Annotated in this window: 104 protein-coding genes (2 of these 104 running past the window's edge); 63 read left to right on the top strand and 41 right to left on the bottom strand. The window is 69.5% G+C overall.

The annotated features are described in order from the left end of the window. Together G4D83_RS14515 and G4D83_RS14510 are read right to left on the bottom strand one after the other, a co-directional pair. Positions 1–170, bottom strand: the 5' end (the start) of a protein-coding gene (locus tag G4D83_RS14515) for a ribonuclease HI family protein (protein ID WP_163865328.1). The gene continues 457 nt to the left of window position 1, outside the view; the window shows 170 of its 627 coding nt (coding positions 1–170); its start codon is at positions 168–170; its stop codon lies beyond the left edge, outside the window. 7 nt (positions 171–177) lie between these two features. After that, positions 178–909: a zinc ribbon domain-containing protein gene (locus tag G4D83_RS14510; protein ID WP_163865327.1), complete on the bottom strand. Its 732-nt coding sequence runs from the start codon at positions 907–909 to the stop codon at positions 178–180. Positions 910–1,071: 162 nt separating this feature from the next. Here G4D83_RS14510 and G4D83_RS14505 point away from each other — a divergent pair, with 162 nt between their 5' ends. Continuing rightward, a complete protein-coding gene (locus G4D83_RS14505) occupies positions 1,072–1,851 on the top strand; it encodes a cupredoxin domain-containing protein (RefSeq protein ID WP_163865326.1) in 780 nt (259 codons plus the stop codon). 152 nt (positions 1,852–2,003) lie between these two features. Continuing rightward, positions 2,004–2,168, top strand: a complete 165-nt coding sequence (locus G4D83_RS45535; protein WP_176434925.1) for a hypothetical protein — start codon at positions 2,004–2,006, stop codon at positions 2,166–2,168. A gap of 143 nt (positions 2,169–2,311) precedes the next feature. On the opposite strand, the gene G4D83_RS14500 is transcribed toward G4D83_RS45535, so the two are convergent. Beyond that, a complete protein-coding gene (locus G4D83_RS14500; protein ID WP_163865325.1) occupies positions 2,312–2,605 on the bottom strand; it encodes an FYDLN acid domain-containing protein in 294 nt (97 codons plus the stop codon). A 146-nt stretch (positions 2,606–2,751) separates the two neighbouring features. On the opposite strand from G4D83_RS14500, the gene G4D83_RS46815 reads away from it, so the two are divergent. Beyond that, positions 2,752–4,413 (top strand): AgmX/PglI C-terminal domain-containing protein, encoded by a 1,662-nt coding sequence (locus G4D83_RS46815; protein WP_163865324.1) that lies wholly within the window; start codon positions 2,752–2,754, stop codon positions 4,411–4,413. A gap of 158 nt (positions 4,414–4,571) precedes the next feature. Here the strand turns inward: G4D83_RS46815 and G4D83_RS14490 are convergent, their stop codons facing one another. The 3 genes from G4D83_RS14490 to G4D83_RS14480 are packed head-to-tail and all read right to left on the bottom strand — an operon-like array spanning position 4,572 to position 7,353. Continuing rightward, complete coding sequence (locus tag G4D83_RS14490) at positions 4,572–4,826, bottom strand: DUF3006 domain-containing protein (protein WP_240356330.1); 255 nt, start codon at positions 4,824–4,826, stop codon at positions 4,572–4,574. After that, positions 4,823–6,115 (bottom strand): ComEC/Rec2 family competence protein, encoded by a 1,293-nt coding sequence (locus G4D83_RS14485; RefSeq protein ID WP_163865323.1) that lies wholly within the window; start codon positions 6,113–6,115, stop codon positions 4,823–4,825. The genes G4D83_RS14490 and G4D83_RS14485 overlap by 4 nt, the downstream gene beginning before the upstream one ends. Continuing rightward, entirely contained in the window at positions 6,112–7,353 is a 1,242-nt protein-coding gene (locus tag G4D83_RS14480) for a ComEC/Rec2 family competence protein (RefSeq protein ID WP_163865507.1), read from the bottom strand. The genes G4D83_RS14485 and G4D83_RS14480 overlap by 4 nt, the downstream gene beginning before the upstream one ends. Positions 7,354–7,467: 114 nt before the next feature. Here G4D83_RS14480 and deoC point away from each other — a divergent pair, with 114 nt between their 5' ends. The 4 genes from deoC (at position 7,468) to G4D83_RS14460 (ending at position 11,221) form a co-directional block, all read left to right on the top strand. After that, a complete protein-coding gene (deoC, locus tag G4D83_RS14475) occupies positions 7,468–8,301 on the top strand; it encodes a deoxyribose-phosphate aldolase (RefSeq protein ID WP_163865322.1) in 834 nt (277 codons plus the stop codon). A gap of 15 nt (positions 8,302–8,316) precedes the next feature. Then, entirely contained in the window at positions 8,317–8,709 is a 393-nt protein-coding gene (locus tag G4D83_RS14470) for a TraR/DksA family transcriptional regulator (protein ID WP_163865321.1), read from the top strand. A gap of 65 nt (positions 8,710–8,774) precedes the next feature. Next, positions 8,775–10,502, top strand: a complete 1,728-nt coding sequence (locus G4D83_RS14465; RefSeq protein WP_163865320.1) for a phospho-sugar mutase — start codon at positions 8,775–8,777, stop codon at positions 10,500–10,502. Positions 10,503–10,579: 77 nt separating this feature from the next. Then, a complete protein-coding gene (locus G4D83_RS14460) occupies positions 10,580–11,221 on the top strand; it encodes a hypothetical protein (protein WP_205522637.1) in 642 nt (213 codons plus the stop codon). A gap of 12 nt (positions 11,222–11,233) precedes the next feature. Here G4D83_RS14460 and G4D83_RS14455 read toward each other — a convergent pair whose 3' ends face one another. The 5 genes from G4D83_RS14455 to G4D83_RS14430 all read right to left on the bottom strand — a co-directional run bounded on the left by G4D83_RS14455 (position 11,234) and on the right by G4D83_RS14430 (position 17,762). Further along, positions 11,234–12,316 carry a sensor histidine kinase gene (locus G4D83_RS14455; protein ID WP_240356329.1) on the bottom strand — a complete coding sequence of 361 codons (1,083 nt, stop codon included), beginning with the start codon at positions 12,314–12,316 and terminating at the stop codon, positions 11,234–11,236. A 420-nt stretch (positions 12,317–12,736) separates the two neighbouring features. Further along, a complete protein-coding gene (locus tag G4D83_RS14450; protein ID WP_163865318.1) occupies positions 12,737–13,666 on the bottom strand; it encodes an ABC transporter permease in 930 nt (309 codons plus the stop codon). Next, positions 13,659–14,804, bottom strand: a complete 1,146-nt coding sequence (locus G4D83_RS14445; protein WP_163865317.1) for an ABC transporter permease — start codon at positions 14,802–14,804, stop codon at positions 13,659–13,661. Before G4D83_RS14445 ends, G4D83_RS14450 begins: the two co-directional genes overlap by 8 nt. Continuing rightward, a complete protein-coding gene (locus tag G4D83_RS46060) occupies positions 14,797–16,515 on the bottom strand; it encodes an ABC transporter ATP-binding protein (RefSeq protein ID WP_240356328.1) in 1,719 nt (572 codons plus the stop codon). Before G4D83_RS46060 ends, G4D83_RS14445 begins: the two co-directional genes overlap by 8 nt. A 53-nt stretch (positions 16,516–16,568) precedes the next feature. After that, positions 16,569–17,762, bottom strand: coding sequence for a BMP family lipoprotein (locus G4D83_RS14430; RefSeq protein ID WP_163865316.1), 1,194 nt, complete (start codon positions 17,760–17,762; stop codon positions 16,569–16,571). Between the two features lie 78 nt (positions 17,763–17,840). On the opposite strand from G4D83_RS14430, the gene G4D83_RS14425 reads away from it, so the two are divergent. The 5 genes from G4D83_RS14425 (at position 17,841) to G4D83_RS14405 (ending at position 22,163) form a co-directional block, all read left to right on the top strand. After that, the gene (locus G4D83_RS14425; protein WP_163865315.1) at positions 17,841–19,145 is read left to right on the top strand and encodes a thymidine phosphorylase; all 1,305 of its coding nucleotides are present in this window, start codon (positions 17,841–17,843) and stop codon (positions 19,143–19,145) included. 80 nt (positions 19,146–19,225) lie between these two features. Then, on the top strand, positions 19,226–19,636 hold the full coding sequence (locus tag G4D83_RS14420; protein WP_163865314.1) for an SET domain-containing protein-lysine N-methyltransferase: 411 nt from the start codon (positions 19,226–19,228) through the stop codon (positions 19,634–19,636). A 368-nt stretch (positions 19,637–20,004) separates the two neighbouring features. After that, on the top strand, positions 20,005–20,370 hold the full coding sequence (locus G4D83_RS14415; protein ID WP_163865313.1) for a PilZ domain-containing protein: 366 nt from the start codon (positions 20,005–20,007) through the stop codon (positions 20,368–20,370). Positions 20,371–20,401: 31 nt separating this feature from the next. Next, the gene (locus G4D83_RS14410; RefSeq protein ID WP_163865312.1) at positions 20,402–20,806 is read left to right on the top strand and encodes a cytidine deaminase; all 405 of its coding nucleotides are present in this window, start codon (positions 20,402–20,404) and stop codon (positions 20,804–20,806) included. Positions 20,807–20,822: 16 nt separating this feature from the next. Continuing rightward, positions 20,823–22,163, top strand: a complete 1,341-nt coding sequence (locus G4D83_RS14405) for a 5'-deoxyadenosine deaminase (RefSeq protein WP_163865311.1) — start codon at positions 20,823–20,825, stop codon at positions 22,161–22,163. 9 nt (positions 22,164–22,172) lie between these two features. On the opposite strand, the gene G4D83_RS14400 is transcribed toward G4D83_RS14405, so the two are convergent. Next, positions 22,173–23,528 carry a sensor histidine kinase gene (locus G4D83_RS14400; protein ID WP_240356327.1) on the bottom strand — a complete coding sequence of 452 codons (1,356 nt, stop codon included), beginning with the start codon at positions 23,526–23,528 and terminating at the stop codon, positions 22,173–22,175. Between the two features lie 262 nt (positions 23,529–23,790). Between G4D83_RS14400 and G4D83_RS14395 the strand changes: the two genes are divergently transcribed. From G4D83_RS14395 to G4D83_RS14385, 3 genes are all read left to right on the top strand, one after another. Continuing rightward, positions 23,791–24,528, top strand: a complete 738-nt coding sequence (locus G4D83_RS14395; RefSeq protein WP_163865309.1) for a PspA/IM30 family protein — start codon at positions 23,791–23,793, stop codon at positions 24,526–24,528. A gap of 47 nt (positions 24,529–24,575) precedes the next feature. Beyond that, positions 24,576–25,763 (top strand): ABC transporter substrate-binding protein, encoded by a 1,188-nt coding sequence (locus G4D83_RS14390; RefSeq protein ID WP_163865308.1) that lies wholly within the window; start codon positions 24,576–24,578, stop codon positions 25,761–25,763. A gap of 75 nt (positions 25,764–25,838) precedes the next feature. Beyond that, positions 25,839–26,606, top strand: coding sequence for a hypothetical protein (locus G4D83_RS14385; RefSeq protein ID WP_163865505.1), 768 nt, complete (start codon positions 25,839–25,841; stop codon positions 26,604–26,606). Between the two features lie 38 nt (positions 26,607–26,644). On the opposite strand, the gene G4D83_RS14380 is transcribed toward G4D83_RS14385, so the two are convergent. Then, on the bottom strand, positions 26,645–26,908 hold the full coding sequence (locus G4D83_RS14380) for a hypothetical protein (protein ID WP_163865307.1): 264 nt from the start codon (positions 26,906–26,908) through the stop codon (positions 26,645–26,647). A 287-nt stretch (positions 26,909–27,195) separates the two neighbouring features. Here G4D83_RS14380 and G4D83_RS14375 point away from each other — a divergent pair, with 287 nt between their 5' ends. The 6 genes from G4D83_RS14375 to G4D83_RS14350 all read left to right on the top strand — a co-directional run bounded on the left by G4D83_RS14375 (position 27,196) and on the right by G4D83_RS14350 (position 36,242). Beyond that, complete coding sequence (locus G4D83_RS14375) at positions 27,196–28,857, top strand: hypothetical protein (protein WP_163865306.1); 1,662 nt, start codon at positions 27,196–27,198, stop codon at positions 28,855–28,857. After that, the gene (locus G4D83_RS14370) at positions 28,854–29,555 is read left to right on the top strand and encodes an ABC transporter ATP-binding protein (RefSeq protein ID WP_163865305.1); all 702 of its coding nucleotides are present in this window, start codon (positions 28,854–28,856) and stop codon (positions 29,553–29,555) included. Before G4D83_RS14375 ends, G4D83_RS14370 begins: the two co-directional genes overlap by 4 nt. Beyond that, positions 29,552–30,835 carry an ABC transporter permease gene (locus G4D83_RS14365; protein ID WP_163865304.1) on the top strand — a complete coding sequence of 428 codons (1,284 nt, stop codon included), beginning with the start codon at positions 29,552–29,554 and terminating at the stop codon, positions 30,833–30,835. The genes G4D83_RS14370 and G4D83_RS14365 overlap by 4 nt, the downstream gene beginning before the upstream one ends. Further along, positions 30,832–31,644, top strand: coding sequence for a hypothetical protein (locus G4D83_RS14360; protein ID WP_163865303.1), 813 nt, complete (start codon positions 30,832–30,834; stop codon positions 31,642–31,644). Before G4D83_RS14365 ends, G4D83_RS14360 begins: the two co-directional genes overlap by 4 nt. Before the next feature lie 121 nt (positions 31,645–31,765). Next, entirely contained in the window at positions 31,766–34,399 is a 2,634-nt protein-coding gene (locus G4D83_RS14355; protein ID WP_163865302.1) for a serine/threonine protein kinase, read from the top strand. A gap of 85 nt (positions 34,400–34,484) precedes the next feature. After that, the gene (locus tag G4D83_RS14350; RefSeq protein WP_163865301.1) at positions 34,485–36,242 is read left to right on the top strand and encodes an ATP-binding protein; all 1,758 of its coding nucleotides are present in this window, start codon (positions 34,485–34,487) and stop codon (positions 36,240–36,242) included. A 3-nt stretch (positions 36,243–36,245) separates the two neighbouring features. On the opposite strand, the gene G4D83_RS14345 is transcribed toward G4D83_RS14350, so the two are convergent. The 4 genes from G4D83_RS14345 to G4D83_RS14330 form a co-directional block, all read right to left on the bottom strand. Then, the gene (locus G4D83_RS14345; RefSeq protein ID WP_240356326.1) at positions 36,246–37,028 is read right to left on the bottom strand and encodes a L,D-transpeptidase family protein; all 783 of its coding nucleotides are present in this window, start codon (positions 37,026–37,028) and stop codon (positions 36,246–36,248) included. Between the two features lie 440 nt (positions 37,029–37,468). Then, positions 37,469–39,640, bottom strand: a complete 2,172-nt coding sequence (locus tag G4D83_RS14340) for a LysM peptidoglycan-binding domain-containing protein (protein ID WP_240356325.1) — start codon at positions 39,638–39,640, stop codon at positions 37,469–37,471. Between the two features lie 210 nt (positions 39,641–39,850). Further along, positions 39,851–41,440, bottom strand: coding sequence for a multiheme c-type cytochrome (locus G4D83_RS14335; protein WP_163865299.1), 1,590 nt, complete (start codon positions 41,438–41,440; stop codon positions 39,851–39,853). Positions 41,441–41,445: 5 nt separating this feature from the next. Next, positions 41,446–41,829, bottom strand: coding sequence for a response regulator (locus G4D83_RS14330; protein ID WP_163865298.1), 384 nt, complete (start codon positions 41,827–41,829; stop codon positions 41,446–41,448). A gap of 171 nt (positions 41,830–42,000) precedes the next feature. Between G4D83_RS14330 and G4D83_RS14325 the strand changes: the two genes are divergently transcribed. The 7 genes from G4D83_RS14325 to G4D83_RS14295 all read left to right on the top strand — a co-directional run bounded on the left by G4D83_RS14325 (position 42,001) and on the right by G4D83_RS14295 (position 52,263). Then, complete coding sequence (locus G4D83_RS14325) at positions 42,001–43,665, top strand: mechanosensitive ion channel family protein (RefSeq protein WP_163865297.1); 1,665 nt, start codon at positions 42,001–42,003, stop codon at positions 43,663–43,665. Positions 43,666–43,783: 118 nt separating this feature from the next. Further along, positions 43,784–44,350 carry a hypothetical protein gene (locus tag G4D83_RS14320; protein ID WP_163865296.1) on the top strand — a complete coding sequence of 189 codons (567 nt, stop codon included), beginning with the start codon at positions 43,784–43,786 and terminating at the stop codon, positions 44,348–44,350. 16 nt (positions 44,351–44,366) lie between these two features. Continuing rightward, the gene (locus tag G4D83_RS14315) at positions 44,367–45,194 is read left to right on the top strand and encodes a hypothetical protein (protein ID WP_163865295.1); all 828 of its coding nucleotides are present in this window, start codon (positions 44,367–44,369) and stop codon (positions 45,192–45,194) included. A gap of 14 nt (positions 45,195–45,208) precedes the next feature. Next, positions 45,209–45,817 (top strand): penicillin-binding protein activator LpoB, encoded by a 609-nt coding sequence (lpoB, locus tag G4D83_RS14310; RefSeq protein WP_163865294.1) that lies wholly within the window; start codon positions 45,209–45,211, stop codon positions 45,815–45,817. A 45-nt stretch (positions 45,818–45,862) separates the two neighbouring features. Then, positions 45,863–47,116, top strand: coding sequence for a COG3014 family protein (locus G4D83_RS14305; RefSeq protein ID WP_163865293.1), 1,254 nt, complete (start codon positions 45,863–45,865; stop codon positions 47,114–47,116). A 45-nt stretch (positions 47,117–47,161) separates the two neighbouring features. Continuing rightward, positions 47,162–47,938 (top strand): ZIP family metal transporter, encoded by a 777-nt coding sequence (locus tag G4D83_RS14300; RefSeq protein ID WP_163865292.1) that lies wholly within the window; start codon positions 47,162–47,164, stop codon positions 47,936–47,938. A gap of 158 nt (positions 47,939–48,096) precedes the next feature. Further along, positions 48,097–52,263, top strand: a complete 4,167-nt coding sequence (locus G4D83_RS14295; protein WP_163865291.1) for a protein kinase domain-containing protein — start codon at positions 48,097–48,099, stop codon at positions 52,261–52,263. A gap of 4 nt (positions 52,264–52,267) precedes the next feature. On the opposite strand, the gene G4D83_RS14290 is transcribed toward G4D83_RS14295, so the two are convergent. Continuing rightward, positions 52,268–52,651 carry a response regulator gene (locus G4D83_RS14290; protein ID WP_163865290.1) on the bottom strand — a complete coding sequence of 128 codons (384 nt, stop codon included), beginning with the start codon at positions 52,649–52,651 and terminating at the stop codon, positions 52,268–52,270. A 137-nt stretch (positions 52,652–52,788) separates the two neighbouring features. Here G4D83_RS14290 and G4D83_RS14285 point away from each other — a divergent pair, with 137 nt between their 5' ends. The 4 genes from G4D83_RS14285 to G4D83_RS14270 all read left to right on the top strand — a co-directional run bounded on the left by G4D83_RS14285 (position 52,789) and on the right by G4D83_RS14270 (position 56,108). Next, positions 52,789–53,400: an RNA polymerase sigma factor gene (locus G4D83_RS14285; RefSeq protein ID WP_163865289.1), complete on the top strand. Its 612-nt coding sequence runs from the start codon at positions 52,789–52,791 to the stop codon at positions 53,398–53,400. 134 nt (positions 53,401–53,534) lie between these two features. Then, positions 53,535–53,975, top strand: coding sequence for a CBS domain-containing protein (locus G4D83_RS14280; protein ID WP_240356324.1), 441 nt, complete (start codon positions 53,535–53,537; stop codon positions 53,973–53,975). A gap of 16 nt (positions 53,976–53,991) precedes the next feature. Beyond that, positions 53,992–55,086: a lysylphosphatidylglycerol synthase transmembrane domain-containing protein gene (locus tag G4D83_RS14275; RefSeq protein WP_163865288.1), complete on the top strand. Its 1,095-nt coding sequence runs from the start codon at positions 53,992–53,994 to the stop codon at positions 55,084–55,086. Positions 55,087–55,160: 74 nt separating this feature from the next. Beyond that, positions 55,161–56,108, top strand: a complete 948-nt coding sequence (locus G4D83_RS14270) for a class I SAM-dependent methyltransferase (protein WP_163865287.1) — start codon at positions 55,161–55,163, stop codon at positions 56,106–56,108. Between the two features lie 72 nt (positions 56,109–56,180). Here the strand turns inward: G4D83_RS14270 and G4D83_RS14265 are convergent, their stop codons facing one another. From G4D83_RS14265 to G4D83_RS14250, 4 genes are all read right to left on the bottom strand, one after another. Continuing rightward, positions 56,181–57,533, bottom strand: coding sequence for a TfuA-like protein (locus G4D83_RS14265; protein WP_163865286.1), 1,353 nt, complete (start codon positions 57,531–57,533; stop codon positions 56,181–56,183). Next, positions 57,530–58,711, bottom strand: a complete 1,182-nt coding sequence (locus G4D83_RS14260) for a YcaO-like family protein (RefSeq protein WP_240356323.1) — start codon at positions 58,709–58,711, stop codon at positions 57,530–57,532. The genes G4D83_RS14265 and G4D83_RS14260 overlap by 4 nt, the downstream gene beginning before the upstream one ends. 83 nt (positions 58,712–58,794) lie before the next feature. Continuing rightward, positions 58,795–59,451 carry a hypothetical protein gene (locus G4D83_RS14255; RefSeq protein WP_163865284.1) on the bottom strand — a complete coding sequence of 219 codons (657 nt, stop codon included), beginning with the start codon at positions 59,449–59,451 and terminating at the stop codon, positions 58,795–58,797. A gap of 67 nt (positions 59,452–59,518) precedes the next feature. Continuing rightward, positions 59,519–62,938: a serine/threonine-protein kinase gene (locus tag G4D83_RS14250; protein ID WP_240356322.1), complete on the bottom strand. Its 3,420-nt coding sequence runs from the start codon at positions 62,936–62,938 to the stop codon at positions 59,519–59,521. A gap of 339 nt (positions 62,939–63,277) precedes the next feature. Between G4D83_RS14250 and G4D83_RS14245 the strand changes: the two genes are divergently transcribed. Both G4D83_RS14245 and G4D83_RS14240 read left to right on the top strand, forming a co-directional pair. Beyond that, positions 63,278–65,026 carry a sigma-54-dependent transcriptional regulator gene (locus G4D83_RS14245; RefSeq protein WP_275902370.1) on the top strand — a complete coding sequence of 583 codons (1,749 nt, stop codon included), beginning with the start codon at positions 63,278–63,280 and terminating at the stop codon, positions 65,024–65,026. 82 nt (positions 65,027–65,108) lie between these two features. Then, positions 65,109–65,912, top strand: coding sequence for an SDR family NAD(P)-dependent oxidoreductase (locus tag G4D83_RS14240; RefSeq protein ID WP_163865282.1), 804 nt, complete (start codon positions 65,109–65,111; stop codon positions 65,910–65,912). On the opposite strand, the gene G4D83_RS14235 is transcribed toward G4D83_RS14240, so the two are convergent. The 5 genes from G4D83_RS14235 to G4D83_RS14215 all read right to left on the bottom strand — a co-directional run bounded on the left by G4D83_RS14235 (position 65,882) and on the right by G4D83_RS14215 (position 69,760). Further along, on the bottom strand, positions 65,882–66,652 hold the full coding sequence (locus tag G4D83_RS14235; RefSeq protein ID WP_338041916.1) for a biliverdin-producing heme oxygenase: 771 nt from the start codon (positions 66,650–66,652) through the stop codon (positions 65,882–65,884). The two genes, G4D83_RS14240 and G4D83_RS14235, sit on opposite strands and share 31 nt — an antisense overlap. A 47-nt stretch (positions 66,653–66,699) precedes the next feature. Further along, positions 66,700–66,948: a hypothetical protein gene (locus G4D83_RS14230; RefSeq protein WP_163865280.1), complete on the bottom strand. Its 249-nt coding sequence runs from the start codon at positions 66,946–66,948 to the stop codon at positions 66,700–66,702. A 94-nt stretch (positions 66,949–67,042) separates the two neighbouring features. Further along, positions 67,043–67,642 (bottom strand): GDYXXLXY domain-containing protein, encoded by a 600-nt coding sequence (locus G4D83_RS14225; RefSeq protein ID WP_163865279.1) that lies wholly within the window; start codon positions 67,640–67,642, stop codon positions 67,043–67,045. After that, complete coding sequence (locus G4D83_RS14220; RefSeq protein ID WP_163865278.1) at positions 67,642–68,748, bottom strand: DUF4401 domain-containing protein; 1,107 nt, start codon at positions 68,746–68,748, stop codon at positions 67,642–67,644. The genes G4D83_RS14225 and G4D83_RS14220 overlap by 1 nt, the downstream gene beginning before the upstream one ends. 1 nt (position 68,749) lies before the next feature. After that, the gene (locus tag G4D83_RS14215) at positions 68,750–69,760 is read right to left on the bottom strand and encodes a DUF2157 domain-containing protein (RefSeq protein ID WP_163865277.1); all 1,011 of its coding nucleotides are present in this window, start codon (positions 69,758–69,760) and stop codon (positions 68,750–68,752) included. Between the two features lie 180 nt (positions 69,761–69,940). On the opposite strand from G4D83_RS14215, the gene G4D83_RS14210 reads away from it, so the two are divergent. From G4D83_RS14210 to G4D83_RS14200, 3 genes are all read left to right on the top strand, one after another. Next, positions 69,941–70,570, top strand: a complete 630-nt coding sequence (locus G4D83_RS14210; RefSeq protein WP_163865276.1) for a hypothetical protein — start codon at positions 69,941–69,943, stop codon at positions 70,568–70,570. A gap of 170 nt (positions 70,571–70,740) precedes the next feature. Next, complete coding sequence (locus G4D83_RS14205) at positions 70,741–71,667, top strand: type VI immunity family protein (RefSeq protein WP_163865275.1); 927 nt, start codon at positions 70,741–70,743, stop codon at positions 71,665–71,667. 23 nt (positions 71,668–71,690) lie between these two features. Continuing rightward, positions 71,691–73,103, top strand: coding sequence for a M14 family metallopeptidase (locus G4D83_RS14200; RefSeq protein ID WP_163865274.1), 1,413 nt, complete (start codon positions 71,691–71,693; stop codon positions 73,101–73,103). 12 nt (positions 73,104–73,115) lie between these two features. Here G4D83_RS14200 and G4D83_RS14195 read toward each other — a convergent pair whose 3' ends face one another. Then, entirely contained in the window at positions 73,116–74,021 is a 906-nt protein-coding gene (locus G4D83_RS14195; protein WP_240356321.1) for an alpha/beta fold hydrolase, read from the bottom strand. Positions 74,022–74,206: 185 nt separating this feature from the next. Here G4D83_RS14195 and G4D83_RS14190 point away from each other — a divergent pair, with 185 nt between their 5' ends. From G4D83_RS14190 to G4D83_RS14150, 9 genes are all read left to right on the top strand, one after another. Then, entirely contained in the window at positions 74,207–75,196 is a 990-nt protein-coding gene (locus G4D83_RS14190; RefSeq protein ID WP_163865273.1) for an AAA family ATPase, read from the top strand. Between the two features lie 18 nt (positions 75,197–75,214). Then, complete coding sequence (locus G4D83_RS14185; protein WP_163865272.1) at positions 75,215–76,096, top strand: DUF58 domain-containing protein; 882 nt, start codon at positions 75,215–75,217, stop codon at positions 76,094–76,096. Further along, the gene (locus tag G4D83_RS14180) at positions 76,093–77,091 is read left to right on the top strand and encodes a BatD family protein (protein ID WP_163865271.1); all 999 of its coding nucleotides are present in this window, start codon (positions 76,093–76,095) and stop codon (positions 77,089–77,091) included. The genes G4D83_RS14185 and G4D83_RS14180 overlap by 4 nt, the downstream gene beginning before the upstream one ends. After that, positions 77,066–78,076 carry a vWA domain-containing protein gene (locus G4D83_RS14175; protein WP_163865270.1) on the top strand — a complete coding sequence of 337 codons (1,011 nt, stop codon included), beginning with the start codon at positions 77,066–77,068 and terminating at the stop codon, positions 78,074–78,076. The genes G4D83_RS14180 and G4D83_RS14175 overlap by 26 nt, the downstream gene beginning before the upstream one ends. Next, positions 78,073–79,131: a VWA domain-containing protein gene (locus G4D83_RS14170; RefSeq protein WP_163865269.1), complete on the top strand. Its 1,059-nt coding sequence runs from the start codon at positions 78,073–78,075 to the stop codon at positions 79,129–79,131. Before G4D83_RS14175 ends, G4D83_RS14170 begins: the two co-directional genes overlap by 4 nt. Continuing rightward, positions 79,128–80,120: a tetratricopeptide repeat protein gene (locus G4D83_RS14165; RefSeq protein ID WP_163865268.1), complete on the top strand. Its 993-nt coding sequence runs from the start codon at positions 79,128–79,130 to the stop codon at positions 80,118–80,120. The genes G4D83_RS14170 and G4D83_RS14165 overlap by 4 nt, the downstream gene beginning before the upstream one ends. Further along, complete coding sequence (locus G4D83_RS14160; protein ID WP_163865267.1) at positions 80,104–81,963, top strand: BatD family protein; 1,860 nt, start codon at positions 80,104–80,106, stop codon at positions 81,961–81,963. Before G4D83_RS14165 ends, G4D83_RS14160 begins: the two co-directional genes overlap by 17 nt. After that, entirely contained in the window at positions 81,960–82,670 is a 711-nt protein-coding gene (locus tag G4D83_RS14155; protein ID WP_163865266.1) for an SH3 domain-containing protein, read from the top strand. The genes G4D83_RS14160 and G4D83_RS14155 overlap by 4 nt, the downstream gene beginning before the upstream one ends. A 100-nt stretch (positions 82,671–82,770) precedes the next feature. After that, positions 82,771–83,139, top strand: coding sequence for an STAS domain-containing protein (locus G4D83_RS14150; protein WP_163865265.1), 369 nt, complete (start codon positions 82,771–82,773; stop codon positions 83,137–83,139). Between the two features lie 12 nt (positions 83,140–83,151). Here G4D83_RS14150 and G4D83_RS46055 read toward each other — a convergent pair whose 3' ends face one another. After that, entirely contained in the window at positions 83,152–84,597 is a 1,446-nt protein-coding gene (locus G4D83_RS46055; RefSeq protein ID WP_240356320.1) for a tetratricopeptide repeat protein, read from the bottom strand. Between the two features lie 371 nt (positions 84,598–84,968). On the opposite strand from G4D83_RS46055, the gene G4D83_RS14135 reads away from it, so the two are divergent. Continuing rightward, positions 84,969–85,376, top strand: a complete 408-nt coding sequence (locus G4D83_RS14135) for a response regulator (RefSeq protein WP_163865264.1) — start codon at positions 84,969–84,971, stop codon at positions 85,374–85,376. Between the two features lie 24 nt (positions 85,377–85,400). On the opposite strand, the gene G4D83_RS14130 is transcribed toward G4D83_RS14135, so the two are convergent. Further along, entirely contained in the window at positions 85,401–85,727 is a 327-nt protein-coding gene (locus G4D83_RS14130) for a PilZ domain-containing protein (protein ID WP_163865263.1), read from the bottom strand. 273 nt (positions 85,728–86,000) lie between these two features. On the opposite strand from G4D83_RS14130, the gene G4D83_RS14125 reads away from it, so the two are divergent. The 11 genes from G4D83_RS14125 (at position 86,001) to G4D83_RS14075 (ending at position 94,968) form a co-directional block, all read left to right on the top strand. After that, positions 86,001–86,435, top strand: a complete 435-nt coding sequence (locus G4D83_RS14125; RefSeq protein ID WP_163865500.1) for a hypothetical protein — start codon at positions 86,001–86,003, stop codon at positions 86,433–86,435. Positions 86,436–86,452: 17 nt separating this feature from the next. Continuing rightward, entirely contained in the window at positions 86,453–86,929 is a 477-nt protein-coding gene (locus G4D83_RS14120; RefSeq protein WP_163865262.1) for an ATP-dependent helicase HrpB, read from the top strand. Between the two features lie 13 nt (positions 86,930–86,942). Continuing rightward, the gene (locus G4D83_RS14115) at positions 86,943–87,746 is read left to right on the top strand and encodes a flagellar M-ring protein FliF (protein ID WP_240356319.1); all 804 of its coding nucleotides are present in this window, start codon (positions 86,943–86,945) and stop codon (positions 87,744–87,746) included. Between the two features lie 22 nt (positions 87,747–87,768). Next, a complete protein-coding gene (locus tag G4D83_RS14110; protein ID WP_176433253.1) occupies positions 87,769–88,347 on the top strand; it encodes a hypothetical protein in 579 nt (192 codons plus the stop codon). Positions 88,348–88,585: 238 nt separating this feature from the next. Beyond that, entirely contained in the window at positions 88,586–89,644 is a 1,059-nt protein-coding gene (locus G4D83_RS14105) for a FliM/FliN family flagellar motor switch protein (RefSeq protein WP_240356318.1), read from the top strand. Between the two features lie 8 nt (positions 89,645–89,652). Beyond that, positions 89,653–90,066, top strand: a complete 414-nt coding sequence (locus G4D83_RS14100; protein WP_163865260.1) for a flagellar biosynthetic protein FliO — start codon at positions 89,653–89,655, stop codon at positions 90,064–90,066. Next, complete coding sequence (gene sctR, locus G4D83_RS14095; protein ID WP_163865259.1) at positions 90,063–90,785, top strand: type III secretion system export apparatus subunit SctR; 723 nt, start codon at positions 90,063–90,065, stop codon at positions 90,783–90,785. Before G4D83_RS14100 ends, sctR begins: the two co-directional genes overlap by 4 nt. A 4-nt stretch (positions 90,786–90,789) precedes the next feature. Beyond that, a complete protein-coding gene (locus G4D83_RS14090) occupies positions 90,790–91,059 on the top strand; it encodes a flagellar biosynthetic protein FliQ (RefSeq protein ID WP_163865258.1) in 270 nt (89 codons plus the stop codon). Then, positions 91,056–91,850 (top strand): EscT/YscT/HrcT family type III secretion system export apparatus protein, encoded by a 795-nt coding sequence (locus G4D83_RS14085; protein ID WP_163865257.1) that lies wholly within the window; start codon positions 91,056–91,058, stop codon positions 91,848–91,850. The genes G4D83_RS14090 and G4D83_RS14085 overlap by 4 nt, the downstream gene beginning before the upstream one ends. After that, complete coding sequence (locus G4D83_RS14080; protein ID WP_163865256.1) at positions 91,847–92,896, top strand: EscU/YscU/HrcU family type III secretion system export apparatus switch protein; 1,050 nt, start codon at positions 91,847–91,849, stop codon at positions 92,894–92,896. The genes G4D83_RS14085 and G4D83_RS14080 overlap by 4 nt, the downstream gene beginning before the upstream one ends. Next, entirely contained in the window at positions 92,893–94,968 is a 2,076-nt protein-coding gene (locus G4D83_RS14075; protein WP_163865255.1) for a flagellar biosynthesis protein FlhA, read from the top strand. The genes G4D83_RS14080 and G4D83_RS14075 overlap by 4 nt, the downstream gene beginning before the upstream one ends. 6 nt (positions 94,969–94,974) lie before the next feature. On the opposite strand, the gene G4D83_RS14070 is transcribed toward G4D83_RS14075, so the two are convergent. The 6 genes from G4D83_RS14070 to ligA form a co-directional block, all read right to left on the bottom strand. After that, positions 94,975–95,325, bottom strand: coding sequence for an HU family DNA-binding protein (locus G4D83_RS14070; protein ID WP_163865254.1), 351 nt, complete (start codon positions 95,323–95,325; stop codon positions 94,975–94,977). A gap of 124 nt (positions 95,326–95,449) precedes the next feature. Beyond that, positions 95,450–96,832 carry a YhjD/YihY/BrkB family envelope integrity protein gene (locus tag G4D83_RS14065; RefSeq protein ID WP_240356317.1) on the bottom strand — a complete coding sequence of 461 codons (1,383 nt, stop codon included), beginning with the start codon at positions 96,830–96,832 and terminating at the stop codon, positions 95,450–95,452. A 579-nt stretch (positions 96,833–97,411) separates the two neighbouring features. Further along, positions 97,412–100,243 carry an Rne/Rng family ribonuclease gene (locus G4D83_RS14060; RefSeq protein ID WP_163865253.1) on the bottom strand — a complete coding sequence of 944 codons (2,832 nt, stop codon included), beginning with the start codon at positions 100,241–100,243 and terminating at the stop codon, positions 97,412–97,414. A 553-nt stretch (positions 100,244–100,796) separates the two neighbouring features. Continuing rightward, positions 100,797–101,240 (bottom strand): DUF3052 family protein, encoded by a 444-nt coding sequence (locus tag G4D83_RS14055; RefSeq protein ID WP_141645932.1) that lies wholly within the window; start codon positions 101,238–101,240, stop codon positions 100,797–100,799. Then, positions 101,237–101,524 carry an acylphosphatase gene (locus G4D83_RS14050; protein WP_163865252.1) on the bottom strand — a complete coding sequence of 96 codons (288 nt, stop codon included), beginning with the start codon at positions 101,522–101,524 and terminating at the stop codon, positions 101,237–101,239. Before G4D83_RS14050 ends, G4D83_RS14055 begins: the two co-directional genes overlap by 4 nt. 12 nt (positions 101,525–101,536) lie before the next feature. Continuing rightward, positions 101,537–103,561 carry an NAD-dependent DNA ligase LigA gene (ligA, locus tag G4D83_RS14045; protein WP_163865251.1) on the bottom strand — a complete coding sequence of 675 codons (2,025 nt, stop codon included), beginning with the start codon at positions 103,559–103,561 and terminating at the stop codon, positions 101,537–101,539. A gap of 574 nt (positions 103,562–104,135) precedes the next feature. Between ligA and rho the strand changes: the two genes are divergently transcribed. From rho to G4D83_RS14030, 3 genes are read left to right on the top strand one after another with little or no spacing between them, the layout of a single operon-like run. Then, complete coding sequence (gene rho, locus G4D83_RS14040) at positions 104,136–105,761, top strand: transcription termination factor Rho (RefSeq protein WP_176433262.1); 1,626 nt, start codon at positions 104,136–104,138, stop codon at positions 105,759–105,761. Between the two features lie 23 nt (positions 105,762–105,784). Then, positions 105,785–106,099, top strand: a complete 315-nt coding sequence (locus tag G4D83_RS14035) for a hypothetical protein (protein ID WP_163865250.1) — start codon at positions 105,785–105,787, stop codon at positions 106,097–106,099. 58 nt (positions 106,100–106,157) lie between these two features. Next, the gene (locus G4D83_RS14030; RefSeq protein ID WP_163865249.1) at positions 106,158–106,658 is read left to right on the top strand and encodes a tetratricopeptide repeat protein; all 501 of its coding nucleotides are present in this window, start codon (positions 106,158–106,160) and stop codon (positions 106,656–106,658) included. Positions 106,659–106,682: 24 nt separating this feature from the next. Here the strand turns inward: G4D83_RS14030 and G4D83_RS14025 are convergent, their stop codons facing one another. Beyond that, positions 106,683–107,918 (bottom strand): AI-2E family transporter, encoded by a 1,236-nt coding sequence (locus tag G4D83_RS14025; RefSeq protein WP_163865248.1) that lies wholly within the window; start codon positions 107,916–107,918, stop codon positions 106,683–106,685. 220 nt (positions 107,919–108,138) lie between these two features. On the opposite strand from G4D83_RS14025, the gene G4D83_RS14020 reads away from it, so the two are divergent. Then, entirely contained in the window at positions 108,139–109,008 is an 870-nt protein-coding gene (locus G4D83_RS14020) for a GIY-YIG nuclease family protein (RefSeq protein ID WP_163865247.1), read from the top strand. Between the two features lie 90 nt (positions 109,009–109,098). Here G4D83_RS14020 and G4D83_RS14015 read toward each other — a convergent pair whose 3' ends face one another. From G4D83_RS14015 to G4D83_RS14000, 4 genes are all read right to left on the bottom strand, one after another. Then, positions 109,099–109,557 (bottom strand): hypothetical protein, encoded by a 459-nt coding sequence (locus tag G4D83_RS14015; RefSeq protein WP_163865246.1) that lies wholly within the window; start codon positions 109,555–109,557, stop codon positions 109,099–109,101. Between the two features lie 14 nt (positions 109,558–109,571). Then, on the bottom strand, positions 109,572–110,363 hold the full coding sequence (locus G4D83_RS14010; RefSeq protein WP_163865245.1) for an esterase/lipase family protein: 792 nt from the start codon (positions 110,361–110,363) through the stop codon (positions 109,572–109,574). Between the two features lie 106 nt (positions 110,364–110,469). Further along, positions 110,470–110,955 (bottom strand): hypothetical protein, encoded by a 486-nt coding sequence (locus G4D83_RS14005; RefSeq protein WP_163865244.1) that lies wholly within the window; start codon positions 110,953–110,955, stop codon positions 110,470–110,472. 18 nt (positions 110,956–110,973) lie between these two features. Continuing rightward, on the bottom strand, positions 110,974–111,759 hold the full coding sequence (locus G4D83_RS14000) for a glutamine amidotransferase (RefSeq protein WP_240356316.1): 786 nt from the start codon (positions 111,757–111,759) through the stop codon (positions 110,974–110,976). A gap of 58 nt (positions 111,760–111,817) precedes the next feature. Here G4D83_RS14000 and G4D83_RS13995 point away from each other — a divergent pair, with 58 nt between their 5' ends. Further along, positions 111,818–113,052, top strand: the 5' portion of a protein-coding gene (locus tag G4D83_RS13995) for an aldehyde dehydrogenase family protein (protein WP_163865242.1). 256 nt of this gene lie beyond the right edge of the window; the window shows 1,235 of its 1,491 coding nt (coding positions 1–1,235); it begins with the start codon at positions 111,818–111,820; its stop codon lies off the right edge, out of view.

The raw sequence follows: 113,052 nt of genomic DNA, 5'->3' as shown, positions 1-113,052 counted from the left end.
GCCGCCGCTCCGTCCTCGGCCCTCGCGGGAGGGCCCAGACGGGTGGCGGCTTCGTCGAGAAGCTGACCCAATCGCTCCCGCGTGAGTCCGCGGAAGGTGCGCACCGTCGACGAGAGCGGCTCCTCACGCGCGATGTGGCGGAGGATGTCGACGAGGGACGGTGCCGTCATCGGCGGCCTACTTCGCCGCCGCGGGTGTTTCCTCGAGGGCTTCCACCGCGTAGATGATGCGGTTGCAGGACGGGCAGATGTCCGTGCCCAGCGAGGTGCGCAGCTGGTTGTAGAGCTGAGGGGGCACGTTCATGTTGCAGCCCCGGCAAGTGCCCGCCACCACGCCGACCAGCGCGGGCAGCTTCTTCTTGCGGATGGACTCGTAGCGCCGCAGCAGGTTGGAGTCGACGGAGTTCGCCACGGCGGCGCGACTTCCCTCGAGCTTCTTCACCTGCTCCTCGGACTCGCCCAGCTTGCCGCGCAGCTCCGCCATTCGCGCCGAGAGGCCTTGCTGCTTCGTCCCGAAGTCGGCCTCCTTCCCCTTGAGGGCCTCGCGAGCCAGGCCGAGCTGTTTGATGAGCTCCACCTGTTCCTCGGCCATCGTCAGGTTGGCCTTCTTGGCGATATCGATTTCACGGGCCAGGGCGGAGTACTCGCGGGTGGAGCGCTGTTCGCTCAGCCGCGCCTCCCACTTCTTCACCTTGTCCTTCTCGTCCGTGATGCTCTGCTCGCGCTCCGCCTTCTGCCGCTCCATGTCAGTGACGCGCGCGCGCTCAGCCTCGATGGCGCTGCGAGCCACACCCAGCTCGCGCTCCAGTTCGGCAATCTGACGGGGGTGGACGTCCGCGGCCTTCCGGAGCGATGCGACCTCCAGGTCCACATTCTGAAGCTCCGCCAGCGCCTTCAATTTCTCCCGCAAAGTTGCTGCCTCCCACAGAGCCGCACCGTGTACGGCCGCGCGCTCTTCTACCAACAAGGGTGATAAGGGTCCAACGCCCAAATGGACCATGAGTCATCCCCTGGGCCCTTGGATTGCTCCTCGCCATTTGAAAGAGCTTCACGCACCCGTTAGACCGGGCACGTGCTCCGCGCCACCTTTCATCGCCCGCTGCTCCTCCTCGCGCTCGTCTCCGCATGCCGCGAGACGCCCCCTCCCTCGGCCACCGACGCTCCCGTGGCGACGGCTCCCTCGCCCGCGCGCCCCGCCGCCGACGTGAAGTGGGGCACCGTCGAGGGTCGCGTTCACCTCATGGGCACGCCTCCTGCCCCTACCTTGTCTCCCACCACCGGCACTGTCGTGTCCGTGTGTGGCGAGCAGGCGGAGGACCGCTCCCTCGTCGTCGGCCCGGCGGGGGAGCTCGCCCACATGGTGGTTTCCCTCAAGTCCGGCGCGGGGCTCCCCACTCCTTCCCGCCCACCGCCCGAGCCCGTGCTGGACCAGAAGAAGTGCGTCTATGAGCCACCCGTCCTGGCCGCCCGCGCCGGCGGCTCCGTGACGCTGCGCAACTCTGATCCGCTCGTCCACAACGTGCGCGCCGCCTCCGGCTCCAACCGCTCCTTCTTCAACGTGGCCATGCCGCTGGAGGGAATGACGACGCGCAAGCCGCTCCCCGCCGAGCCGGGCATCGTCCCCATCCGCTGCGACATCCACCCCTGGATGCGCGCGGTGGTCCGTACCTTCGACCACTCCTACTTCGCGACCACCAGCCCCGAGGGGCGCTTCAAGCTGGAAGTCCCCGAGGGCACCCACACCCTCGTCTTCTGGCACGAGCGGCTGCCCCCGGCGGAGCGGACGGTGACGGTCCGCGCCGGGGAAATCGCAGAGGTCGAGCAATCCTGGGCGGTAGGCGACCTGAAGTAGCGGGATTGCTCACGCCTGTAGCGAAAGGTTGAAAGATTTCCGGCGCTGGACGTTCTAGATGTCGAGGCGTGGGTGATCCGGATTTCATTTCCGCCCCGGTAGAAAAATTGCTACAATACTGGCGAGCAACATCACGAGAGGGGGGCCGAGTCATGCAACAGGCCAAGAAGCGGACGACTCTGACGAGCCAGTCAAACGCGCACCAGGAGCCGACCCGCAAGGACATCCGTCCGGTGGGGATGCAGGAGATGGGACCTGGCCTCTACGAGCAGATCCGCCGCGCGATGATGGAGCTGTCGCTGGCGTCGGGAACTTGAGCGGAGCGCGGCCGGGCGCATCACGCTGAACGGAGCCTTGGCGGCGCCCCTCGACGGGCGCGCCCTCGCTTCAAGGCCTCGTGGGTACGACCGAGGCGCAGGGACTCCCGGCAACCGCCAGGGAGTCCCCATCACCCCACGACTCAGGTTTCTTCTTCTTCGGTTTCCGCCGGAGCGCTCTCGTCGTCGTCGAACGAGTCGAGGTCTTCTTCCTCTTCCTCGCTCGCGGCCGCGGGCTCTTCGGGTTCAATCGGTTCGATGACCTTCGGGGCGGCGGCCAAGCGTCCGCGTCGTCCCTCGGGCTGGGGCTTGAGAGCAGGGCTTTCCCGCTGGTCCGCGCCACACTTGGGGCACAGCGGGTCAGGCTTCTTCATGTCGTAGAACTTCGTCTGGCACTTGTAGCAGACGAACTTCGATCCGAGGTCCTTCGCCGGCATTCGCCACCTTCTGAATAAGGCCGAGAGAAGACAGAGGGCGGCTGCATAGTTGGCGCGCAAGACGGAGTCAACCGATGGTTTGCGCGGGAGATTTCTAGCGGTAGCATCCAGAACCCAGTCTCCCCCCAGTGAGCCGGACGCTCCCCTTGAACTTCACCTGCGACAATTGCCAGAAGCGGTACTCCATTGCGGACGAAAAAGTCCGCGGCAAGACGGTCAAGGTCCGTTGCAAGAACTGCCAGAACGTCATCACCGTCGAAGGACCCGCCGAAGAGGAGAGCACCCGCGTGGTGTCGCTCGCGGACGTGGAGCGGCTGCGAGCGCAAGAGCGCTCCCTGGCCGAGCCCGCCGCCGCGCCCGTCACCGCCGCGCCCGCCGTGGCCAAGGCGCCACCCGCCGCGCTTCAAACGCCCTGGGACGATGAGCCCACGCGTGCAGCACCCATGCGGGCCACGGGTTCGCCCTGGTTCGTGATGGTGAAGAACAAGCAGGAGGGCCCCCTCGATGAGGGTGCGCTCCGGGAGCTCGTCGCCACCGGCACCATCAGTGGCCGCAGCTTCTTCTGGCAGCAGGGCATGGCGGACTGGAAGCGCGGCGCGGATGTGCCGGAGCTCGCCGGGCTGTTCACCCCGCCGCCCGAACCGGAGCCCCTGCCTCCTCCGCCTCCGCCCGTGGCGGAGCCACCTCCTTCCGCCCGTGCCTCGAAGAACGCGCCTGCTCGTCGGGAGCCGGAGCCGGAGCCGCAGCACTACTTCCCCGAGCCGGAGCCGCAGTACCCCCAGGAGCCGGAGCCCGAGCCGGAGCCCCAGCGCGCCTGGGTGCCCGAGGAGGACCCGGACACGACGTATTTCGGCGAGCCTGATCCACGGGGCCAGCAGCCGCAGGCCGCGGCGCGACGGGGTGCCGCGCCCACCGCGGCTCCGCTGAACGAGCTGTTCTCCGACCTGGACCTTCCGGAGAAGGGCGACCAGGACGACGTCCCGCAGGAGGATCCGCTGGCCTCGCTGGGCGGCGGTGACGAGGAGGAGCGTCGTCCTCGGGAGGACACGCGCCACTTCGCCAAGAAGGCGGGCGTCACCAAGCGCAACTCCGGTTGGAAGTACGCCGTCTTCGCGCTCCTGCTCATCGTCGTCCCGCTGGGCGGTGCGTACGTGCTGTCGGAGTCGCTGGGCGTCATGCCGTTGCGCGTGACGACGGTGGACGCCGCGGGCGCTCCGGTGGAGCAGTCCGTCTTCACTGGCGCGGGCATGGGCGCGCTGCGCGACAAGCTGCTGGGCAAGACGCCTCCGCCGGTGGCGCCTCAGCCTCCTCCCAAGGCGGCGCCCGAGCCGAAGGCCGAGCCTCCCACCGAGCCCAAGGCCGCCGAGCCTTCGGCGGGCGAGGGTGCCGCCGTGCCTGCTCCTTCCGAGGCGCAGGTGGCGGCCGTCTACAACGACGCGGAGAAGAAGGACGTCGCCCCGGAGGTCCGCGAGGGTGCGGACGTGGCCGCGGCGGATACGGAAGAGGTTGGCGGTCCCTCGGACGAGGAAGTGGAGCGCATCGTCGAGCAGACCCAGGTCTCGTTCCGCGACTGCGTGGAGCAGGAGCTGAAGCGCAACCCGTCCTTCAAGGGAGGGAAGGTGACGCTCACCGCCACGGTGGGGACGTCCGGCGCGGTGAAGGCCACGACGTTCAGCCGCAAGGATTTGAACGGCTCGTCCAACGCGGTGGGCTCCTGCATCCGGGAGCGCGCCAAGCGCATGGTCTTCTCCAGCTTCTCGGGAGAGGACGTCGACCTGGAGATTCCGCTCGTCCTCTCCGGGCGGTAGTCGCTCTCAGGCCCTGGGCCTCTCCCTCTCGTCTTGAGGGGAGGCCTCGGGCCTGGATGCCTCACTCACTCTCGGGCGATAGCCGCGTGCGCGGTCCCCGGGCCTCTCGCGTCGAGGGGGGCCTCGGTTGGGACGCCCCGCGCGACCGGGGCCTTGGCTCAGAGGTCGAAGTCGCCCGGAGGTGGCTTCTTGCCCTGCATCGCCCGCTGACGCGCCAGGCGCACCTCCTCGCGCAGCGCCTCAGTGGCTTCGGAGTCCACGCGCATCGTCTCCAGGTCCAGCACGTCGCCCTCGCGCACCCCGGCAGGGAGTGACGAGAGAGGCCGCGTCACCTCGCGCCCGTCGACGATGAGCACCGCGATGTCGTCTTCGATGCGGTCCAGCGTGGCCCGCGACATGGGTGCCTTCGTCATGGGTTGCAGTCCTGGGCGGGCTGGCGTCCCCCCTGGGCCGCTTCCTCGCGCGTCTTGAATTCGATGAGGTTCTCGGCGTGGATCTTCTTCGCCCCGTCGCAGTCCGGGTAGTGGAACTTATTGCGTTTGCGGCTGGCGACGTACTTGCCCTTGTACTTCTTCGAGCGGTCCGTGCGCCCATCGGCCACGGGCGCGGGCGGCTCCGTCTTCGTCGTCTGGAGCGTCTCGATGGGCTGCACGTCCTCGGGCGGCGGGGGCGGGACCTGCTTCTCGGGCAGGGGCTTGCCAGCCCAGAAGTTCGGCTCCGGCGTGGGCCCCTGGCCCACGAGGGTGTAGCGCGTGTCGCTGGGCTTTCCCTGCGGCAGCCGCTGGGGCGTGACGACCAGCGACTTGCCGTCGCTGACCACCTGCACCTCGCCATCCACGTCGGTGCGGAACACCTGGACGTGCGCGGCCTTCAATCGGTCCAGCGTGGCGGCGGCTGGGGCCCTGAGGTCGTTGTTGGCGCCCACGGAGATGACGGCGGCGCGCGCTCCCACGCGGGCCAGAAAGGGCGCGGTGGTGGCGCTGTTCAGCCCATGGGCTCCCACCTTGAGCAGCGTGGACTGGACGGAGACCTCGCGCGCGAGCAGGTACTCCTCCGTCTGCGCGAGCGCGTCGCCGGCGAAGAGCACCGACGTCTCGCCATAGGAGAGCCGCATGACGATGGAGTTGACCTCCATGGCTGCCTTGTCGGACTCGAGGAGCGGCTCGGTGGGCGCCCGGGGCCAGAGGATGGTCAGTGAGACGCCGTCGCCCAGGTTGATGCGCTGCGGGGCATTGGGCGTGGACGTCGGCGGCGCGGGCGAGACCACCTGGATTCCGCGCCCGCTGATGGCGGTGAGCAGGGGATTGTAGTCGGGTGGAGCGCCGGGCAACTGCGGCTCCATCAACTGGCGCGCGCCCACCCTTCGCAGCACGGCATCCAGCGCACCGTGATGGTCGTTGTGCGGGTGGGTGAGGATGACCAGGTCCAACTGCTTGACGAGCAGCTCCGGGAGGCGATTCACCAGGTGGCCGGCGGCACTGGCCGGGCCCGAGTCCACCAGCACCGTGTTGCCCTTGGGGGAGACGATGAGCGCGGCGTCTCCCTGGCCCACGTCGAAGAAGTAGACGTGCAGCCTCCCGTCGGCGGCGGTGCCGAAGTAGCGCCGGGTCTCCGAGGGGCGAGCGGTGGACGGGTCCGGTGATTCCTTGCAAGCCGACAGGGCCAGCAGGGTCCCCAGCAAGGCGAGATGGCGGGGGCTCATGGGTGGCAATCCTCTGCGGGGCGACGCTCGCGCAGGGCGGCTTCGCGGTTCAGGTAGAGCGTGCGTTCAGACTTGGAACGCTTCAGCGTGGAACACGTCTCGCGGTGGAACACCTTGCTGTTCTTGAGTCCCACATAAGGCCCGGAACTCTCGGTGCTCGTGAGCGCGCCGCCGCGCTCACCTGGAGCGGGCGAGGTGCCCCTGCTCTCGTCACGAGGCTCGACGGAGGCGACCGTGCCTCGTCCCGTGCGGGAGGGAGTGGGGACGACGGGGCCGAGCGCGATGGGGCCCGGTTTGAGGTTGCCTGGCACCACCAGCAGCGCGCCGGTGCCGCCGTTGGCCCGCAGCGTGACGGAGTGCCCGTCGCTGGCGGCGATGACCTCGCCATCCCGGTCCGTGCGCAGCACGTGGGCGCCGACGGCGTCGAGCCGCTCCAGCGTCTCGCGAGCGGGGTGGCCGTAGTCGTTCTTGGCGCCGACGGAGATGACGGCGGCCTGGGGTTTCGCCGCGGCGAGGAACGCGGCGGTGGAGGAGTGCCGTCCTCCGTGGTGGGCGACCTTCAGCACCGTCGTCGTGAGGTCGAGGGGGCGCTGGAGCAGGGCGGTCTCCGTGTCCGGCTCCGCGTCGCCGACGAGGAGGAAGGCCGTCTTCCCATAGGTCAGCTTGGCGACGATGGAGTTGGAGTTGGCGTCCGAGCGCGTCCCCGTGAGGAAGGGCTCCCGGGGCGCGCGCGGCCAGAGGACGGTGAGCGACACGCCTTCCCCCAGGCCGATGGTGAGCAGCGAATCCGGGGTGGCGGGATTGGGCTCGGGGTTCATCACCTGGCCCACCGAGTCGCCGACGAAGCCGAGCAAATCCTTGTAGGCCTCGCTGGGGTGGTTGAAGCCCGGGTCCATGAAGCGCTTCGCACCGACGGCGCGCAGCGCGTCCGTGAACCCGCCCAGGTGGTCCAGGTGCGGGTGGGTGAGGATGGCCAGGTCCAGTGGCCCCGTCACCAGGGTGCGCAGGCGGGCGGCGAGTCGCTCACGGGCCTCGGGAGGGCCTCCGTCGATGAGGACCGTCTTCCCGGTGGGGGAGATGATGAGCGCGGCGTCGCCCTGGCCCACGTCGAAGAAGTGGACCGTGAGGGGCCTGGTGTCGGTGCTGAAGGTGAGAGGAGGGGAGGGCGGGCTCGCGGCGATGCCTGGAAGCGCGGCGAGCAGGAGGGCAAGGAAGCTGGACAGCCGGAGACGGGACATCACGGTGCGGACTCTACCGCCACGTTCCCACCCTCGGCACCTCGGGTGCGAGCAGGAAACGCACGGGTCGCTCGCGCGCTTCCCGAGGCCCTGGAAGTGGGCTAAGGGGCCGCCATGTCCGACTTCGAGGACCTCTTCAAGTACGTCGAGGAAATCGCCGACCAGGCTCGCCGCCGCCTTCAGGCGTGGACGGGCGCCCGGGAGGCCACCCCCACCGACGCCACTCCCACCCCCTTCACCCGTCATGGCACGGGGCGCGTGGACCTGGACTCCGTCCGGTCCGCGGCGGACCTGGCGCCGTACATCGACCACACGCTGCTCAAGCCCGAGGCGCGCGAGGAAGACGTGGTGAAGGTGGCCGAGGAGGCGCGTCGGTACGGCTTCGCCACGGTCTGCGTGAACAGCTCGCACGTGGCCACCGTCGCCAGAATCCTGGCGGGTTCCTCCACGGTGCCCATCGCCGTGGTGGGCTTCCCGTTGGGCGCGGCGCTGTCGTCGGCCAAGGCGTTCGAGGCCCGTGAGGCCATCGCCGCCGGGGCGCGTGAAATCGACATGGTGGTCAACATCGGCGCGCTCAGGGCGAAGGACCATATCGCCGTGTTCCTGGACATCGCCGCCGTGGTGGAGGCCAGCCGCCCGTATCCGGTGAAGGTCATCCTCGAGACGACGCTGCTCACGCGCGACGAGAAGGTCTTCGCCTGCCTGCTGTCGAAGTCCGCGGGCGCCGCCTTCGTGAAGACGTCCACCGGCTTCAGTTCGGGCGGCGCGACGGTGGAGGACGTGGAGTTGATGCGCTCGACGGTGGGCGACGGCGTGGGCGTCAAGGCGTCCGGCGGCGTCCGCTCTTCCGAGGACGCGATGAACATGCTGCGTGCGGGCGCCAACCGCCTGGGCGCGTCCGCGTCGGTGGCCATCGTCACCGGCCAGGTTTCCACCGCGAAGTATTGATTCGGCGGAGCCGACGTGAACGCGAAACAGCGAGATGAACTCAAGGCGCTGCTGCTGGCGCTGCATGCCGAGCTGACCGAGAAGACGCCCTCGAAAATCGAGCCCAACCGCACCGATGACGCGCGCATCGGCGGCGATGAGGACGAGCAGCCCCTCAACGAGATGATGCAGGCCATCGCCTCCAACCGGAACCGGAACATGGACGGCGTGCTGGCCCGCGTGCTCAAGGCGCTGGGCAAGCTGCGGGACGAGCCGGACTCCTTCGGTGAGTGCGAGGAGTGCGGGGACGAGGTTCCGCTCGGGCGGCTGCGGGCCATGCCCTATGCGGAGCTGTGCGTGACGTGCCAGGGCGGCAAGGACGGTCCCAAGGGCCGCGCCACGCGTCGCAAGCTCACCGACTACAGCTGAAAATCCACCGGCGCCCGAGGCGGGTCTTCCGCGCGCGCCCAGATTGCACGAGGCTTCGAGGCTCCATGAACGACACCGGATTGAGAGAGCGGGCGGAGGCATGGCGCCTGGCGGACCCGGACCCCGTCACCGCCGAGGAACTGGCGCGGCTGCTCGCGCAGGGAGACCTCACCGAACTGGCGGACCGCTTCGCTGGCGACCTGGAGTTCGGCACCGCGGGCCTCCGCGGCGTGCTGGGCGCCGGGCCCAACCGGATGAACCGCGCCGTGGTGCGCCGCACCACCGCGGGCCTGGCGCGCTACCTCAAGGAGCACGTGCCGGACGCCGCCACCCGGGGCGTGGTGGTGGGTCGCGACGCGCGCAAGCTGAGCGCGGAGCTGGCCGAGGACACCGCCGCAGTGCTCACCGCCGAGGGCATCCCCGCCCATGTCTTCTCGCCGCCGGTGCCCACGCCGCTCGCCGCGTTCGCCTGCCTCCACCTGAATGCCGCCGCGGCCATCATGGTGACGGCCAGCCACAATCCACCCGAGTACAACGGTTACAAGGTGTACTGGGGCAACGGCGCTCAAATCATCCCCCCTCACGACACGGGCATCGCCTCCGCCATCGCCCGGGTGGAGCCCGCCAACCACGTGCCGCTGCTGACGGTGGCCCAGGCGCGCGAGCAGGGCCTGTGGCGTGACATCCCGGACTCGCTGGGCGAGGACTACCTGCGCGCCATCCTCGGGCTGCGCGTGCACAAGAAGGGCTCCGACACGCTGTCCATCGTCTACACGGCGATGCACGGCGTGGGCGGCGTCTGGGCGGAGCGGGCGCTGCGCGACGCGGGCTTCCCTCGCTTCACGCCCGTGGCCGAGCAGCAGATGCCGGACGGCCGCTTCCCCACGGTGCGCTTCCCCAACCCGGAGGAGCCCGGTGCCATGGACCTGTCGCGCGCGACGGCCGAGCGCGTGAAGGCCGACCTGGTGCTGGCCAATGACCCGGACGCGGACCGGCTGGCCGTCATGGCCCGCGAGGCGGATGGCGGGCTGCGCATGCTCACCGGCAACGAGGTGGGCGTGCTCCTGGGCCACTACCTCCTGACGCAGGGGACGAAGCGGGGCCGCCCGTACGTCGTCACCACCATCGTCTCGTCGACGCAGCTGGGGGACATCGCCCGCTCGCTCGGCGCGGCGTATGACGAGGTGCTCACGGGCTTCAAGTGGATCGCCAACCGCGCGCTGGAGCGCGAGCGCTCCGAGGGCCTCCAGTTCGTCTTCGGCTACGAGGAGGCGCTGGGCTACACCGCCGGCACCGTGACGCGGGACAAGGACGGCGTTGGCGCGGCACTCGTCATGGCGGACCTGGCCGCGTGGTGCGAGTCGCGCGGTACCACCGTGCTCGGCTACCTGGAGGAGATTCAGCGCCAGCACGGCCTCTACGTCGGCGCCCAGCGCAACGTCACGCTGCCCGGCGCGGCGGGCGCGCAAGTCATCCGGGGCATCATGGATGCCTTCCGCGCCCGACCTCCCTCCCACGTCGGCACGGAGGCCGTCCGGGCCGTGCTGGACTACCAGCGCGGGGTGAATGGCCTGCCGCCGTCCAACGTGCTCGCGCTGGAGCTGGAGGGAGGTGGCCGGGTCACCCTGCGTCCGTCCGGCACCGAGCCGAAAATCAAATACTACTTCGAGCGCAAGGAGACGCCCGCGGCGGGTGAGCCCCTGGCCCAGGCCCGTGCGCGCGCCGAGGCCCGGCTGACCTCCTTCATCGAAGCCTTCATCGCGCTCGCACGTGAGCGTGGACAACCCACCTGAGTCCTGATTCACACCTCACCTCGTTCTTCGGCTTCCCCCTGGCCGCGCCTGGCGTGGCCCCCGTCGAAAGGATTCGTGTGAAGCGCCTCGTTCCTGGAGTCCTCCTCGCCTGCCTGTTGGCCCTTCCTGGCTCCGCGTTGGCGCGAGGTGGGCAGGGCTGGTCCGTGCTCGCCGCCGACACGCTGGGGCGGGGCAACACCGCGTTCTCCGGGCAGATCGGCTGGCCGGGCCTCACGCTGGGCGTGCTCCATGGCACCTCGGAGCGCTTCGACATCGGCGGCAAGTTCAGCTTCAACTGGGGCCGCGAGGGCTGGGTGCGCCACACCGCGCCCGGCATCAAACTGCAGGCGTGGATGCGGTGGGAGCTGGCCAAGGCGAGCAAGGTCTCCTTCGCGCTCACCTTCCAGCCCGGGCCGCTCTTCTACTTCGACGACGGCGACACGGACGTGGGCCTGGCGCTGCCGGTGGCCTTCGTCGTGGGCATCCCCGTCACCAGCGCGCTGATGGTGAACGTGGGCATCGACATGCCCTTCCACGTCTACTTCGGGGAGAGCATCGGCCCCGTCATCCCCATCCTGGTGGGCGGCGGGCTCGAGTACTTCATCGACAGCCGGCTGGCGGCCACCTTCAACCTGCGCATGGGGCCCGCGCTCATCCCCGACTGGGACGAGAGCGAGTTCGCCATGGAGGCCCTCTTCGGCATCGCCTACCGCTTCTAGAGCGGCGGGCGACTACCAGGAGGAGGTCTGCTCGGGCAGCTCCAGCGTGAAGGTGCTGCCCAGGTTGACGCGGCTCTGCACCGTCAGCTTGCCGCCCATGGACTCCACCAGGGCGCGCGCCACGGTGAGGCCCAGCCCGGCGCCTTTCTCCGGCGGCTTCGTCGTGTAGTAGGGCTCGAAGACGGCCTGCAGTTCGTCCTCGAAGATGCCGATGCCCGTGTCCTTGACGAAGAGGCGCGGGCCGAAGTCGCCGAACATGTCCGGCAGCTCCACGCCCACGTGGATGCGGCGCGGACGGTCCATCACGTCCTCCACCGCCTCCGCCGCGTTGGCCAGCATCTCCACCACCACCTGCTCCAACTGGCGGCGGTTGAAGACGACGGCGATGGGGTCCTCGGGCAGCACCACCGTCACCTCGGCCGTGCCCAGCCGGCCGTTGCCCCGCATGCGCTCCACGACGACGGGGACCAGCTCCCGCAAGTCGAAGCGCTGGATGTCCTTGGGGTTCGAGGGGCCGAGCGACAGGAGGTGCTGGCCGTACAGCCGCATCTGCTCGCCGGCGACGCCCAGCTTCTTGAGCTCCTCCACGTCCGGAGGCAGGCCCTGCATCGCGCGCTCGCGCACGTGTCCCAGCGCGCTCTGGAGTCCCTCGCCGATGTGACCCAGGTTCTGGGCGACGTCCGCCGCCAGCGTGCCCACGCGCGCCAGCCGCTCCATCTCCACCCAGCGGGTGCGCGGGTCCAACAGCTCTTCGGCCCGCTGCCCACCGCGCTCGCGGTGCGCCTTGAGCTCCAGCAGCGTGTGCACGCGGACCTTCAGCTCCAACGGGTCCAACGGCTCCGTCGTCAGCAGATCATCCACGCCGGCTTCCAGCACCTGTCGCCGCGTCTGGCGGTCCGCCCTGCGGGTGAGCATCAGCACCGGCACCGAGCTCGCACCCAGCTCCGCCTGGAGCCGTCGGTACGCCGCCAGCCCATCCGTCCCCGGACGCTCCACGTCGAGCAGCACCAGGTCCGCGGCCTGACGGGCCGCCGGTCCCCGTGCTGTCAGGACGTCGTAGCCCGCGGGGGCCAGGATGGAGCACAGCCGCTCCATGCCTTCTGACTCCACGTCCACCGCCAAAACGCGGGGTCTGTACGTCTCGGTCGTTCCCGTCGTATCCAGCATCACCCACCCCCGCCGTGTTGACCGGACCGACCGGGCCCGGGTTTCACAAGGAGTCCCTCCGGGCCTTGCGTCAGACTGGATGAAGCCTCCCCCCGGTGGCCTGATTCCATTCCGGCGCGGCCCGACCTGGCCTCTATATGCGAGGCCCGTGCCGCCGGGATTTCCGACGCCCTGTGTCTCAATCCCGGAGAAACCCGGAGTTAGTTTCAATAACCGCAAGGGGTTGGAGTGTCGTCTTTCTCCACCATTCGAAGGAGGCGACGTTGGCCATCCGACACCTAGGGGTCACTTCTGACCAGGAATCATTCTATACCCGGGTATGGAATGACTCTAGTGGATCGAGTGACCTCAGCGGGACTCCTGCTCGTATGGGACGCCGAGTGAGGCCGGGGTGCTGTTGCGCTGGCCCTGGAAGGTGAGGACCAGGAGCGTCAGCAGGTAGGGCAGGGCGAGCAGGACGCCCTGGGGCACCAGCTCCAGGAGGCCTGGGGCGCTGGAGGCCAGGCCGATTCGCAGCGCGTTGCCGAAGGCGAAGAAGGCCGCGGCGGCGAAGGCGCCCATGGGCGTCCAGCGGCCGAACACCATGGCGGCCAGGGCCATGAAGCCCAGGCCCGCGGGCGTGTGCTGCTCGAAGCGGTCCAACACGGTGGTGGAGAGCACCGCGCCGCCCAGGCCCGCGAGCAGTCCGCCGCCCAGCACCGCGCCCCACCTCAAGGCGGGAACGGAAAGACCCAGGGTGGCCACCGCGTGGGGCTTGTCGCCCACCGCGCGCAGGCGCAGTCCCAGGGGGGTGCGGGTCAACATTCCTTGGAGCAGCAGCGGCAACAGCAGTGCCAGGTACGTGGGGGCCGCGTGGCCGGAGAGCGCGCCCAGGAGGGGCACCGAGGCGAGCTCGGGCCAGTGGAGGGGCGGGAGCTGTTGGATGGGCGGTGTCCCGTTGGGCCCGAAGTGCGTCTCGAGCAGGAACGTCCCTCCAGCCAGGGCCACCAGGTTGAGGGCGATGCCGGACACGACCTGGTCCGAGCGCCAGCGGATGCACAGGAAGCCGTGCACCGCCGCCAGCGCGGCGCCCGCGAGCATGCCCATGCCCACGGCCGCGGGAGTAGGCATGACGAGCGCGGCCACCGCGGCGCAGAAGGCGCCCACGCGCATCATCCCCTCCACGCCCACGGCGACGACGCCGGCGCGCTCGGAGAGCACCGCGCCCAGGGCGGCGAAGACGAGCGCGGGGGCCGCGTCCAGCGTGGCGAACAGCAGCCGGTGGAGGATTTCAAGCATGGGGCACCTGCGCGGTCGGAGCGGGCGGCGCGGCCGTGACGGGCTTTGGTGCGCTTCGACGGCGCAGCGCGGCCAGCCAGATGAGGCGTCCGGCCACGAAGAGCAGCGCGAGGCCCTGGATGAGCTCGGGGAAGCTCTTGTGCACGTCGAGCAGCTGCATGCGCGTGCCACCTGCTCGCAGCACGCCGAAGAAGAGTGCCGCGGCGCCCACGCCCAGCGGGTGGTTGTTGCCGATGAGCGCGATGGCGATGCCGTCGAAGCCGTAGGGCGCGCCCAGCGTGCCCGGGTAGCGGCCTTCCGTGCCCAGCACCAGCACCGCGCCAGCGAGCCCCGCCAGCGCTCCGGCCAGCGCCATGGCCAGCCCCGCGCGCCGCGCCACGGGGATGCCCGCGGCGCGAGCTGCCTCATCACCCAAGCCCACCGCGCGCGTCTCGAAGCCGGAGCGGGTGCGCGTCAGCCACGCCCACACCGCCGCGGCGGCGACGGTGGCGATGACGAAACCCAGGTTGAGGCGGGACATGTCGCCCAGGAGGCGCGGCAGCGTCGCGGTGGGGTGGATTTCGGCGGTGCCGGTGATGGACGCGCCGGCCTCGGCCACTCCGCGCAGGGGCCCCACGACGAGCCAGTTGTCCACCAGCCGCACCGCCACCCAGTTGAGCATGATGGTGGAGATGACCTCGTGCACGCCCCGGTAGAGCTTGAGCGCGCCGGCGATGCCCGCCCAGGCGCCTCCGGCCAGCGCGGCGGCGAGGAGCGCGGCCGGGATGTGCAGCACGCCGGGCAGGGCCACGTGCGCGCCCACCACCGCTGCGGCGAGCGCGCCGAGCAGCATCTGTCCCTGGGCACCGATGTTGAACAGGCCCACCTTGAAGGCCACCGCCACGGACAGGCCGGTGAGGGTGAGCAGCGCGGCCTTCATCGCCGCTTCGCCCAACGGACGGGTGAGCACGGTGATGGGGGCGCCGTCGAGGAAGCGGGGCCAGTCGCCCACGCCGCCCCAGAGCATCTGGAGATAGGCCGCAGTGGCGGTGGCCAGGCCGTCCGTGTCCCGGCTGAAGGCGATGAGCATCCAGCACACCACGAGCGACAACAGCACCGACAGCACCGAGGGCAGGGCCTGCCGCGTCCGCTCACCCATGGGCCTGCTCCGCTCCCAGCATGCGACGGCCCAGTTCCCGCTCGTCGTACTCCGGCCGGGTGAACTGTCCCGTCACGCGGCCTTCGAAGAGCACGTAGACGCGGTCCGCCAGGGCCAGCACTTCTTCCAGGTCCAACGACACCAGCACCACTCCCGTTCCCTGTGCACGTGCCTCGCGAAGCCGCGCGTGCACCTGCGTCACCGCGCCGATGTCCAGGCCTCGCGTGGGCTGCACCACCACGAGCAGGCGAGGTCGGGCGTCCAACTCGCGCGCGACCACGACCTTCTGCTGGTTGCCGCCGGACAGGGCCTGCAGGGGCAGCGTCGGCTCGGGCGGGCGCACGTCGTAGGCGGCCAGGAGTGATTGGGCTCGCTCACGGCGGCCGGCGAAATCAATCCACATGCCCTTCGCGAAGGGCGGCCCCGAGTGCCGTCCGAGCGCGATGTTCTCCTCAACGCTGAGGGCCTTCACCACCGCGCGGCGCAGCCGGTCCTCGGGCACGTGGCCCACGCCGCGTGCTCGCGCTTCGGCGGGAGTGAGGCCCTTCAGGGGCCTTCCGAGCAGCGTGCCGCTTCCCGCCGTCAGCGAGCGCAGGCCGGTGAGCACTTCGGCCAGCTCGCGCTGCCCGTTGCCGTCGACACCGGCGATGCCGACGATTTCTCCCTCGCGCACCGTCAGGTCCACGCCGCGCAGCGCGGGGCACCCGTTGTCGCCGAGAGCCTGGAGTCCCGTTGCCTCCAGCAGGAGGTCACCCGGGGGCTTCTCCCCGACGCGAGGCACGGGCCGTCCGTTGTCGCCGAGAGCCTGGAGTCCCGTTGTTTCCAGCAGGGCTCCGCCAGGGAACTTCTCACTGACGCGAGGCGCGGTTCGTCCGTTGTCGCCGAGAGCCTGGAGTCCCGTTGCTTCCAGCAGGACGTCGCCGAGGTGGGCTTCGCCACCGTGCTGCGCGGGCCGTCCGTTATCCCCCTGCGCCGGGAACCCCACTGCTTCCAGCAGGGCCTCGCTGGCGAGCTTCTCCTCCGGGGTCGCCGCCGCGTTGCTCATCACTGCGCGCTGGCTCTCGCCCACCATGAGGGCGGCAAGCGCCGTCGCCGAGGTCTCCGAGGGCCGCACCTCCGCCACCAGCCGGCCGCGCCTCATGACGGCGATGCGGTCCGCCACTCCGAGCACTTCCTTCAGCTTGTGGCTGATGAGCACCACGGTGCGCCCCTGCGCGACCAGTCCGCGCATGACGCGAGCCAACTCGTCGGCTTCCTGGGGCGTGAGGACGGCGGTGGGCTCGTCGAGGATGAGCACGCGGGCGCCCCGGTGCAGCGCCTTGACGATCTCCACCTTCTGCTGCGAGCCCACCGTGAGCGTGTCCACGCGGGCACGCGGGTCCAACACGAAGCCGAAGCGCTCGCACGTCGCGGCGACTTCCTTGACGGCGCGCTCCCAGTCGAACAGCCCGCGTCGCGTGGGCTCGCGCCCGAGCACCACGTTCTCCGCCACCGTCAGCGTGGGCACGAGCATGAAGTGCTGGTGCACCATGCCGATGCCCAGGGCAATCGCGTCGCGGGGACTCTTGAGGCGCACGGACTTGCCGCCCACGGACACCTCACCCGAGTCCGGATGGTAGAGCCCGTAGAGCACGTTCATCAGGCTGGACTTGCCCGCGCCGTTCTCTCCCACCACCGCGAGCAATTCCCCTTCGCGGATGTCGAGCGACACGTCGTCCAGCGCGTTGACGGCGCCGAACCGCTTCTGGATGTGTCGGAGGGAGATCAGGGCGCGGCGGCCTGGAAGGTGGCGAGGTCCGCCGGGACGGAAGGCACCTGGAGCTGTCCGGAGATGACGCGCTGGCGCAGCCCCTCCACCTTCTGGAGCGCCTCCGCCTTGCCGGGGAAGTCCACGCGCACCTCGGCCATGGCCACCGCGTTCTCCTTGAGGCCCAGCAGCAGCTCGGTGGCGGTGAACTTGCCGTCCACCAGGTCCTTGGCGGCCTGGTACACGACCAGGTCCGTGTGCTTCAGCATGGAGGTGAGGATGGCCTCCGGCGCCACGTGCGACTGGTCCGAGTCCACGCCGATGGCGTACACGTTCTTGCCGGCCGCGCGCGCCTCCTTCACCGCCTGGATGACGCCGATGCCGTCCGAGCCCGCAGCGTGGAAGATGACGTCCGCGCCCTTGGCGATGAGGTCCTGCGCCACCTGCTTGCCCGCGGCCATGTCGTTGAAGCTGCCGGTGTACACGGACATCAGGGCCTGGGCGGCCTCGGGCTTCGTCGTCTTCACGCCGGCGCGGTAGCCGACCTCGAAGCGCTGGATGAGGGGCACCTCGATGCCGCCCACGAAGCCCACCTTGTTCGTCTTCGTGACGAGGCCCGCGAGCGCGCCGACGAGGAAGCTGCCCTCGTGCTCCTTGAAGAGGACGGTGCGCACGTTGGGCAGCCGCAGCGTCTTGCCCTGGGCATCCAGCACCTGGCTGTCGATGAGCAGGAAGCGGGCCTGGGGGTTCTCCTGGGCCGACGTGCGCACGGCGTTGGCCAGCATGTAGCCGTTGCCGATGGTGAGCTGGGTGCCCCGGTCCACGAGGAGCTGGAGGTTGGGGATGTAGTCCTCCTGGGCCTTGCTCTGGAGGACGACGGGCTGGATGGGCAGGGGCTGGAGGGTGGAGGCAATGGAGGCCAGGTGGCCCGGCAGGGACTTGCGCACGTCGTCCGGCGTGGCGTCCACGTACTTGCCGCCCTCGTAACGCTTGCCGGCGGCCCACAGCTCCAGGCCTCGCAGCGCGGCATCGTTGAACGAGTGATCACCCCGGCCGCCCACGTCGATGACGAGGCCCACGGGGATGGGCTTCTTCGCCTCCTGCTGAGCGGAGGCGGGGGCCGGAGCGCCGGAGGGGGGCGTCTCTTCCTTCTGCTTGGAACAGGCGCAGAGGAGCGCCGTGAGGGCGAGGACCTGAAGGCGAAGCGTCATGGCTGGCTATCTACCAGATGCGGCGGCGCCTTTCGCGGAAGTGCATGGGGGCCCAGGTTCCTGGTATGGGCAGTTCCCGTGCAACCCTACGAGCTCATCAAGTCGAAGCGGGATGGAGGCCGGCTGGAGCCGGCGGACATCCGCTCATTCATCCAGGCGTATACGGCGGGGACGGTGGCGGACTATCAGATGGCGGCCATGTGCATGGCCGTCTTCTTCCGGGGGATGGATTCCCGGGAGCTGGGCGCCTGGGCGCGCGCCATGCTCGAATCCGGCGAGGTGCTGGACCTGTCCGACACCCCGGCCGTGAAGGTGGACAAGCATTCGACGGGCGGCGTGGGCGACAAGGTGTCGCTCAGCCTGGCCCCCCTGGCCGCGGCGTGCGGGGTGCCGGTGCCGATGATTTCGGGCCGGGGCCTGGGCCACACGGGCGGGACGCTGGACAAGCTGGAGTCCATCCCCGGCTTCAATGTGAACCTGTCGACGGCCGAGTACCGTCGGCTGGTCCGCGAGGTCGGCTGCTGCCTGATTGGCCAGACGGCGCAGGTGGCGCCCGCGGACAAGAAGCTCTACGCGCTGCGTGATGTGACGGCGACGGTGGACTGCATCCCGCTGATTGCGTCCTCCATCATGAGCAAGAAGCTGGCGGAGGGCATCGACGCGCTGGTGCTGGACGTGAAGGTGGGCAGCGGCGCGTTCATGAAGCGCGACGAGGACGCCCGCACGCTGGCCCGGACGATGATTGGCCTGGGCGCGGAGATGGGGCGCAAGGTCGTCGCGCTGCTGACGGACATGGACCAGCCGCTCGGGCGCAAGGTGGGCAACGCGCTGGAGGTGATGGAGGCGGTGGACATGCTCCGCGGCGAGGCCCCGGACGACTACACCGAAATCACCTACGCGCTGACGGCGGAGATGCTGGTGCTCGGCAAGAAGGCAGCCACCGTGGACGAGGCGCGCGAGAAGCTGCGCAAGTCCGTGGAGGACGGCAGCGCGCTGCGCAAGCTGAAGGAGATCGTCCTGTCGCAGGGGGGAGACCCGCGCTCCATCGACGACTACTCGCTGTTGCCCCAGGCTCGCTCCACGGTGGACGTGGTGGCGCCCCGGGATGGGTACGTGACGGGCATCGACACGGAGGGCGTGGGCCTGGCGGGCGTGGCGCTCGGCGCCGGACGTCAGCGGGTGGACAGCAAGATCGACCCCGCCGTGGGCTTCACCCTCCTGAAGAAGACGGGCGAAGCGGTGACGAAGGGCGAGCCCGTGGTGCGCGTGCACTACAACGACGAGGCCCCGGTGGAGGGAGTGAAGGCCCGCCTGGTGGCCGCATACCACTTCGGCGATGCCGCCCCCGCGCCCCGTCCGCTGGTGCGCGAGCGGGTGGAGTAGGGCGGCTCGGCGCTTCGCTCTGTTCTTCACCTCCGCCCCGGAACGCGGCATCTTTCCGGTCCCAACGGCGGCAGGGACGCATGAACACGGGCGAAGCGCTGTATCTCCATCCGGGAGTGAAGGTCCGGCCCTGCGAGTGGGGCTTCGGCGTCTTCACCGATGAATTCATCAAGGCGGGCGAACTCATCGAGGAGTGTCGCTACCTCAAGATGCTGCAGAAGCACACGCGGCATCCCCCGCTCGACGACTACGTCTTCCAGATTCGCTGGGGCGAGCGAGAGCAGCAGCCCGCGGGGGACTGGGTCGCGCTCGTGCTGGGCTACGGCATGCTCTACAACCACGCGAAGGAGCCCACCGCCGCGTACTACCGGGCGGCGGACCGCGACATCTTCACCTTCTACGCCCTGCGGGACATCCACCCCGGCGAGCAGATCTTCATCAGCTACGGCGAGGAGTGGTGGGACACCCGGAACGAGGACGTCCCCCCTTGAGTCCTCCGGCGCACCCCGGGGCGTGAACGGGCCCTGGGCCCGCCGGGTTCGACGCGCGGCGGCAATGGGGCGCACTCCTGGTACAGGACATTCCCGGGCGAACCCGTCCGGGGGTTGAAATTCGGCGCCTCCCTGGCGGGTGGGCAAGCGTATGATGGGCGGCGGATGGTGCTTCATGAACACGTGACGGAGGCGGCCGTGGCCGTTCGCCGGGGGGCCTGGGAGTGGGAGCCGAGGATGGGCTTCGACTTCCCGGACGATGCCCCGCTGGCGGGGCCGGGTGAGCCGCGCGCGTGGACTCGTGGGCGGGCCACCTCCCAGGCGCTTCCGACCGTGGTACGGGCATGAGCGTCAGGACTGGAACGGCGATGGCCGAGAGGAACAACTCGATGAGCGACAAGGCCGAGGACCGGCGCGACTCCCCCCGGATTCCCATGCGCCTGAAGGTGCGCCGGGCGGGCAGCTCGGCGGACTTCGAGGCGCGGGATGGGGACCTGTCCCTGGGCGGCTGCGCCTGGAATGGCCCCGGGCTGGAGGCGGGCGCGAAGGTGGAGGTGCGCTTCACGCTGCCCATCCTCCCCGACGAAGTGGAAGCCAGGGGCGAGGTGCTCCACGTGACGGACGGCCCGCAAGGCCCCGCCGCCCACGTGCGCTTCGAGGACCTGCCAGTGGAGGCGGAGCTGGCCATCGCCCGTCACCTGGACGACATGCGACTCCAGGGCGAACCTCGCTGAGACCCACCCCGTCACCTCGGAAGGCGGCGACATGGCGGATGAGATTCCCTGGGAGCGGCTGTTCGAAGAGGCCACCCGGGTGCGCGAGCGGGCGCACGTGCCATACTCCCGCTTCCCGGTGGGCGCCGCGATTCTGTACGCGGATGGCTCGGTGATGGCCGGCTGCAACGTGGAGAACGCCACCTACGGCCTCACCGTGTGCGCGGAGCGCAATGCCTTCGCCGCGGGCGTGGCGCAGGGCCGCTCCCAGCCCGTGGCGGTGGCTGTCGTGGCCGACTCGGACACGCCCGTTCCTCCGTGCGGCATGTGCCGTCAGGTGATGGCTGAGTTCGGTCCGTCGCGGATGCAGGTGCGCAGCCGCACCCCTCGTGGGGACGAGGCGCGCTATTCCCTGGGCGAGCTGCTGCCGCACGCCTTCACCAAGGACTTCCTCTAAGAGAGCCTGAGCACCCGTGGATCTGCTTCTGACTGGCGGCACCGTGGTGACGATGAACCGCGAGCGCGAGGTGCTCGTGGGCGCGGACGTCCTCGTGCAGGACGGGCGCATCGCGAAGGTGGGCCGGGGCCTGAAGGCCCGTGGCACGCGACGAGTCATGGACATGGCGGGGAAGGTGGTGCTGCCGGGCCTCATCCATGGCCACCTGCACGCCTGTCAGACGCTGTTCCGGGGACGCGCGGATGGCATGGAGCTGCTCGACTGGCTTCGCGAGCGCATCTGGCCCTTCGAGGCGTCCCACGACGCGGCTTCGATGCGCGCCTCGGCGGACCTGACCTTCGCGGAGCTCATCCGCTCGGGCTCCACGGCCGCGCTCGACATGGGCAGCGTGCACCACTACGACGCCGTCTTCGAGTCCGCGCGGGACTCGGGCTTCCGGCTGGTGGGCGGCAAGGCGATGATGGACGCGGGCGCCAACGTGCCCGACGGGCTGCGCGAGTCCACCGCCGAGTCGCTGGCCCACAGCCTGGCGCTGCTGGAGAAATGGCACGGCACGCACGAGGGCCGGCTGCGCTACGCCTTCGCGCCCCGCTTCGTGCTGTCCTGCACGCCGGAGCTGATGCGCGAGGTGGCGAAGCTGTCGCGCGAGCACAACGTGCGCATCCACACCCACGCCAGTGAGAACGCGAAGGAGACGGACGCGGTGCGCCAGTACTCGGGCGGCCGGGACAACGTCGACTTCTTCCACACGCTGGGGCTGACGGGGCGGCACGTGACGCTGGCCCACTGCGTGTGGCTGTCCGCGGAGGAGCAGGAGCTCATCCGTGAGACGAACACCGTGGTGTGTCACTGCCCTGGCTCCAACCTCAAGCTCGCCTCGGGCATCGCCAAGGTGCCGGAGCTGCTGGAGGCGGGCGTGACGGTGGCGTTGGGCGCGGATGGCGCGCCCTGCAACAACACGCTCGATATCTTCAACGAGATGCGGCTGGCGGCGGTGCTGCACAACCCGCGCGTGGGGCCTCGCGCGATGACGCCCATGCGCGTGCTGGAGATGGCCACGCTGAACGGCGCCCGGGCGCTCGGCCTGGAGGACGAGGTGGGCTCGCTCGAGCTGGGCAAGCGCGCCGATATCACCGTGGTGGACGTGAGCGGCCTGCATTGTGGCCCGTCATCCGAGGACGTCCTGGCGCCGCTGGTGCACTCCGCGCGCGGCAGCGACGTGACGCACGTCTTCATCGACGGCAAGCCGGTGTTGAAGGACGGCGTGCTCACCACGCTGGACGCGTCGTCGGTGATGGCGAGCGCCCGCTCCAACGTCGAGCGCATCCTCCGCCGCCGGCAGCGTGCCCGCGGCTGAGTCGACGGCTCAGGCGGGCAGCCGCACCACGAAGGACGTGGGCCAGTCGGGAGCGTCCTCCAAGGAGAGCCTGCCTCCGTGGGCCTCCACGGCCAGCCGGGAGAAGTACAGCCCCAGGCCGTAGCCCCGCCGGTTGTCTCGCTCCTGGTCGCCCTGCACGTACTTGTCGAAGAGGCGCGCGCGCAGGTCCTCGGGAACCGGCGGGCCATCGTTGCGCACCGCGAGCCAGGGGCCCCGCTCATCGATGCCGCCCTCCAGCCGCACGCGGCCGCCCGTGGGCGCATAGCGGAGCGCATTGGTGGCCAGGTTCTCCACCACGCGGTAGAGCAGCTCCTGGTCTCCTTGCAGCGCCAGCGCCCGGGGCGTGACGACATCCAGGGTGAGCTTGCGGGCGCGGCCCACGTTCTCCATCGAACCGCGCACCTCCTCCAGCAGGCGGCCCATGTCGAGCGGCACCTTGCGGGGCGCCAGCCGGCCCTGCTCCATCCGCGTCACGTCCATCAAGTCCGTGAGCATCCGGTCCAGGCGCGCGGTGACGGCCAGGCCCGTGCGAGCGGACTCGTGGAGGTGGCCCTCGGGAAGCTCCTGCTCCATCCAGGCCAGCGTCATGGTCAGCGCCGACAGGGGCGAGCGCAAGTCGTGTACGAGGAACTGCGTCAGCAGCTCCTTGTCGCGCTGGAGCGCCCGGAGCTCGTCGTTCTTCGCGTGCTCCTCGTCGAGCATCCTCGCGATGATGCGCCGGGCCTCATCGACTTCCTGGAAGCGGCGGGCCTCCAGGGCACTGTCCACTTCCACGCGGGTGAGGGCCCCCGCGAGCGTGCGCAGCCGCCCGGTGCCGTAGTGCTTCACCGCGGCGACCATCAGCAGGGTGACGACGGCGATGACCACGGCGCCCCAGCCCACGCCGGCCTCGCGCATCAACGCCGCCTGGGCCACCGACGACAGCGCGGCGGTGCCGTAGACGACGGTGGGGCGAAGGGCGAGCCCGCTGAGCGTCACGACCAGGGCGAACAGGCCCAGGCTGAAGCCCGCCACCCCGGCCGGAAAGGGGGAGATGGGGAGGGCCAGGTGCTGCAGGCCGTAGACGAGGGCGACGTCCACGGGGGACTGGACGATGCCCAGCCAGCTCGCCTCCGGGCGGTTCCTCACGACGAAGAGGATGGTGGCCACGCCCACATAGGGGGCCAGCAGGAGCGGGTAGGGGCGCCAGTCCTCGCCGCCGCTCAGCCACAGCGCCGTGGTGACGAGCAGGAAGATCAGCGCGCCGACGAGGCGCACCGCCGCCCCCGTGCCCAGCACGCTTCGTCGCTGGGCGTCCACCGCCCGCGCCAGCGACTCATCGAAGGAGGAGTGGGTCCAACCCAACGCACTGTCCACGCAGGGACGGTTTTCCCTGCTTCCCGGCATCAGGGCAAGTCCCCGCTGAGGGAGGCCCACCAGGGGACGGCTCGCGGGCTGCTACCCGAGGTGTCCGAGCGGGGAGGCACGATGGGACTTGTGGGTGGTCGGCAATCGCCTTAGGTGAGTTCGCGTAGCACTGATCAGAGGGGCGGATGCGGCTGCTTGCTCCCCCCTGAGTTCGTGTAAGGTGACTGCGAGTAGGTCTGGACGGAGGTAGACCGGCGACATGTGGGACAGACTCAAGAGGGCGTTGCGCAGCTTCGCGGGCTTCTTCGTCTCCTCCATCGAGGATCCGGAGCTCATTCTCGAGCAGAACATCCGTGACCTGAACGACCAGGTCCCGAAGATGAACGAGTCCATCGCCATGGTCCGGGCGAACGTGACGCTGCTGGAGAAGGAGAACAGCAAGTACAAGGACGACGTGCGCGGGCTGACGGCCAAGGTGAAGGCCGCCATCCAGGCCGGTCGTGACGACCTGGCGGCGCAGTACGCGACGAAGCTCCAGGTGGAGAAGGACGCGCTGGAGCGCAACGAGGCGCAGCTGGAGACGGCGCGGCTCGCGTATGAGAAGGCGCTGAACGTCAAGAAGGCGTTCATGCGGGAGAAGGACAAGAAGACGGCGGAGGCGATGACGGCCATCCGTGACGCGCGGCGCGCCAAGTGGCAGGCCAAGGTGGCCGACACGATGGAGTCCTTCACCGTCGCCGGCATCGACTCGACGCACGACGAGATGCTGCGCAAGGTGGAGGAGCGCACCGCCGTGAACGAGGCGCGCATGCAGATGGCGCTCGAGTCGGTGGACCACCAGTCCGCGCAGATTGAAGAAGAGGCCGAGAAGATCCAGGCCAACGAACTGGTGAAGCAGTTCAAGATGGAGATGGGGCTGATGGAGAGCCCCGCCCCGGTGTCGGACGTGAGCGGACAGACGGGGAAGACCATCGGCAAGAAGGTCGGGGTCGAGTAGGCCCTGGCGGTTGACACGATGAAGGGAAGAGACCTGGGAACTGACGGATGAAGCTCCACCGTGGGCCAGGTCTCTTTCTCTTCTTGTTCCTGTGCGTGCTGGGCGCGAGCTGGGTGCTCGCGTCCCGCATGGGATACCTGGACACGCTCCAGGCGCGCTTCTTCCCCTCCGTGCGCGAGGCGGTGCGCCTGTCTCCCGGAGACTTTCCCGCGGGCGTGTCCGCGCCGGTGGCGGACGTGGCGTCCGTGCCGCTGCGGCCGGTGCTCATCGGCTTCACGCCGCGAGGCTCCGCGGCCGGGCTGCTCGTCGCGGCGGGTGGCGCGACGACGCTGGACAACCCGGCGGCGCCTCCCAACGCGGCGCAGGGCTTCTTGAAGACGGCCTATGCGCTGGACGCGCGGGCGGTGCTCTTCGGCCGTGAGGAGGAGCTGCGGCAGGCCTTGGCCATTGGCGCGGAGAACGGCGGCGTGGACATGGCCATGCTGTCGGTGGACCGGCTGGCGTCCTGGGCGCCGGGGCTGCGAGACGCGGCACCCAGAACGATATTGCTGGCGGGGCGCAGCCGGGGGCAGGAGGCGCTCGCGGCGGTGGGTGTGACGGACCTGGCGAGCCTGCGAGGCAAGCGCGTGGGCGTCTACCCCTTCAGCTCCACGCACTACTTCGCGCTGTGGGTGCTGGCGCGAGCGGGGCTGCGGACGACGGACGTGCGCTGGGTGGACCTGCCCTCCACGTTGGACGCCGGTCGGGCGCTGCGCGAGGGCCGGGTGGACGCGGTGGTGGGGCTGTGGGGCGACGTGGAGCTGGCGGCGAAGGACCGGGGTGGGGCGGTGCTCGCGACGACGGCGGACGCGCCGCACCTGGTGGCCACGGTGCTGGTGGCGCGGGGTGACTTCGCGGCGCGCTATCCGGACGCGGTGAGGCGGGTGCTGCGAGGGATGCTGGACGCGGGGCAGAGCGTGCTGAAGGACCCGACGGCGGGGGCTCGGATGCTGGGCGAGGTGGCGCCGTACCTGGGTGACCCGATTGAGGCCATCCGCAGCGCGCCGCCGGCGACACTGGCGGACAATCGAGCGTTCTTCGGCCTTTCCGGCGAGGCGCCGGTCACCTATGACGAGCTGTACCAGAGCGCCGCCGCGCTCTTCCAGAAGCTCAAGCAGGGACCCCAGGTGCCACTCGCGGAGGATACGAGGGACCTGGGAGCGTTGAAGTACGTGTCGGAGGCGCGCGGTCCCTGAAGCCATTGACTGGGCGCCGGGAAGGGGAGGTCGGACGTGGCGAAGAAGTCGCCGAACTACATCAAGGCCGCATTCATGCTGCCGGCCAACCTGGTGGGGTTGGGCACGGCCGCCGCCTCCGCCGCGATGACGGGCGAGCCGTTGCCCGCCTTGCTGGCGCTCGGGCTGGAGGGGCTGTACCTGGGCCTCTTCTCGTCGATGCCGCGCTTCCAGCGGGCCATCCGCTCGCGCGAGCAGACGGACCCGGAGGCCGCGCGCAAGGCGGTGGACTCGCTCCTGGCGGACCTGGCTCCGTCGCAGCGCGAGCACTACCAGCAGCTCGTCGGGCTCAAGGAGAAGATTCTCGCCAACTACCGCAAGCTGCCGGGCGGCAAGGTGCTGGAGTCGGACAGCGAGCCTCGGCTGGACGCGTTGCTGACGTCGTTCCTGCGGCTCATCTCCACGCTGAACCAGTACCGCTCGTACCTCAACAGCTCCGACCGGGGGAATCTCGAGAAGGACGTGCGCGAGCTGGAAGAGGACGTGGCGCGCGAGACGAACCCCCGGCTGAAGGACGTGAAGCAGAACCGGGTGGATATCCTGCGCAAGCGGCTGGCGCGCTTCGAACAGGCGAGCGAGAGCAGGGAAGTGGTCAGCCACCAGCTCGCAGGCATCGAGGACATGATGCGGCTGACGCACGAGCAATCGATTGCCATCCGGGACCCGGAAGTGGTGAATCGGCAGCTCACCATGCTGAGCGCGGAGGCCGAGGCCACCGACGAGTCCGTGCGGCAGATGGAGCAGTTCCTGGAGTTCACCGAGGAGACGCGCGGCCCGCTGCCGCATGGCTCTCGGGTGCGCTGACGCGGCATCGCCGAACTCCTCCTGAGTTGAGTTGAGTCTCAGGGTGGCTGCTCGTCCCTTCCTCCGTCTCGCGGAGGAAGGAGCTTCTTCCAGAGTGCGATGACTCTTCGCGGACCCTCCTCCACGAAGATGAGGACGGCGAAGGCCAACATGAGCAGTGCCTGGCAGGTGAAGATGCCCAGCCCTCCGCCGACGAAGAGGCCCACGAGGCTGACGGCGGGATGGATTCGCCACCCGAAGATGGCTCCGAAGAGGGCGCCCCCGAGGGCACCCAGAATCACTGCCAACTCGAATAGCGTCATGGGGCTCCATGGCAGGGAAGGGCGCCGCTTGTGTTTCAAGTGCCGTGCCCTTGCTCTTCCGTGGCGGGACTCCATGAAGGGGCCCGTCTGAACCCGTCAGATTGGCAATGCCGCGGTGCGACTCGCTGACTGAATGGCGTCGGCTCACCTCGCGGAGACGCTCTGGCGGGCCGTGTCTCTCCCGCGAAGTTGCCTGCCCATCATCCGGGTCCCTTGGCCGGGAGGCGGACGTACGCCCCGCACAGGAATACATTGACTCTCCGGCCCAGCCGTCCTGTCCTGCCGCCATGTTCCGCCGAGCCTGGCTTCCGACCCTCCTCCTCGTGCTCGCCATCGCGGGCTGCTCACGCTGTGGCAAGGACGAGGGGCCCGTCGCGCCTACGGCCTCCGGCCCCGCGCGCTACCTGCCTCGCGATGCACAAGCCTCCGTCGTCATCCACGACCTGGGAGCGCTCGGAGAGAAGCTGGCGCGCTTCCAGAACCTGAAGGTCGCCTCCTTCGCCGCCCAGCTCCAGAGCTTCTCCTCGGCGGAGGGCTATGTGAACGCGGTGATGCGTCAGGTGGGCGTCGACCTGCGCAGCCGTCAGGCCCTGGAGGCCGCGGGCCTCGCTCCCGAACTCGGCGCCGGCGCGGCCTTCCTCGGCGGCAATCGCGCCGTCTCCGTCGTGGGCGTCAAGGACGCGGAGAAGCTCGAGGCGACGTTCGCCGGCTTCGCGCGCACCCGACTGGGAGCCTCCGAGAAGAAGGAGGAGAGTGGCGCGGGCGGCAAGCTCGTCACCTTCAGCCGTCCGGGCTCCACGGACGCGGCGCTGGGTCTGCTCTTCATCGACGGCGGCAAGTTCGCGCTCCTGGGCGTGGGGCCCTCCGTCGCGGCGCTGCGCCCCCTGGCCAGTCAGACCGAGGACAAGTCGCTCGCGAAGGAGCCCATCCTGGCCGCGTCCCTCCAGCGCCTGCCGTCGAAGCGAGACTTCCACGTGTTCCTCCCGGGCGGCACCGGCCTGCTGCTCCCCGCCGGTACCGTGCAGGGGCTCACGCTGACCGGCCTCATCGACGATCGCTCCGTCACCGTCCACGCGGATGCGCCGTGGCCGGACACGAAGGAGTCGCTGGCCGCGTTGGACGCCGTGAAGGACGCGGTGGACCTGCGTGGCTTCCTGCCCCCTGACAGCTTCTTCGTGGCGCGCTTCCGGGGCGACCCGTCCCAGCTCGACGGCGTGTGGCCCTACCTCGTGGGCGACTACCTGACGCGCGCGGTGCAGAAGAGCGGGCTCGACGTGAAGGCGGAGGTGCTCGACAACTTCAAGCCGGGCACGGTGCTGGCCCTGTCGCTGTCGCCCAAGGTGCAGCTCGGCTCCGGCATGCCCGCGCTCGACTTGCGCCGCACCAACCCGTTCCGCTTCGTGAATCTCGTGGCCCTGTCGGAGTTGGAGGACGCCGCGCGGACGCAGGCCCTCCTGGAGAAGCTTCCGCAGCTCTCCAGCGACTTCGGCGCCAAGGTGGAGGCCGCTGAGCTGAAGGGTGGCCAGCGCGTCTACCTCACGACGTATCGCGCGGGGGAGGGTGCCCACTTCGCGCTCGGCCCCAACGGCAAGCTGCTGGTGGCCTCGCCCCAGTCGCAACTCGAAGCCTCGCTCGCCACCCTCGCGGCGAAGGCCGGCGAAGGGCCGCTGTCCTCGGACCTGAAGGACGTGGGCCAGGACGCCGCGTTCAGCGCGGTGCTGGATTTGCGCCGGCTGGCGGACTCGGTGAAGAACCTGCCGTCGGAGGCCTGGGGCATTGGCGGCTTCGCCATCAAGGCCACCACCGTGCGCTGGCTGGAGGCCACCGATGACCTGCGCGCCGTGACGCTGTCCGTGTCGCGCAAGGAGCGCGCGCTCCAGGCGGAGATGTCCCTGCGCCTCACCCCCACCTCGCCGTCTTCCACCACGACCCAGCCGGCCACTCCGTGATTCACGCTCGAGACGTCACCAAGGAATATCTGGATGGAGATGGCACCCGGGTGCGGGTGCTCGATTCGATGTCCCTGGACGTGGAAGCCGGGGACTTCGTCGCCGTGGTGGGCCCGTCCGGCAGCGGCAAGTCCACGCTGCTGCACCTGTTGGGCGGCCTGGATGTCGACTACCGGGGCGAGGTGAAGGTGGGCGGGGTGACGCTCGGGGGCCTGAAGGACAAGGACCTGGCGCGCTTCCGCAACACGCACGTGGGCTTCGTCTTCCAGTCCTTCCACCTCATCCCCAACCTGTCCGCGTTGGAGAATGTGCTGCTGCCCTCGTACTTCGGCCCGCGCACCGCGGATGCCGTCAAGCGCGCGGAGGCCCTGCTGGAGCGCGTGGGCCTGGGCGCGAAGAAGGACCGCGCCCCGGTGCGCCTGTCCGGTGGAGAGCGTCAGCGCGTGGCCATCGCCCGCGCCCTCTACGGCGGACCCCGGCTGCTCCTGTGCGACGAGCCCACCGGCAACCTGGATGCGAACACCGGCGACGGCGTCATCCAGCTCTTCCGTGAGCTGCACCGCGAGGGGCTCACCGTGCTCGCCGTCACGCACGAGGAGCGGATGAGCGTCGCCGCGCGACGGGTGTTGCGGCTCAAGGAGGGCAAGCTCGTGGAGGAGCGCGCCACGGAGCGCTCGGTCCTGGGAGGTGCCCCGTGAGGCTGGACGCGCTGTCCCGACTGGTACGACTGAGCCTCGCGCGCGAGCGCCGGGGCGCCTTCTTCTCCGCGTTCGGCGTGGCCATGGGCGTGGGCACGCTGGTGTTCTTCATCGGCCTGGGCCTGGGCGTGGGCCAGGTCATCCGCGAGAAGATCTTCCCCAACGACGCGCGCATGGTGGACGTGGTGCCCGCGGCGGTGTCGCTGGGCTCGCTCCTGGGCGGCGGCAAGCTGGATGCGGAGGCGGTGGAGCGCCTGCGCTCGCTGCCCGGCGTGGAGGCGGCGCACCGGAAGATGAACGTGCGCGTGCCGGCGGTGACTCGCTACGACGGCGCCTTCTTCGGCACCAAGCTGCGCATGGGCATGGAGGTGCTGGCGATGGGCGTGGAGCCGTCTCTGGTGAAGGGCGACACGCAGATGGGCGAGTTCAAGGACCCGGGCGAGGGACAGCCGATTCCGGTGCTCGTCTCCACGAGGCTCCTGGAGCTGTACAACAAGACGTTCGCCCCGGCGCGCAAGCTGCCGCAGCTCTCCGCCAACATGATTGTCGGCTTCGGCTTCCCGGTGGAGTTCAACCGCTCCTACGTGTCGGCGAACTCCGCGACGGGACCCAGCCGTTCCGTGCAGACGCAGGTGGTGGGCGCGTCGGACCGGGCCATGTTCGCCGGCATCACCATTCCCCTGGAGACGGCCATGCGCATCAACCGCGAGGCGGGCGTGGACGCGGACACCTTCACCGGTGTCACCCTCGTCGCCACGGACCCGTCCAAGGTGCCCGCGCTGGTGGACGCGGTGAAGGCCATGGGCCTGGAAATCGATGACCAGGAGCGCCGCATGGCGGAGAACACGGGCGCGGCCGTCGCGCTGACGACCTCCGCGCTGGCGCTCTTGTCCATCCTCATCTGCATCCTGGCGGCGGTGAACATCGCCCACGCGCTGTCGGCCTCGGTGCGCGCGCGCGCCAAGGAGATTGGCGTGATGCAGGCCGTGGGCGCGTCTCGCTCCGACATCCGGGCCATCGTCCTGGCCGAGTCCGCCGTGGTGGGCCTGGCCGGCGGGGCCATCGGCACCGGGGTGGCGCTCCTCGCGTCCCTGGGCGTCAACCGCTTCGCCGCGGGCTACCTGCCCAACTTCCCGTTCAAGCCCGACAGCTTCTTCTCCTTTCCCTGGCCGGTGGTGCTGGGTGGGGTGGTGCTGGGACTCCTGGCCGCGCTGGCCGGGGCGTACTTCCCCAGCCGCCGCGCCGCCGCCACCGACCCCGCACGGACGCTCGCTGGATGACGCTCCCCTCCCGAAAGACGCTGCTGGGCAATGTGCTCAGCCTGGCCGCCATCACCTGGATTTACGGAGGAGACCTGGCCGACGCACTGCGCGCTCGTACCGCCGATGTCTCCGCCCTCGTGGAGCTGCCCTCGCCCATCCGCCCCTCGGTGGTGCTGGCGCTGGCCGCCATGGCGACGGCGGTCGCCGTCGTGGGCCTGGTGCAAGGCAAGGTGGAGGGCTTCAAGGGCTTCCGGCTCCTGCCCATCGTCCTCGTCGGCGCGCTCTTCGCGGACCTGGTGCTCGCGGAGAGCCGCATCCCCATCGACTCCACGGACATGGCGTCCATGAGCCTCCAGCGCTTCCACAAGCTGGCCCAGGCCCTTTCCAGCCAGGACGCCGTGGCCGAGGACCCCCGGGTGCTCCAGCCCCTGCTGGAGGAGTTGGGCCGGCCGCCCTACCTGGTGCATGGGGAGCCACTGACGGCCTATGCCCTCCAGGTCCGAAAGGACTGCGAGGGCCCGGTACGCGATGCCCCAGGCGTCCGTCCCGGGACGCTGTTGTACTGCGTCGCCCCCGAGCGCAAGGGCGCCTGGGTGACGCTGGTGGGCCTCTCCGCGGAGAAGCGCTTCGGGGCGCCGGAGCTGCTCTCCGCCGAGGGCAAGGTGCGCTTCCTGCTGGTCCAGCCGGCCATCGCCGAGGAGGACCCGGCCGAGCCGGGCCAGGCGTTCCGGGATGCAGCGGCCGAGTCCGGGGCGGCGTTCCGGGATGCCCCGGCCCCCACGGCCGAGGGCGGCACCGACGGGGGAACCTCCAGTCTTCAACCTTGAGAAAAATTGGCGCTGCTACGTGCCTGTTGCCTGCCTGCCTGGAGAGCGCGTGAGGGTCTCCGTGTGGTTGACCCTACAGAGGGGCGATCGCTAGGCTCCCATTGAACGGACCCTCCCCCACGTGACGACCTCTCAACCGAAGCGTCAGCCCATCCCATTCGGGAAGTACCTCCTACTGGACCGCGTCAACATCGGCGGCATGGCGGAGGTGTGGCGCGGCAAGCAGTTCGGCGCGAGCGGCTTCGAGCGGCTCGTGGCCATCAAGCGCATCCTGCCGAACATCGCGGAGGACGAAGAGTTCATCTCGATGTTCATCGATGAGGCGAAGATCAGCGTCCAGCTGAGCCACGCCAACATCGCGCAGATCTACGAGCTGGGGCAGATCGTCAGCAGCTACTTCATCTCGATGGAGTACATCCCCGGCAAGGACATGCGGGCCATCTTCGACCGCTGCCGGAAGAAGGGTGAGCCCGCGCCGGTGCCGCTGGTGGCCTTCTGCCTGTCCAAGATGTGCGAGGGCCTGGACTACGCCCACCGGAAGAAGGACGGGATGGGGCGGGACATGAACATCGTCCACCGCGACATCTCGCCGCAGAACGTCCTCATCTCCTTCGAGGGCGAGGTCAAGGTCATCGACTTCGGCATCGCCAAGGCGGCGGGCAAGGCGACCAAGACGCAGGCGGGCATCCTCAAGGGCAAGTTCGGCTACATGAGCCCGGAGCAGATCCGCGGCCTGCCGTTGGACCGGCGCTCGGACGTGTTCGCCATCGGAGTGTGTCTCTACGAGATGCTCACGGGCGAGCGGCTCTTCGTGGGCGACAGCGACTTCAGCGTGCTGGAGAAGGTGCGCAAGGCGGAGGTGCCGCCGCCGTCCACGTTCAACCGGCGCATCCCGGAGGTGCTGGAGAAGATCGTCATGCGCGCGCTCGCCAAGGACGTGGACGAGCGCTACCAGTACGCCAGCGAGCTGGGCGACGACCTGCAGCGCTTCCTCATCACCAGCGAGACCATCTTCGGCCGCAAGGACCTCATGCAGTACATGAAGTCCACCTTCGCGGAGGAAGTGGAGCGCGAGCGGCAGCGCCTGTCCGAGTACGCCGACATCCGTCCTCCCGACGGCATGCTCGCCGCGCTGGAGGCGGCCACGGGCTTCAGCACGGGTGGCTCCGGCGGGATGATGGCCATGCCCGCGGCGGCCCCCTCGGCTCCGCCCCCGCAGGCGGTGCCCGTGGTGCAGCCCATGGGCGCGCCCCGGTCCACCGCGACGATGGGCTCCGTGTCCCCCACCGGCGTGCGGCGCTCGCCCACGCTGGCCGCGCTGCCCCGGCTGACGGCGGCCACCGCCGCGCCCGCGCCGAAGGAGGACGAGGTCCAGGCCACGCAACTGGTGTCCAGCGACCACGTCTTCGACGAGCGGCCGGAGCCGACGACCCAGCCGGGAGCGGCCGTGGGCCGCGCCGTCACTCCGCTGGAGTCGCGCAACCCGAAGCAGTCGGACGACGAGGACGACGAGCCCACCACGGGCAAGACGGCCGTCATCCCGCCGCAGGCGCCTCCCCGGAACTCCCTTCCGTCCATGCCCGTGCTGATGCCCGCGGGCGCGCCGGCCCGTCCCTCGGTGACGGTGCCCACGCTGATGCCCTCGGAGGTCGCCAACTCGGCGCCAGGACCGCGTGGCAGCCGTGGCGCTGGTGGTGATGGGCTGCCCCGCATCGTCCGGGAAGGGCCCTCGCCGGACGTCTCCCAGGGGATTCCGCGCTCGGCGCTGCCTCCGGACGTGTCGCAGGGCGTCTCCCGCGCGGCGCTGTCGGAGGGGCTGCAGGGCGGCCACTCGCGTCCGCCCCCCATGCTCGGCGCGGGAACTCCGCCGCGACCGCCTCCGCCTCGCCATGTCGAGCAGGAGGAGGACTACGAGCAGGAGGACCATCCGACCGCCGCCGTGCCCGCGCTGGGCCGACGGGGCCTGGACAAGCGGGTGCTCTACGCGATTGTCGGCGTGGCCGCGGTCCTGCTGCTCGGTGTCGTGGGGTGGATGGCGAGCCGGCCCGGGGTTGGCTACGTCATGCTGGACCTCCAGCGCGTCCCTCCCGAGGTGCGTGGCCGGATGCAGGTGACGTTGGACACCCAGCCCATCCCCGTGGAGGGCACCGGCACCACGCTCCTGCGCGAGGTGACGGCCGGGCAGGTCATGGTCACGGTGAGCGCGGAGGGCTACAAGACCTTCACGCGGACCCTCCAGGTCAACAGCGGCAAGGGCGTGGAGCCGGTGGAGGTCGCCCTGGAGAGTCTGGTGCGCACCGCGTCACTGGTGCTCGTCACCCAGCCGTCGGATGCCCAGGTGAAGGTGGACGGCAAGGTGGTCCGGGCGCAGGGCGCCTCGGATGCGTTCATCAAGGGTGTCCCCATCTCCGGGCAGGAGTGGGTGGTGGAGATCAGCGCGCCGCAGCACAAGCCGGCGTCCAAGCGGGTGCCCCTGACGGGTGATGGTCCCTTCGAGGTGTCGCTGAAGCTGGAGCCCGTGGTGTCCAAGGTGTCGGTGAAGATCGACTCCAAGCCCGCGGGCGCCGTCATCTTCGCGAACGGCCAGGAGCTGGGAGAGACGCCCGCCACGGTGTTGGTGAATCCGAGCGTGCGCCAGCTCACGCTGAAGCTGAAGTGCCACAACGACGCGGAGGTGGACGTGCCCGCGCCGGAGTCCGGAGAATCCATCGCCACGGCGACGGTTTCCCTCAAGCGTCAGCCCCGCTGCCGTTAGATTCCCTGAAATCGAGCCCCGCTTCCCTCGTGGGAAGCGGGTGCGTCTGCTCCCCGTCCGGAGGAGCGACAGGAGGCGTGTGTCCGTGAGCAAGGTGCGCAAGGTTCACAAGGAAGATCCGCTGGCGGACCTCCCCCGTTGGGCGCAGCAACTGGCCCGCAAGTACTACACGAAGACGGTGAGCACCTTCCTGCTCTTCGGGGCGGTGAGGGACCTCCAGCCGCTCCAGTTGGAGGACGGCGGGCGGGGCTTCGGCACGCTGAAGACCTTCCTCTCCGAGGAGCTGTTCGGCGGGCGAGACCACGTCCTCTTCTACGACCGCTCGTCGGGCATCCGCTCGGCCACGCCGGAGACGCAGAAGGACTTGGCGCGGACGATGGCCGGCTATGACGCGATGTACGGCACGGACTACTCGAAGGTGATGCCGAGAGACCCGGGCCGCGCGCTCCAGATTCTGGAGAACTTCCTGCGGATGCGGCTGAGCGAGGGGCGCTCGCTGGCGCTCATCATCGACTTCGCGGAGACGCTGGTGCCGGGCGGCGAGATTTCCCACCTGTCGTCCGAGGACCGCTTCGTGCTGGCCACGCTGGACAAGTGGGCGCACGACCCGCAGTTCCTCGCGGGCGACGTGTCCGTGGTGCTGCTGGCGGAGAACCTGGCGGACATCTCTCCGCGCATCTCCCGCAACCCGTACGTGGCGCCGATTGAGCTGCCGCTTCCGACCGAGGAGGAGCGGCTGGAGTACGTGCGCTACAAACTGGAGGGCAAGCGGCTCCAGTCGCTGTCGGACGTGCCGCTGGCGGGCCTGGCGAAGATGACGGCCGGCCTGTCGCGCATCAACCTGGACCGCGTGCTGACGGAGGCGCTGGAGCGGGAGATTCGCATCACCTCCGACCTGCTCAAGGAGAAGAAGAAGGAGATCATCCAGGCGGAGTGCCACGGCCTGCTGGAGTTCATCGAGCCCTCGCACACGCTGGACGCGGTGGCGGGACATGCCAAGGCGAAGCAGATGCTGCGGCAGGCGGCCTCGGCCCTGAAGAAGGGGCGCATCGAGGTCATGCCCATGGGCTACCTGCTTTCGGGCCCGGTGGGCACGGGCAAGACGTTCATGGTGAGCTGCTTCGCCGGGGAGATTGGAATCCCGGTGGTGAAGTTCCTGAACTTCCGCAGCCAGTGGCAGGGCGTCACCGAGGCGAACCTCGAGAAGATCTTCAACCTCCTCAAGGCGCTGTGGCCGGTGGCGGTGATGATTGACGAGGCGGACACCTTCCTCGGCAACCGTGACTCGGGCGGGGACTCCGGGACGAGCAGCCGCGTGTTCGGCTCCATTGCCTCCTTCATGGGCAACACGCAGTACCGCGGCAAGATTGTCTGGTTCCTGATGACGGCGCGGCCGGACCTGCTGCCCATCGACCTCAAGCGACAAGGCCGCGCTGAGGAGCACCTGGCGCTCTTCTATCCGCAGACGGACGCGGAGCGGGACGAGCTGTTCCAGGTCATGTCCAAGAAGACGGGCGTGTCCGTGGAGGGCATCGACTCCTTCTCCAAGATGATTCCGGAGGGGATTCGGGCCTTCAGCGGCGCGGATATCGAGGCCGTCATGGTGCGCTCGAAGTTCCGCGCGCTGGCGGAGGGCCGCGAGTCCGTGGCGAAGGAGGACCTGGCCGCGGTGCTGGCGGACTTCGTGCCTCCCAGCTACCCGCTGGAAATCGAGCTCCAGAACCTCGTGGCCGTGCAGGAGTGCACCAGCCGGGAGCTGTTGCCGGAGGTCTACCGCTCGGTGGATCGCGACGTCATCACCCGCCGCGTGCGGGAGCTGAAGGCGCTGCTCGAGGAGGGGTAGCACTCAGGAGACCGGCACCAGGGCGCCACCCAGGTGCGGGTCGTCCACGTGCTCCACGATGGCCACGCGGTCTCCCGCGGAGAGCGCGTCGTGGAGCACGACGATGGCCTCGTTCGAGTGACGGATGCAGCCATGGGACACATCCCCGCCGAGCAGGGCGGGGGCGTTGGTTCCGTGAAGCTCCTCGGCGGAGTGCCGCCCGTCGGCCCAGGACAAATCGAGGATGCGCGTGCCGAAGACGTGTCTGTCGTTCCACAGGCGCGCCCCGGCTGCCTCGGCGGCGGCCTGGTCCAGCCGGGCTCGGACGACCTTGAGGCCCGCGCGCGTGGGCGTGGCGGTGGTGCCCGAGGCGTTCGGGAAGATGTCCACGAGGCGCCCCTCGTTGTCGTAGAGGAACGTGCGGTGCTCGCGCAGCGCGACGACGACGCGCACGGGCTGCCCGTCGTAGACGGCGGGAGGAATTCCCTGGGACTGGCCCTTCGTGCCGGGCTCGGGCGCGAGCGCGTCCAGGGCGCGCAGTGTGGCGGTGTCGAGTACGCCCGTGGGTTTGACGGTGGGAAAGTCGCGGCCCGCGTGCACCTGGAAATTGCGCAGGGCGCGCGCCGTCTGGGGGCCGAACTCTCCGTCCGCGCCGCCGTGGAGGGCGAAGCCCATGTTCAACAACGCCGTCTGCACCGCGCGCGGGCCGCCACCTCGTGAGCCCGGGCCGAGGACTGCCTGGCCCGAGGCCACGTCCGCGAGTTGGGGCAGGCCGGTGAAATGGGCGTTGGCGAGTGGTTGCGCCAAGGGGGCGGGTGGCCAGGAGGAGCTGCCCCAGGCGCTCACGGAGGTGGGCTGCGCGGGAGCCGGACCATCGCCGCGCGAGGTGGTAGGGCGCGTGGGTGTGCCGAGTGATATCGAAGCGGGCTCCAGAACGTTCGGCCCCGTGATTCCGTGGGCGAGCCTGTCGGCCTCAGGGCCACGTTGAGCCGTCCGCGCTTCGTGGGACGGGAGTCGCGAGACCTGGATGCGCGGTGCGGTCTCCAGGACGTTGTCGCGGGCCCGTGACGGAGGATGCGTGTGAGCCCATCCGAGGCCTGCCTCGCTCGGGAGGGCGACGTCGTTGGCGTCGAGTGAGAAGGGAAGGGCGAGCGAGTCGTTCCGCGAAATGGGCAAGGTCATCCCCGGCCCGTTTGCAAATCACTCGCCCGACATGGGGACGTCCGAAGACGTCCTCGCGCGAAGGCTCACGGCGCGCTCAGTGAGAGCACCTTCCCCGTGGGGAGGGTCCGGTGGTCCTTGATGTTGTTCCACCGCATGATGTCCTCGACGGTGACGCCGTAGCGCTGCGCCACGGACCAGAGCGTCTCGCCCTCGGCCAGCGCGTGCACCTTGCCACCTGGCTTCCCCACGTTCGCGGCCACCTGCTTCGCCATCACCACCGTGCCCGCGCGCTCCTGCACCTGGGACGTGCCCTCGGGCCACACGTACACCAACGAGCCCACCTGCAACGTCGGGTTGCGCCGCCGGAGGTTGTTCCACTTCTTCAGGTCATCCACCGACACGTTGAACTTCGTGGCGATGACCCAGAGGCTGTCGCCGGACTGCACGCCATACGTCACGCGCTTGCGTCCGTTGAGCGTCTCCGTCTTCACCGGGCCGGCGGCCACGGGCCCCTTCGGTGTGCCCGCGGGCACCTCGTCCTCGGGACGGTGCACCACCACGCCATTGCGGCGGGCCTGCGCCACCTTGCTCGCCAACGCGCCGCCACCGGTGGGGCCCGCCTTGCTCGCCGGCACCGGAATCACCAGGTCCGTGCCGAGCTTCAACGTCCGCGCGCTCTTGAGCCGGTTCATCTGGAGGATGGCCTCCGACGCCGTGCCGTAGCGCTCCGCGATTTGAGACAGCGTGTCGCCCCGCTTCACGGTGTGCACCCGGAACGTCAGTCGCTCGGCCGGAGAGAGCTTCTTGAAGCCCTCCACGAACCGGGGCGACGAGCCCGTGGGCAACCGAAGCTTGTAGGGGTTCTTCGCGGTCGCCGGAGGCGTGCACCAGCGCTTCAGCTCCGGGTTCAGGTCCTGCACGTCCTGGATGTTCACCCCCGCCGCGCGCGCAACCACGTCCAGGTCCGTCGCGTCCGTCAGCTCCACCACGTCGAACTCGAGCGGCTGCTCGTAGTCGAACTCCTGCTCGGAGAAGCCGAACGCCGACGGGTTCTTCGCCACCAGCGCGGCGGCGATGAGCTTGGGCACGTAGTGCTTCGTCTCCTTCGCCAGGCCCTTCTCCTCCGACAGCACCCAGAAGTCCTTCGTGCCGTGGCGCTCCACCATGCGCCGCACCCGGCCGGAGCCCGTGTTGTAGCCCGCCCAGGCCAGGTACCAGTGGCCCAGCTCCCTGTAGAGGTCCTTGAGGTACGTCGCCGCGGCGCCCGTCGCCTTGATGGGGTCCCTGCGCTCGTCCACCCAGAAGTCCTGCTTGAGGCCGTACTGCTTGCCGGTGCTGGAGATGAACTGCCACGGGCCGGACGCGTGCGCCCACGAGTACGCGTGCGCGGAGAAGCCGCTCTCAATCATCGCCAGGTACACCGTGTCCCGAGGCAGGCCGTGCTTCTCCAAAATCGGCTGCATCACCGGCAGGTAGCGCGCTGAGCGGGACATCCACTTGCGGAACCAGCGCCGTCCGGGCCCCTGGAAGAACTGGATGTACTGCGCCACCAGCGGCTGCATCTCCACCGGGATGTCGTAGCGGTCCTGAATCAACCCCACGTCGAACGCAGCCAGGTTGGTGATGAGCGGCAGCTGCTCTGGCGTGTCGTCCTCGCGGAAGGTGGGCTCCTCCAGCGCGTCCAGCATCCGCATGCGCAGCGGGTTCGCGAGCCCCAGGCGACGCAGGGACTGCATCACCTCCGCGCTCGGCCGCGCCGCCGGGTCCAACGTCGCGCCTTCCAGCGCGCGCAACTCCTCCAGCTCCGCGGACTCGGACTCCACCATCTCACGCGTGGCCTCGGGCTCGTCGTCCGGGTCCTCCGCGTCCGCGCCGTTCGCTCCCGCGCGCTTGTCGTCGGCGTCTGGCCCGTCGCCATCAGCCTTGTCGTCTTCAGCCGCCACATTGCCCGCGACGGAAGCCTTGGTCTCGCCCGCACCCGTGGAGGCGGGGGCCTTCACCGTGTTGCTCGGGGCCGGCGTCGCGGCGGTGCCCACGCCCGGAGGCGCGACGACCTGGGCCGTGGAGCCCACGGCAGGCGAGGAGGCGGAGCCCTCGGTCTTCGCGGCACCGGTGCTCGGAGGAGGCACGGGCTCGCTCTTCGTCACGGCGCCGCCCGAGGTGGGCAGCGTGTCCTTCACCACCGAAGGAGCGGTGGCCATGGCCCGAGTCTCCTCCGCGGCGAGCACGCGCATGCCCGGCGGTGGCGGGGGCATGGGTGGTGGCACTCCCTCCGAGTTGGGGAGCGAGGCCAGGTTCAGCACGAGCAGGCAGAGAGGCAGCATTTGGTCGCAGGAAGAGTGCGCCCAGAAGCAGGCGAAGGCCGAAGTATTCGCGCTTTTTCTTGACAGTCAAACAACGAGTCGCGCGGTAAGGCTTATCTCTGCACGCTCCGTGGGTACGAGCGGCCAGGCGCTGACACGTGATTACGGTTTGGCGGGCTTCGGTGCGTCCGCTGGCTTGCCCGGCGGCTGGGCGTCCACGGGCTTTCCATGTCCCGGCCCCAGGATTCGCGGCAGGTACGTCGCGAAGTCGAAGTGGGGCGAGTTCTCCGGGTTGTGGCACGTGACGCACACCGCTTCGCCGGGCGAGGCGATGATGTTGTCCGCGCTCGGCTCGTCCGAGTGCGCGGAGCCCGGACCGTGGCAGCTCTCACAGCCCACGTCCTCGCGCCCCGCCACCTTGTCCAGGCGACACACGCCTCCGGGCTGCTCCCAGCCCGTGACATGGCAACCCACGCAGTTGAGGTGGTGCTGCTTGCCCACCTCCTCCAGCGTTTCCCAGGCGTGGTGGTGCTTGGACTTCTCCCACACGGGGAAGGACTCCTCGTGGCACGAGCGGCACGGCTCGTTGCCGACGAAGGCCGACTGGCCCTTGGCGGGTACGGGGCAGTCCTGCCCGTGCTCCTTCGCCCACGCGAGGTTCAGCTTGCCGACCTCCGCGTCGTAGCGCGCCACCAGGGCCTGCGCGTCCGGCGACGAGGGCAGCCCCGACTCCAGCGGCACGAAGCGCACCGTGAAGCCATTCACGTCCGGCGATGACGCGGGCGGCGCCGTCACCAGCGCCTGCCTGCGCGCCACCAGCTCGTCGCGCTTGGCCTGCTTGAGCGCCTTGAGCTTCGGGTCGATGCCCGGGAGGTTGATCTCCTTGTCCAGGAGCGCGGTGCGCTGCTCCAGCGCGGCCACCTCGCGCTCCAGGTCGGCCTGGCCCTTCTGGAGCGTGAAGCGTCCCGGCTGGTGCGCGTAGCTCAGGTCCACGCGCACCAGCGAGCGGCCCTTGCTCTGCGGCGCGACGACGGGCACCGACGCCTTCACCAGCCGGTTCTGCTCCCCACTCATCTCCGTGGCGGAGCGCGTGGCCACCAGCACGTCCACCGCGAGCCCCGGCGTCTCCGCCGCCTTCTGCGCCTCTTCCAAGGGCGCATCCAAGAGCCCCAGCACGAAGTCCGCGCCCTCCGCGCGGGCCCTGGCACTGGCCGCCACGAGCTGGGCCGGCGAGTCCGCGGCGACGACGGCTACCTTGCGCGAGCCCGCGGGCAGCAGCTTCACCGCGCCGTCAGCGACTTCGGGCAGTCCCAGCCCCTGTCGGAAGTCCGCGCCGCGCGTGTCGTCCAGGGGCCCGGTGGCACGCACCGCCAGCCCCATCAACCGCATGGCGTCCGCCAGCGCCTTCGCCTTCAGCTCCTCCTGGGGAACCTGGCCGGGCTTGAGCGTGGTTTCACCGAAGAGGCTGTTGCCGCCGTCCACGTACAGCACGGGCAGGGTGCCCTGTCGCGCCTCGCGCACCTGGAAGGCCGCCCGGGCGATGCCGCCGCGCATGTTCTCGCTGCAGCCACAGGGGCCCAGGTAGCCGCGCGTGTCCGCGGAGACGAAGAGGATGGCGCCGGGGGCTGACGTCGCGCTGACACCCGCCTCGGGCTCGGGCGGGTGGGGCGGCGGCTCCTTGCGCATGCATCCACCGAGCACCAGCACCAGCACCAGGCCCCCGAGGGCGGCGAGGAGGACGGGGCGCCGCATGCGGTTCACCAGAGGATGCTCTGCACCAGTTCGTCGATCTTCTCGCCCATGGCCTCCAGCCCGTTCTCCTTCGACAGGAAGCCGTCGGCGCCGACCTGCTCGGCCAGCTTGGACAGCTCCACGTCGGGGAGGCTGGAGAACAGGACGATGGGGATGTCCTGGGTGCCGTACTCGTTCTTCAACGTGCGGCAGATGTCGGTGCCCTTGGCCTCGGGCATGTGGATGTCCGTGAGGATGAGGTCCGGCCTCCACGTCTGGAGCGTCTTCTCGAACTCCATGAGCGTGGAGGTGGCGACGACCTCGTAGCCGCGTGCTTCCAGCACGGCCTTCTCCATGGCGAGCGTGATTTCGCTGTCGTCAATCAGGAGGATTCTTCGCTTCTCGGACACGTCGACCTTCCTTGGGCTCCGTTTCTATCCTACCCCCACCCGGTGCACCAATGCCTTTCCCACGGGGTAAGACGGGGTGGTGTCTCGGACGTCCCCCTCCCGGTGGTCCGGCCGGGGGAGCGGGCCTGACTTCTTCCGGCAAAGCCACCGAAAAGGAGTATGGAGGGCGCCATGATGCACCGAGACCGCCGACGAGCCTGGACGGCCCTTCTCCTGGTGGGGAGTCTCCTCTGGACGCTGCCCGTCGCGGCGCTCAATTCGGGCCTGGGCCCGCCCTCGGCCCCCGTGGACCGGCTGTCCCCCCATTCCACCACCCAGGGGTTCCTGGCCGCGGCCCACCGGGGGGACTACGCCACGGCGGCGCACTACCTGGACCTGGACTTCATCCCCCGCGCCCAGCAGCCCGAGCGGGGCGCCCAGCTCGCCCGCCGGCTCAAGTTCGTCCTGGACCGCAAGCTCTCCATCGACCTGTCTCTCCTGAGCAAGGCCCCGGAGGGTGACCCGGCCGACCCCCGCTTCGACCAGTTGGGCGTCATCCCCCTGGAAGGCGCCAACGTGTCCATCCGCGTCCAGCGGGTGGCCCAGGACGGCGGCCTGGTCTGGGTGTTCAGCGAGTCCACCGTGCGGATGGTGGACCCCCTCTTCGAGACGTACGGCCCCCGCGTGGCGGAGTGGCTGCCGCCCTTCTTCTTCTCCGGCACCGTGTTCGGCCTGGAGCCCTGGCAGTGGCTGGGCCTGCTGGTGACGCTCCTGGGCTCGGTGGGGCTGGCCCTGCTCCTGGAGCGGCTGACGCTCGGGTTCGGCCTGCGGCTGGCGAAGTGGACGCACGTCACACTGGATGACCAGCTGGTGGCGGCGGGGCGGGGGCCGTTGCGGCTGCCTTACTTCGCCATCCTCCTGGCGGTGGGCACGTCGCTCCTGCTGCTGCCGCGCCCGGTGCAGACGCTGTTCAACCGGTTGAGCTACTCGCTCATCATCATCGCGGTGGCGTGGTTCATCCTGCGTTTCCTGCGGGTGTTCGCCAACTTCGTGCAGAACCGCGTGTCGGCCGATCTGCGTGACGCGGGCCGGGCCCGCTCGCTGCGCACCCAGTTCGCGGTGCTGCGCGCCGTCTTCGAGGCGGCGACGTACGTGGTGGCCGCCGCGCTGCTCTTGATGCAGTTCGAGGTGGTGCGCAACGTGGGCGTGTCGCTGCTCGCGTCCGCCGGAATCGCCGGTATCGTCATCGGCCTCGCGGCGCAGAAGTCCATCGCCACGCTGCTCGCCGGCATCCAGCTCTCCATCACCCAGCCGGTGCGCATCGGCGACCAGGTGGTGGTGGAGACCGAGTTCGGCACCGTGGAGGAAATCACCCTCACGTACGTGGTGCTGCGCGTCTGGGACCAGCGCCGCATGGTCATCCCGATTACGTACTTCCTGGACAAGCCCTTCCAGAACTGGAGCAAGTCCAGCACGGAGATGCTCGGCGCCGTCACCCTCCAGGTGGACTACTCCACGGACGTGGACGCGGTGCGCGGGGAGCTGCGGCGCATCGTCGAGCAGGACGCCAGGCACCTGTGGGACGGCCGGCTCCAGTCCGTCGTCGTGCTGGAGGCGCAGGACCGCACGCTCACCGTCCGCGCGCTCGTCAGCGCGGCCAACCCGGACAAGCTCTTTGATTTGCGCGCCCTCGTCCGTGAGAGGCTGGTCGGCTTCCTGCGGGCGCACCCCGAGTGGTTGCCCTTCACCCGCACGGAGTCCCGGCAGGCCCCCACCGCGCTGCCGCCCCCGGAGGCTCGGGACCCCCAGCCGGATGCCCCCCAGGACCTGCCACCCACGGGGCCTCGCACCTCCTGAGAGAGCGGGAGAGACGCAAGGGGCCCTTGCCTGACGGGAGGGTGTTTTGAATATTGGGGACGCCGCACCGTCGTTGCAGTCGGAATTTTCGCACCTACCGCATGTGGGAGTCTTCGAGATGAAGCGTCATTCCAGGTTGTGCGGAGCCCTTCTGTCGCTGGCCGTCGCGGCGCCGTTGACCGCCGCCGCGCAGGACCGGGGCCGCACGGATGGGCCCGAGGAATCCGAGTATGGCAAGGGCGGCTATTCCGGCTCGAACAGCCAGGGCGTGTCGCTGCAGCTCGACTGGGGCGCGGCCATCAACGACAGGGAGCCTCCCGAGGACGCGCCCTCCGGCCCTCCGCTGTACGTGGGCGCCACGCTGTCCTTGTGGGGCGCGGACTGGTTCTCGCTCGACGCGAGCGCCGCGTACGTCTTCGACGGAGGCCGTTTCATCGGCATGGTGGGCCCGCGCTTCCGCACGTGGGGCTGGCCGCTGGTGTTCACCGCGGGCCTGCGGGCCGGCGCCATCGTGATTCCGGAGGCGGAGGGCCTGCGCTTCGGCATCTCCCCGCAGTTGGGCGCCGAGGTGCTGATGGGCCACCGGGACAACATCCTCCTGGGGCTCAACTACAACCCGGACATCCCCATCGGCGGTGGCGGCGTGACGCACCGGCTGGGCATGTCCATCGGTTACAGGTTCTAAGGGGAGGCTGTTCGCCATGATTGCCCAAGTGCTCGCAGCCGCCCTGACGTTGGCCGCCAGTCAGGCGCCCGTCAGCTTCTCCTCGAGTGGAGGCCCGCAGGTCGCCCTGCCTTTTCCCACGGGCACCACGCAGACCTACAACATCATCCAGTGGGACCCGAACCAGCTCCCGCGAATCTACGAGCGCTCGGACCAGCTTCCCCTCACGGACGAGGAGCTGACCAAGCTGTCCCAGGCCGGCTTCGAGCCCGCGCAGCTGGTGAAGATGATTGAGGAGCGCCGCTGCGCGTGTGACGCCAGCGCGGACGGCCTCATCAAGTTGAAGAAGGCGGGCGTGGACAAGACGGTGCTCGCGGCGGTGTCGCGCCACGGAATCGCCCCCAACCGGGAGTTGGATTTGCTGGTGACGATGGACTTCACCGGTGAGAGCCGCGTCGCGCGCGAGGCGTTCCTCTACTTCTTCGTCGACGACGGGGACCTCACCCGCGTCTTCAGCGCCAACATCACGGACCTGCTCCAGCGCCGCAACCGCCACGAGACGACAGTGGACCGCAGCGACATCCTCGTCGCGCGCACGGTGCGCCGCGTGCAGTTGTCGGGGCGGGTGCCGCTGAAGACGTACGGCAAGCACAACGTGCTGGTGGTCGCCAGCGCCAGCCCCACGCTCACCCATCCCTCTCAGCTCACGCCGCAGGAGCGGGCGAAGTCGCAGAGCTACACCTTCGACTATCCCCGCGCCTCGCTCATGAGCCTGTGCCGCCTGACGGCCGGGTATCGCCGTGACGCGGTGCTCAACTACAAGTGGAACTTCGAGGGCAGCCGCTTCGAATGCGAATGGAACTAGGAGTCATACGCACCATGAAGACCCATCGCCTCATCCTGACCGCCTGCCTCGCCGCCTCGCTCGTCGCGTGCAGTGGACCGCGCGCGTACACGCGCGGCTCATACGAAGACCCGAACGAAATCGAGATGCTGTCGGACCAGTTCAACGAGAATGACCTGCAGCTCATCGCCAAGAAGATGGCGGAGTCGCTGGCCACCTCGCCGCGCTTCTCCACGCCGCGTCCCGACGGCTCGCTGCCCATCGTCCTCGTGGGCAAGCTGAAGAACAGCACGTCCGAGCACATCGACATGCGCTCGCTGGGAGACAAGATTCAAACGGCGCTCGCGCAGACGGGCCGCTTCGCCATGGTGGACCAGGCCGCGCGCCAGGACATCGCGGAGGAGTACGAGTACCAGCAGTCGGGCTACGTGGACCCGAACGCCGCGAAGGGCCCGGGCGCGCAGGTCTCCGTCGATTTCATGATGACGGGGGATTTGGCCTCCATCATCCAGGAGGTCGGCCGCGACAAGCTCGTGTACTACAAGATGACGGCGAAGCTGAGCAACGTGCGCACCGGCCTCATCGAGTGGACGGACGAGAAGCAGATCCGCAAGAAGTTCGAGAAGCGCGGCGTCAGCTGGTAGCACGCTGATGCCAGCCGCTGGCTCCACGCGAAGGCTCGACTGCTCATGACTCCTCCTCTCCGCCATCCGGCGCGCCCTCTCGGGGGCGTGCTCGCGCTGGCGAGCGTGCTGCTGCTGACGGGTTGCGCCGGTGACTACGTGGCGCGCACGCGAGGCGTCCGCGCGTCGTACCAGTCGGAAGACTATCCGGGGGCGCTCGCGCAGCTCGACGCCATGGAGAAGGAGGGCTCGGGGAAGGACGCGCTGCTCGTGCTCCTGGACAAGGGCATGCTGCTGCACTCCGCGGGCAAGTGGACGGAGAGCAACGCGGTGCTGGAGGAGGCGGAGAAGCTCAGCGCGCAGCTCGACGGAGTCTCCGTCAGCGAGGAGGCGGGGGCGCTCATCACCAACGAGCGTCAGCGCGCCTACCGCGGCGAGGACTTCGAGAAGCTGATGATCTCCGTCTTCCAGGCGCTCAACTACGCGGAGCTGGAGGACGACGAGGCGGCCATGGTGGAGGTGCGTCAGGTCAACGAGCGCCTCCAGAAGATGGTCACCGAGGAGAAGAAGCCGTACCAGCAGCTCGCGATTGCCCGCTACCTGGGCGGCGTCATCCGCGAGGACCAGCGCGACTGGGACTCGGCCTATATCGACTATGCGAAGGCGTACGAGCTGGAGCCCCGGCTGGGCTCGCTGGTGGAGCCGCTCCTGCGGCTGTCGAAGTACACCGGCCGCGATGACGTCTACGCGGCGCTGAAGGAGAAGTACCCGGAGGTGGCCCACCCGCCGCTGGCCCGCGACGAATCCCAAGTCGTGGTCGTCGTGGAAGCGGGGCTGTCGCCGGAGAAGCAGCCCGCGTCGCGCGACCATGGCAGTGGCGGCGGCAACCTCATCGAGGTGCCTGTCTACCGGGACCGGGGCAGCGCGCCGTCGGTGCGCGTGAAGCTGGGCGACCAGGACGAGCGCGCGGTGACGGTGACGTCCCTGGCGGACGTCGCGCGGCTGCACCTGGACACCCGCATCGGCGGGATGCTCGCCAAGCAGCTCGCGGGCGCGGCGGTGAAGGCGGGCCTGGCGGCGGGCCTGGGCGCGGTGACGAAGAGCGAGGAATTGGGCATCCTGGCCTTCCTCCTGCTCAACGCTGGCAATGCCCCAGACCTGCGTTCCTGGCTTTCCTTGCCCGCGGAGTTCCAGGTGGCGCGCTTCCGGGTGTCGGCGGGGAGCCACACGGTGCGTGTGGAGGCGGGGGGCCGGGTGACGGAGCACACGGTGGACGTGAAGCCGGGCCGGGTGGGGCTGGTGGTGGTGCGGCGCTACTGAGTCGGCGGTTTTGTATTGGCCGTTTTGTTGTAGGGTGCGCGCCCCATGTCGGTCCTGGCCACGGTGGCCCTCTACTCCCTCATCGTCGTCGTCGGCGCGCTGTTGGGCGCGATGGTGGTGTTGTGGAACCAGCGGCCCACGCAGTTGGTTCGCTTCCTCGCCTTCGCCGCGGGCGTGATGCTGGGCGCGGCCTTCTTCCACATGCTGCCGGAGGCGTACGAGGGCGGAGGCTGGTGGGCCTTCGCGCTGGTGCCCGGTGGCTTCGTGTTCCTGCTGGTGCTGGAGCGCTACCTCGTCGCGCACGCGGGTGAGGACCTGCCCGGAGACCACATGTCCGGCAGCGGGCGTCCTCCCGGGCAGGCCGGGCAGGTGCTGGGGCTCACCGCGTTCCTCGGGCTTTCCACGCACACGCTGTTCGACGGCATCGCCCTGGGCTCGGCGGTGGAGGAGGGCGTGGGGTTGATGGCGCTGCTCGCCATCGTCGCTCACAAGGTCCCCTCCGCGCTGTCGCTCGCCTCCATCCTGAAGACGGAGGGGCGCTCGAAAAGCTCCATCCTCCTGCTCTCCGTGCTGTACGGGCTGATGGTGCCGGCGGGCGCGCTGCTGTACTTCGCCTTCGACGCGGTGCTGCGCTTCGAGAGCATGGCGCCCAAGGCGCTGGCCTTCTCCGCGGGCACGTTCCTGTACATCGCCGTGTCGGACTTGCTGCCGCACGTGCATCGGCACGGCAAGGACCAGCCGGGGCGCAACGTGCTGGCGCTGTTCGTGGGCCTGGCGCTGATGTTCGGGCTGGCGCGACTCATGGGGCATCCGGCGCACTGAGCCTGTCTGCTCGGGTGTCGAGCCTCGGCCGTAAGGCTTCCTCGTCACAAACGTTTCTCCGTCACAAACGCCGGCGCGTCGCCCTCTCCCTCTGGGAGGGGAGCACCTGCCTGGGCTGACGGACGGGCGGGCGGTGGCCCCGACGGAGGGCCCGCGCGATGAGCACACCCAGAGGCATGGTGGAGGGCCCGGGGGCAGTCTCCCCGGAGGCGGCGAACTCGCCCACGCGAGCGGGCTCGGAGTTCGAGGACGCGGTGCTCCAGGGGCTCATCCACGGGGGCGCCGCGAGTCCGGTGCCGCTCCTGGGAGACCGACTGGGCGGATTGGACGGCCGTCGGTACGAGGTGCTCGGGCTCCTGGGCGGTGGTGGCATGGGGCAGGTGTTCCGGGCGGTGGACCACGAACTGTGGCGCACGGTGGCGCTGAAGTTCCTCGCAGCGCACCGGGGGCCCGCCACGCCTTCGTTGCTGGCCGCGCTGCGCGAGGAGGCGCAGGCGATTGCGCGGCTGGACCACGAGAACATCGTCCGCATCCATGACGTGTCCGCGTGGAACACCGGCGCGCTGGCGCGAGGCGAGGAGGTGCCGCTGAGTGTGCCCTTCCTGGTGATGGAGTTCCTGGAGGGCGAGTCGCTGCAGCGCCTGCTGCGCCGGGAGCGGCCCGACTTGCGTCGCACGTTGGACTTGATGACGGACGTGGCGGCGGGGCTCGCGCATGCGCATGAGCGGCGCCTGGTGCATCGCGACCTCAAGCCCGCCAATGTCTTCGTGCTCGCGGATGGCAGAGCGAAGCTGCTCGACTTTGGCCTTGCGCGCTCACCGGCCGGGCCCGCCCTGGCTCCCGAGGCCGCTCGCGCCGGGACGCCCGCGTACATGGCGCCCGAGCAATGGCGGGGCGAGCCTCCGGACGCGCGAGCCGATGTGTGGGCCGTGGGGCTGTTGCTCTACGAGCTGCTTACCGGAGAGCACCCGCTGCCTTCCGCGAAGGCGCCGGAGTTGCGTCTGCACATTCCTTCCGGACAGCCCATGCCCTCGGTGAGCCGGCGGTGTCCCGGCTTGCCAGAAGAGCTCGTGCGCCTGGTGGCCTCGGCGCTGGCGAAGGACCCGGGGGAGCGTCCCGCGAACGGAGGCGAGCTGCTGGAGCGGCTGCGCGGCCTGCGGCGACTCCTGGGACTGGACGCCACCCCGGCCTCGCGTTCGAGCGTCTCCGGTCGACGGCTGGTGACGCTGGTGTCGTGTCGGCTCGCGCAGGAGCGCGGCGGCATGGAGCGCCTGGACCCGGAGGATTGCAGCGAGCTGGAGGGCGCCTTCCACCAGGGCTGCACGCGCATCATCCACGAGCACGAGGGGGCGATGACGCTCGCGGTGGGCGCGGAGGTGCTCGCGTGCTTCGGCTTCCCCGTGGCGCGCGAGGGGGATTCGGAGCGAGCGGTGCGCGCGGCGCTGCGACTGCAAGAGGTGCTGCCCGGTGAGCTGGCGGGGCTGGGGCCTCCGGGCGTGGTGGTGAAGGTGGGGCTGCACACGGACCGTGTCGCGCTGGCGGATGCGTCGCCGCTGCTGCATGGGACCGCGCCTCCCATGCAGGGTGAAGCGCCGAAGGTGGCCTCGTGGCTGGCCGCGCAGGCGGGACCGGACGCGGTGTTGCTCACGGAGGGAACACATGCGCTGGTGCGAGGCCGCATCCGCACGCGCTCGCTGGGCGCCTGGGCCTTCGAGGGACTGTCGGGCACGTCATGGCTGGACGTGCACGAGGCGCTGGGAGAGAGGCCGGGGGCGAGCCGCTTCGACCGGGCGCTCGTGGTCGGCGCGCTGTCGCCGCTGGTGGGGCGCGAGCGGGAACTCCAGCGCCTCACGACGTGGCGGGCGGAGGCGCTGGGAGGGCGCGGCGTGGGCGTCCTGCTGCGAGGGGAGGCGGGCATCGGCAAGTCGCGGCTCGTCCAGGAGCTGCACGACCGCGAGGCTCCTGGCACGAGCACCTGGGCGCGGTGTCAGTGCGGTGTGCGGGGGACGGGCAGCGCCTTCCACCCGCTCATCGACTGGCTCCAGCGCTTCCTGGGCTTCGCGCGCGACGATGCGCCCGAGCGCAAGCTGGAGCGGATGGTGGAGCGCCTGGGCGTGTTGGGCGTGGACGTGGAGCTCTCGTGTCCGCTCGCCGCGTTCCTGTCGCTGCCCGTGCCGGAGGGCTCTCCCTTCCTTCACCTGTCCGGTGAGCGGCAGCGGGCCGCGATGATGAAGGCCCTGGTGGAGCTGTTCCGCCATGAGGACGTGCGCCGCCCCGTGGTGCTGGTGGTGGAGGACCTGCACTGGGCGGACCCTTCCACCCTCCAGTTCCTGGGTGTGTTGCTGGAGCGACTGGAGGGGACTCGCCTGTGTGTACTGCTCACCGCGCGCCCGGGCTTCGAGCATGCGTGGGGACAGAGCGCGGCGTTCCATTCGCTGGATGTGGAGCCCCTGCCTCCGGAGGCCACCGCGGCCCTGGTGCGAGAAGTCGCGGGCCAGCGCGCCCTGGCTCCGAACACGGTGGCGCGGCTGGTGTCACGGACGGACGGCGTCCCCCTCTTCGTCGAAGAGCTGACGCGCGTGGTGCTGGAGCAGGAGGCCGCGCGAGGTGACTCTGGCGAGACGCTCTCCGCCGTGCCGGCGGTGTTGCACGAGCTGCTCCTCGCGCGCCTGGACCAGCTTCCTCCTCGACAGCGCTCCCAGGTGCAGCTCGCGGCCACGCTGGGACGCGAGTTCAACTACGAGACGCTGCGCGCGGTGTCCTTCCTCCAGGAAGACGAGCTGCAGCCGGAGTTGGAGCGACTGGAACAGGCCGGGTTGCTCTTCCGCCAGGGTCAACCGCCATGCACCACGTACGCCTTCCGACACGCGCTCATTCAAGAGGCGGCCTACCAGTCGCTCTTGCGCAGCACGCGCCAGCGCTACCACGGCCGCGTCGTCCAGGTGCTCTCCGAGCAGTTCCCCGAGGTGGTGGAGGAGCAGCCGGAGATGGTGGCCCACCACGCCACGCTGGCGGGGCTGACGCGGCAGGCGATGGAGTCCTGGCGGAGCGCGGGCCAGCTCGCGGGCGCGAAGTCGGCGTTCCCGGAGGCCATCAGCCACTACACGCGAGCGCTGGGGCAGCTCGAACTCCTGCCCCCCTCCCGCGAGCGGGATGAATGCGACATGGTGTTGCGCGTGGAGCTGGGGCAGGCGCTGGTGGCCTCGAAGGGCTTCGGCACGCGCGAGGTGGAGGACGTCTTCACGCGAGCCGCCGCGCTATGTGACCCGTCGCAGTGCATTCCGACGCCGCTCTTCTGGGGGCTGTGGAACATCGCGCTGGCGCGCGGCGATGGCGAGGGCATGGACCACCTCGCGGAGCTCTTCCGCTGTCAGGGCGACGCGCATGCGGACCTGGAGACGCGCGTGGTGTTGCACGGCGCGCTCAACAGCCAGGCCTTCTGGCGGGCGGACTACACGTCCTGTCGGAGCCATGGCCTGGAGGTGAAGGCGCTGCTCGGTCGGGAGGGCGTGGCGGAGCAGCTCGCGCAGATTCGCGGCGGCAGGCTGGGGCATGCCTCCGAGCAGTGCCTGCACGCGCTGATGTACCTGGCGGTGAGCGAGCTGGTGCTGGGCCACACCGACACCGCGCTCGCGACGCAGGCTCGGGCCTTCGCGCTCGCGGAGTCCATGAGCCATCCCTACGCCATCGCCACGGTGTCCCTCTTCGGCGCGATGCTGGCGCTGGAGCGTGGAGACCCGGCGATGTTGCTGGAGGTGTCAGGGCGGGCCGTGGGCCTTTGTGTGGAGTACGGCTTCCCGTTGCCCCTGGTGGGAAGCATCTGCATGCACGGCCTCTCACTGGCCTTCCTGGGCGACGTGGAGGGCGGTGTCGCGCGCATCCACGAGGGAATCGCGCTGATGACGAGAATGGGGGCGACGCTGCTCCAGGGCGGGTGCTTGACGACGCTGGCTCGCGCGTACCTCGCGGGAGGGCGAGTAGACGAGGGACTTGCCGCCGTGCGCGAGGCCCGGGTGCACGTGGAAGGGCGCGTGGCGCGTCACCACCTGGCGACGTTGCTGCGCGTGCAGGGACAGCTCCTGCTTCTACGAAGGGACGTCGGCGAGGCTCGCGAGTGCTTCCGACGCTCGCTCGCGGTGGCGCGTGACACGGGTGCTCGACTGCACGAGCTGGGCGCGGCCGTGGAGCTGGCGAGACTGGCGCGTCACACCGGCGAGGCGGCGGAGGCGCGGGTGCTGTTGGAGTCGCTGAAGGAAGTCTACTCCGGCAGGCAGGTGCTCGCGGATGCCTGGGCCGCGCGTGCGCTGCTGGCGGAGTGGGACTGACGCCTCACGCCGCGGAGGACATCTCGGCGGAGGGCGGGTCGCCATGGGCGAGGCCCTGCGCGACACACCGCAAGAGCTCCGACAGCTCTCCGGACTTGCGCAGGAAGACCTCACCGGGCGCGCTGGGCCGGCACTCCATGCTGCTGTGGACGATGCGCGGAATGCGACACAGCCGCTCATCCGCGCGCAGCCGCCGGCACAGCTCCAGACCGCTCATCCCCGGCATCATCACGTCGGTGAGGATGAGGTCCGGCTTCAGCGCAAGCGCGAGCGACAGGGCCATCTCGCCTTCCGGCGCGGAGGCGACGTCGCAGCCCAGTTGTTCGAGAGCCTCGGTGTAGATTTCGAGGAGGGTCGAATCATCGTCGACGAGGAGGATGAGAGGCATGCGGGTGTCTCTGGGTGAGGCGGCCGTGCCGCTGTCCACTGAGATGGGGACGGGCCGGCATGGATGTGAATTCACTCGGACACCGGCTTCGTCACGATGACGGCGGACGCCATTCCATCCGCTGGGAGGTGCGAAGGATGTCGCCAAAGGAGAGAGAAGCGCTGGAGCGGAGGATTCGCGAGCACTGCGGCCTGGGAGACGCCGCGGGCGCGGTGGAGGCAGCGGTGGAGGGCTATGGCCCGGAGATACGCAGGTTGCTGGTGACGTTGTCGAGAGAGCCGGAGCAGGCGCGAGAGGCCTTCAGCATCTTCTGCGAGAGCCTGGTGAGGGACCTGCCAGGCTTTCGGTGGGAGAGCTCGTTCAGGACGTGGGCGTACCGCGTGGCGCGCAATGTCGCGTACCGGATGTCCGCCGCCTCCTCGCCACGCAGGGACAGGGTGGCGAGCCAGGAGCTGGTCGGCCTCATGCACGTCGAGCGGTCAGGCACGGCGCCCTGGCTCCAGACGCCCGTGAAGGACCGCTTCCGAACCCTGCGCGCGAAGCTGGAGCCGGGCGAGCGCAACCTCCTGGTGCTGAGGGTGGACCGGCGGATGTCCTGGTTGGATGTCGCGCGCGAGCTCGGGGGGACCCAGTCCTCCGAGGGACTCCACAAGAAGGCGGCCGTCCTGCGTCAGCAGTTCAAGGGCCTGAAGGACCGGCTTCGCGAGCTCGCGCGAGATGAGCGTCTGATTTCCAGCGCATCGGGGTAGGTGGGGACGCCGGCCCCTGTCCGCCTGTCCGCCCAGGTGCTGCGCGAAGCGGGACGCGGGCGCACCCTGGAGAGGACTCGGCCCGGGCGGCGCATGGTGCGCGCGAGGCTCGCGGCTTGGGCGGAGGCAGTCTCATGATGCTCGCCGTGGGCGACCTGATGACCCGGGATGTCGTCACGCTGGAGGAGACCGATGACCTGGTCCGCGTGGACGACCTGCTGAAGCTCAACCACATCCGGCACCTGCCGGTGGTGCGGGAGGGACGGTTGGTGGGGCTGGTGAGTCATCGCGACTTGATTCGCGCGTTGGCGCGCCAGTTCTCGACGCGGAACCTGGACCCCATCTCCGTCGCGCGCATCATGTCGAGGGATGTGGAGATGGTGCGCTCGGACCTGCCGGTGCGCGACGCCATCTACAAGCTGCTGGACCACCGCTTCGGCTGTCTGCCCGTGGTGGACCGCGAGCGGCGCCTGGTGGGAATCGTCACCGAGGCCGACTTCATGCGGATGGCGGCGCGGCTGCTCGATTCCGTCGCGGCTCGCGCGGACGACTCGGCGGGAGTCTCCGCTCCTTGATGGGGTGGGTGCGCTCATGCACGAGGGACACTCCGGCTCTGGTATCGCCGTCTCCTCCGCGCCGGCGGACGGCTCGTCGCGACGGAACAGCGTATGGGGCTGGCTTCCTGGCGTGGTGTTGCTGGTGGCGTTCGTCGTCTTCGTGGTGCTGCGCTTCGGGGAGGCGCGCCAGTTCGCCCTGATGCTGAAGCGCGCGCGGCCGGAGTGGCTGCTGGTGGGTGCGGTGCTTCAGGTGTTCTCGTACCTCACGATGGCGGGTTGCTGGCTGGTGACGCTGCGCGCGGCGGGGGTGAAGGCTCCGTGGATGCGCACCGCGAGCCTGTCGTTGATGAAGCTCTCCTTCGACCAGCTCGTGCCCACGGCGGGTATCGGTGGCTCGGTGGTGGTGATGAAGGGGCTTCAGAAGGAAGGAGCTCCTCCTCGGGTGGCGACCGCGGCGCTGCTGGTGGACATGGTGTCCTTCTACGCGGCGCATGCCGTGGCCGTGGTCATCGCCATCCTCACCCTCTGGTTTCGTGCCCAGTTGCATGCGGCCATCCTGGGCCTGGCCACGGCCTTCGCGGCGCTCGCGTGCGCGGTGCCGTTTGGAATCCTCTGGCTGACGCGGCATGGAGGCTGGCAGCCGCCGCGCTGGGCGCGTCGCATCCCCGGGCTCACGGGGTTGCTGGAGTCCATCTCCCAGGTGCCTCCCGAGCTGGTGCGGAACAAGTGGCTGCTGCTGCGCGCGGGCGCTTTGCAGTTCGGGACCTTCTTGCTGGATGCGCTCACACTCTCGTGCATGCTCCTCGCGGTGGGGAACGCGGTGGACTTCCCGGATGTGTTCGCCGCGTTCATGCTGGCGACGCTGGTGATGACCCTGAGCATCATCCCGGGAGGCGTGGGGACGTTCGAGGCCACCGCGGTGGGGACTTTGAGCTCGCTGGGAGTGCCCGTGGAGGTGGGGCTCACGGCGGTGATGTTGCTTCGGGGGTTCACCCTGTGGTTGCCGCTGCCGCTGGGCGTGGTGTTGTTGCGAAGGATGCTCGGGGTGCGGTTGCGTGACGCGATGTCGAGCCCGGGGGCCGCGTCAGCTGGCTCGCCAGCGGTGTCACCGGAACAGCGGACCGCGTGAGGGGCTGACGCGCTTTGACTTGGCTTTCGACGCGAGGGCCCTGAGGATGCGCGCGCCCGAACGGGCACCCATCCATGGAAAAACGCACTGACTGGTACGAGCACCCGGAGTACTACGAGGCCATCTTCGGCACCGACACCGTGCGGGAGGCGGATTTCCTCCAGGCGCTCAGCGCGCGTCATGGCACGGGAGGCTCGCAGTGGTTGGAGCCCGCGTGTGGCGCGGGACGGTTGGTGGCCGAGGCCGCCAGTCGCGGCATGAAGGTGGCGGGCTACGACATCTCCGAGGCCATGCTCGCGCATGCGCGCAAGCGGCTGACTCCGGCGGAGCGCCGACGGGTGAAGCTGGCTCCGTCTCGCATGGAGGAGTTCTTCGTGCCCGAGCTGGAGGGGAGGGTGGATGTCGCGCACAACCTGGTCTCCACCTTCCGGTACCTGGACAGCGAGGCGGCGGCGCTGGCGCACCTGAAGGGGACGCGGCGGCTGCTCAAGCCGAACGGCATCTATGTCCTCGGCTTCCACCTCACGGACTACTCACGGAGTGTGCCCGAGCACGAGCGGTGGCTGGGGCGCGTGGGCAAGGACAAGGTCGTCTGCAACACGCACGAGGGCTTGCCGGACCGTCGCGCTCGACGCTCGCCCATGCGCAACCGACTGCGCATCACCGGGCCTGGGAAGGACTGGCTCATCGAGACGACGTGGTTCTTCCGCACGTACGACGCGGTGCAGGCGGGCAAGCTGTTCCGTAACGCGGCGCTGCGCGTGCTGGCCGCGTATGACTTCGACTACGACGTGAACTCACCCGTGGCACGCGGCAGTCGGCGGTTGGACCGGGTGTTCGTCCTGCAGCCAGAGCCGGGCGCGGTGGAGCAGGGGACTCCTGAGAAGACGTCGGCGCCGAAGGTCATGGCGACGAAGAAGCCGTCCTCGACGGAGAAGGTGACTTCGGTGCGGAAGGCCTCGGCGCAGAAGGCGAAGCCGGAGGCGGCACCGAAGAAGAAGCCGGCTCGCGGGAACAGCTGACTCCAGCAAGAGGCGGCCTGTCGGGCCGCCTGCGTCGGAGTGAATGGCCCAGCACCTTCGCTGGGCCAGGAATCAGGCTGCCTCGCCGGCCTTCGCGAGCACGTAGCAGAGCTCGCGCAGCGCGGCCCGTCGCATGGAGTCGATGTCCGGGAAGCCTTCGTCACGCGCGGCCTGATGGAGCGGGCTCGGCACCATCCGTCCCTGGTGTTCTTCGAAGTACCAGGCCCACAGGGCGCCCTCGGTGATGCCCGCGTCCTCCAGGCGTGGCGCGGAGAGCCCCGCCTCCGCGAGTACCTCCTCCTTGTCCTTCGCCCGTTGCACCAGTGCGCCGTACTCGCCCGTCAAACGCAGGTGGTCCGCCAGGTGGCGCAGCACGTCCGGCTCGAACAGGGTCTCCACCCAGCGGACATGCGACTCGTCGCGCAGCAGCCGAGACACATCGTCGACGTACTGCTCCGACTTCCACCGCTTGAAGGTCTCGGGAGTGAGCTGTCGCTCGTGTAGCAACGCCGCTTCCGTCGCGTGCAGTTCCTCCGCGCCCGGCTCCCGCCCCAGCCGCCGCGCCTCCTCCACCGCGAGCGCGCGCGCCATGCTCGAGCGTCGCGCCTCCTTCAATCCTCCACGCAGTCGCAGTTCATCGAGCAGCGCCTCGGAGGCCACTCCCTCCAGGGGGTTCGCCGCGTAGCGCAACGGCTGTCTGCCCGCGCGCCTTCGCGCCTCCTCCCACGCGTCCGTGTGCTGGAAGGGGAAGCGCGTCTCCTTGGGCCCGAGCCCCGCCTCCATCCGCGCTCGAATCGTGCGCAGCAGCGCCACCGCATCCGCGCGCTTCGCGTCGACGCGCCCCTCGGGCAGCCAGGCCTTGAGCGCCTCCAGCTCCGCGACAGGAAGCCCCTCGCGCGCCGCCCGGTTCAACACCGTGGGCCACACGCGCTCCACGTAGAAGAGGGACTTGGCCAGTCGCTCCAGCGCCGCGCGCGTGTCCTCGCTCACCACCAGGGCATTGCGCGCCGCCGCCAGCGTGGCGCGGACATTCACCATCGCCTCGGACAGCGGCTTCCAGTGGTCCTCGGCGCTCGCGTGCGCTACCGCCACCTCGTCATCATCCTCCAGCACGCCGCGCTGGAAGTCCTCGAAGATGGCGCCGACACCCTCCATGCCGAAGGACACCAGCTCCGCGGCCCGCAGCGCGCCCATGCTCGCGGCGCCGAAGACGTGGATGCCTTCGGACAAGGCCCAGAGGATCTCCTTGTGCCACACCGCGGGCACATGCTCGAAGAAGCCGTCGATGATGCCGATGGCCGCCGGCTTCTCCATCGCGGCCCGGTAGACGTCCCCTTGCTGCACGGGCGGCAGGTACACCCCGTCCAGCTCCGCGCGAGCCTCTTCGGCTCGCAGCGTGGGGCCCGTGAAGATGAACACCTTCATGTCCCGTCCCCTCGCATCGCTCGCTGGGCGCGCGCTCCCGGCACATAGCCCGGCGCCTCATGCGTGGGCTCCAGTCCCGGCACCACCACTCGCACCACGGGCAGCCCCAGCTCCGGCTTCGTCAAATCCACCGCGACCACCTGAGTCACTCTCACCGCGAGCAGCCTCGCCAGCACCCACGCGAGGTCCTCTTCAAACGTCTCCGCATCCTGATGAGGCGCGTCCTGGAAGCGGCGCACCGGTGTCTCCTCGCGCAGCCGGGTCCGGAGCCGCTCCGCCGCGACACCTTCCCGCGCGTCCTCGTATGCCTTGCGGTGCAGGTCATCCCGAGCCCCGCTGATGCGCGTGAGCCGGCTCTGCGCCGCCTCCGTCAGCGCGCGCAGCAGCGCCACGCCGCGAGAGGGATGACAGCCCATGCCGCCCGCCACCGCGACGGGGCGCAAGGGCTCCGGCTCCCGGTCGACGATGTAGCAACTGAAGGCGGGCACCCCGACATCGCTCGTCGTCTCCCAGACCCCCACTGCCACGCCCGCGCGCTCGTAGGTCTCCAGCACCTCGCGGCAGGCGACATCATCCACGGTGCCCAGGTCCAGCCGGGTGCCGGCCTGCCGCCGCTCACCTCGGGCGTACCAGAGCGCGGTGGCGTCACGCTCCACCACCTCGCACAGTCCATGGAGCGTCGCTTCGAGGAGGTGATTCCCCGAAGCCAGTCCATTGCTGCTCATGAGGAACGCGCCACTGCCGGTGGGAAGCGGCAGCGTGAAGTCGGTGTGCACCATGTCGAACGGCACCCACAGGGGACCGTTGCCCAGCAGGTCCACGCCCTCCACCCAGAGCATGCGCCAGTTGGGATGGAACAGGCTCACCGACAGGCGCGGCAGCCCCGTCACGTCGATGACGGGCGAGCGGAAGCGCAGCTCGTTGTACGTGGCCAGCTTCAGCGGCAGCGAGATGTGCTCGGCATGGTAGCCCTCGACGGACTCCATCACCCCGGACGCCTTCGCCGCCGCGAGCGTGAGGCCCTTCCCCTGGGATACCGCCAGCGAGCGCGCATTGGGCCGCGTCACCATGACGACGGGGATTCCAATCGTGTCCAACCCCGTGACGTTCGCGATGCGGGTGATGCCCATGACGGGCATGAGCCGCTGCACGCGCTCCAGCGTCTCTTCGGGCGACATCACCCGGTGTGTTCCATGCCGGAACGGCTTGGTCGTCCCGGAGGAGGCCGCGGGGGGGGTGGAGTCGGGGGCGGCGGTGCGCATCAAGGCTGGCTGTCGGTGTTGGTGGAGGGACGTGCGGAGGGGTCCTGCTCCAGCGGCCTGAGCTGCGCGCCCGGCGTGTAGCTCAGGAGGATGCTGTTGAGGTTGAGCAGGAAGCAGGTGATGGGCTCGGCCCTGGCGTCCGGGCTCTCGTGGACGCGGCCCTCGCGCGACGCGGTGGAATCCACACGCTCGGGGATGTTGGCCACGACGGCTTCGTTCTCGAGCAGCGGCTTCAGGGCACTGCTCAGGCTCTTGCTGTCGATGGGAATCTTCTCGGCGTTCTGCCACTGCTCCGGCTTCACCCAGTAGACGTTCCCATCGGGCGCGTAGATGAGGAGGTCCGCCTGGTCCACGGTGCATTCGGCGCGAGCCTTGATGTCCGGGAACGTGCCGTCCTTGGACCTTGGCGTGGCGACGACGAACGAGGGCTTCGTGTTGGCCGTGACGCCGGAGACCTCCACGAGGGACGGGTCGGGCTGATAGATGGCGATGGAGCCATCTCCGGACTCGACGCCGAAGGCCATCCGGTCCGTCACGTTCTCCAGGGTTTGGGGGTTGTCCGTGGGGACGCCCCACACCGTGAGCTTGGTGGTGAAGCCCTCCAGGATGGTCACGCGGTCGGGCTTGAAGAAGAAATACGAGTACTTGCCTGCCATGCGCACCTCGGGAATGGGCCACGGGCCTGACGCCCGCGACGAGAGAAGGAGCACGTCGGTCGAGCCGTCACAGATAGCAGAGTCGCAGCGCTGACTCACACGCCTGTCGCAACGTCGCCCGCGCTTCCTCCAGGCGATGAGCGTCGTGGTGCTCCAGCGCCGCCGACAGCGGCCAGGTGAGCGCGTCGGGGAGCCGCTGCTGATGACTGGCGAGCAGCGCGCGGGCGTGCTCCAGGGCCTCGGGCAGTCGGCCTGCCTCCAACTCCACGGCGAGCAGGGGCCATCGCGCCATCCACTGGAAGGGATACACGAGCGAGAGCGGCTGCCACAGGCGCAGCGCCTCGGTGGCGGCTTCATGTGCCAGCACGGTGTCTCCGGCTCGCGAGGCCACCCAGGCCCGGTGGGCATGCGCCGCGCCCAGGTAGTCGACCATGCCGGAGCGGGTGGCCAGCTCCAGGGTTCGCGTCGTCGTCTCGCTCGCGGCGGCCACCTGACCTCTCAGCCGCAGGATGACGGTGAGGTAGCTGAGGCACCGCGTCTGCAACGTCACGTCTCCCAGTCGCTCGGCGCCCTTGAGCGCCTGCTCCATCCAGGACTGCGCTTCATCCAGGGCGCCATGGAAGAGCAACACCATGGCGACCACGCACCGGGCTCCCGCGTGCTCCGCGTCCCCCTCTGCCTCCAACGCGGCTTCCGCGTAGGCCCGGGCGTGGGCCACGGTCTCCGTCGATGCTTGATAGCGTTCGCTGCGCAGTTGCATCTGTACCAGCGAGTTGAAGAAGCGCGCGCGTTGCAGGGGCGTGCCATGGGCCCGCATCACCGGGCGCACGCCCTCCACCAGGGCCCGCATCTCGTCGAGCTGGGCCAGCCAGTAGTGGACCGTGATTCGCTCGCCCTGCAGTTGCACCCACTCATGCCACCACGCGGCTTCCACCTGGCCGGGGGCGGAGGAGACGCTGTCGGGCATCGGGCCCAGCTCGACTTGAGCCCGGGCATAGACGCGCAGCGCTTCCTCGTTCTGATGGTGCGTCTGCAAGGACTTGCCCACCTTCCGCAGCACGTTGGCGCGATGGACACGCTGGCTTTGCTCAATCCGTGCCAGGGCCTCCAGGAAGGCCCGCCGTGCGTCGTCCTGTCGCCCGGTGAGCGCGAGCACCTCGCCCAATCCCTCCCAGACGGCGTCCAACGCCAACATGCTCGCGTCCACGTCGGACGCGTCCGCGTTCCTGTCGGACGCCGCGGCCTCGCGGATGGCGGCCTCGTAGAAGGTTATCGCGTCGCCGTTGGCGTAGGCCGCGCGCGCCGAGTCACCCGCGCGCGAGAACCACACACTGGCGCGGCCCGGCACGCCGGCGCGAGACCAGTGGTGGGCGAGCCCCGCCGCATGAGGTGTCAGTCCCGTCGACGCGCCCGCCTGGCGCAGCTCCAGCCCCTGGGCGCAGCGGTGATGCAGCACGCGGCGCGGCTCGGGGTCGATGCGCGCGTAGGCGACCTCGCGCAGCTTGTCGTGGACGAAGCGCAGGCGCCCGCCGCCGGACTCCTCCAGCACCTGCCGACGGCGCAGCTCCTCCACCGCCTCCAGGCCCGCGCTCTCCGGCAGCGCGGCGGTGGCGAGCAGCAGCTCTCCGTCCAGCTCGCGTCCCAGCACCGACGCCACCTCCGCCAGCACGCGGCCATCCGGGCCCAGGTCGGACAGCCTTCGCTCGATGAGCTCGGCGATGCTGCCCGGCAGGGGCAGGGGACGGCTGCCCGCGCTGCCGCCCGCTTCGAAGAGCCACTCACCGGAGGGCGCGCGGAAGAGCAGGCCGGCGTCGATGGCGGCGCGCAGGTACTCGGCGATGAAGAAGGGGTTGCCGCTCGTCTCGCGCACCAGCGCGTCGACGAAGGGGCCGGGCACCTCGCGCAGCGCCAGCATGCCGCGCACCATCTTCCCCGCGCTGGTGGCATCCAGCCGGCCCACCTCCACGCTCACCGCGTCCGGCGCGCCCACCACCGCGCGCAGGGCCGCCCCCATCTCATCCATCCGATACGTGCCGACGAGCAGCACGGGGCGCGACGCCAGGTGTCGCGCGTCCAGCTCCAGGAGGAAGCTCAGCGTCAGCTCATCCGCCCACTGGAGGTCATCGAGCACCAGCAACAACGGCTGCGCCTCCGCGAAGGCCCGCAGCGTCTCGCGCAGCGCCGCCAGCACGCGCGAGCGCGCCTCCGGAGCGGGCAGGGGCGGGGGCTCCGGTTGCTCGCGCTGGCCAGGGAGTTGGATCAGCGACGGCTCATACGCGGCGAGTACGCGTCCACGCGGGCCCAGCAGTCGCTCCGCTTCGGCGGCGCCTCGCTCGTTGCACCGGTCCGCCACCGCCAGCAGCAGCGGACGCAGCGGATGGAGGGGCGAGGCGTGCAGGTCCGCGCCGCCCGTGGCCACCGGGACGCACTCGCCCGCCACCACCGTCATGCGCCGCCAGCCGGCCTCCGACGCCAGCTCCAGCGCCAGGCGCGTCTTGCCCGCACCGCTTTCTCCGCCGAGGAAGACCCGACCCCCCTGGCCTCGCGCCGCCGCGTCCAGCGCCGCCGTCAGTCGCCCCAGCTCGCCTCCGCGCCCGGCCAGATCCGGACGGTAGAGGTAGGCCGGCGTGCGGGGCATGGTGGTGGCGCCCTCCTCGCCTTCCTCCGCGCCCAGCGCCTCCAGCGCGGACGACACGTCCTCCGCGTAGCCCGGCCTGTCCTGGGGACGCTTGGCGAGCAGCCGCAGCACGAGCACCTCCAACTCGGCGGGCACCCCCTCCACGCGCAGAGATGGGGGGACCGGGGCCAGGTGCAGGTGCTGGTGGGGCAGCGGTCCCTCTCGGCCGGGGATGAAGGGCGGACGTCCCGTGAGCTGCTCGTAGAGCATGCAGCCCAGGGCGTAGAGGTCCGCGCGGGCGTCCACGTAGTCGCCCCGGAGCTGCTCCGGCGCCATGTACGTGTCGCTCCCCACCACGGCGCCGCTCACCTCCAGCGTCTCCCGACCCCGCGAGCCGCCGAACCGCGCGGCGATTCCGAAGTCCACCAGCACCGGCGTCCCATCAGGACGCAGGAAGACGTTCTCCGGCTTCAGATCTCGATGCACCAGGCCGTTGGCGTGGAGGAAGGACAGGGCCGAGCACAACCTCCGCGCCAGGGTGAGCGTTGCGTTCAACCGGGACGCAGCCAGTGGGCCGGGGGAAGTGGAAGAGGCCCCTCGGAGCGTCTGTCCGCGGAGCAATTCCATGGCGTACCAGGGCAATCCCCCCGCCACGCCCTCCGCGACGATGCGTACGACTCCAGGGTGTCTGAGGCGTCGCAACGCATGGATTTCACGACGGATGCTGGCCAGCGGCACCTCGGTGGCCGCACGCACCGTCTTGACGGCCACCGCCTCGCCGGACTCCGGATTCCACCCCCGATAGACGACTCCCATGCCTCCCTGGCCGAGCACCTCGAGCAGCTCGTAGGGACCGATTTTCGCTCCCACGCCAGGCACCTCTGGGAGTCTCGCTGGCGCGTTCATAGAGGGGTTGAGCATAGCGACACCCCCTGGCACGTCCCATCTGCGTTGCATCTGGACGCGGCTGCGTTCCACTTGGACGCACTTTCGGGCCTCCAGAGCCCCCCTGTCGCTTCAAACCCCTGAAAAGACGTGAAACGTGGTTTTGGCATGAACCACGCATGGTGCTTTCGCGTGGCGTCGCGAGCAACCGGGCGCCCAGCCGTCAGCGAGTTCGGGAACGCGGAAGGAGGGGCCGCTCCTTCCGCGTTCTTCATCTCCGCTACACTGCCTCCTTCCGAAGCGGCCCTTGGCGGGTACTCTCGGATGGCACCGGACGGAGGCGAGTGGATGCACGAGGAGATGCCGCAGCTCATGAGCGCGCTGCGGGGGGCGAAGGATTTCGAGACGGCCGCGGCCACCACCCTGAAGCGCATGTTGACCGTTGCCCAGGACGCTGTTGCGTCCAGTCGGTACGCAGCCCGCGCCAGAGTGCTCCGAGGAATCGTCCACTTGCGCCCCGGTGAGGCCTATCGTCGCCTCGCCGCGCTGGATGTGGGAGCCACTGAGATTACGGATGCGAGTGTGGGGACCCCGTTCTTCACCTCGGCCACGGCGTGGCGCGCCGTCGTCGAGCACCGCTGCGCGGTGTCCATCGACGTCAACGTGGGCACGGTGCAGCCGCACGCACCGGATGCTCCCGTGACGGGCGACCCGGGACTGGCGGGCTTCCACAGCAACGAGAGCCGCCAGCGCTTCCTGGGGCGCCATGCGACGCACGTCTGTGTGCTGCCATTGCGCACGCCGGGCGGCAGCATCGAGGGGATGATCTCCCTGGAGGCCGACTGTCTGGCCGCGATGGGGCAGGAGTTCGTCTGGCGCGATGTCGGCGAGCAGCTCCAGTTGCTCGCGGACGTGGCCTCGCCGTACCTCGCGGGCCTGCCGCAGCGGCCCGTGGCCACGCCGGAAGTCGACGAGTACCTGCCCGTGGTGGGCCGCTCCATGGCGGAGCTGTTGCCCATCCTGCGCGTCTTCGCGTTGCAGGATGAAACCATCCTCATCAGCGGCGCGACGGGCGCGGGCAAGTCGCGGCTGGCGCGCTGGTGCCACGAGCGCTCCAATCGTCGCGCCAAGCCCTTCGAGACGTTGGACCTGGTGACGGTGCCCGAGGACCTCCAGATGGCGGAGCTCTTCGGCTGGAAGAAGGGCGCCTTCACCGGCGCGGTGAGAGACGCGCCCGGCAGCGTGGCGCGCGCGGATGGCGGCACGCTGTTCATCGACGAAATCGACAAGCTGTCGCTGAAGGCGCAAGCGGGCCTCCTGCACCTCCTGGAGTCGCGCAGCTACCGGCCGCTGGGCGAGGGCACCGGTGAGCGACAGGCGGACGTGCGCTTCATCATCGGCACCAACGCGGACCTGCACGCGGAGGTTCGCGCGGGCCGCTTCCGCGAGGACCTCTACTACCGCGTCAACGTGCTGCCGGTGCGCATGCCGGCCTTGCAGGAGCGCCAGGACGAGATTCCGCTCTGGGCCCAGTACATGGTGAACCGCCGCCACCGCGAGCGCTCGCCGGAAGGCAATGCGCGGGTGACGCAGGACGCGGAGCGGCTGCTCGTCGGCAGCTCGTGGCCGGGCAACCTGCGGCAGCTCGACAACATCGTCCGCCGCGCCTACACGCTGGCCATGGTGGAGCACGCCGTCTCGGGTGGAGAGCTGGTGCTCCACGAGAAGCACGTCGCGCGGGCGCTCGACTACGAGCAGGCACCGGGGAGCAAGCCGCTTCCAGAAGCGCTGCGGGCCGCCGCGCAGGCGTTCGTCGCGGAGGCGCGCCGTCGCAACGCGCCTTTGGATTTGGACCTCGCGGATGCGTTCCGTGGCCTGGTGCTGGGCATGGCGATTCGTCAGGTGGGCCGCGACGAGGGCTTCAAGCTGCTCGGCCGCGAGAGCCTGGTGAAGAACCGCAACCACCACAAGGCGCTCAAGCGCGAGCTGGAGAAGGTGGAGGCGCTCTACAAGGCGCTCGGCGAGGAGAGCTCTCCCTTCGCGGACCTCTTGTCGGAGGACGAGGCGGCCTGAGTCCGGCCAGTGGCCCGCGGTACAATCCTCGTCGAGAGGAGCCGTTGCTAGCTTCCGGGTCCACGATGCCCGGGGGTGAACCGTGAAGCTCCTCTCGAACAGCGCCATCGTCACGGGTGGCGCGCAGGGAATCGGTCTGGCTGTCGCCTCGCGCCTCATGCGCGAGGGCACCAGCGTGCTGGTTTTCGGACGAACCGAGACGAAGGTGGCGGACGCCGCCGAGCGCCTCAATCGAGAAGCGGAGGGGCGTGCTCGCGCCCTGCCTTTCGCGGGGGACGTGTGTCGGGCGGAGGACGTTGCCCGGGCTCACGCGTTCGCCACGGCGCACTTGGGGCTGCCCGGCATCCTGGTGAACAACGCGGGCTCGCTCTCCCTGACGCTGCTCGTGGACCTGCCCGAGGAGGAGCTGGACCGCGTGCTCGCGGTGAACCTCAAGGGGCCCTTCCTGATGATGAAGACGTTCGCCCGAGCGCTCATCGCCGAGAAGCGCGCCGGCGCGGTGGTGAACGTCTCCTCCGTTTGTCAGGAGGTGGCGACGGAGGGGTTCGCCCACTACTCCGCCTCCAAGGCGGCGCTGGCCCAGTTGTCGCGCTCAGCCGCCCTGGAGCTGGGGCGCCATGGCATCCGCGTCAACGTCGTCGCGCCGGGCGCCACCCTCACGCCCGTGGCCGCCGCCTTCATCGACGAGCCGTCGGTGCGCCGTGAGCTGCTCGCGCGCACCCCGCTGGGCCGCGCCCATGGGATGCCCGAGGACGTGGCCCGCGCCGTCGCCTTCCTGTGCTCCGAGGAGTCCTCCTGGGTGACGGGAGAGAGCCTCTTCGTGGATGGAGGCAGCCACCTGCGGGGCCTGCACAGCTACTGGGACACGCTGAATCCGCCCCGGTAGCCGCCGCCCGCCGCGGGGGCGATGCCCGTCGCGCCTCGCGCCAGCTCGTCACACACGAGCGCCTGGAGCCGGAAGGCCATGCGCGCCTCCTGGATGATTTCGCGCATCTCGTCCTCCTCCAGCTCCAGCCCGTCGATGCGGGAGTGGAGCCGCACGCGGAACTCCGTCAGCTCCGCGGGCGTGGCCGCGCCGTGGAACAGGGTGCCGCGCGCGTCCTCCAGCTCGAAGGCCCGGGCGATGACGCGCGCGCGCTCCGGCGCCGCGAAGAAGTCCAGCACGCATCGCGCATAGACATGGGCCACGAGCAGGTGCGGCGCGTCCTCCGCCACCTCGCGCAGCCGCTCCGCGTGAAGGCGGGTCTCCACGCACGCGAAGGTCTCCGTGCGCGTCTCGCCGCAGAAGTAGGCCAGGTCCGCCTCGAGCGCATTGGCGCGGCGCAGCTCCGGCATCAACAACACGGGCGTCAGCGCGGTGCGCGCCACTCGCGGCAGCACGCTCTCGAACGTGGCGTAGAGCACGTGGAGCTGGCGCAGGTAGCTGACGTAGTGCTGGGCCTGGACGAACTGGCCGTAGATGCCGTCCCAGGTGTCGACGAAGAGGGCTTGGAGGAAGACGGAGCGCTCGGCCTGCTCGTGGGCCCGCGCCGTGCCTTCCGCGAGCAACACGGACAGGGGCGCTGGCGTCACGCGCGGCGCGTCCGTGGCGAGCGCCTCCGCCTCGCTCTCGTTCAAGCGCCTCACGCGCGCGGATTGCTCCGTCCGCGACACCCGCAGGGTGCCGGTGGCGCTCACTGCTTCCACCCGCCCAGCAGTGACGGCGCGGACTCGGAATCGGACGCCTCGGCGTGCCCCCGCTCCGGCTCATCCAGGTTCTGCAGCGCCTCCGCCATCGTCAGGCCAATGGCGCGCAGCACCTCCTCCTCCACCCGAATCGTCACCGGCCCCAGGGCCAGATGGATGTGACCACAGGTGCAGCGCGTCACCTCGGCGCATGGCCCCCGTGCGAGCACCCTCTTGCCGCATCCCTGACCGAGCATCTCGTGTCTCCTTGATTTTGATTTTGATTATCGAAATCAACAAGATGATGCGCGAAACCCGAACGGGAGTCAATCCCGGGAGGTCTCGGTGGGGTTACGGCGTGTCGGTGGGAGACGGTGCCGTGTCGTCAGTGGGAGGCGGAGGCGCTTCCATCTCGTCTGTAGGAGACGGTGCCGAGTCGTCGATGGGAGGCGCTTCCGTGTCGGGCCCGGCGCCGAGCGGCTGGCGTTGCGCGTCTCGGAGGCCGACGAGGACGCTGGAGCCGTTGGCGGCGGCGCGCAGCTCGCCGTAGCGCGCCCGGGCGTAGCGGTCCGCGTGGCCTTCCTGGAAGAAGAAGGACTCGGCGCCCAGGCGTGTCCTGCCGTCGCGTCGGCGGTAGCGCAGCTTGAATTCGCCGGGGGCGAGGGGCTGGTCGGGACTGTCGATGCGCACGAAGCGGCCGACGCCGTGTTCGTCCAGGTTGAGCACGAGCAGGCCGGAGCTGGGGCCGGTGGGGCCGTCGGCGTTGAGGGCGCGGCTGACGGCGTAGTCGAGCACCATGTAGTCGCCCTGCATCAGCGAGCGCGGGTCCCTGGGGGCCAGCTCCAGCAGCACGCTCTGGCCGGTGGCGAGGACGTACTCCTTCTGGGCGACGAGGCCGAGCGGAACGAGGAGCGCGAGCGCGAGTCCGAGGAAGAAGAGCTTCGAGCGCATCAGTGTGCCTCCGCCGTCGTCGTGGGGGCCGTGGGGGGACGCCGCGCGAGGGCCTGGCGGAGCGCGAGGAAGACGAGTCCGCTGCCCGCCAGCGCGATGGCCTTGGCCAGCAGGGTGAGGCCCAGGTCGTAGTAGTACCAGCCGCCCGAGGCGAGGAGGAACGCGACGGCGAGGCCGAGCAGGATGTTGCTGCGGCGGTGGAAGCCGAGCGTCAGCAGGCCCACGGCGGTGATGACGGCGGGCGTGTGAGGGGTGAGCAGGGCCGTCACGGTGAGCGCGGCGAAGACGGCCGCGCCCGCGCCGCCCGCCGGGTCCAGCTTCAGCTCCTTCATGACGTTCCACGCGGTGAAGAGGGTGATGGCGGTGAGGCCCACGGTGAGGGCCGGGAGGGGCAGGGCCGCGCGGTCGAAGAGGAAGGTGCCGACGACGTCGGGAATGCCTCGCGCGAGCAGCACCATGGGGATTCCGCTCGCGAGCGCGAAGCCGGCGGGGCCGACGAGGTCGCCTCGGGGGCCGGCCGTCAGGCGCGACTGGAAGAGGAAGAGGCCGTGCATGAGCGCGGCGCACGCGAGGATGCCCACGTCCAGGCCCACGCCGCCGAGTCCATCCCAGAGGAGGAACAGCGCCGCGCCGCCCATGTTGAGCGTGGCGAGGAAGCGCAGGATGGGGTCGGGGAAGGTGAAGAGCAGGGCCGCGCAGACGACGAAGTGGGCGATGGCGGGGATGCTCTCTTCGCGGGACAGGATGGCGATGCCGGTGGTGATGAGGCCCACTCCGGCCAGCGCGAGGGCGAGGGCGAGCTGTTCGAGGAACGCGCCCTGTCCCGAGCGTCGGAGGAAGGTGGCGCCGACGCAGAGCAGGACACCGAGGATGATGAGGGCGGCCTCTTCCTTGTAGAGGCCGGTGCAGCCGAAGAAGCTCAAGAGGAAGCCGGCGGAAATCCAGGCGCCGAAGCCCGCGAGGGCTTTGACGAACCAGGGAGTGGCCGTGCTGGTGCGCTGGTGGACTTCGAGGGTGGCGAGCGCGCGGGCCTCGGCGTGTTCGTCGAGCTGACCTTCGCGTTGGAGTCCTTGGAGGACGTCTCGAAGGGAGGGACGCAGGGACATGTCAGGACTCCTCGGAGGCGCCGGTGGCGCGGGCCTCGGCGCGCAGCCAGCCGACGGCGAGCGCGACCTGACCGATGACGACGAAGGGGAGGATGAAGAGGGTGAGCTCGTCGGCATCCATGTCGGAGATGAGGATGCGGCCGACGGCGGTGGTGACGAGCGTCATCAGGCACAGCAAGCCGAGGGTGAGCAGGAACAGCTCGCCGCGAAGGTGGCGGTGGAGTGCGTATTCGGCGGCGAAGGTCGCGAACATCAGGAGGAGGGCGACGACGGCGCCGGGGCCGACTTCGGAGGGGATGACGATGAAGGCCACCGCGGCGGCGAGGAGCGGAGCGACGGTCATCACCGCGAGCACACGAGGCATCCACCGGTCCTGGAGCCACGGAACGCGCAGGTTGGCGAAGTGTTCGTAGGTGGCCCAGGCGAAGCCGTTGAGGAGGCCAAGGCCTACCGCGAGCCAGGTGATGAGCCGGTCCGAGTCTCCGAGGACCTGTTGCTGGAAGAGGATGAGGCCGGTGTTGGCGAGGACGACGAGCAGCAGCCACAGAGGTGGGAAGCGCGACATGGCGACCCACGGGAGGATGAGGAAGGCCCAGCCGACGAACAGCTCATACGCGTCCGCGCCCGTCTGGTAGGCCTGTCCGTAGACGGCGAGCAGCGCGCCGACGAGGACGGCGGAGGCGAGCAGGCAGAACTGGCCGGCGAGTCTGTCGCCGAACTTGCGAGCGCCCAGCGCGGTGCCGGCGATGGCGGCGGCGATGAGGCCCATCTTGCCGAAGCGGTGCAGGGCGGCCCAGTTGTAGGCGAAGAAGTAGATGATGCCGGAGAGCACCAGCAGCGAGCCGAGTGCCAGGAGCGTGGACGACACGAAGCCGCGCCACGCATCGGCGGGAGGCGAGGCGGTGGACAGGTAGAGCGCGCGCTCCAGGTTGGCTGGAGGGATGACTCTGGCGTCCGTCAGCGCGCGGAGGCGCTCGGGTGTCGCATCGAGGTCGAGGAGGTCTTTCGGCACGGCCGGGCAGTCTAGCCAAGACGCGGTCGGCACGGGGGCCGCGCGGGCCGGTTGCGAGCCCAGGCGGGTTCAAGAAGGGGCGTGGTAGGTTGCCCGCGTCGCGAGCAGTCGAGGTCGGGTGGTGCCGTTCGAGAGGGAGCGGAGTCCATGTCCCAGGTCTCACCTGCCGCGCTCCGAGTCATGACTTTGTGGGTCTGCGTGGTGCTGGCCGGGTGCTCGACGACGAGCACGGGACGGCGCGCACGGACTGGCCGCTACGAGCAGACGGTGGACTCGGCGACGAACGCGTGCATGAAGAACCCCGCTTGCTACACGCAAGTGGGCGACGATGCCGTGTTGCCGTGGCTGTCGCGCGCTGCTTCGGAAGCGCGGACGGTGGTCGCGACGCTCCGGTTCCTGGAGGCGGCGGAACTCGCGCAGGTGGAGGCGGTGCTCATGGACTGTGCGAAGCAGGCAAACTTCGAGGTGAATGAGCGGATGCTGGGGGAGGGGAAGAGGCCGACGCGGGAATGGTGTGAGAAAGAGGCGCGGCGTGATGCCAGGAACAACGTGGTGACGTGGGCGATGGAAATGGGAAGCGCCAAGCACGAGGTCGCGTTGGAGTGTGCCCGGGCACGGTTGGGTGCGCGGTTCCCAGGGAACGCCAGCGTGGAACCTCGTTGCTTCCGCGACCCGAAGACGGGCGGTCTGCGGTTGCTCGACCCCGAGGAGGTGCGCCGCTGGATTGAGGACGGCTTGTTCCATCTCCTGTCGGGAACGCTCGTTCCGGACATTGTCATCCATGCTTCGGGAAATCCCCTCTCCGTGTAGAGGGTCTACGACTTCAAATTTCCGTGTGCGGATTCGAGATTGCCCGACTGGGGTCGAACTTCTGCAACGGATAGTTCTGGAAGACGACTCACGCAAGGGGAGCTGTACGATGCGGTCCTGACGCCAAGGCTGCGATCTGTCCGCGTCTCACCTGGACAAGGGATCACAAGATGAGTCCACGATACCCGCGGATATGTTTGCCGTTCCTTGTTGAAACGGAGGATGAAGAGATCGTCATCCTGCGAGACAGTGTGAGCATCACCTTTTATGTGGACCACAATCACAGCGAGATTGCGCAAGCAGTGAAGAAGTCGTTGTCCCGCTATGAAGCTGCGGTGGGGCCCGAGTCGCTTGCCAGTTACGTTGATGATGATGGTGACTGGCGGGAACTTGACGCGAAGGGGCGGGCGTTCGTTCAGGCAGAGTTCGAGGCACCGCTAGGCGCGCGCATCAAGCTGAGTGATGGTTCAACGTTGTTGAGTCATTCATTCAGTTATCGAGGAGAGTCCCCAATAGAGTCCTGGGGAGAGTCCGAGCAGCACCGGCCTATATCGTCGGTGGAGTTCTACCTGCCCACGGAATACTTGCTTGAACATGGAGCGGGCCGAGTTCGTGACCTCTCCATGGAGCTGGGGGCGGAACTGCCCTTTGTTTCGGGACACGCAGGACTGTCATTTCACATGGCTGCTTGGATGCGAGATAACACACCCGTCGTTCGGGACCTGAGCCAGCGCCACCCGGGCTTCGACCTCCCAGGAATGGACGAACTCCGTCGCGTCATGGGTTCAAGAACGCGTGGGGCCTCCTGGCTCACCTTCCTGGGCCAGCCCATCCTCGGAGGGCTGGGGGGCGTGGCGGGGCTGCGCGCTCAACTGAAATCTCCGGGCACCACCGTGCAGGAAATGTCGGGAGACCGAGCAGTGGTGTCCCTGGGTGAGTGGCCAGAGGCTGGGGATCTAGAGACTGGAGACACGCTGCCGCACTACCGTGAGTTGGCGCGTGTCCTCGAACCGTGGATGTACACCCACGGCGACGCGTACTGGGGAAACCTCACCCCAGAAGAAATCCATCGCTGGGAGCGCCGCTTCCTTGATTGACTCGCGACGGTAAGGACACCTCCATGCTCCACGTCGGACGCCGTCGCTACAGTCGCTTCGTCGCTCGCTGCTGCCTCGTCTTCACCTGGAGCCTCGTCGGCACCGCCCACGCCCACTCCGCGCAGTCCGCCGCTCCCGCCATGTCCTCTTCCTCCGTCACCATTCCCGGACCCCAGGCGCTCGCGGCGCAGTGGGAACAGGTCCACTCGAAGGCGCTCCCAGTGGCGCCGCTCGTCCGGCACCCCGACGTGGAGCAACACCTCAAGGCCCTCCAGGCCCGCGCTCCCGACTTCTTCCAACTGGAGGTCGCGGGACACTCGGTAGAGGGACGCGCGCTCTACCACGTCACCCTGGGCACCGGCCCCCGCCACATCCTCCTCTGGTCGCAGATGCACGGCGACGAGCCCACCGCGACCACCGCGCTGCTGGACCTCTTCGAATATCTCCGCACCCATCGCGAGGACCCCTGGGTCTCCCGACTGCTCTACAGCCTCACCCTGCACGCCGTGCCCATGCTGAACCCCGACGGCGCCGAGCGCTTCCAGCGCCGCAATGCCCAGGGCATCGACATCAACCGGGACGCCCTCGCGCTCCAGACGCCCGAGGCCCGCACGCTCAAGTTGCTGCGTGACAAGCTCCAACCCTCCGTCGGCTTCAACCTCCACAACCAGGGCTGGCGTCACGCGGTGGGGGACACCGGTCGCCCCGCCTCCATCTCCCTGCTCGCCCCCGCCTTCGACCGTGCCCGGAGCGACAACCCCGGACGCATCCTCGCGAAGAAGGTCTGCGCGGTGATTCGAGACGCCGTGGAGACGCTCGCTCCCGGGCAGGTGGGCCGCTACGACGACTCCTTCGAGGTGCGTGCCTTCGGCGACAACATGACGCTCTGGGGAACGCCCACCGTCCTCATCGAGACCGGAGCGTGGCTGTCCCTGCCACCCGACGAGCCCCTCGTCCGCCTCAACTTCGTCGCGCTCGCCACGGCCCTCGATGCCCTCGCGAATGGCCAGGCCGAGAAGGCCGACGTCGCCCGCTACGACTCCATCCCCGAGAACGAGAGCTCCGGCCTCGTCCACCTCCTGCTCAAGGGCGTCGGCATGTTCGGCGCGGACGGCAAGCCCTTCACGGGCGACGTGGGCATCGCCGTCAGTCGCGCCGTGCGAGGCCAGGGCAAGAAGCTCCAACTCGCGCACGTCGGCAAGGTCGAGGAACTCGGAGACCTGCGCATCCTCGGAGCGCTCGAGACCGTGGATGGCAAGGGACTCTTCGTCGTGCCGCTGACGGGCAAGGGCGTAAAGCCCGGGGACACGTACCGACTCACGCGCCCCGCGAAGCAGTCCCTGTCCCTGGGCCAGCGCGCGGACCTGATGCTCCTGAAGCCGCTGGAGTCCTCCGACACCTACCGTATCGAGCGCGTCATCCGCTTCGACCCCTGATTAGCCCACGCACTACGGTGCCTCCGCGTCCAGGAACGCCTTCAGCTCCGGCAACACGCGCTCCGGACGCTCCTGATGAGGACTGTGCGCCGCATCCACGCGCAGCAACCGCGCCCGAGGAAACCGCCGCACGGCCTCCTCGGCGAGTGACAGGGGCAGGACGTCCTCGCGCTCGCCCCAGACGAGCAGCACGGGCACCTTCACTTCCACCAGTCGCTCTCTGTGGTGGAACACGGGCCCCGTCAGGGGCACCAGTCGATTGAAGGCCCGGGTCGCCGCGTCGCGCCCGCCTGGGGCCGACACCAGCTCGTACCCCAGCTCTCCGAGCCGCTGTCCCAGGGGCGTCGGCACCGGAGGCATCATCCGTGCCCAGGCCCAGGGGCCCAGCGAGCGCGCCAGTCGCTCCGGCCCCGCGTGGAAGAAGAGGCGCGCCTTGCGCTCCAGCTCCGGCCCCAACCCCATGCCGTCCACCAGCACCAGCCGCTCCACCGGCACGCGACCCCGCAGTGCCAGCTCGAGCCCCACCAGCCCGCCCAGCGAGTGGCCCACCACCGCCACCGGCCCGGGGGCGAGTTGCTCCAGCAACGCCTCCACGGGGTCCGTGAAGAAGCGCACCCCCTCCTCGGCCGAGCGGACGGGCTCCTCGCCAGGAGACGACATCCCGAAACCGGGCAGGTCCACCGCCAGCACCCGGTGTCCCCGCGCCAGGGCCGTCAGGTACGCGAACCAGGTGGAGGCCGCCCCACCGCGCCCATGGAGGAGCACCACCGTGGGGCCCTGTCCCCCCTCCAGCACCCTCAACGCGCCCCCTCCGGGCACCCAGTGCACCGTCGCCTTCACCATGGGAGAGAGCTGGGCCAGCAGGCCGGCCTCCACCGGGCCCGCCGTGGGGGACTTCGCCAGGGGGGAGCCCTTCACGAGGGGCTCCGAGTCCCCACCAGGCGGCGCGGAGTGCTACAGAGGGTGGGGGGAGCGGGAGCCATGGGGTGGAAGCCCTCCGGGGGGCTGGCTCGGAACTTACTGGAATGCCCGGCCTTCTGCGGTGTTGAGCCCGATACCCGGTCAACCCTAGGCTGCCCGCCGCCAGTCCTTACCGAGGCGTCATGAACACGGACATCCGCGCGCTAAACGAACGCGTGCAGCAGGAAAGCAGCTTCGTCGAGGTCCTCAACCAGGAAACCGGCAAGGTCATCGTCGGCCAGCGCTACATGCTGGAGCGCATCCTCATCGGCTTCTTGTGCAATGGCCACGTGCTGCTGGAAGGCGTGCCCGGTCTCGCCAAGACGCTCACCGTGCGCACCGTGGCGGACGCCCTCAGCGCCAGCTTCATGCGCATCCAGTTCACCCCGGACCTGCTGCCCGCCGACGTGGTGGGCACGATGATCTACAACCAGCAGGCGGCGAACTTCACCGTCCGCAAGGGTCCCATCTTCGCCAACATCGTCCTCGCCGACGAAATCAACCGCGCCCCCGCCAAGGTGCAGTCCGCCCTGCTGGAGGCCATGGCCGAGCGACAGGTGACGATTGGCGACCAGACCTTCGGGCTGCCCTCGCCCTTCCTCGTCCTCGCCACGCAGAACCCCATCGAGCAGGAGGGCACCTATCCGCTGCCCGAAGCGCAGGTGGACCGCTTCATGCTCAAGGTGAAGGTGGGCTACCCCACGCGCGACGAAGAGAAGGTCATCATGGACCGCATGTCCGGTGGCACGACTCCGCGCGCGCAGAAGGTCATCGCGGTGGAGCACCTCATCCGCGCCCGCGAGCTCGTCCACACCATCTACATGGACGAGAAGGTGAAGGAGTACATCCTCAACGTGGTGTTCGCCACGCGCGAGCCCGGCAAGTACGGCCTCAAGGACCTGGCGGACTACATCCAGTTCGGCGCCTCGCCGCGCGCCACCATCTCCCTGGCGCAAGCCGCGCGCGCGCACGCCTTCCTGCGCCACCGGGGCTTCGTGACGCCCGAGGACGTCAAGGCCATCGCCTTCGACGTGCTCCGCCACCGCATCGCCATGACGTACGAGGCGGAGGCAGAGGACCTCACCCCGGAGAAGATCATCCAGCGCGTGTTTGATCGCGTCGAAGTTCCCTGACCGCCCGACGAGCGCCCCGTGCTGCCCAAGGACCTCATCCGCCGCATCCGCAAGCTGGAGATTCGCACCCGCAAGGTGGTCTCCGACATGCTCGCGGGCCAGTACCACTCGGTCTTCAAGGGCCGGGGCATGGCCTTCTCCGAGGTGCGGCAGTACCAGCCCGGGGATGAGATTCGCATCATCGACTGGAACGTCACCGCGCGCATGAACGAGGCCTACGTCAAGGTCTTCACCGAGGAGCGCGAGCTGACGGTGATGCTCCTGGTCGACGTGTCCGCCTCCAAGGAGTTCGGCTCGCGCGAGCGCACCAAGTCGGAAATCGCCGCCGAGGTCGCCGCGCAGATTGCCTTCAGCGCCATCGCCAACAACGACCGGGTGGGGCTCATCCTCTTCTCGGACCGGGTGGAGAAGGTGGTGCCGCCGCGCAAGGGCCGCACGCACGTGCTGCGCCTGGTGAGCGACATCCTCACCTTCCAGCCGGTGGGCAAGGGGACCAACCTGTCCACCGGCCTGACGTACCTGACGCAGGTGGCGAAGCGGAAGGCCGTCACCTTCCTCGTCTCCGACTTCCAGGCGCGCGACTACGAGAAGCCGCTGCGACTGGTGGGGCGCAAACACGACCTCGTCCCGGTGGTGGTGGAGGACCCGTTCGAGGAGGCCTTCCCGCGCCTGGGGCTGGTGGAGATGGAGGACCCGGAGACGGGAGCGCGCTTCGTCGTGGACACGAGCGACCCGGGCGTGCGCGGCCGCTATGCCCGGGCGATGCAGGGCGCGCGCGACGAGCGCCGCAAGCTCTTCAAGAAGCTGGAGCTGGACCACGTGGAGCTGCGCGCCGGAGATGACCACGGCAAGGCGCTCGCGCAGTTCTTCCGCGCGCGGGCCCGGAGGATGGCGGCATGAGCCGGTGGATGGCCCTGCTCGCGGTGCTGCTGTGCCTGGGGACGCTTCCGGCGGGGGCCCAGGCCCAGCCGACTCCCCCCGGCGCGCCCGCGCACGAGGTGACGCAGCCCCTGGACGTGTCGGTGCGCGTGGAGCCGCAGCAGGTCCGCATCGGCGACCCGTTCACCTACCACGTGGTGCTCACGCATCCGAAGGACCACCGCTACGAGCTGGCGGTGCCCAAGGAGACGGGCGACTTCGAGTTCCTGGACCAGACGCGCCAGCGTCATGACGGGCCGGAGTCCACCACCACGACGTTCGCCGTGCGCCTGTCCGCCTTCGCGCTGGGCACGGTGCAGGTGCCGCCGCTCGAGTTCGACGTGTCCACGCCGGAGGGCCCGCGTCACTACTCGCTGCCGGGCCGTCAGGTGGAGGTGGCCGCCACGCTGCCTCCGGACGCGGAGGGCAAGGGCGCGGACCTGTTCGACATCCAGCCGCCGCAGGAGGTGCCCATCCGCTCGTGGCGGCTGGTGCTGACGCTGCTGGGCGCGCTCGCCGCGGGCCTGTTGGCGTGGGCGCTGTCGCGCTGGTGGAAGAACCGCCCCAAGCACGTGAACCTGCCGCCGCCCTTGCCGTTGGACGTGCGCACGCGCAAGGCGCTGGACTCGCTCAAGGCGGAGAACCTGCCAGGGCGCGGCCACGTGAAGGACCACTACTTCCGCCTGTCCGAAATCATCCGAGGCTACCTGGGCGAGCGCTACGGCTTCGAGGCGCTGGAGTGCACCAGCACGGAGCTGATGGCCTCGCTGCGCAAGCTGTCGCCGCCCGGGCTCCCCGAGGACAAGCTGATGCGCTTCGTGTCCGAGTCGGACATGGTGAAGTACGCCCGGGCGGACGCCTCGCCCGAGAGCTGCCGAGACGCGCTGCTGTTCGGCTACGAACTCATCGACAAGACCTACGTTCCGCCCCCGCCGCCTCAGGCTCCCGCCAATGCCGCCGCTCCCCGCGTTCAATAACCCCGAGGCGCTCTGGGGACTGCTGCTCGTGCCGCTCCTGCTGGTGCAGGCGTGGCGGGAGCGTCGCAACCGCGCACCCCTGCGCTTCTCCGCGGCGAACGTGTTCGCCCGAAGTGGCAAGGGCCTGCGCACGTACATGCTGCCGCTCCTGCCGCTCTTGCGCGCGGTGGCCGTCGCGGCGGCGGTGCTCGCCATCGCCCGGCCCCAGGTGCGCGACTCGCGCGTGCGGGACTTGTCGGTGGAGGGCATCGACATCGTGGTGGCGTTGGACCTGTCCACCTCCATGGAGGCGGGCGACTTCCGTCCGCAGAATCGCCTGCATGTCGCGAAGGAAGTGCTCAGCGAGTTCATCGCCAACCGCGTGAATGACCGCATCGGCCTGGTCGTCTTCGCGGGCGCGGCGTACACGCAGGCGCCGCTGACGTTGGACTACGGCGTGCTGAAGGAGGTCATCAAGCAGCTGCGCACCCGCGTGCTGGAGGACGGCACGGCGATTGGTGACGCGCTCGCCACGTCGCTCAACCGCCTGCGGGACTCGGAGGCGAAGAGCCGCGTCGTGGTGCTGATTACGGACGGCGACAACAACGCGGGGAAGCTGTCCCCCATGGACTCCGCGAACATGGCGCAGGCGCTCCATGTGCCCATCTACACCATCCTGGTGGGCAAGGGCGGCAAGGTGCCCTTCCCGCAGGGGACCGACCTGTTCGGCAACACCGTGTGGCGCGAGACGGAGATTCCCATCAACCCGGAGCTGATGCAGGACATCGCGGACCGCACGGGCGGCGAGTACTACCGCGCCACCGACCCCGAGGGACTGCGCCGGGGACTCCAGAAGGTGCTCGACTCGCTGGAGCGCTCCAAGCTGATGGAGGGTGGCGCGTCCGCGACGTACCGTGAGGAGTTCCATCCGTTCCTCCTGGCCGCCTTTGGTCTCGCCGCGCTGGAGTTGCTCCTGCGCGCGACCTTCCTGAGGGTCTTTCCGTGACGCCCGTGGAACCCTGGCGCTTCACCCTGCTCGGCTATCAGGCGGGAATCGCCCAGCCGCTGTATCTGGGCCTCGTGTTGGTGGGCCTGCTGCTGGGCCTGCTCGCGCTGACGCTGTCGCTGCGGCGCCGCTCGCGGGTCCGCGCGGTGCTGCATGAGCGGCACGCGGAGCGCTTCACGCCGGGCATCTCCGTGTGGCGTCCGACCTCGCAGGCAAGCCTGTATGGCCTGGGGCTGGCGCTGTTCGGCTTCGCGCTGGCGCAGCCGCAGTGTGGCACCAAGAGCGAGCTGACGAAGCGGCGCGGCATCGACGTGGTGGTGGCGCTGGATGCGTCCAAGTCCATGCTCGCGCGCGACGTGCAGCCCAGCCGGCTGGAGCGCGCCAAGCTGGAGCTGACGACGCTCCTGGACGAGCTGAAGGGCGACCGCGTGGGTCTCGTTGTCTTCGCGGGGGATGCGTTCATCCAGTCGCCGCTGACGTCGGACTACTCGGCGGTGAAGCTGTTCTTGCGCGCGGTGGACCCGGAGGTCATGCCCCAGGGCGGCACCAACGTGGGCGCTGCGTTGCGGCTCGCCAGCCAGGTGCTGGAGAACGCGGACCGCGGCTCGAAGGAGCGCGTGGTGGTGCTGCTGTCGGACGGCGAGGACCTCGTCGGCGAGGTGGGCGAGTCCACCGATGCGCTGAAGGAAGCGGGCGTCCAGGTGCTGGCGGTGGGCGTGGGCTCCGAGTCCGGTGAGCCCATTCCCGTCTACGACAGGCGCGGCGAGTTCGCGGACTACAAGAAGGACCCGGCGGGCGACACGGTGATTACGCGCCTGGACCGCGCGGGGCTGACGGCCATCGCGGAGGCCACGGGTGGGGCCTTCTTCTTCCAGCCGCGTGGCGTGGCGATGAGCCAGGTGGTGGAGCGCATCGACCAGATGCAGAAGAGCGAACTCGAGAGTCGAGTCACCGTCCGCTACGACGAGCGCTTCCAGTCCTTCGCCATTCCCGGACTGGTGCTGCTCGCGCTGGGAATGATGTTGCTGCCGTCCACGCGCGGGAGGTCGTCATGAGGGCGAGCCTCGGGGCGCGGTTGCTGGTGTGCGTGGCGTGCGTTGTCCTGCCGCTGTCGTCGTTCGGCGCGGGGCCGCTGGAGAGAGACCATCCGCGGGTTCAGCAGGGCCGCGAGGCGTATCTGGCGGGCCGCTACGAGGAGGCGCTGAAGGCGTTCGAGGACGCGAAGAAGGAGCGCCCGAATGACCCGGCGGTGGACTTCAACCGGGGCGACGCGCTGGCGAAGCTGGGCCGGGTGAAGGATGCGCAGGAGGTCTTCCGAGGTGTGACGGAGTCCAACCGTCCCGACCTGCGACAGAAGGCCTGGTACAACCTGGGCAACCTGGCCGCGACGACGGGCGACAGGGTGGAGGCGCTGAAGTCCTACCGACGCGCGCTGACCCTGGACCCGCAGGACATGCAGGCCCGGCACAACTACGAGGTGGTGCTGCGCAACCTTCCTCCGCCGCAGGACAGCTCGGCGGATGGTGGCTCGGATGGCGGGGGGGACTCCGGCACGGATGGCGGGAAACCCGACGGTGGCGAGGACGGCGGCACCAAGGCGGACGGCGGGAGTCCCGTGGATGGAGGGGGCACCGACGGAGGTGAGGATGGTGGCTCGGACGGTGGTGCCGATGGCGGCGCTGACGGTGGCGCGGATGGCGGGGGAGATGGCGGCGCGGACGGTGGTGGAGACGGCGGCGCGGATGGTGGCGACGGCGGGCAGGAGGGTCCTCCGCAGAAGGGTGATGGCGGCAGCGACGGCGGCTCCGACGGCGGTCAGGATGACGGCGAGGGCGACCCGAAGGACGGTGGGACGGATGGGGGCAGCGAGTCCGAGGGTGACGCGGAAGACTCGCGCGCGGATGGTGGAGTGAGTCCATCGGAGCTGGACCGGCAGGAGGCGGAACGCCTGCTGGATGCGATGAAGCAGAACGAGAAGAATCTCCAGCTCTGGCGTTTCCAGCAGAAGAAGAAGCCGAGGAAGGCCAATGAGAAGGACTGGTAGCAGCGGCCCCGTGGCGGTGCTCGTCGGGCTGGCCCTGCTGGCCTCGGCGCCGGCGTGGGCGGCGGGCCTCGAGTTCTACCAGACGGTGAACCGCGAGGAGGTGGGCAGCGAGGACACCTTCCTGCTCACGGTGGTGACGGTGGATGCCCCCGCCGACGCCAAGGTGAAATTGCCGGCGTCGGACGACTTCGAGGTCGTCAACAGCTCGCGCAGCACGCAGCGCTCCGTCTCCTGGTCCGGTGGGGGTCCCGCCAACATCCAGGACGTCACCAAGTACGTGCTGGTGATGCGGGCCAATCGCGCGGGGAAGCTGACGATTCCTCCGTCGGAGATGACGACGGGAGGCAAGACGCACCGCACGGACTCCGTGCGCATCGACGTGAAGCCGGGGCGGCTGGGCCCGCCTCCCGCGCAGGCCGGGCGGCAGCGTCTGCCGGACCCCTTCGCCCAGATGCCCTCGCGGCTGCCGGACCCGTTCGCGGACGAGCCGGAGGACGAGCCCACCATTCCCCGAGGGGACTCGGACCTGTTCCTGCGCTCGAGCCTGGACCGGGACGAAATCTTCGTGGGCGAGCAGGTGACGCTGTCGCTCTACATCTACTCGCGCGTGGACCTGTCCAGCGTGGACGCCGTCACCATGCCCAAGCTGGAGGGCTTCTGGACGGAGGAGGTGGAGAGTCCCACGCAGTTGTCGGGCGAGCAGAAGGTCGTCGACGGCGTGCCGTACCGCGCCTATCTGCTGCGCCGCCGCGCGCTCTTCCCGGTGAAGTCGGGCACGCTGAACATCTCACCGGCGGAGGCGGATATCACGACGGGCTTCCTCTTCGCGGGACACCGCGTGCACCGCGTGTCCAACGGGCTCAAGGTGAAGGTGGCGCCGCTGCCTCCGGGGGCGCCGCCGGGCATGTCCAACGCGAACGTGGGCCAGTGGCGGCTGTCGGTGGACGTGTCGCAGACGCGCGTGGAGCTGGGCCAGCCCGTCACGGTGAAGGTCATCCTGGAGGGCACGGGCAACGTGAAGAACGTCACCCCGCCGAAGCTCACGGGCCCCGCCGCGCTGAAAATCTATGACCCCACGACGACGGACAAGGTGACGCCGCAGCGCAACCGGGTGCAGGGGCGCCGCGTGGTGGAGTACCTGGTGATGCCTCAGCGCACGGGCAACTTCACGCTGCCGGGGTTGGAGTTCCCCTTCTTCGATGCGCGCACGCGCAAATACGAGGTCGCGAGCACGGACCCCATCAATGTCACGGTGGAGTCCGCGGCGGGCGGCGCGACGCTGCCTCCCACGACGTCCGCGCATGTGGCGGACTCGGCCAACGAGCAGAAGAACGTGCTGACGTCGGGTGGGCTGCGGCCGGTGCGCTACCAGGCGCGCTTCGTCGCGCCGGCCGAACCGCTGTGGAAGCGGGGCTTCTTCGTGCCGCTGGTGCTGGCTCCGCTGGGACTGCTGGCGGGCGCGGCGCTCCTGGGGGGCGTGCGAGGCCGCCTGGCGACGCGCTCCGAGGCGGACAAGGGGCGTCAGCAGGCGAAGGCTTCGCGCAAGCGACTGGCGGAGGCGGAGAAGCTGCGGGCCGGGGCGGACGCGGGGGCCTTCTACACCGAGGTGGAGAAGGCGCTGCACGGCTTCCTGGGCGCGCGTCTGGGCGGTCCGGTGATTGGCCTCACGCGCGAGGCGATTGGCGAGCGCATGACGGCGGCGGGCGTGGCGCAGGAGCGTCGCGCGCGGGTGCTGTACGTGCTGGAGGCCTGTGATTTGGGCCGCTATGGCGGCGGGGGGGATGCCGCCGCGCGACAGAAGGTGATGGATGCCGCGGTCGCGGCCATGGAGGGCTGGGCGTGAGCGAGTACTACTCACCGGAAGAGGCGCAGGACGTCTTCCTGAAAGCCAACGAGGCCTACGCGCGAGAGGACTACGCGGTGGCTCAAGCGGGCTACGAGAAGCTCCTCTCGCACGGCCATGGCGGCGCGGACGTCCTCTACAACCTGGGCACCACGCACCTGGCGCGGGGAGACCTGGGCCGGGCGGTGCTCTCGCTGGAGCAGGCCCGGAAGCAGGGCGGCCGCGCGCCGGACCTGGAGGCCAACCTGGCGGTGGCGCGCGCGCGTCAGGTGGACAAGGTGGTGGGCGCCACGGCGGAGGAGGAGTTCCTCCCGCGCGTGACGGCGGCCACGGAGGGCACCGTGGTGGCGTGGACCTTCCTGGGCACCTGGGTGGGCGCGCTGCTGCTCCTGCTGGTGTGGCGGTGGCTGACGCCAGGCCGTCGCACGGGCGTGGGGGTGGTGGCCGCGCTGTTGTTCGCCGTGGCGGTGCCCTCGGGCCTGCTGCTGGCCGCGCACGCATGGGTGGAGGAGACGGTGCACGAGGCGGTGGTGCTGACCCCCACGCTGGTGGCGCGCGAGCTGCCGCAGCCGGGCGCGCGCTCCATCTTCGAGGTGCACGCGGGCCTCAAGGTGCGGCTCCTGGAGGAGACCGGACGCTTCGTGCGCATCCGCCTGCCAAACGGCCTGGAAGGTTGGGCCGAGCGCGAGGGCGTGGCGGAAATCTGAGCGTTCCGCCGCACGCGTTCACGAAACCTGGTAGCGCGCCCGACACCGGGATTAGACTGGCTTCAAGGAATAGCATGTTTTCCCTGGAGGTCGTGGCCCTGTGTTTGAAGTCGAGGCCCTTGTCGGGAAGAACCGACTGGTGGTGCGCATCTGGGGAGACATCGCCAAGGACGAAGCTCAGCGCGTCGGTGACGCGGCGGTGCGCGCCATTGACCGGCTGCGTCCGCGGTTCGACCTGCTGTCGGACCTGAAGGGCGTGACGTCGCTGGACCCGGAGGGCACGGCGCAGTTGCGGCGAATCATGGAGGCCGCGAAGGCCCGGGGATTCCGTCGCGTGGTGCGGGTGGTGGGCCGCTCGTTGGATGCGGCGCTCCTGTTCGAGCGCACCAGCCGCGAGCTGGGCTACGACGCGCACCTGGCCTTCTCGCTGGAGGAGGCGGAGCGCCTGCTGGACAACGGCGCTCCTTGAGCGGCGGGCCGCTCAGCTCCGCTTGCCGGTGAGGCGGGCGAAGAGGCCGGGCTTGCCGCGGTCCTTGCGCTCACCGGCGGAGGCCGCGGCCAGTCCGGTGACCTTCAGGAGATTCTGCTGGAAGACGGTGTTGCCCGGCTCCAGCTCCACCGCGCGCTCCAGCAGCTTCGCCGCCCGGAGGTAGTCCTTGCGCTGGTGGACGAGGATGAGGGCGAGCTTGCTGTGGAGCGCCGCGGCCTCGGGTGCCTGGTCGATGGCCTTGGTGAGGACCTCGATGGCGCGGTCCACGTGGCCTCCACGCTCCAGCCGCACCGCGCGCTGGAGGAAGTCCTCCGTCGCCGACACGGGCACGGGCGCGTCCAGGGGCAGGGTGGGGCGCGCGGGGCGCGGCGCGCGTTCGGGGGCGGCGGGCGTGGGGCTCGCCGTCGAGGGGAAGGGCGCGGCGGGCAGCGTGGGCGCCGAGCTCGCGGTGAGGCGCGGGGCCGGTGCGGGACGAGGAGGCAGCGGCGCCACGGCGGGGGCCGTCACGGAGAGGGGGGCGACGACGCGGCTCGACCCGCCCAACCCGCCAGGGCCTCCTCGCGTCGCCGGAGCGGGTCCGGTGCGCGAAGTGGCGGGCAAGGGTGGTGGGGCCTGAGGCGCTCTCGGGGGCGGCGCGGGCGTGCTGGGATGGGTGACGTGCTCGGCGACAGCGCCAGGCGAAGAGGCCTGACCGACGGCGGGCCGCATGTTGCGAGTCGGCTGTGGGCGTGACGTGGGCGGGGCGCTCGGGCGGGGCCGCTCGCCGGGCGCGGTGGCCCTTGGGGGGCGTGGAGCGGGATGCGTGAGGGGCTCCTCGTCGCCGAGCGCCATGGGAGACAGGTCGTCCTCCTCCGCGCCCAGGGCCATGAGCATGGCGGGCCGCTCCCCGACGAGCGTGGGGGCGTCCTCCTCCTGGAGCGTGGAGGGCTCCAGGTCGTCGAACCCGGGTGCCTCCGGGGTGAGGAACTCGCTGCCGTCCAACAGGGGAAGCTCCTCCGTGCGGCTGCGCCGGGGCGGGCTGACAGGCGCGCGGTGCAACTCCAGCACCCCTCGCTCCAGCAGGGCCTTGAGGACGACCTTCACCTCGATTTCAGGCAGCCGGGCCGCGAGCGCGAGTTGGGGGACGGCGTGGACTCCGTCGACGAAGGACGCGATGTGCGCCTCGAACGGGTGCAGGGGTTGCAACGCGATGTCCAGCCCGGCGCGCAGGTGGGGCACGGTGTTCGCGTCCATGGGCACGGTGAAGCGCGCGGTGGCCAGGTCGTGCGCCGCTGGACGCTGAGGGGGCGGCCTGGGCACCTCCATGGTCCTGCTGCGCTGGGGCGGAGAGAGCAGGGCCCGGACGATGGTGGGCTCGGTGATGATGTACTCCCCGCTGGCCTGCTCCGGGTCCAGGAGCAACCCGCAGTGCTCGCACTGGAAGTCGTCCCCTTCCACCGTGCCCCTGCACTCTGGACATTCTAGTTTTGCGGCCATTTCGGACCCATCATAGCGCCCCAGGCCCCCCATCACCCGACGCCCCCAGGGGCGGGGTGGAGATGGTTCTTGGGTGGGGGAAGGCGGGAGGGGAAGGCGGCTTCATCCCTCTGTCAGACAGGCTGATGGGTGGGCGGGCGCGGAAGTCGGGCGTCCCCGCGGCCACGGGCTTACAGAGGACCGATGCATGGTGCTCCACACAAATGATGGGGCGACCCTGGTGTGGGTGGTGTCGGCGGGGCTATACCGCGCGCGGCAGGTGGCACCGGCAGTGGGGGTGGCGCGCCCGCGAAGCATCGTCCCTCTGAGGTTCAGAGTCGCGCCGGAGAAACATGGTTGGCATGTCCCAGGCACCCTTCCTCATCCTGCTCGTGGAGGACGAACCGGTCATCCGGGAGCTGGTGCGCTCGATGTTGAGCGACGGCTCCGTGGAGGTGGTGTGCGCGGCCAACGGGCTGGAGGGGCTGAAGCTGGCGCGCAGCCGGAGCTTCAATCTCATCCTGATGGATGTCGTGTTGCCGCAGCTCGACGGCATCTCCGCGTGTCGCATCCTGAAGAGCGACCCCGTCACCGCGACGGTGCCGCTCTACATGCTCACGGCGAAGGCGAAGAAGTCGGACATGGAGAGCGCCACGCTGGCGGGCGCGGACGGCTACATCCACAAGCCCTTCCGAGGCGCGGAGCTGATGGCGCTGGTGGAGCGGCTGCGCCAGGCGCCGCCCCGCTCGGAGCAGGCCTGACGCGACGGGGAGGGACGTCCCCGCTCAGGGCAGGCGCGGGTGGAGGAAGCGCGCCAGGGCGATGAGGTCGTCCCAGTCGAGCTCGCCGAACTCCAGGGCCACGCCGTCCGCTTCGCGGCGGCGGATGGTGCAGGTGGTGACGATTTCCTTGTCGCCCGGCAGCGGCAGGCTCAGCGTGAGCTCGCGCTGGGCGTCACCGGGGTGCGCGAGCAGGAACAGGCCCGCCATGGAGACGTCTCGGGCGCGAGCCATGACGGCGCGTCCGGGCAGGAGCACCTTCACGGGAAGGGCCGCCTCGACGCGCGGGTGGAAGCGCTCGGCGATGGGGGGGCCACCATTGGAAGTGTGCATCGGCTCGGCTCCTCACGACTGCGACAGGGTGCGACAACTCTGAGGCAGGCTGCGTGCGAGGCAAGTTTCCGTCCGCGCGGCGCCGTCCCATCGGCTGGACGCTCTTCCCGGGCCTTGGAGTTTCGTGCGCGTGCGTGTCGTGCCCAGGCGCGCGGGATTGCTTGGGTTTTCGGCTGGCACGTCGCCTGAACAGCCCCGCCGGCATCCCGTCGCCGGAGGCAGCACTTGGAACCGAACCACCGCAGGCTTCAGTCCCTCAACATCACCGCCACGATGCCCCGGCAGACGCCGCGCAACGACTTCGGCACGGTGCTGGCGCACGCGGCGCATCAGGTGGTGAGCAAGGGGGCGGGAATCGTGGGCGGGATGATTCCGCAGGGCCCCATCCTGAGCGCGGCTGTCTCCAGCACGAAGATGGCCATCTCCTCGGTGGTGCCGATGGGGACGACGACCGCATCGGGTGCGTCCACGTCGTCCACGTCCACGTCGGGCGCGGGAGCTTCACTGGGGGCGCCGACGGGCAACGGGGACGCGTGGGATTTGCTGGAGGCGCAGAAGGCGCTCAGCGCGGATGGCCAGAAGTTCAACGCGGCCTATCTGCAGCTCCAGAACGAGATGCAGCGGGAGAGCCGTGAGCACAACGCCATCTCGAACATCATGAAGGTCCGCCACGACTCGGCGAAGGCCGCCATCAACAACATCCGCTGAGAGGAGCGCGGCGAGCCATGAGCGTGGACAAGGTGGGCGCAGTGGGAGGCGCGGGCCCGGCGTCGGTGGAGCCCGGCCGGGAGCGATTCGGCGAGGTGCTGGAGGGCGCCCGAGGGACGGCGAGAGAGGCGACGCCGTCGGTGACGACAGAAGGCGCGGCGCGTCCGGCCGTCGAGGCCTCGCGTGGCGTGACGCGAGCCGAAGGGACGCAGGCCTCCGCGGGATGCGCGGAAGTGAAGAAGGGGACGCGAGTGGACTCCGTCCAGACGGCGCGAGAGCAGCACGCCGCGCGGGCCTTGGAGCGGGTGGGGCAGGCGCAGAAGCGGTTGGACCGCATCATGGAGATGGCGGAGTCGGGGCGTGATTTCACGCCCGGGGAGTTGCTCGCGTTGCAGGCCCAGGTCTACCGGGCGAGCCAGGAGCTCGACCTCGCCGGCAAGGTCGTCGAGAAGGCGACCGGTGGCGTCAAGCAGGTCCTCCAGACGCAGGTTTGAGGCGCGCGTGCGCATGGCTTCGAGTGACCGACGCTGGCTTCTCTTCGTGTGTCTCATGTTCGTCACCGCGTGCCGGGAGCGCATCCAGCACGGCCTGGATGAGCGACAGGCCAACGAGCTGCAATCCGTGCTCATCGAGCGCGGCCTTGATGCGCGCAAGGTGCCCGAGGGGGGCAAGAAGCCCTCCTGGGCCATCGAAGTCACGGGAGACCAGTCTTCGGATGCGGTGCGAGTGCTCGCCGAGCTGGGGCTGCCGAGGCCGGCGGCGGAGGTCGGCTGTGACGTCTTTGGCGGTGGAGGCCTGGTGCGCACGCCGGTGGAAGAGGGGGTGTGCAGGGTGAGGGTGCTGGAGCGGGGCCTGGAGAAGACGCTTCAATCCGTGGAGGGTGTGCTGCTGGCGCGCGTCCATCTGGTGGTGCCTCCCGTGCCAAGGCCCGGGCAGGTCGCGGTGCCTTCCAAGGCCTCGGCGATGCTGCGCGTGACTCCGGGCAGCGCGGCGAGGGTGCGGAAGTCCTCGGACGTCTTGAAGGCGCTCCTGGCGGGAGGAGTGGAAGGGCTCTCCTCGGAGTCGGTATCGCTGCTGGTGGACGAGGTTCCCGTGAGGGTGGAGGTGGCTCCGGCGAGTGGACTGTCGTCCCTGTCCAGGCTGCGGTGGTTGCTTGCCGTGCTGGGCGTGTTGGTGACGGGGCTGTCAGGGGCCTTGGTGTGGGTGACGCTGCGGATGCGCCACTATCGAGAGCGGAGCCTGGTGCCTCCCGCGCCGCCAGTGCCCGCGCGTCCCGTGCTCTCTCCTGGAGCGACTCGCAAGGTCGCCTGAGCAGGCAACGGAGGTTCTCATCATGGATGCGACACGTGTGGGCCGGGCCTCGCGCCCGGCGAGGAGAGGTGTGTCCGCTCCAGCGCGGGAGCCGACGCTCGCGCCAGTGGACGAGCCGCGACTTGCTCCGGTGCGGGAGCCGCTGCTTGTTCCGACGGAGGAGGCTCTGTCAGTTCGGGCGCCAGTTCCGCTGGCGGAGCAGGCGACGACGATTCGGCGTCAGCCTCCGATTCTCCCGCTGGAGCGCTATGCGCTGGTGACGTGGGTCCTGGGGCGAGAGCGGGCCGAGGAGCTTCTGGAAGGGCTGGGAACGGAGGCCTTGAAGCGAGCGAAAGCGCACCTGCGGTGCATCGTCGCGATGCCCTCGGCCCAGCGACAGGCGAAGGTCGCGAAGGAGTTCGGGGAGCGGAGCGACGCGGCGGCCCGGCTGAAGGCCTTGATGGATGAGGTGCCGGAGCCGCTTCGCAAGGAGGTGTTCCGGCGCCTCCCGCCCTATCACCGGACCCTGTTTCCTGGCCGGAAGGAGGAACCCTCGGACCCGTTGGCTCCGCCGCTGCTGGCCGCGCTCGCGGAGCGACTCATCCGGGAAGCCACGCGCTGACCTCCTCGCGTGTAGCCGTCCTGGCTCGCGTACCCGGCATCCCGCGTGCGGATGCCGATGCACCGCAAACCCGCGCCAACACGAGCGCGCCTCATGGCGAGGGGCGTGCACGAGCGGGGTGTCACCTCTTGCCGCTCACGACCCTTCGATGAACCCCGATACCGAGCCCTCCCTGTCTCCTCCCGTGCCTCGTCGACTGCGTCGGCTGGGGTCGCGCCGGTTGAGCCGAGCGCACCTCATGCTTTCGCGACGGCCCCGTGTAGCCGGACTCGGGCGTGAGGCCCTGGGCGATATCTGTGAGGCGTTGGGTCGGGAGCTGGGGTGTCCGGTGTCAGCGGAGGCCCGGCTGTTGGATGCCGTGGTCTTGTCTCCGAACGGGCTGTCGAGGCCCGCGGTCTTCATCCTGTTGGAGCTGTCGGCGGTGGGAAGCGTGGCCGTGCTGGAGTTGGAGCCCGCGCTGGCGGTCGCCGCGTTGGAGCGAATCGCCGGGTCAGGAGGCAGGTCCGGGGCGGTGACTGAGCTGGCGCGACTGGAAGAGGCGACGCTGGCGTACCTGGTGTTGGTGGCGCTCTCCGCCGTGCGCTCCAAGTCACCGCTGTATCCGGCCCTGGCGCCGCGCCTGTCCGGGCTGACGATGCGGCGTGAAGACGTCGCGTTGCGTCTGCGGGGACGACAGTCGCTGGTGGGCGTGGAGCTGGATGTGACGGTGGGGCAGGTGCGCGCGGGCGGACGGTTGTTGCTGCCTGCTTCCGTGCTTCAGGGCGTGGCTCAGGAATTTCCCGTGGAGCGAGTCACGGGCGCCGCTCCGCAAGTGCTCGCCGCGACGCTCAAGCTGAGGTGCCTCCTTGGACAGACGCCGCTGTCGCCGCAGGCGATGGACGCGCTCGCGGTGGGGGACGTCGTCGTCTTCGAGGGCGTGCGTCGCGAGGACACCCGCCTCTTCGGCCCCGGGAGGTTGGTGGCCCGGGGCTTCTCTCTCTCGGGGACGTTTCAGCCCGAGGGTTTCTCGCTGACCCGCGCGCGTGTCCGCGCGCATTTCCAGGAGTCGAACATGGTGGTCGTGAATGAACGGAGTGAGGGCATTCCCCCGCTTCCGGTGGACGTGGAAGTGGAGCTGACGCGGGTGCTGGTCCCGCTCTCCGAACTGGCGGCGTTGAGGCCGGGGGTCCTGCTTCCGCTGCACATCAATGCCAGCGAGCCGGTGTTGTTGCGCGTGGGAGACCGAGTGGTGGCGCGCGCCGAATTGGTGGACCTGGAGGGCGAGGTGGGTGCCCGTGTCCTGGCCCTGTTGCCGTGAGTGAGCCCATGCGCATTCCGAACGCTTCGCTCTCGCCTCGCGCCCGTCTTCAGGTCGCGACGCTGCTCGTCCTCGGGTTGGCCTTGCTGGGGCCCCTGGGCGGCGTTTCCGTGGTGGCCACTGCTCGTTGGCTCCTGGTGCTGGGGGCACTCAGTGGCCTGGGCTGGTGGTGGTTTCGACGGGGCGCCTCGGAGGCACGTGTGGCGAGCGTGGAGCGGATGCAGGTCATCTCCCGCGCGGGGCTCTCTCCTCGCTGTGGCCTTGCGTTGGTGGAGGTCGAAGGACGGGGATTTCTCGTGGCCTTCGGAGATGCGTTCGCGGAAGTCCATGCGCTGCCCGAGCGGGAGGTGGAACCTGGGATGCTCGCTCAGGCGCGTCGACCGCGCCCGGGGCGTGGGCTCCGCAAGGGGATGCGGTCATGACGGGCGGTTGGGGAGTTCTCTCGCCAGTCCTGGCCGTGGCGTCGGAAGGCTCGCTCAGCCAGCAGTCCTTCGCGGGGAGCCCGCTGTCGATGATGGGGATGTTGGCGGTGATGTCTCTGTTGCCGTTCGCGGTGTTGATGCTGACGAGCTTCTCGAAAATCGCGGTGGTGTTGTCGCTGGCGCGCTCGGCGATGGGGACCCAGCAGGCACCACCCACGCTGGTGTTGACGGGGCTGGCGGCGGTGCTGACGGGCCACATCATGGCGTCGGTGATGGAGCGGACGTACGACGCGGGGCAGCTCGCCTATCAGGACCTGGAGGCCGGCTCCGGCGTGAAGATTCTCGAGGCCGCGGCCCGGGTGGCGGAGCCGCTGCGAGCTTTTCTCGTGAAGCATGGGAGCCCCGAGGAGCGGGCTCGTTTCGTGGATCTGGCGCGGGAGCTTCGTCCCCCGGAGGAAATGGACGCGGTGCGGGAGACGGACCTCTTCGTCATCATTCCGGCCTTCGTCCTCACCGAGTTGAAGGAGGCCTTTCAGATTGGCTTCCTCGTGTTCCTCCCGTTCCTGGTGCTCGACATGGTCATCGCCAACGTGTTGCTCGCGTTGGGGATGCAGACGCTGTCGCCCAGTCAGGTGAGTCTGCCTTTCAAGATTCTTCTCTTCGTGGCCGTGGATGGTTGGTCGCTGCTCGCGCGCGGCCTCATCCTTGGTTACCGGTGATGCGATGACCCAGGATGTGTTGTTGAGCCTGGGACGTGAGGCCTTGTTGTTGATGGTCCTCGCGTCCTTGCCACCCATTGGCGCGAGCCTGGTGGTGGGTTTCCTTTCGAGTCTGTTCCAGGCGACGACGCAGCTTCAGGAAAGCACGTTGTCCGTGGTGCCGAAGCTGTGTGCGGCGGTAGTGGCGTTGGTGCTCGCGGGGCCCTGGATTGCCGCGCAGCTCACGCGATTCACCCACCAACTCCTGATGCTCATCTCCGAGGTGTCGGCATGAACCTGGAGTTGCTGCGCGCTCAACTGGAGACGCTGGGCCCGGATGCCGTCGCGGTGGCGCTGTGTGCCGCCCGGCTTCTGCCCGTGGCCTTCCTGTGCCCGCTGTTGGGGGGACAGGCCACGCCCACCACGGTGCGACTGGGGTGGGTGTTGTCGCTGTCGCTCTTTCTGCGCGCGGAGGGAGGCGTTGGTACGGCGGAGCCCGTGACGTCGTCGCTGGAGTTGGGAGGCCTGGTGTTGCGCGAGCTGGCCTATGGCATCTCGGTGGGGCTGGTCGCGGCGCTGCCGTTCGATGCGGCGCGAATGGGTGGACGTTTCATCGACCTGCTTCGTGGGACGTCCGCCGAGGCGAGCCTGCCGCTCGCGGGCAGCCGGGAGTCGGCCACGGGCGAGGGGCTCTACCACCTGCTGGTGGGACTGGCGACGTCGGGGGCCGTGGCGCCCCTGGTCCTGGGAGCACTGGTGCGTGGCTTTGGCGTGGTGAAGCTGGGGGCCTTCGTGCCCACGGAAGCGGCGACATTGCACGTCGTCGTCCTCGCGGGTGGGGCATTGGCCACGGGGCTGGCGGTGGGGGCGCCGATGGCGGCGGCGATGCTGGCGGTGGACTGTTTCCTGGCCTTGGCCTCGCGCGCGGCGCCGCAAGTGAATCTCCAAGAACTGGGGGCTCCGCTGCGAATCCTGGGGGGCGGCGTGGTGCTGTGGCTGGGAATCGGGTTGCTGTGTGAGCGACTGCTGGCGGAGGTGCTCTCCACGGAGGGGGCGCTCTCGTTGCTGGGGACCCTGGCGCAATGAGTGGAGAGAAGACGGAGTTGCCGTCGGCCCGACGACTGCGCGAGGCCCGCCGCAAGGGGCAGATTCCCCGCAGCCGACTGTTGTCCTCCAGCGCCGTGACTTTGGGCGGAGTGCTTGGCTTCGGCTCGGGAGCGCTCGGGATGTCCTCTCGGCTCGAGGAGTGGACGTCGAGGCTGTTCCTGGAGCAGCAGCACACGGGTGCCTTGGAAGAAGGGCTCTGGATTTTCGTGCGCCTGAGCGCGCCCGCGCTGGGGGGCGCGTTCGCCGCGTCACTGGCGGTCTCCATGGCCACGGTGGGCTTGGAAATGGACCCGAGCCATGTGGCGCCGAAGCTGGAGCGGGTCAGTCTCTCGTCGGGGCTGAAACGCCTCTTCAGCGTGAAACCCCTGAAGGAGTTGGGCAAGGCGTTGGTGGTGGTGGCCGTGGTGGGAGGCCTTGTTTGGAGTGACGTGGAGTCGGTCGGTCCGGACGCGCTGAGGACGGCCTGGCTGGCCGGGCGTGAGGGACTGCCACTCATGCTGGAGCAGCTCGTGGCGCTGATTCGCCGCGTGGCCTGGGTGCTCCTGGTGCTGGGCATCGGGGACTACGTGCTCGCCAGGAGGAGTCATCTGCGCGAGCTGATGATGAGTCGCGAAGAAGTGAAGCGTGAGCACAAGGAGAGTGAAGGGGACCCGCGCCACAAGGGACAGCGCAGGGCCCTGCACCGCCAACTGGCTCAGGGGGGCCCGGCGCGCGGGGTGGGGAAGGCCACGGCGGTGGTGGTCAACCCGACGCACCTCGCGGTCGCCATCCGCTACGACGCTCGGGAGAGCGAGGCGCCCTACCTCGTGGCGAAAGCGCGAGAGGAAGACGCGCTGGCGCTTCGGGAGGAGGCCCAGCGGCTCGGGGTGCCGGTGGTGCGGGACATCCCGTTGGCGCGAAGCCTCATTCACTACGACATCGGGGAGCCCATTCCCGAAGAGCTGTACCAGGCCGCGGCGGTCGTCTTGCGCACGGCGATGGAGTCGCGGGACGCGGACGAAGCAGCACGGAGACAGACATCATGAAGGTGCTCGCGAAGTGGTTGATGAAGGTGCGCAGCTCGTCGGACCTCGTGCTGGCGGTGGCGATGGCCGCGGTGCTGGGAGCGCTCATCATTCCCCTGCCGGCGTGGCTGCTGGACGTGGGGTTGGCGGTGAACCTGGCGGCGGCGGTGGCACTGCTGGTGGCGTCGCTGCGAGCCAAGGACGCGCTGAAGGTGACGTCCTTTCCTTCGCTGCTGCTGTTCACCACGCTGTTCCGGCTGGCGCTCAATGTCTCGTCCACGCGCCTGGCGCTGGCGGAGGGACACGCGGGCGACGTCATCCAGGCGTTTGGTGAGTTCGTCGTGCAGGGGGACTACGTCGTCGGCGGCGTGGTGTTCGCCATCCTCTCGTTGGTCCAGTTCCTGGTGGTGGCGAAGGGAGCCGAGCGCGTCGCGGAGGTGTCCGCCCGGTTCACCCTGGACGCGATGCCGGGCAAGCAGATGTCCATTGATGCGGACCTGCGCGCGGGGGCCATCGACCAGGCCCAGGCCCGGAAACGACGGAGGGACCTGGAGCGGGAGTCGCAGATGTTCGGCGCCATGGATGGCGCGATGAAGTTCGTGAAGGGAGACGTCATCGCGGGCCTCGTCATCGTCGCGGTGAACCTGCTCGGTGGCTCGCTCATCGGCGTACTTCAAGGCGGGATGACGCTCTCCGAAGCCGCGTCGACCTTCGCGCTCATCGCCATCGGTGATGGCCTGGTCTCCCAGGTGCCCTCCCTGTGCATCACCGTGGCGGCGGGCCTCGTCGTCACCCGGGTCGCGTCGGAGCACGAGGACGACTCGCTGGGCTCTGAGATTGGTTCGCAGTTCTTCGGGGACGCCCGGACACTCTGGGTGGTTGCCGGACTGTGTGTCGCGCTCGCGCTGATGCCGGGCATGCCGCACCTGACCTTCCTGCTGTTGGCGGCAGGGCTCGTCGGACTGGGTCGGGCCCTGAAGCGCGGTGTTCCTCGGGGAGAGGCGGCGAAGGGGGGAGGAGCCGCGACAGGCTCCAAGGCGGGGGACTCGGAGAAGGAAGGCGCGGCTCCAGAGAGCGCCGTGGTGCCGGTGGGCGTGTCTCCCCTCACGTTGGACCTCGCGCCGGACCTGACGGCGCTGGCCCAGGCGTCCGCTGGTGCCTTCGTCCACAAGACGTTGAACACCGTGCGCGACGAGCTCTTCTTCGAGCTGGGGGTGCGCATCCCTGGCATCCGGGTGCGGACACAGGCCGCATACCTGTCTCCTGGCGAGTACCGAATCCTGGTGGATGAAGTGCCAGCCGGAGGCGGACAGGTGCGCGTGGAGGGGCTCTATGCGCTGGCGCCTCCCGACGAGCTCGCGTTCCTCCAGGTGAAGGCGGACCCGGCGGTGGAGCCCTCGACGGGGAGGACCATCAGCCACATTCCTGAAGCCGGCCGGGGACCGGTTGAACTCGCGCAGGTCCAGGTCCTTCGTCCCGACGAGCTGCTCGCGGACCACCTGCGAGGCGTGTTGCGGAGCCGGGCCGCGGACCTGTTGGGACTCCAGGATGTCCAGGGGCTGCTGGATGGCTTGGAGCCCCGTGCGCCCATGCTGGTGAAGGAGGCGCTGCAGAAAGTCCCGTTGCCGCTGCTGGCGGACGTGCTGCGAAAGCTCCTCCAGGAGGGCGTCAGCATTCGAGACCTGCGAGCCATCCTGGAGGCGCTCGTCTCACCCACCACGGAAGGGGACGCCGTCGCGCTCGCCGAGCGTTGTCGCCAGGCCCTGCGCCGCTACCTCAGCCACAAGTTCGCGCCCACCGGGCCGCTGTACGCATACCTCGTGGACCCGGAGGTGGAGGAAATCCTGCGGTCCACCAGTCAGCGAGGACCCGCGCCAGACCCGGAGCGCGTGGCGGAGATCCTGGAAGGCGTCCGACAGGTGGCCACCGGCGGAAAAGCCGTGCTGCTCACCGCGCCAGACGTCCGGCGGTCGCTGCGGAGGCTCTGCGAGGGGGCGTTTCCCGAAGTGGCCGTGCTCACCTATGGGGAGCTGGACGGGGCCCTTCAGATTCGGCCCATCGGCAGGCTTTCGCCCGTGCCGATGGGGTCCTGAGTCGACTCAGAGGCCCGTGCCGGTGCTGCCGGAGCTCTTGGTCTCAGGGGAGGGCAAATCGCTCTGGGCCTGCTGGGGGGCGGGACGGTTGACCCTGTCGCGCAGCTCCTTGCCGGTGCGGAAGAGCAGGCCACGCTTGGGCTTCACCGGGATGACCTGACCCGTCTTCGGGTTGCGTCCCTGGTAGCCCTGGTAGTTCTTCACGTGGAAGGCGCCGAGACCGCGAATCTCGATGTTCTCGCCGCGACAGAGGGCATCCTTCATCGACTCGAAAATCGTCTCGATGGTGGCCTCAGCCTGCTTCTGCGTCACGCCCCGCTTGGCCACGAGGATGTTGATCAGATCGGACTTGAGCATCGGACGCTCCCGCAAACCCGGTGACCCCTTGGCGACAGGGCACTGTGGCCCGTGGTGAATCAGGAAAACATAACAGAACGCGCCGGCACTGCAAGCTGGGTGGACTCCCAACCACCTAGAAACTTTACGGATTTCCGCCTGCCGCCACCTTGGCGGGCGCCGAGGGGGGCGCTTCGGCCAGTTCGGGCCGCAGGGGCGCCACCAGGTCGGTCCACCGGGTCTGACGCAGGCGCTCGACGCCGAGGCAGTCCGCCTCCTGGAAGAAGTGCTCTACCTGCTCGAAGCCCGAGGCTCGCGGACCATCCCAGGTATCCGCGCCTCCAGAAATCATCACCCCGTGCACCGCGAGGGTGGTGTCGGCGAGGGTGAGAGAGGCCGGGTCCCTGGCGGGCCGCAGACCTCCCCGGCGCTGGCGCTCCAGGAGGCCCGCGGCTTCCATGCGGTCCACCACTTCGTGGACGAGCGACTCGGGGACCCGCAGTCGGGTCGCCAGTTCCCGAGGCGTGGGGGCCAGGCCTCCGTCCACCCACGTCAGGGTGGTCTCCTGGGCGATGCGGGAGGCCACCAGCTCGTGGGCGCGGGGATGGGTGCCGAACGCGAAGAGCGAGTCCCGGAACGCCGTGTGCTCGACGGCGTAGGAGAGCCGGGCGCCGAAGAGCAGCAGCAGCCAGCTCACGTAGACCCACGCGAGGAAGAGGGGCAGGGCGCTCAGCGAGGCATAGAGCAGGTTGTACTGGAAGCTGCGCGCGGCGAACTCGGCGTAGAGGGACTTGGCCACCATCCATCCGAGCCCCGCGACGAGTCCTCCCGCGAGGGCGGAGCGCACCCGCACGTGTGCGTAGGGCGTCCAGAAGTACAGCATCGTCAGTCCCACCACCGCGATGAGCGTGGTGCCCAGCGCGATGAAGGCCCCGGGATACGGCAGGCTCTGCAGCACGCCGCGCACCGCCCGGGTTCCGGTGAAGGACGCCGCCAGGAAGATGGGGCCCAGCAGCAACAGCCCGGCGTAGATGAGCAGGCGGATGCCCCACGGGCGCTGACGCCGGATGCCCCACAGCTCGTTCACCGCGCCGTCGATGTGGCGCAGCAGCGAACCGGCGGACAGGAGGATGGCCAGGAAGCCGATGCTGCCGATGGCCACCGAGTTGCCCTGGTCCAGCAGCCGGTTGAGCACCGCGGCGGACTTCTCCTGGACTCCCGGCGCGAGCAGCTCGCGGACGACGGAGCGCAGGCGCTCCTCGAAGCGGTCCTGGTGGAAGGCGTTCAGCAGCACCAGGCCCACCGTCAGCAAGGGCACCAGCGAGAACATGCTGATGTAGGTGAGGGCGGCGGCGCGAAGCCGGAGATTCTCCCCCCGAAACCCCTGAGTCACGGTGCTCGCCGCGAGCACCGTGTCCGTGGCGAAGCGGCCCACCTGCGTTCCCTCCACGGGGGCCCAGACGCGCAGGGCCCAGTCCCGCAGCCGGTCCCGGGTGGTTCTGAGCCACGAAAAGGGAGACGGAGCCACGGCCAGCCTCAGGTGCGCCAGCCCACGAAGGGGCGGGCCCCTCGAAGGCAGGGGATGAAGGGGCTGCGGGAGGCTTCGAGCGGAGCGGAGCTGAGGGTCATCCGGGACTGAAGTGGGGCAGGGAAGCCGACGACGCTCCGCGACATGGAGCCGCAAGGCTAGCCAAACCGGAGCCTCCTGGGCCAGCCCACCCCGTGACGCCGCTGTTCGGGGCACACCTCCCGACATCTCCGCCCGGCCCGGAGGGTGGGAAGGGGGTGAGAAGCTGGCACTGACTCGGCCCTCGAAGCGGAGCTGGGGTGCGTTGGTGCGGCGTCCTGGGGATGTCACGACGGAGGACTGACGGTCGCTCCAGGCTCGAACCACGTCACCTGGTCGCCGGAAGAGCTGGCGGGTGGGAGTCCGCGCGCGAGCGCCTGGCTCTAGCGAACGAAGTCCCGAACTCGCCCCGGCCTCGAGCCTGGGGCAGGCCGCCCTCTCGCGAAAGAGGGCGGCGTCAAGCTCAGCCCCCGCCGCTCAACGAGGCGGGGACTCGGCGGGATGGGGATGCGTTGGCATCACCCACCCCACCGTGGTTCATCAGGTCGTGCCGCCCGAGGGCTCCGAGCCGCCCTGGCCAGAAGAGGCCGGAGGCGTCGAGCCGCCACCGCCCTCGTTGCCGCCTCCGCCCGACGAGCCCTGGCCACCACCGCCGCGCTCGCCACGGCGCTCGCCGCGCTCACCGCCACGGTCCGCACGCTCTCCACGGTCGCCGCGCTCGCCACCACCGCGCTCGCCGCGTTCGCCACGCTGCTCGCCGCCACCGCGCTCGCCACCACGGTCCGCACGTTCGCCGCGCTGCTCGCCGCCGCGTTCACCGCGCTCGCCGCCCCGCTCTCCGCGCTCACCACCGCCGCGTTCACCGCGCTCGCCACCACCGCGCTGCTCCCCACCCCGGTCGCCGCGCTCGCCACCACCGCGCTCGCCGCCCCGGTCTCCGCGAGGACGGTCCCCGCCGCGCTCCGGGCGTCGGCCACCACCGCCACCACCACCGCTGCCGCCACCACCCCGGTCATCCCGCCGTTCACCACCACCGTTACGGTCCCGGTCCCTGCCACCGCCGCGGCGGTTCTGGTCCTGGCGTCCGAAGCCGCCGCTGTCCGGCTTGCGATGCTGCATCGCCAGCTCGCCATCACCCGAGCCCGGCGACGAGGCCACCTTGTGCTCGGGCCCCGTGGCCGAGCGTCCGTAGATGTCGTATTGCTCGCGGTGGTAGTTCTGCTGCGCCTTGACCTGGATGGACTTGTTGTACCGGTCCATCAGGTGCCGCAGCTCGTTGCGCTCCTCGCCCTGGAGCAGGCGCGCCACTTCCGCGTTGCAGTTGATGACCAGCGTGGAGTCCTTGTAGCCCGGCGCCTCCCGGCGAATCTCTCGGAAGATTTCGTACGCCACCGTGGTCGCCGTCTTCACGAAGCCGTTTCCGTCGCAGTACGGGCAATCCTCGTGCAGCACGCGGCCAATGGACTCGCGCACGCGCTTGCGCGTCATCTCCACGAGGCCCAGCTCGGAGATGCGCAGCACGTTCGTCTTCGCCTTGTCGCGGCCCAGCGCCTCCTGCAGCGACTTGAAGACCTTGTCCCGGTTCTGCGCCTTCTCCATGTCGATGAAGTCGCAGATGATGATGCCGCCGATGTTGCGCAGCCGGAGCTGGTAGACGATCTCCTTGGCCGCCTCGACGTTGATCTTGGTGATGGTCTCCTCGAGGCTCTTCTTGCCGACGTAGCGGCCCGAGTTGACGTCGATGGCGGTGAGCGCCTCGGCCTGGTCGATGATGAGGTAGCCGCCGCTCTTCAGCCACACCTTGCGCTGCGTGGCGCGCTGCAGCTCCTGCTCGATGCCGTACGCGTCGAAGACGGTGTCGTCACCCTCGTGCAGCGCCACCCTGTCCCGCAACGCCGGGTCCTGCGCCGTCACGAAGCCGAGGATTCGCTCGTACTCCTCGCGGTCGTCGACGACGAGCTTCTCCACGTCGTGCGCGAACAAGTCACGCGTGGCGCGCAGGATGAGGTCCAGGTCCGGATGCAGGATGCCCGGCCCGCCCCGCTTCTCGTTCTTGCGGACGACCTGGTTCCACACCTCGATGAGGAACCGGATGTCGCTCTCCAGCTTCTCCTGCGGCACGTTCTCCGCCACCGTGCGCACGATGAAGCCCGTCCCGGGCGGACGCAGCCGGTCCACGATTTCACGCAGCCGCCGGCGCTCCTTCTCGTTGGAGATGCGGCGGCTGATGCCCACGTGGTCCACCGTGGGCATGAACACGAGCTGACGGCCCGGAATCGAGATGTGCGAGGTGAGGCGCGCGCCCTTCGTGCCGATGGGGTCCTTGGAAATCTGGACCACGACCTCCTGGCCCACCTTCAGCAAGTCCTCAATCTTGTCCGTCCGGCGCTGCTTGACCTTCTCCTTGCCGCCCTCTTCGTGCTTGTCCCGGCGCTTCTCGTCGCCCTTGTGCCGGCCCTTGTCCTTGTCCTTCTCCTTCTCCCTGGCGCGCGGCTCACGCGCCTCCCGGGCCTCGCGCGGCGCGCGGCGCTCGCCAGAGACCTCCGCCGGACGCGCGGCCACGGCCGCCTCGTCGCCCGTCGGAGAGGGAATCAGCTCGCTCAGCGCGGTGGCCGCGTGCGGCGGCGGCTCGGGCGGCAGCATCGCCACGGCCAGCGCGGCGGCCGCATCTTCGTCGGACAGGGGCGCGGCGGCCTCGGCGGGAGTCTCGGACGGGCTCTCCGCGGCAGGGGCCTCGAGCACCGCGACGGCCACGGACGCCGTCTCCAGCACGTGCGCCGCGGACTCGCCGGCGGACACGGTGAGCTCCGTCACCTCCACCGTCACGGACGCCTCGGCTACCGCCGTGAGGGCCTCGGTGGAAGGCTCGCCGACCGGAGCGGGGGCCTCGGCGCCAGGGGCCAGCTCGATGGACGGAGCGTTCGCCGCCAGCTCCAGGAGCGTGTCGCGCGGCAGGGACTCGGTGCGGTGGGCCTGGTCCTCACCCGCCAGCTCCGCGGCTTCCGCCTCCACGTCGACGACGTGGCTCGGTCCCGCGTCCCGGGCCGCCTCCTCGGCGGCATCGGCCTCGGACTCGGTGGGCACGTCGGGGGCGTCTTCGTGCTCCCCCTCCGTCAGCTCGAACTGGGCCCGGGCGAAGTCCGGGTCGTAGACGACGTCGCTGACGTAGAGGAAAGCGGCCTTCTCCAGGCCGATGTCCACGAAGGCCGCCTGCATGCCGGGGAGCACCCGGACCACGCGGCCCTTGTAGATATTTCCGACGACGCCCTTGTCCTTCTTACGCTCGAGATAGAACTCCGCGATGTGCCCGTTCTCGACGAGCGCCACGCGGGTCTCCCGACCCGCGGCGTTGATGACGAGGATGCTGCTCATGGACGAATCCTGGACGCGCGCGCGGTAGGGCGGACCTCACCGGACGGGAGGCGGCAAGACGCCGCGCCTCCGAGCACGCTGCGAAGGGAGAGGCGGCCTCCGGTGGCACTCCAGTCAGGACGGCCTTCCCGGTCTGTCCGGGTACGGCTCGCATCACGCTGTCGAGGGCCAAGGGGACCACCGCCTGCTCCTCCGAATTTAGTCGCTCCGCTTTGCGACCGGCACCCTGCCGGGCGGAGCCTTGTCTTCAACCGCGTTCGAGGTCCTCCACCACGCGCGTGCCGCCCGCTCCTTCCTTCCACACCCGGTCGGTGCCCTTCAGTGGGCCACCTTGGGGGGGCGACTGGAGCCCCGGCGCAGCCGACGCGCCCGGAGGTATCCGGGAACGCAACCCGTCAAAAATTCACGACTGGGCGTGACCTTCGCCAATGCGGAGTGTCACACAAGCGCCCAGAAACACGGGGAGTTTTTCACGCCCCCGGCACACGTGTAAAGCCGAGAAACGGCATCCATCCACTGTCGGGCAGATGCCGGATGCCTCCCTGGCGGGTTCTCAGGCCTGGGCGGGGGCCTGCTTGCCGCCCGACGGCTTGTCCAATCGCCCGCGCGGCCGGCGCACGAGCCTCAGGCCCGTCCACGTCGAGTCGATGACGCAAATCTTGTTGTCGACCAGGCCGATATCCAGCGCCGCCTGGCGCACGAAGTCCTCGGAGAGGTTCGTCTTCACGCCCTCGCCGCCGGGCCAGCAGACCCAGATGCCGCCGGTGAGGGCCATGGCGCGCGCCAGCGCCGGCAGCCGCTGCACCAACTCCTGGGCGTCCTGGGAGAAGAAGAGGATGACATCCAGGCCCGTCACCGCCGTAATCAGGAACTCCACCCCGTCCGGCAGCGGATTGAGCTTCTGCACGAAGCCGCGCGGCGGGTTGATGACGGAGACCTTGGAACCGGCCCGGATGCCCAGCATGGCCGGCAGGGATGCCAGCGCGTAGGGCGTCATGATGTGCGCTCCACGAAGAAGTGACTGTACTCGCCGGTGGCCTCGGCGTCCGTGTGCCCGACGCTGTCGACTCGCGCCTGGGACGGACCCCGGTGACACCAGCGGATGAATTCTTCCATCATTCCCGGCTCACCCTCCACCACCGCTTCCACGGAGCCGTCCGGGCGGTTGCGCACCCAGCCGACCAGGCCCAGGCGCGTGGCCTCCACACGGGCGCTCTCCCGGAAGAAGACGCCCTGCACCTTGCCCTGGATGCGCAGCGTTGTCCGCCGCGTGCCGCCCATGGACTGAAAGCCTCACCCTCTGGCGTCCGTCTGCAAAAGCTGCAGGAACGCTTGCTCGTCCAGGATTCTTACCCCGAGTTCCTGGGCCTTCTTCAGCTTGGTGCCGGCATCGTCCCCGGCCACCACGAAATCGGTCTTGCGCGAGACACTTCCGGCCACCTTCCCACCCCGACGCTCCACCTCCTCCTTGGCCTGGTCCCGAGTCATACCCGTCATCGAGCCGGTGAGCACCACCGTCTTTCCGAGGAAGGGGCCGCCGGTGCTCACCTGGGGCGGGGCGGGGGAGACCCCGGCGTTGAGCAGGGCGAGGATGGCCTCCCGGTTCTGGGGCTCCTGGAAGAAGGCGTGGATGACCTGGGCCATGACGGGGCCCACATCCTTTACCCGGGTGATGTCGTCCAGTGAGGCCTCGAAGAGCTGGCGCACGTCGGGGAAGCCCTCGGCGAGCGCCTTGGCTGTCGCGTCGCCCACGTGTCGGATGCCCAGCGCGTAGAGGAAGCGGCGCTGGGTGGTGCCCTTGGAGTGCTCCAGGGACTCCAGCAGGTTGTCCGCGCTCCTGTCGCCCATGCGCTCCAGCGTCAGGAGCTTCTGCTTGGTGAGCGCGTACAGGTCCGCGAAGGTCTTCACCGTGCCGGTGGCCACCAGCTGCGCGGCCAGCTTGTCGCCCAGGCCCTCGATATCCATGGCGATGCGGCTGGCGAAGTGGCGGATCTTCTCCACCAACTGCGCGGGGCAGGACGCGCCGGTGCAGCGGATGACCGCGCCGTCCTCGTCCTTCACCGCGGCGGCGCCGCAGACGGGGCAGTGCTTGGGGAACTCGAAGGGCTGGGAGCTCGCCGGACGCTTGGAGAGCACCGTGGAGACAATCTCTGGAATCACGTCGCCCGCGCGGCGCACGAAGACGGTGTCGCCCTTGCGCACGTCCTTGCGGCGCAGCTCGTCCTCGTTGTGCAGCGTGGCGCGCGACACCATGACGCCGCCCACCTTCACGGGCTTGAGGTGTGCCACCGGGGTGAGCGCACCGGTGCGGCCCACCTGGATGCCGATGTCGAGCACCTCCGTGGACTCCTCCTCCGGAGGGAACTTGTAGGCCACCGCCCAGCGGGGGCTCTTGGAGACCTGGCCCAGCCGCTTGCGCTGGTCCTCGTCGTCCACCTTCACCACCATGCCGTCCACCTCGAAGGGCAGCTCATGGCGGCCCTTCAATGAGGCGTCATAGGCCTGGCGCACGCCGTCGATGCCCTCCGCGCGCACATAGCGGTTGATGGGCAGGCCCAGCGACTTCAAGTACTCCAGCTTCTCGATGTGGGACTTGAACGCGGGCACGCCCTCGGTGGGGACGCACTCGTAAAGATAGACGGAGAGGGGGCGCGCGGCCGTCTCCTTCGGGTCCAACTGGCGCAGGCTTCCGGCCGCCGCGTTGCGAGGGTTGGCGAACAGCGGCTCGCCCTCCTCTTCGCGCTTCTCGTTGAGCTTCTGGAAGTCCGCCTTGCGGATGAAGACCTCGCCGCGGACCTCCAGGAGCGCGGGCACCTTCACGCCGTCCAGGGGGAACAGCTCCATGGGCAGGCTGCGGATGGTGCGCAGGTTGCCCGTGACGTCCTCGCCCGTGGTGCCGTCGCCGCGCGTGGCGCCCTGGACGAAGATGCCCTTCTCGAAGCGCAGGGCGATGGCGAGCCCGTCCAGCTTGGGCTCGCACACGTAGGTGACAGAAGGCTGACCCAGCAATTTGCGCACGCGCTCGTCGAACTCGACCAGGCCCTCGTCCTCGAAGAGGTTGGCGAGCGAGAGCATGGGGACGCGGTGGACCACCTGGCCGAACTCGTCGGCCGCCTCGCCGCCCACGCGCTGGGTGGGCGAGTCCGGCGTCTGCAGGGAGGGGTGCTGCTCCTCCAACCCCTGCAGCTCGCGCATCAGCGTGTCGTACTGGATGTCGCTGATCTCCGGCGAGTCGAGCACGTAGTAGCGGTGGTTGTGGTGGGCCAGCTCACGACGGAGCTCGCGGGCTCGTGCTTCGGCGGTCTTGAAGTCGTCCACGGTGGGCGGTCCTTACCCCAAATCGCCCCCAGCGAGGGCGTGTCCAGTGCCGCGCAATCTAGAGCGTCCCCCCGACATCGCGTCGAGCCCGCCGCCGGACGTCCGGGCCTGGGGGTTCGCATACGCCCTGGGACGTAGGCTGGGAATCGCGCGGCGGGTGAGGGCGCGTCCCGAGCCGTGGTGCGGGGCTGCCCGGGACACCGGAGGCATGGGCTCACGGAGCGCGAAGAGACCTTCCGGGTCCTGTCCCCGGGTCCGAAGTGTCCCTGGTGACGGTGGAAATGTCTGACGTCGGGCTCATGTTGCTCCAAGAGGAAGAGTCCGCGCCAAAGCCCCGCAAGATGCCTTGACAGGCCAGGAGGGGGTCAATAACGTCCCCGCGCGGTTCATTGGCGCAGGAGTTTCGACGGCGCCATCTCTTCCCCAAACCACCGGCCCGCGCCCGCGCAGTCCCGTTCAGGGATTCCGGTACGGCTGTCCTCCTGGAAGGTGCTTCCGAGGCCGCGCGGAATCTCCCCCGGCAATCGAGCGTCCGAGTCCTCGGGCACCCCACCAATCCCCAAGCGTTCCAGACATGCGCAAAGCCCGTACTTCGAGAGAGAAGGCCGCCGACGTCGTTGTTCCCGTCGAGGCCGACGACAAGCCCCGTCGCAAGCGCGCGGCGGCGAAGACCGCCGAAAGGGAAGAGACCGAGAAGCCCTCCCGCACCCGTCGCCCCCGCCGCGACGAGGAAGTCAGCGCGGAGCCAGAGGCCGAGGTGAGCGCCGAGCCGCCCCGTCCGGTCCTGACCCCCATTTCCCGTCCCGTCCGCGACGACGACATCCAGGAGGCGCGTCTTTCCTCTGGAGAGGACGATTCGCCGGCGGCCACGCTGCCTCCCGCGCCGGAGGTCCCCGACGCGCCCGCAATCACGGAAGTCAGCCGCGACGGCGCGCCGATGCAGGTCATCAAGCTCAATGACCTGAAGCGGATGAAGATCACGGACCTGTCCAAGATGGCCCACGACGTGGGCATCGAGAACTACCAGGGCCTGAAGAAGCAGGACCTCATCTTCGCGCTGCTCGGCGGCATCGCCGACAAGCGCTTCGAGGTCCACGCCGAAGGCGTGATGGAGATGCTCAGCGACGGCTTCGGCTTCCTGCGCAGCTCCGACAGCGACTACCAGCCCAGCCCGGACGACATCTACGTGTCTCCGTCGCAGGTGCGCCGGTTCAACCTGCGCCCTGGCGACACGGTGACGGGTCCCATCCGCCAGCCCCGCGAGGGCGAGCGCTTCTTCGCGCTCCAGAAGGTGGACAAGGTCAACTTCACGGACCCGATGTCGGACGCGGCGCGCGAGCGCATCCTGTTCGACAACCTCACGCCGCTGTATCCGACGCGCAAGCTCAAGCTGGAGCACGAGTCGTCGGAGATGACCACGCGCATCATCGACATGTTCTGCCCCATCGGTCTGGGACAGCGCTGCCTCATCGTCGCCCCGCCGAAGGCCGGCAAGACGGTGCTGCTGCAGAACATCGCGCACGCCATCAGCCGCAACCACCCGGACGTGTACCTCATCGTGCTGCTCGTGGATGAGCGCCCGGAAGAAGTCACGGACATGGAGCGCAGCGTGCGGGGCGAAGTCGTTTCCTCCACCTTCGACGAGCCCGCCACGCGGCACGTGCAGGTGGCGGAGATGGTCATCGACAAGGCCAAGCGCCTCGTCGAACAGAAGTACGACGTCTGCATCCTGCTCGACTCGATTACGCGTCTGGCGCGCGCCTACAACACGGTGGTGCCCGCGTCCGGAAAGATTCTCTCCGGCGGCGTGGATGCCAACGCGCTGCACAAGCCCAAGCGCTTCTTCGGCGCCGCGCGCAACATCGAGGAGGGCGGCTCGCTGACCATCATCGGCACCGCGCTCATCGACACCGGCAGCCGCATGGACGAAGTCATCTTCGAGGAGTTCAAGGGCACGGGTAACTCCGAAATCGTCCTGGACCGGAAGCTGATGGAGAAGCGCATCTTCCCGACGCTGGACATCAACAAGTCCGGTACGCGCAAGGAGGAATTGCTCTTGTCACCGGGCGATCTCGTGCGCATCACTGCGCTGCGCCAGGTGCTCCATCCGTTCACGCCCATCGACGCGATGGAGTTCGTGCTCAAGCACATGCGTCCGACGCCGACGAACGCTGACTTCCTCGGCTCGATGAACCGATAAGCCCAACACCCCTCGGAGGGTCCATGTCTCGTTCCATGTTCGTCCGGCTGTTTCCCCTGCTCATCGGGGTGTCACTCGGAGGTGGACTGGGATGCGATGTGGACCCGCTGGGGCCGTTGGATGACGCGCCTCCGGTGCTGTCCGACCGCACCTGCTACTCGGATGACGACTGTGTCGCCAATGCCTGCTGCGGGGATGGCACCGCCGTCACCCACGTGGACGAGGGCCCGAACTGTCGCGGTGTGAGATGCACGGGTGAGTGCCCGGAAGGCTCCATCGACTGCGGACGCTGCATCCCCTTCTGCCGTGGGGCCCGCTGCGACGCCGCCTGTCAGTGAGGTGACTTGCGTTGCCTCGTGGCTTTCGTGCCTTCAGGTGGGCTGCGAAGCTGGGGCGGTGACGACGACCGAGCTGGAGTGGGAGCGGCGCATCGCGGAGCTGTGGGCCTCTTTCGATGGCCAGGCTCCGGGTGGCTTTCTCGCACGTGTCGAAGCGCTGTCGGCGGAGCTGCCCGTGGGGCATCCGCGCGCGCTGTTCGAGCGGGCATCGGCCCATGACTCGCTGGGGCAGGAGGCGTTGGCCGCGCCGCTGTATCGACAGGCCTTGGCGGCGGGGCTGAGTGGCGGGCTTCGCCGTCAGGCCGTGATTCAACTGGCCAGCACGCTGCGCAATCTGGGCGAAGTCGAGGAGAGTGTCGCGCTCCTCACGGCTGAGCGGGCTACTGGTTCTGATGAACTCGATGACACCGTGTCCGCGTTCCTCGCGCTGTCGCTCGTGGATGCGGGGCGCGAGAGGGAGGCGGTGGGGCTGGCGCTCGGGGCGCTGGCGCGTCATCTGCCTCGCTACAACCGCTCGCTCGCGAACTACGCCAAGGCGCTCGGAGGTGGGGCTCCGTAGGCGCCCCGTGAGGCGAAGAGGCGCTCAGGCCGCTGGCGTCTGTTGCCCGGTGGCGCCGGAGACAGGCTCGGAAGCAGGGAGCGTCACCACCGACTGCGGCTGTGCCTTGAGGCGGGCGTAGTCGAAGCAGGCCACCAGGATGGCGGTGATGGGCACGGCGAAGAGCGCGCCCACGAGGCCGAAGAGTCGCTCTCCCGCGATGAGGGAGAAGGCGACGATGACCGGGTGGATGCGCGCGGCCTGCCCCATGATTTTGGGATTGAGGAAGTACGCCTCCACCGCGTGGATGCCGATGATCCACACCAGGATGGCCAGGCCCTTCTTGAAGCCATCCGCCATCGCGATGAGGACGATGGGCACCGAGCTGAGGATGGTGCCGAAGATGGGGATGAGGCTGAAGAACGTGGCGATGGTGGCGAGCAGGAAGGCGAACTTCACGCCGAAGAGCAGCAGCCCCACGAAGGTCAGCGCGCCGTTCACGACGCAGATGGTGACCTGGCCGCGCACCACGCCGGACAGGGAGCGGTCGATTCGCTCGGCGAGCTGCCTCGCGTCGTGGGCGTACTCGGCGGGGACCAGGGTGCCGCAGTACCGGCGGATGGCCTGACCGTCGATGGAGAAGAAGGCCGCGACCATCAACACGAAGAACAGCGTGAAGACGCCCGCGGCGACTCCCGCGATGATGCTGCGGGACACGCTGACGATGTCGCCCAGGTTCTCCTGCACCAGCGACGAGACGCGCTTCACCGCGTCACTCAGCAACTGCTCCAGGTCCAGCGCGAGGCTGAAGTGTCCGCTGCCCGCCGCGTCCGCGCCCTCCAGCGCCCGGTTGGAGAGGGCCACGGGGATGCCGTAGTCGCTGAGCCACGTCTCGCCGCGCTGGGCGAGCACCTGCACCTGTTCCGGCGTGAGCGTGTTGGCCAGCGCCATCGTGTCGCGGCTGACGCGAGCCATCTCCCGGTAGAGCTGCGGCACCAGGGCCACGAGGAAGAGGTACACGCCGACGAAGAAGCCCGCGTAGATGAGCAGGATGGCCGCCCAATGAGGGACTTTGCGTCCGGCGACGTTCAGCCGGGTGATGCGCGCCACGAGCGGCTGCACCAGGTACGCGATGAGCGCCGCGCCAGCGAAGGGCATCACCACCGAGCGGAACGTCACCAGGGCCGCCGCCACGACGAGCCAGAGGGCTCCCAGGATGAGCAGGCGCTTGCGGCGGTCGGTGGTGGGCGTCGGAGGCGGAGTGTCCAGGGGCTGCAACATGCCTCGGGCTTACGGCAGTGCCCGCGCGCTGACAAGGCCCGGTGCCCCAGGTTCTCGTTCACCCTCGATGCTCGGCGCCTACTCGTTCCGATGTGGCGGAAAGTTCGAGGTCCCAGCTTTCCGAGGGAGGGGACTGCTCACGCCTGCTTGCAGCGCCTGACTTCGAGTCAGGTTTTCAAGCAGACTTCGAGGAGTTTTCCGCTGGCTCAGGAGGGGCGTGGTGGCAGGCAAGACCATCAAGTTGTTCTTCGTGGATGGGGACCCCAGTGGTCTGCGGGTGGCGGACGTCATGAACTGGGCGGGCATCGCCCTGGCCGTTCCTCGCAACCACCTGCCCCAGTTCAAGGCGCGCAGGGAGGCGGATCGCCCAGGCGTATACGTCCTGCTCGGTGATGATCCGGACGTGGTGGGGGAGGTTCGCGGCTACATCGGCGAGGCCGAAGCCCTCGGTCAGCGGCTCGCCCAGCATGCTCGGGACTCCGCGAAGGAGTGGTGGACCGAGGCGGTGGTCTTCACGTCGAAGGACGGCAACCTCACGAAGGCCCACGCGAAGCATCTGGAACTCGCCCTGCACAAGCTCGCCAGCGGGGCGGCTCGGGTCAATCTGACGAATGGCGTGGTTCCTTCGGGTGCCGCGCTCCCCGAGTCGGACCTGGCCGACATGGAGAGCTTCCTCGAATACGTGCGACTCACGCTTCCTCCACTGTCGGGACGCGCGGGACAGATGCTGGAGCCGCGCAGTGGGACGCGGACGAGCGGGCCCGAGTTCACCTATTCGGTGCTCCAGGCCCAGGCTCGAATGCGGAGGTCCTCCGAAGGATATGTCGTGCTGCGCGGGTCGACGGCGGTTCGGAAGATCTCCGACTCGCTGTCGAAAGGATATCGGGCGATCCGCGAAGGGCTCATCCGCGATGGCACGCTGACACTTCGAGAATCCGATGACCTGATGGTCTTCAGCGCGGATGCCGTCTTCACCAGTTCCTCGGCGGCGGCAGGAGTGGTCGCGGGCTCTTCCCAGAGTGGACCTGCTGGGTGGAGGCTGCCGGATGGGACGAGCTTGGGCGCGGTGGAGGCCGCCGAACTCGAGTAGCCATCGCCTGCTGCGGCGTGTGTCGTTCCAGGGGAACTCGTTGTCGCCGATGCCCCGCGTCGAGCAGCCGAGTCTACCCGTAGGCAATGCTTACGCCTGGGCGCCCTGGGCGAGCCGGAGCTTCGTCTCCAGCTTGTCCAGGCAGACCTGCATCTGTTTGCGTTTCACGCGGCCCTCGGTGGCTTCTCCCAGGCTCAGCATCTGCTCGGTGATCCACCGTGCGAGGAACAGCAGGGCCAGCCGGTCATCCGGCGCCAGCCCTCGCTCCAGGTAGCGCTTGTTGCGCATGTAGTCGTCGAACGCGTCCGTCTCGTGCGCCAGCTCCCACCGCGTCAGCCTCAACGCCTCCGCATAGACGGCCGGCGTGGGACGCGGACGCGGCTCGGTGAACAGCGGAGCGAAGTGGCCTCCCGTGTCCAGGTCCACCTCTTCCACCGGCGGCGGCCACGTCTGGAGGTCCTGCGCGAGCAGCTTCGCCACCTCCTCCACGAAGTGGTCCATGAGCGGCACGGGCTTCAGGTCGAAGAGGCGGTCCCAGCGCGAGGGCATGTTCCCTCTCTACCTCAAGAGGCGGACGGTGACACCGCGCGCAGGCCCTGCACGCACTCGGCATAACCGGCGCTCAGCTCGCGTCGGACGACTTCGTAGACGGCCCGCCGGGTGAGCAGCGCCCCGTGTCCCACGTTGGACAGCTCATGGTTGAACACGTTCGGCTGGCCCTCCACGTCCAGCCGCGCCGACGTCCACGGCGTCACCTCGTCCACCTTCGAGTAGACCGACGTCAGCCTCACGTTCCTCGGAAACGCCCCGGTGCGCAGTTGCTTCAGGAACGGCGACACGGGCGTGAGCTGCCACATGCTGCGACTGAACCACCCGAGCGTCGCGCAGCCCAGGTACGCCAGCCGCGAGCCCTTGTGTGGCGTCCCCAGGGTGATGAGGTTCTGCACCCGCGCATCGCCGCCCAGGCGCTTCACGTAATACATCCCGATGAGTCCGCCCTTCGAGTGGCCGACGATGCTCAGCGGCCCCATGTGCGGATATCGCGCGTACATGCGCTCGACCTTCTCGCGCACCTTCTGCGCCAGCGCGTCGATGCCACACGTGTTGTACCGGTCCAGCGCACCGCCCAGGTGGATGGACCAGACGGAGTAGCCATCGCGCCGCAGCCGCTGCTCCAGCACCTCGAACACGCGGCGCGTGCTGAAGAAGCCGTAGAGCAACAGCACGGGCCGGGGGCACTGCGTGAAGTCCGTCTTCCGGACGATGTGATGGGTCCTCGTGTCCACATGCAGATGGGCCACGAGGTTTCGCAGTTGGCGCGTCCACCGGTGGTATCGCGGGACGAGAGGATTCATGGCGCACTCGGTCGGCGCACGGAGCGCCGTCCGGGTACAACCTGGGACTCGCCCCTTCGTTCCGCCGGGCTCGCGCGGAAGCCTCACCCCGCGAAACGCGTGCTGCTCAACGTCCGGCGTCGGACGTGCCCGGCCCAGCGTCCGGAACTCCACCATCCGCGGTGCCGCCATCCGTCCCGCCGTCACCCGTCCCCGTCACGCAGCACGTCGGCACCTTCTCGAAGTACAGCGCCGCCTGCGAGCAGAACGCTCGGATGTCGCGGCGGTGTGCCCCGCAGCCGGTGACGAAGCGGCCGTCCTCGCAGACGGGCGCGGGCGCCGTCGCCGGGTCACACGCTGTCAGGCTCCGCGCGCACACCGCCCGCGAGCGATAGAAGCGCGAGTCGCTCCGGTCCCCGGGCACGACGGCGCAGGTGGTGCCCTGGTCGCACTCCTGGAAGATGGCGCCAGTAGAGCAGGGGCCCACCGTGCAGGCCGTCTCGCAGTTGAGCGCCTCCGAGCCATCACAGCGAGGAGCCTGGGAGCACGGGTCTCCGTCCGAGCAGGCGGAGACGAGGAGGGCGAGCAGGAGCGACGTCAGGATGCGGGGCAAAGGAGGCCTCGGTGGGGGTCAGGTGAAGCGCTCCAGGAAGTTCATCAGGATTCGCCTCCCAGCGGGAGTGGGAGCCAGGCCCGCGAGCAGCCTTGGCACCTGCGCACCGGGCGCAATCCCCCTCGCCACGGCCTCCTGTTCCAGTCCCTCGCGTCTCGCGTGGATGACAGCGCGCAGTGCGTCCGGAGCCGCCTCCGGGTGGAACTGCACGCCCCGGACGTTGGGACGGAAGGCGAGCGCCTGCGCGGCCGTGTTGGCGTTGCCCGCGAGCACCGTCGCGCCCTCGGGCACCTGGGCGACGATGTCCTCGTGCGTCGCCTGGGCTGCGAAGACCTCTGGCACCCCGTCGAACAGCGCGTCCCGACGCCCCGCCTCGGTGAGCCTCACCTCCACCGTGCCCGTCTCCCGTCCCAGTGGATTTCGCGCCACCTGCCCACCGTACGCGCGCGCGAGCAACTGATGACCAAAGCACACTCCCAACACCGGCGTGCCCTTCTCCCCGGCCTCCACCATGAAGTCCGCGACGCGCTCCATCCACGGCTCCAGCCGCGTCACTGACAGAGGAGAGCCGGTCATCATCACCGCGTCATACGCATGCGCGTCCCGTGGCAACGGCGCGTCGCGGTGCACCGGGAGGATGTCGAACCGATGGCCCTCCAGTCCGATGGTGCTCAGGAACCACTGCTCGTAATCACCCACACTGAGGCGCACCGACTCCGCGGCCTCACCCGCTTTCAGCAACAAGACGTTCTTCACCACCGCAGGTTGCCGCGTCTGGACGTCATTCCTACCCTGTCGTGCCACCTGTGTTCGCTCCTGGCCAATCCGTCTGGAACGCCCCCGTGTGCCCCGAGGAATCCCCATGCTAGACGCCCGCTCGCTCTCCCCCCGGCTGCCCGTCCTGCAACTGCTCATCGATGGGCAGGGCGTGGACCCCGTCGAAGGGGGCTTTCTCCCGGTGGTGAATCCCGCCACGGGTGAGAAGGTGTGCGACGTACCCAGCGCCACCGCCGCCGACGTGGACCGCGCGGTAAAGGCCGCCCGTCGCGCCTTCGAGTCCGGCCCGTGGAGCAAGATGTCCGCCCGCGAGCGCGGCAAGCTCATCCGCAAGCTCGCCGACCTGCTGTGGCAGCGCCGCGAGGAGTTCGCGCTCGTCGAGTCGCTCAACAACGGCAAGACGTTCCGCGACGCCGTCCGAGGCGACGTGGCCCCGGGCGCCGGCACGCTCGCGTACTTCGCGGACTGGGCGGACAAGATTCACGGCGAGGTGCTCCCGGTGGACGGCCCCTTCCACACCTACGTGCTCAAGGAGCCGGTGGGCGTGGTGGGCCTCATCGTCCCGTGGAACTACCCCACCTGCATCCTCTGCTGGAAGCTGGGACCCGCGCTCGCCGCCGGCTGCACCGTGGTGGTGAAGCCCTCCGAGATGACGCCGCTGACGGCGATGAAGCTGGGTGCGCTCGCGCTGGAGGCGGGCTTCCCTCCCGGCGTCCTCAACGTCGTCACCGGCTACGGAGACCCCGCGGGCGAGGCGCTCGCTCGGCACCCGGACGTGGACAAAATCTCCTTCACCGGCTCCGGCCGCACCGCGCGCCGGCTGATGCAGGCGTCGGCGGGCAGCAACCTCAAGAAGCTGACGCTGGAGCTGGGCGGCAAGAGCCCCCAGGTCATCTTCTCCGACGCGGACCTGGAGCGCGCCGTGGAGGCGTGCTTCTGGGGCATCTTCGGCAACAAGGGCGAGACGTGCAACGCGGGCAGCCGCGTGCTCGTGCAGGAGGGCATCTACGACGACTTCGTGGGCAAGCTGGCGGAGCGCGCGCGCAAGCTGCGCGTCGGTGACCCGCTGGACCCGTCCACGGAGATGGGCGCGCAGGTGAGCCAGAAGCAGCTCGACACCATCCTCGGCTACGTCGAGAGCGGTCGTCAGCAGGGCGCGAAGCTTTTGGCCGGTGGCGAGCGCGACACGGAGAGCATCAAGGCGAAGGGCTACTTCATGCGGCCCACCATCTTCGGCGACGTGAAGCCGGACATGAAGATCGCCCAGGAGGAGATTTTCGGTCCGGTGCTCAGCTGCCTTCGCTTCCGTGATGACGCGCA

Source organism: Myxococcus eversor, from assembly GCF_010894455.1.
Lineage (GTDB): Bacteria > Myxococcota > Myxococcia > Myxococcales > Myxococcaceae > Myxococcus > Myxococcus eversor.
The sequence above is the reverse complement of the archived record's forward strand: the minus strand, read 5'-3'. Positions and strand labels throughout refer to the sequence as shown.

What these genes read in the sequence shown, in the direction of transcription:
- G4D83_RS14280 (WP_240356324.1), top strand. Translation starts at nt 53,535, where the DNA reads ATGATGCTCGCCGTGGGCGACCTGATGACCCGGGATGTCGTCACGCTG.
- G4D83_RS14265 (WP_163865286.1), bottom strand. Translation starts at nt 57,533, where the DNA reads ATGAAGGTGTTCATCTTCACGGGCCCCACGCTGCGAGCCGAAGAGGCT.
- G4D83_RS14445 (WP_163865317.1), bottom strand. Translation starts at nt 14,804, where the DNA reads ATGGGTGAGCGGACGCGGCAGGCCCTGCCCTCGGTGCTGTCGGTGCTG.
- G4D83_RS14325 (WP_163865297.1), top strand. Translation starts at nt 42,001, where the DNA reads ATGATGCACCGAGACCGCCGACGAGCCTGGACGGCCCTTCTCCTGGTG.
- G4D83_RS14110 (WP_176433253.1), top strand. Translation starts at nt 87,769, where the DNA reads ATGGATGCGACACGTGTGGGCCGGGCCTCGCGCCCGGCGAGGAGAGGT.
- G4D83_RS14210 (WP_163865276.1), top strand. Translation starts at nt 69,941, where the DNA reads ATGACTTTGTGGGTCTGCGTGGTGCTGGCCGGGTGCTCGACGACGAGC.
- G4D83_RS14480 (WP_163865507.1), bottom strand. Translation starts at nt 7,353, where the DNA reads ATGTCCCGTCTCCGGCTGTCCAGCTTCCTTGCCCTCCTGCTCGCCGCG.
- G4D83_RS14260 (WP_240356323.1), bottom strand. Translation starts at nt 58,711, where the DNA reads ATGTCGCCCGAAGAGACGCTGGAGCGCGTGCAGCGGCTCATGCCCGTC.
- G4D83_RS14455 (WP_240356329.1), bottom strand. Translation starts at nt 12,316, where the DNA reads ATGGAGCGGCTGTGCTCCATCCTGGCCCCCGCGGGCTACGACGTCCTG.
- G4D83_RS14220 (WP_163865278.1), bottom strand. Translation starts at nt 68,748, where the DNA reads ATGTCCCTGCGTCCCTCCCTTCGAGACGTCCTCCAAGGACTCCAACGC.
- G4D83_RS14175 (WP_163865270.1), top strand. Translation starts at nt 77,066, where the DNA reads ATGCCGCCGCTCCCCGCGTTCAATAACCCCGAGGCGCTCTGGGGACTG.
- G4D83_RS14305 (WP_163865293.1), top strand. Translation starts at nt 45,863, where the DNA reads ATGACTCCTCCTCTCCGCCATCCGGCGCGCCCTCTCGGGGGCGTGCTC.
- G4D83_RS14130 (WP_163865263.1), bottom strand. Translation starts at nt 85,727, where the DNA reads ATGCACACTTCCAATGGTGGCCCCCCCATCGCCGAGCGCTTCCACCCG.
- G4D83_RS14270 (WP_163865287.1), top strand. Translation starts at nt 55,161, where the DNA reads ATGGAAAAACGCACTGACTGGTACGAGCACCCGGAGTACTACGAGGCC.
- G4D83_RS14290 (WP_163865290.1), bottom strand. Translation starts at nt 52,651, where the DNA reads ATGCCTCTCATCCTCCTCGTCGACGATGATTCGACCCTCCTCGAAATC.
- G4D83_RS14060 (WP_163865253.1), bottom strand. Translation starts at nt 100,243, where the DNA reads ATGAGCAGCATCCTCGTCATCAACGCCGCGGGTCGGGAGACCCGCGTG.
- G4D83_RS14225 (WP_163865279.1), bottom strand. Translation starts at nt 67,642, where the DNA reads ATGCGCTCGAAGCTCTTCTTCCTCGGACTCGCGCTCGCGCTCCTCGTT.
- G4D83_RS14135 (WP_163865264.1), top strand. Translation starts at nt 84,969, where the DNA reads ATGGTTGGCATGTCCCAGGCACCCTTCCTCATCCTGCTCGTGGAGGAC.
- G4D83_RS14490 (WP_240356330.1), bottom strand. Translation starts at nt 4,826, where the DNA reads ATGACGAAGGCACCCATGTCGCGGGCCACGCTGGACCGCATCGAAGAC.
- lpoB (WP_163865294.1), top strand. Translation starts at nt 45,209, where the DNA reads ATGAAGACCCATCGCCTCATCCTGACCGCCTGCCTCGCCGCCTCGCTC.
- G4D83_RS14285 (WP_163865289.1), top strand. Translation starts at nt 52,789, where the DNA reads ATGTCGCCAAAGGAGAGAGAAGCGCTGGAGCGGAGGATTCGCGAGCAC.
- G4D83_RS14450 (WP_163865318.1), bottom strand. Translation starts at nt 13,666, where the DNA reads ATGCTTGAAATCCTCCACCGGCTGCTGTTCGCCACGCTGGACGCGGCC.
- G4D83_RS14465 (WP_163865320.1), top strand. Translation starts at nt 8,775, where the DNA reads ATGAACGACACCGGATTGAGAGAGCGGGCGGAGGCATGGCGCCTGGCG.
- G4D83_RS14485 (WP_163865323.1), bottom strand. Translation starts at nt 6,115, where the DNA reads ATGAGCCCCCGCCATCTCGCCTTGCTGGGGACCCTGCTGGCCCTGTCG.
- G4D83_RS14010 (WP_163865245.1), bottom strand. Translation starts at nt 110,363, where the DNA reads ATGAATCCTCTCGTCCCGCGATACCACCGGTGGACGCGCCAACTGCGA.
- G4D83_RS14050 (WP_163865252.1), bottom strand. Translation starts at nt 101,524, where the DNA reads ATGGGCGGCACGCGGCGGACAACGCTGCGCATCCAGGGCAAGGTGCAG.
- G4D83_RS14415 (WP_163865313.1), top strand. Translation starts at nt 20,005, where the DNA reads ATGGCCGAGAGGAACAACTCGATGAGCGACAAGGCCGAGGACCGGCGC.
- rho (WP_176433262.1), top strand. Translation starts at nt 104,136, where the DNA reads ATGCGCAAAGCCCGTACTTCGAGAGAGAAGGCCGCCGACGTCGTTGTT.
- G4D83_RS14090 (WP_163865258.1), top strand. Translation starts at nt 90,790, where the DNA reads ATGACCCAGGATGTGTTGTTGAGCCTGGGACGTGAGGCCTTGTTGTTG.
- G4D83_RS14255 (WP_163865284.1), bottom strand. Translation starts at nt 59,451, where the DNA reads ATGGCAGGCAAGTACTCGTATTTCTTCTTCAAGCCCGACCGCGTGACC.
- G4D83_RS14165 (WP_163865268.1), top strand. Translation starts at nt 79,128, where the DNA reads ATGAGGGCGAGCCTCGGGGCGCGGTTGCTGGTGTGCGTGGCGTGCGTT.
- G4D83_RS14295 (WP_163865291.1), top strand. Translation starts at nt 48,097, where the DNA reads ATGAGCACACCCAGAGGCATGGTGGAGGGCCCGGGGGCAGTCTCCCCG.
- G4D83_RS14315 (WP_163865295.1), top strand. Translation starts at nt 44,367, where the DNA reads ATGATTGCCCAAGTGCTCGCAGCCGCCCTGACGTTGGCCGCCAGTCAG.
- G4D83_RS45535 (WP_176434925.1), top strand. Translation starts at nt 2,004, where the DNA reads ATGCAACAGGCCAAGAAGCGGACGACTCTGACGAGCCAGTCAAACGCG.
- G4D83_RS14100 (WP_163865260.1), top strand. Translation starts at nt 89,653, where the DNA reads ATGCGCATTCCGAACGCTTCGCTCTCGCCTCGCGCCCGTCTTCAGGTC.
- G4D83_RS14320 (WP_163865296.1), top strand. Translation starts at nt 43,784, where the DNA reads ATGAAGCGTCATTCCAGGTTGTGCGGAGCCCTTCTGTCGCTGGCCGTC.
- G4D83_RS14300 (WP_163865292.1), top strand. Translation starts at nt 47,162, where the DNA reads ATGTCGGTCCTGGCCACGGTGGCCCTCTACTCCCTCATCGTCGTCGTC.
- G4D83_RS14380 (WP_163865307.1), bottom strand. Translation starts at nt 26,908, where the DNA reads ATGACGCTATTCGAGTTGGCAGTGATTCTGGGTGCCCTCGGGGGCGCC.
- G4D83_RS14335 (WP_163865299.1), bottom strand. Translation starts at nt 41,440, where the DNA reads ATGCGGCGCCCCGTCCTCCTCGCCGCCCTCGGGGGCCTGGTGCTGGTG.
- G4D83_RS14390 (WP_163865308.1), top strand. Translation starts at nt 24,576, where the DNA reads ATGAAGCTCCACCGTGGGCCAGGTCTCTTTCTCTTCTTGTTCCTGTGC.
- G4D83_RS14275 (WP_163865288.1), top strand. Translation starts at nt 53,992, where the DNA reads ATGCACGAGGGACACTCCGGCTCTGGTATCGCCGTCTCCTCCGCGCCG.
- deoC (WP_163865322.1), top strand. Translation starts at nt 7,468, where the DNA reads ATGTCCGACTTCGAGGACCTCTTCAAGTACGTCGAGGAAATCGCCGAC.
- G4D83_RS14025 (WP_163865248.1), bottom strand. Translation starts at nt 107,918, where the DNA reads ATGTTGCAGCCCCTGGACACTCCGCCTCCGACGCCCACCACCGACCGC.
- G4D83_RS14230 (WP_163865280.1), bottom strand. Translation starts at nt 66,948, where the DNA reads ATGCTCGGTCAGGGATGCGGCAAGAGGGTGCTCGCACGGGGGCCATGC.
- G4D83_RS14105 (WP_240356318.1), top strand. Translation starts at nt 88,586, where the DNA reads ATGCTTTCGCGACGGCCCCGTGTAGCCGGACTCGGGCGTGAGGCCCTG.
- G4D83_RS14070 (WP_163865254.1), bottom strand. Translation starts at nt 95,325, where the DNA reads ATGCTCAAGTCCGATCTGATCAACATCCTCGTGGCCAAGCGGGGCGTG.
- G4D83_RS14245 (WP_275902370.1), top strand. Translation starts at nt 63,278, where the DNA reads ATGGCACCGGACGGAGGCGAGTGGATGCACGAGGAGATGCCGCAGCTC.
- G4D83_RS14430 (WP_163865316.1), bottom strand. Translation starts at nt 17,762, where the DNA reads ATGACGCTTCGCCTTCAGGTCCTCGCCCTCACGGCGCTCCTCTGCGCC.
- G4D83_RS14075 (WP_163865255.1), top strand. Translation starts at nt 92,893, where the DNA reads ATGAAGGTGCTCGCGAAGTGGTTGATGAAGGTGCGCAGCTCGTCGGAC.
- G4D83_RS14385 (WP_163865505.1), top strand. Translation starts at nt 25,839, where the DNA reads ATGCTGCCGGCCAACCTGGTGGGGTTGGGCACGGCCGCCGCCTCCGCC.
- G4D83_RS14395 (WP_163865309.1), top strand. Translation starts at nt 23,791, where the DNA reads ATGTGGGACAGACTCAAGAGGGCGTTGCGCAGCTTCGCGGGCTTCTTC.
- G4D83_RS14015 (WP_163865246.1), bottom strand. Translation starts at nt 109,557, where the DNA reads ATGCCCTCGCGCTGGGACCGCCTCTTCGACCTGAAGCCCGTGCCGCTC.
- G4D83_RS14420 (WP_163865314.1), top strand. Translation starts at nt 19,226, where the DNA reads ATGAACACGGGCGAAGCGCTGTATCTCCATCCGGGAGTGAAGGTCCGG.
- G4D83_RS14200 (WP_163865274.1), top strand. Translation starts at nt 71,691, where the DNA reads ATGCTCCACGTCGGACGCCGTCGCTACAGTCGCTTCGTCGCTCGCTGC.
- G4D83_RS14160 (WP_163865267.1), top strand. Translation starts at nt 80,104, where the DNA reads ATGAGAAGGACTGGTAGCAGCGGCCCCGTGGCGGTGCTCGTCGGGCTG.
- G4D83_RS14080 (WP_163865256.1), top strand. Translation starts at nt 91,847, where the DNA reads ATGAGTGGAGAGAAGACGGAGTTGCCGTCGGCCCGACGACTGCGCGAG.
- G4D83_RS14375 (WP_163865306.1), top strand. Translation starts at nt 27,196, where the DNA reads ATGTTCCGCCGAGCCTGGCTTCCGACCCTCCTCCTCGTGCTCGCCATC.
- G4D83_RS14500 (WP_163865325.1), bottom strand. Translation starts at nt 2,605, where the DNA reads ATGCCGGCGAAGGACCTCGGATCGAAGTTCGTCTGCTACAAGTGCCAG.
- G4D83_RS14205 (WP_163865275.1), top strand. Translation starts at nt 70,741, where the DNA reads ATGAGTCCACGATACCCGCGGATATGTTTGCCGTTCCTTGTTGAAACG.
- G4D83_RS14055 (WP_141645932.1), bottom strand. Translation starts at nt 101,240, where the DNA reads ATGACGCCCTACGCGCTGGCATCCCTGCCGGCCATGCTGGGCATCCGG.
- sctR (WP_163865259.1), top strand. Translation starts at nt 90,063, where the DNA reads ATGACGGGCGGTTGGGGAGTTCTCTCGCCAGTCCTGGCCGTGGCGTCG.
- G4D83_RS14120 (WP_163865262.1), top strand. Translation starts at nt 86,453, where the DNA reads ATGAGCGTGGACAAGGTGGGCGCAGTGGGAGGCGCGGGCCCGGCGTCG.
- G4D83_RS14180 (WP_163865271.1), top strand. Translation starts at nt 76,093, where the DNA reads ATGAGCCGGTGGATGGCCCTGCTCGCGGTGCTGCTGTGCCTGGGGACG.
- G4D83_RS14340 (WP_240356325.1), bottom strand. Translation starts at nt 39,640, where the DNA reads ATGCCCCCGCCACCGCCGGGCATGCGCGTGCTCGCCGCGGAGGAGACT.
- G4D83_RS14085 (WP_163865257.1), top strand. Translation starts at nt 91,056, where the DNA reads ATGAACCTGGAGTTGCTGCGCGCTCAACTGGAGACGCTGGGCCCGGAT.
- G4D83_RS14360 (WP_163865303.1), top strand. Translation starts at nt 30,832, where the DNA reads ATGACGCTCCCCTCCCGAAAGACGCTGCTGGGCAATGTGCTCAGCCTG.
- G4D83_RS14115 (WP_240356319.1), top strand. Translation starts at nt 86,943, where the DNA reads ATGGCTTCGAGTGACCGACGCTGGCTTCTCTTCGTGTGTCTCATGTTC.
- G4D83_RS14125 (WP_163865500.1), top strand. Translation starts at nt 86,001, where the DNA reads ATGCCCCGGCAGACGCCGCGCAACGACTTCGGCACGGTGCTGGCGCAC.
- G4D83_RS14035 (WP_163865250.1), top strand. Translation starts at nt 105,785, where the DNA reads ATGTCTCGTTCCATGTTCGTCCGGCTGTTTCCCCTGCTCATCGGGGTG.
- G4D83_RS14190 (WP_163865273.1), top strand. Translation starts at nt 74,207, where the DNA reads ATGAACACGGACATCCGCGCGCTAAACGAACGCGTGCAGCAGGAAAGC.
- G4D83_RS14410 (WP_163865312.1), top strand. Translation starts at nt 20,402, where the DNA reads ATGGCGGATGAGATTCCCTGGGAGCGGCTGTTCGAAGAGGCCACCCGG.